A 114,723-nucleotide genomic window follows, 5' to 3' on the forward strand; every position below is an offset into this window, starting at 1 on the left:
GGATGAAACGCCGGTTCAGCGCGGTGAAGCCCTTGTGGGTGTTGACCGTCAGTATGGTGAAGGTGCGCACCGAGGGCGCAACCACGGAGCCTTCGTCGGTGAAACCGACCGGTTCGGGAATGCTCATGACAGAACTCCTTCTGCGGCGACTTGCCCGGGAGTTGTGGCGAGGTCTTTGTCGAGGTCCAAGCGCTGCAACAAGTTGCGTGCGTCGTAGGGCGCGCGGACTTTGATGTCGTTGTCGAAGTAGCAGAACACTTCGCGGGATTTGCGCGCGCGGGGTTTCAGGCGTGGGGCTATCAGGTGGGCGTCCTCTGGCTGTTTACCGTGATGCCAGGCGTCGATGCGCTCGGCCCAGCGCTTGAGCGCTTGCTCGGAATAACCGCTGGCGTAGAGCTCTTCGGCGCCGTGCAGGCGCAGATAGACGAAGTCGCTGGTGAGGTCTTCGCGGTACGGCCATTTGCCGGCGGTGTCGGCAATGACCAGCGCGGTGTTATGGCGCTTGAGCAGGCGCACGAATTCCGGATCGATGAAACTTTCATGACGGATTTCCACCGCATGGCGCAGCGGTTTCTTGCGCCAGGCTTTGACGCTGGCGTGGCCGGGAAGATGCGAGTCGTGCTGGCGGGCGAGGGCGGCTGCGGCTTGGGTATCGTGGGGCAGTTGCGCGAGAAAGTGATCGAAGCGCTCGGCGTCGAATTTGAAATTCGGCGGAAACTGCCAAAGGATCGGCCCGAGTTTTTCCTTCAGTTCCAGAACGCCCGAGGCGAAGAAATTCGCCAGCGGCTTTTCGATTTCGCGCAAGCGGCGCACGTGGGTGATGAAGCGCGGCGCCTTGACGCTGAACACGAAGTCATCGGGCGTTTCGGCGTACCACTGGGCGTAACGTTCGGGGCGTTGCAGGGCGTAGAACGATCCATTGATTTCGATGCTGTTGACCGCGCGGGAGGCGAACTGCAATTCGCGCTTCTGCGCCAGTCCCTTCGGGTAGAAATCCCCGCGCCACGGGGCGTAGCGCCAGCCTGAAATACCGATGTGAATCGTCGCCATCCCATCCTCCCGTAGAAAGTCCTCGTGTTGCCGATGTTCTGTGATGACTGCGGCGGGGGCGGGAAAGTTTCGGTGGCGTTACGGACGGTCGCGGGTGAAGCGAAGATCAAGAGCTTACCCCCTCACCCCAACCCTCTCCCCCAAGGGGGCGAGGGGGAAGGGAGCAGATCTTCATGCCTCCTGAAATCGCGTACGACTGTGAAGGGAGCAGATTTTCATGGTCTTCAGGACTTGAGTTCGACTCAAGACGTGCAGTTGGTGATTTTGGTCATGCAACTCGGTCGGCTCCCTCTCCTGGGGGAGAGGGCTGGGGTGAGGGGGCTCTTGAACTTGCCGCGCAATTACCGATCAGTTCCTTACCAGGGTCAGCCACGGGAGATCGGAGCTTTGCGCAATTTCAGGATCGCCATTCTGCTGGGAGCGCTGCTGTGCTTGGGCGTCAACACATCGCAAGCCGTCGCGCTACCGGGCGTTCCGGCTGCCGCCGATACGGCGGAAAAACCCGCCGAACCGGAACCGCTGGTGCAGGGCGGTCTGCTCGGGGCGATCAGTACGAGCATCGACGATGTGCAGGAAAAACTCGATCTCAACGAACACCTGGTCGATGCCTGGCGGCTGCGTGCTGACCGCGCGGCGGATGAGGTCGATCGGCTGGTCAAGCAACCGTCGAATCGCTCGGGCTGGAGCGTCGCCGGGGATTTCCTCACGTTGTCGGGAGTGTGGCTGGGCAGTTTCGCCCTGCTCACCGTGCTCGGCAGTCTGTTGGCCAAGCGTCTGCGTGAGGGCCGCTGGTTGCGCACCCGCCAGCGCAGTCAGGATCTGCTCGGCTACGTGCTGCCGTACACCGTGCCGGCGCTGATCTGCCTGCCTTTGACGCTGTATGTCAGCCATTTTCTGCAAGCTTCGGTGGGCCGTGCGCTGGCGCTGTGTCTGGCCTATGCCACCAGCAGCGGTATCTTCTCCACATCGATGTTGTTGTGCGTGGTGGTGATGTTCAACGTCGGGCACAAGCGCGCCGCCGCGCGAATCATCCGTGAATACTGCCCGCGCCCGCTGTTCCTCATCGGCTTTCTCGCCGCGCTCAGCGATGCCCTGACCAGCCCGCAGATCGCCCGGCAACTGGGCGGCAATATCACCAGCAGCATCGCCGTGTTCACCGGGCTGATCGCCTCGGTGATTTTCGGTTTGCTGGTGATTCGCCTGCGCCGGCCCGTGGCGCATCTGATCCGCAATCGCCCGCTCAGTCAGCGTTTGAAACAACCGTCGCTGCAGGAGTCGCTGCGGATATTTTCCGGGCTGTGGTATTGGCCGATCGTGCTGATGGTGCTGGTCTCGGCAGTCAGCCTGATCGGCATCGGCGAGGACAATCAGAAAGCCCTGCGCTGTGCCTTGTTCACCACCGTGCTGCTGATCGCCACGGTGTTTCTCAGCACGGTGTTGCAGCACCTGTTCAAGTCGCGCAAAGCCGAAGCGATCCAGCGCAGCAGTGCCTACAAGGAACGCTTTCTCAGCCTGTTGCATGCGTTGCTGCGCATCGTCATGGCGATTGTGTTCATCGATATTCTCGGGCGGATCTGGGGCGTGTCGTTGCTCGATTTCGCCCAGAGCAGCACCGTCGGTCGAGCGATCAGCAACGCCTTGAGCAGCATCGGCCTGATCTTCCTGGTGACGTGGCTGCTGTGGGTGGTGCTCGACACGGCGATTCAGGAAGCGCTGAAACCGCCGCTGAGCAAACGCGCGGCACGCCAGCCGAGCACGCGGGTGAAAACCATCCTGCCGCTGCTGCGCAACGCGATCAAAATCATCCTCGTGGTGATCTGCGCGATTACCACCATGGCCAACCTCGGCATCAACGTCGCGCCGCTACTGGCCGGTGCGGGCGTGGTCGGTCTGGCGATCGGTTTCGGTTCGCAGCAACTGGTGCAGGACGTCATCACCGGGTTGTTCATCATCATCGAAGACACCCTGTCGATCGGCGACTGGGTGGTGCTCGATTCCGGCCACGCCGGCACCGTGGAAGGTTTGACCATCCGCACCTTGCGCCTGCGGGACGGCAAGGGTTTTGTGCACTCGGTGCCGTTCGGCCAGATCAAGGCTGTGACCAACCAATCACGCCAGTTCGCCTTCGCATTTTTCTCGGTGCAGTTCACCTACGACACCGATGTCGACAAAGCCATTGAGCTGATTCGCGAGGCCGGTGATTCGATCCGCGAAGACCCGTTCCTCAAGTACAACCTGCAAGGGCCGCTGGATGTGTTTGGCGTGGACAAAATGGACTTGAACGGCGTGGTGTTGACGGCGCAATTTCGCACGGTGTCAGGTGGGCAATATGCGGTGAGCCGCGCGTTCAACCAGCGCTTGAAGAAGCTTGTGGATAACACACCCAATGTGCATTTTGCGCAGACTTATCCACAGCAGGTTCTGTTGCCAAAGCGACAGGAGGAGGGGGCGGTGGTTGCGGGTGAGGTGCCGCAGGAGTCGCGGACCTGACGCCTGTTTGTGTAGAGACAGGGCCGGCGCTTTCGCGAGCAGGCTCGCTCCCACAGGGGCAATGGGATTGGACTGTGGGAGCGAGCCTGCTCGCGAAGACGCCGGTGCGAACACTCTCAATGCCGGATCAGCTTGGCATGCAGTTGTCCCATGGCTATCGGATCCAGCTCTACCCAAACCTGCTGCTTGCCGGCAATCACCGCGGCCACCGGCACCCCATCGCGATACACCAGCCGATTGCTCACCAGCGCCGGCACTTTCACCCCGGGCAACAACGTCCCGGCGAGATTCAATGGATCAACCCCACACACCGCCACCAGGCTGCCGTCCTGCGGGCGTCGGCGTACTTCGCGCAGCAAGGGAATGGCTTCGGGCAAGGCAAACTGCTCGCCAGCCAGACCACTGACAAACCGCCCGCCACGAATCTCGCCCCGCGCCTCCAGACGATGAAAGGTGCGCAGCAATTCCCGCCAACTCGGCAGCCAGTCCGCTTCGCGTTCGAGCAAGCGCCAGAACACCACGCCGTAGCGGTGCAGCAGGGTCATGGCGACGTGTTCGAGTGTCTCGGCGGCATCTGCTGACGAACCCCGGCGCAGCAATGCCCAGCGCCCGGCATCGTCCATGCCGCCGATAAACGCGCCGCGCCCGCGTCGGCTACTGCGCTGCTGGCGCTTGCTTGCCGGCGTGATCAGCGCGCGCAGGCCGGCGAAGCTGTCGGCGTTCACCAAACCTGCGGCGACCAGTTCCTGCAGGGCGATTTCCAGTTCGCTGCGCAGCAGGCGCGCTTCATGAATCAACTCATCGAAAAACAGCGCGCCATGCTGACTCAGCGCCTCAAAGACTTTCTGTGTTTTCGGCGATAACTCGCTCACTGGCGTCTGCTCAGCCAACGCACTCCACAAACCCACCTGACTGCGCGGCAGCAGCACAATCGGTGTACTGCGCAATGCCGAGCCGCTGACTTTCTGCCGTGCACTGATGCGCGTCCACACCAGTTTGCCGTTGCGGCACAGTTCATCCAGCCAGCTCGGCGAATAGTCCTTGAGGCGTGCCGGCAGGATGTCGCTGTCCCATGCCGAGGCTGCCGCCGGATAACCTTCGAACTGGCCGACAATCGCCGGCAGCACCGCACTGCCCTGACCTTGGGTGGCCGGCGTCAGATGCTGCCAGTCGAACAGAAAACGCATGAAGTCCTGCAATGCCACCGGTTCGATTTCCCGGCGCAGGCGCTTGACCGTGTAGCGATGGATGCGCGCGAGCAGATGGCGTTCGCACCATTCTTCAATCGCGCTGTTCGGCGTGAACTGGCCGCGCAAGACGTAGCCTTCACGCTCCAGTCGGGCGAGGGCCTGACTCACTTGCGCGGCGGGCAGGGCGAGCGGCTCGGCGATGGCCGGCAACGGGATTGGCCCAAAGGCGCCGAGACGGGCGCGGATCACTTCGACCAGCGCCTCATCGAATGCCCATGCGTCGTCGAAGCCGGGCAGCACGACTGCTGCGCTTGCCAACGTCGCCTGTGGATAAAGTGCTTGCAGGCAACTCAAGCGTTCGCGGGCCAGCCATAACTGATGCTCGGCGTCGATCTGCAACAGGCAGGCGCGGCCGCTGGCCATCAGCGTTTGCAGCCAGTCCGGCCAACCCACATTGGCGCGGGCTTCGGCATCGCTGATGCAGGCGAGGCTCATCAGCGCTTCGTGCATTTCATCCATGGAATTGGGCGACGGCCAGGCTTCTTCGCGCACCGCCGTGATCGCGTCGGCGTCCAGCGCGCCGAGGTCGTCGGTCGACTGCGGATCGCTCCAGCGTCGGTTGATCACCGCTTGGGTGCGGCGTTCCTCAAGCGGCGCGTCGTCGAGAAACGTGTAGGGGCGGGCGCTGAGGATTTCTGCCGCCAGCGGCGACGGCGCAGGTAAATCCCGGGCGATCAGGCGCACCTCGCCACGCTCCATGCGCCGCAGCAGGGTCAGCCAGCCTTCGCTGTCCATAGCTTCGTGCAGGCAATCGTCGAGGGTCTGTTCCACCAACGGATGTTCGGGGACTTCGCGCTCGCCGGCGAGGTTTTCCAGGCAGGCGATCTGGTCGGGAAACACGCTGGCGATGAGGTCTTCGCTTTTCATCCGTTGCAGTTGCGGAGCGACTTTGCGCCCGCCGGTAAAACGCGGCAACGCCAGCGCCACCCCGGCATTCCAGCGCCAGCGCACGCCGAACAATGGCGCATCAAGCACTGCTTGAATGAGCGTGTGTTCAGCGCTGTTGCTGTGCAGGTAACGCCAGACTTCGTCGAGCTCGAAGCTGTGGCTGGTGGACAGCGACAGCACGATCGCGTCTTCGCTGGCGGCGGCCTGCAACTCGAAGTTGAAGGTGCGGCAGAAACGCTTGCGCAAGGCCAGGCCCCAGGCGCGGTTGATGCGGCTGCCGAACGGCGTGTGAATGATCAGTTGGGTGCCGCCGGACTCGTCGAAAAACCGCTCCATCAACAGCGTGTCCTGCGAGGGCAGGGCGCCGAGGGTTTGCCGCGCGCGCGCCAGATATTCGACCAGTTGCTCGGCGCTGGCGAGGTTGAGGCCGAGTGTGGCGGTCAGCCAGTCGAGCGCCGGTTGCAGATTGCCGGGGCTGGCGCTGAGCAATTCGTCCAACTGCGCTTGCAGGCGCGCGACGGCCGCCGACAGTTCATCACTGCGCCCCGGCGCTTCGCCGAGCCAGAACGGAATGGTCGGCGGCATGCCCTGCGCATCCTCGACCCGCACCTTGCCGCTCTCTACCCGCAGAATGCGATACGAGGTATTGCCGAGCTGGAACACATCGCCGGCGATACTTTCCACGGCGAAATCTTCGTTGACGCTGCCGATGTTCAAGCCCTGGGGTTCTAGCAATACGCTGTAGTCGGCGTTGTCCGGGATGGTGCCGCCACTGGTCACGGCGGTCAGTTGCGCGCCACGCCGGCCACGTAATGTGCGGCTGACGGCGTCGCGGTGCAGGTAGGCGCTGCGGATGCCCTGACGGCCGTTGTAACCCTCGGCGAGCATGCTCAGCAGGGCCTGATAGTGTTTTTCGTCGAGGTCGCGATAGGGCCAGGCTCGGCGGAACATCGCCAGCAACGCGTCCTCCGACCATTCCTGGCAACTGACCTCGGCAATGATCTGCTGCGCCAGCACGTCCAGCGGTTTTTCCGGAATGTGCAGCGTATCCAGCTCGCCCCGGCGCACGCAGTCGAGCAGGGCGGCGCACTCGATCAGGTCGTCGCGGGTGGTGGCGAACAAACGCCCCTTGGGCGTGCCGCCGACCTGGTGTCCGGAGCGACCGACTCGTTGCAGAAACGCAGCAATCGAACGCGGTGAACTGATCTGGCAGACCAGATCGACTTCACCGATATCGATGCCCAGCTCCAGTGATGCAGTGGCGATCAGCACTTGCAGCTCGCCGCATTTGAGGCGCTGTTCCGCATCGAGGCGAAACTCTTTGGCCAGGCTGCCGTGGTGCGCCGCCACGGCCTGCTTGCCGAGGCGGTCGCTCAGATGCCGGCTGAGGCGCTCGGCAAGGCGTCGGGTGTTGACGAAAATCAGCGTGGTGCGGTGCTCGCGAGCGAGTTCTGCGAGGCGCTCGTACACCAGTTCCCAGACATCGTTGGCCATCACTGCCGACAACGGCACCGGCGGCACTTCGATACCCAGGTCTCGTGGGCGGGCGTGGCCAATGTCGACGATTTCGCAGGGGCAATCGTGACCGACCAGAAACCGCGCCACGGCTTCTACCGGTTTCTGCGTCGCGGACAGGCCGATGCGGGTCAGCGGTTCGGCGCACAACGCTTGCAGCCGTTCAAGGCTCAAGGACAGATGACTGCCGCGCTTGCCCGCGGCCATGGCGTGGATTTCGTCAATGATCACCGTGCGCGTGGTGCCGAGCATCTTGCGCCCGGATTCCGAGCCAAGCAGCACGTACAGCGATTCCGGGGTGGTCACGAGAATGTGCGGCGCGGTCTTGCGCATGGCGGCGCGGTCTTTCTGTGGCGTGTCGCCCGTGCGCACGGCGGTGGTGATGGTCAGCTCCGGCAGGCCCATTTCGCGCAAATGCGCGGTAATGCCAGCGAGCGGGTTCTGCAGGTTGATCTGAATGTCGTTGGACAGTGCCTTCAACGGCGAGACATAGACCACCAGGGTTTCGGCGGGCAGACCGTCAGGATGCTCCAGCCCTCGGTGCACAAGCTCATCGAGCACGGCGAGGAACGCGGTCAGGGTCTTGCCCGAACCGGTGGGCGCAGCGATCAGCGTCGAACGGCGCTGGCGAATCAACGGCCACGCACGGGCCTGAGCGGCGGTGACCGCCGGGAAAGTCTTGTTGAACCAGGCGCTGACGGCGGGGTGAAAGCCGGCCAGCGCGCTGTTGGCGGGGAGGGGCAGATTCATGACTGAAGTTATGCGGGCGGGGGCGGGAAGATGCAAGTACCGCTGGAGATCTTCAGCGACAGTCAGGCCCTCATCGTCGGCAAGCCAACTCCCACAGGATTCATGCCTGGCACAAAACTGTGGGAGCTGGCTTGCCAGCGATGAGGCCGGTTGCCTCAATACAAATCCGCGCATCTACACTTTACGGATGACGGTTGCGCACTAAACCCGCAAAATGCAACGATTCCGGCAATTATCGACGACTGTTCCACGAGAACCGTCGCTAAAGCCATCGTTCCAATCAGACTGGGCCTGCTGACTCTATGCGAATGCGCCTTATGTTACTGGGCGGCGGAAATGCCCTTGGGCAGGCGCTGATTCGCCTCGGTGCGGAAGAAGACATCGGTTTCCTCGCCCCCCGCCCGCCCGAAAACGGCTGGGATGCCGCGAGCCTCACCCAATTGCTCGACGACACCCGTCCCGATGCGTTGATCAATCTCGCCTACTATTTCGACTGGTTCCAGGCCGAGAGCGTCAGCGAAAGCCGCATGACTGGCCAGGAACGCGCCATCGAGCGTCTGGCCGAACTGTGCCAGCACCACAACATTGTCCTCGTGCAGCCGTCGAGCTATCGCGTGTTCGACGGCTCGCGGGCCACGGCCTACAGCGAAAAAGACGAACCGGTGCCGCTGGGCCTGCGCGGTCAGGCCTTGTGGCGCATCGAGCAAAGTGTGCGCGCGACCTGCCCGCAACATGTGCTGCTGCGTTTCGGCTGGCTGCTCGACGACAGCCCGGACGGCACCCTCGGACGCTTCCTCGCCCGTGCGGAACAACCCGAAGAGTTGTTGCTGGCCGATGATCGTCGCGGCAATCCGACTCCGGTCGATGACGCCGCGCGAGTGATCATCTCCGTGCTCAAGCAACTCGACTGCGCCGCGCCGCTGTGGGGCACTTACCATTACGCCGGCCACGAAGCGACCACCCCGCTGGCGCTGGGCCAGGCGATTCTCACCGAAGCACGCAGCCTGCATCCGCTGGCGATCGAAGCACCGACTGCGCAGGCACATGCCGCGCGCCCGGACGCCGCCGAAGAGCCGCAACATGCAGTGCTGGCCTGCAAGAAAATTCTCCACACTTTCGGGATCAAACCGCGCGCCTGGCGTGCTGCACTCCCGGGTCTATTGGACAGGTTCTACCGACATGGCTGAAGCAACGGTTCTAATCACTGGCGGAGCCGGATTCATCGGCTCGCACCTGACCGATGCCTTGCTCGCCAAGGGCTATGCGGTACGCGTGCTTGACGATCTGTCGACCGGCAAGCGCAGCAACCTGCCGCTGGACAATTCCAAGGTCGAACTGGTGGTCGGCGATGTCGCCGATGCCGCTTTGGTCGCCCGCGCCATGCAAGGCTGCGACGCTGTCGCGCATCTGGCGGCCGTGGCCTCGGTGCAGGCCTCGGTGGACGATCCGGTGAAAACCCACCAGAGCAATTTCATCGGCACCCTGAATGTCTGCGAAGCCATGCGTCTGGCCGGGGTCAAGCGCGTGGTGTATGCCTCCAGCGCGGCGGTGTACGGCAACAATGGCGAGGGCGAGTCGATTGATGAAGACACGCCAAAAGCGCCGCTGACACCCTACGCCTCGGACAAACTGGCCGGTGAGCAATACTTCGATTTCTACCGTCGCCAGCATGGCCTGGAGCCGGCGATTTTCCGCTTCTTCAACATCTTCGGCCCCCGCCAGGATCCGTCCTCGCCGTATTCCGGGGTGATCAGCATCTTCAGCGAACGTGCGTCGAAAGGTTTGCCGATCACCGTATTTGGCGATGGCGAGCAGACCCGCGATTTTCTTTATGTCGGTGATCTGGTCGATTTGCTGGTGCAGGCGCTGGAAAAGCCTGAAGTGCAGGAGGGCGCGGTCAATGTTGGCTGGAATCAGGCGATGAGCCTGAAGCAGATGCTCGAAGCGTTGAAATCAGTGGTCGGTGAACTGCCGCCCGTGAGCTACGGGCCGGCGCGTTCGGGTGATATCCGCCATTCGCGGGCTGACAACCGACGCTTGCTGCAGCGCTTTGAAATGCCGCCGCAGACGCCGATGAGTGTGGGCCTGGCGCGCTTGCTCGGGCGCTCCTGAGAAGCCCCTCACCCTAGCCCTCTCCCAGGGGGAGAGGGAACTGACTGAGGTGTTTGTGAGAAGTACGCCGACTTGCGATACCCAGTCGAACTCAGGTTTTGAACAACACACAAATCGGCTCCCTCTCCCCCGGGAGAGGGCTGGGGTGAGGGGCCCGGGCCTCCAACGCCCCACATGACTCAGCACCAAATGAAAAAGGCGCCCTGCAACAGGCGCCTTTTTCACGGCCGGAATATCGCTATTCCTGTGGCGAGGGAATGTTATTCCCCGATCGACTGCGTACGGTCGTCGTCAGGTCTGTGCCTGCCCGCCACCAAGCCTCATTCACCACCACGTGAACGTTCAGTAAAAAATCGACTTAGAACTTATAGCCCAAACCGACCATGTAGATGAACGGATCGACATCCACATTCACCCGTGCACGGGTGCCCGGTGCGACGGCGTTGTTCTCGACGGTCGCGCGGGTATCGATATCGATATAGCGCACCTGGGCGTTGAGCATGATGTTGTCGGTGATCATGTAGTCGGCACCGACCTGCCAGGCCAGGCCCCAGGAGTTTTTCGCCTTGAAGTTGCTGAAGCCGTTGGCGCTGGCTTCGCTGCCGACGTGTTCGTCGTAGATCCAGGTGTAGTTGATGCCACCGCCGACATACGGCTGGAAAGCCGATTTCGAATCCAGCGGGTAGTAGACGACGCTGAGGGTCGGCGGCAGGTGTTTCAGGGTGCCGAGCTTGCCGTTGGCGGCGGGCAGGGCGGTGCCCTTGAGCTTGACGTCATGCTCGAACGGCGTGGCTGCCAGCAGCTCGATACCGATGTTGTTGGTGAGCATGTAGGCGAAGTTCAGACCCAGTTGGGTGTCGCTGCTCATGGTCGCCTTGCCGCCCAGATCAGTGCCGCTCAGCGGACCCTGATCGACCTTGACGCTGGAACTGTCGGCCTTCGGGTTGACGGTGATCGCACCGGCGCGCACAAGGATGTCACCGGCTTCGTGGGCGTGGGCTAGCGGGGCTGCGAGCGCGAGGGCAAACAGCGAGGCGCTGAGCAAGGACTTGTTCATGGGGGCTCCGAAAGGACATAAAAATTCGATGTCCTAGGGTACGAAGCCGTCTGATACGGTGTTTTGACTCAGCTCAATGAAACAGTGAAGGCCCGTTTTTTTGTGGCGTTCATCTCGGCCCCATCGCTGGCAAGCCAGCTCCCACAATGATCCCGTTGTTTGTCAGTTTTTTGCTCACCCACATAACCTGTGGGAGCGGGCTTGCCCGCGATGGGGTCTCTGCGGACAATACAATACTACCGGGAATTACTCCGGCAGTTCATACGCATAAATCTTCTCCGCCTCCATCTGATACCCGGCATCGGCCAACTCACTGCTTGAGGCTTTCACCTGCAACGGTCCTTCGACCCAGTACGGCTGATACAGCTCATCAAGCTTCACGCCCAGTTCGCTTTTCACGTGGACGATCTGGTTCGACGGCGGTGGCGGTACGTGGATACAGGCGCCGAAGTACGGCACCAGCAAAAAGTCCGTGGTGCGCCCCTCTTCGCTGACTTCCAGCGGCACGATGTAACCGGGCAGGCGAATGTTCTGCCCGTCGAGGCTCTTCACTACCGGTGCGTTGGGCATGTCCTGCTTGGCCGCCGGCGCGGACTCGGCAGAGAGTGCGTCGCCCATCTTCGACAGGTCGTGCAGCGGGGTCATGTTCGGCACTTCCGGCGCGGCGTCCGGCGGGATCATTTCCGACCAGGTCAGGTCTTTCGGCGCCGCTGCCAACACGGGCAGGGCGACCAGCATCAGCAGCGCAAGCAGGGCGCGGGGCATGGTGAACATCCTCATAAACGGATCGACAGGCCATCGGCCAATGATTGGCGATACGCGCGCCAGGCCGGCACGCTGCCCATCAGCAGCGCGGCCGCCAGAATGCCACCGAGCAGCGTCCATTCATACTCGCTCGGCCATGCCAGCGGCAGATACAAACCGTAATTGGCCTGCACGTAACCTTGCGCAGCGGCGATGCCGATGTACAGCAATGCCAGTCCGGCGATGACTCCGGTCAGCGCCAACGCAAAGGCTTCCAGCACCAGCAGGCTTGCGATGTGCCACGGCCGCGCGCCCACCGAACGCAGAATCGCCATCTCGCGGCGACGTTCGTTGAGGCTGGTGAGAATCGCCGTGAGCATGCCGATCAGCCCGGTCAGCACAACGAACAGCGAGACCACGAACAAGGCTTTCTCGGCCGTGCTCATCAGGCTCCACAATTCCTGCAAGGCCACGCCCGGCAGGATCGCCAGCATCGGTTCGCCACGGTATTCGTTGATCTCGCGCTGCAAGGCAAAGGTGGAAATCTTGCTGTTGAGGCCGAGCATGAACGCGGTGATCGCTTGCGGGGTCAGGTCCATATTGCGCGCCTGATCAGCGCTGATCCTGCCGTTGCCGCGCGCCGGCACGCCGTTGTGCCAGTCGATGTGGATCGCCTCCATGCCGCCGAGGCTGATGTGCAACGTGCGGTCCACCGGGGTGCCGGTGCGCTGGAGGATGCCGACCACGGTGAACGGTTTGTCGTCGTGCTTGACCAGGCTGATCGCCGCCACGCCATGGGCCAGTACCAGTTTGTCGCCGAGCTTGTAGTGCAGCGCTTCGGCGACTTCGGCACCGAGCACCACTTCGAAAGGATCGGTGGCAAACGCGCGACCGTCGGCCAGCGCCAGGTGTTGCTGGCGCCCATACTGGTAGTGCTCGAAATAGGCTTCGGTGGTGCCCATCACGCGATAGCCGCGATGGGAATCGCCCAGGGACATGGGGATTGCCCACTTCACTTTCGGGTTGTTAGCGAAGTGTTCAAAGCTGTCCCAGCGAATGTTGTTGGTAGCGTTGCCGATGCGGAACACCGAATACAGCAGCAGGTTCACCGACCCCGAACGAGCGCCGACGATCAGGTCAGTACCGCTGATGGTGCTGGCGAAACTGGCCTTGGCTTCGGTGCGCACGCGCTCGACGGCGAGCAGCAGGCACACCGAAAGAGCAATGGCGAAAGCAGTGAGCAATGCGGTGAAACGGCGGTTGGCCAGGCTGGCCATGGCCAGACGAAACAGATACATCTCAGACCTCGGCGGACGTGGCGGCGCGATTGAGTTCGGCCAGGGACAGATGACGGTCGAACAGCGGCGCCAGGCTCTGGTCATGGCTGACGAACAACAGACTCGATCCGGCCTCGCGGCACTCGGCAAACAGCAGGCGAATGAAATTTTCGCGGGCGTCGTAATCCAGCGCCGAGGTCGGTTCGTCGGCGATCACCAGCTCCGGTTGGCCGATCAATGCGCGTGCGGCGGCGACCCGTTGTTGCTGGCCGATCGACAGCGAGTCGGCGCGGCGGCTGAGGATGCTTTCGTCTTTCAGACCCAGGTGGGCGAGCAACGTGGCGGCGGCTTGATCGACGCTGCCGTGGCGCTGTTTCGCCCGTTGCGCACGCAGTTTTGAAAAATGACACGGCAACTCAACGTTCTCGCGCACCGAGAGAAACGGCAGCAGGTTGAATTGCTGGAAAATGTAGCCAGTGTGATCGACACGAAACGTATCGCGCTTGCCGGCAGAAAGCTCGGTCAGCTCCTGGCCGAGCAGGCGAATGCTGCCCCGATTGGGCTTCTGCACCCCGCCAAGCAGGCCGAGCAGGGTGGTCTTGCCACTGCCGCTGGGGCCTTTGAGAAACAGGGTTTCGCCGGCTTGCAGACGAAACGCCGGGATGTCCAGCAGCGGCGGGTGACCGGGCCAGTTGAAGCCAAGGTCGGAAAGTTCGATGAGTGCTTGGGTCATGGCACCGATTTTCATGAAGTGAACACATAACCCTGTGGGAGCGAGCCTGCTCGCGAAAGCGCTGGGTCAGACACCCACCTGTCAACTGACACGCCGCCTTCGCGAGCAGGCTCGCTCCCACAGGGGATTTCGGTGGATCCTAGAATTTCAGCGCAGCCGATTTCGCCGTCACTTCGGTACCTTGCTGGCCGGTCGCGCTGATTAGTTGTACCTGAATCTTCTGCGTTGCCGGGAAGGTTTTGAAGATGTTGGCCAGATTCAGCGTGTTCAGCGCGCCCGGTGTGGCGCAGCTGAATCGGTAATGCGCGTGGATTTCGCTGTGGTCGTGGTGATGCTCGTGACCGTCCTTGTCCGCTTCATCTTCGTCGTGATCATCGGCGTCCGGCTTGTCGCCGAACAGCGGGCTTTCCAGTTCCTGGCTCACTACCTTGCAACCGGCCGCAGCGGGCAGACTGAACAGGGCCAATGGTTTTTCCAGCTGCGCCCGAGCGGCGGCCACTTTGGCCTTGTCGGCATCCGACGTCGCGGCGTGTTCAAAACCGACCAGATTCATCGCCGGGCTTTCCAGCTCCAGCTCCAGGGTCTGACCATCGAGCGCGGCGTTCAGCCGGCCCACGCCATGTTCGTGAGCGCCGAGGCTGCCGTGCTCATGATCGTGATCGTGCTCATCAACCGCATGGGCAGCGGCCAGCGGCAACAGGGCAAACGGCAAAGCGAGCAACAGACGACGCATGACGGACTCCTAGAAAAATGAAAAGTTTGTTATGTAATCTTATAACGAAAGTGCGCAGAGTGTGCCCGTGCGCTTGAGATTGCGCAAGACATGGCTAAGCACCGCCCGGGATGAGGTCGCGGGCGGTGCTGGGATTGAATGTCATGCTTGCAGAATCAGAAGCCTGCGCCGGGATAGTCGAACCAATAGTGTCCCGAAAGGACATCGTTGATCAGATTTGCGTCGAGCACGCTCGGGGCATCGCGACTGAAACGCTGTCGCCAAGCCGGAAGCCACCAGTAGTTGATGGCTGTTCCGCGCGGAAATACCACCAGAGTCAGCACCTCCTTATCCATTTTGCCCTGCGTGTAGAGTTGATGACTGCGATCCATCAGGGCCATGTACTGGTCGATTGGCAGTCTGAACATAAGTGCCATGGTGAAGATTTTTTCACTCTGACTGAACGCCGGACTCTGCAGTACCCGCAATGCTTCGCAAGTGTGTGAATTCGGTTGACTCGCTATGCTCTGGCCTTCGGGGGTTGAAAGTATGTCGAAACGATCATCCATGTCTCGCCAGTCGGTCCGGCTATTGCGCTCAAAGTAATCACGAATAACAAGGGTCAGTGGACCTGCAGTTTCCCCGTCAGCGGGACAAGCCGAAAGATCGGCAGGCAACCAGATGCGCCATGCCACGATGAGCAAAAACGGAATTATGAGGAGGAGCGAATAAGGGCGTTTCATTGTGGCGTGCTGTGTTTGTAGCGTCGGAAAATAGTGAAGTCATGGTCGCTGGGATTTGCATTGCCGGTCGCATGGCGAAAACCTGCGTCGTTAACTTCAACTTTTTCCCACCCTGCAGAAATGCATACGCCCTTCGTTAGAACGAAGCCGACATGGCCGCTGGCGTCGGAATAATTCATTGCGTAAGCGCCGACGTCCCCGGGCAACGGCGTGCGCTCGACTTTCCAGCTGTTAAGCAATCGTTGTCCATTCGCCCATTCACCCGCGAGCGGAGGACTAACCTTGGAGAAATATGGCAGGTATTTCGATTTGCCATGTTCAATCAACGCCACGTTGACCCCAATTGCGGTCAGCACGTCGTAGACGAACAGATTGCATTTATTTGTGTTTGGTGGAAATTCCACGCTCTGGCTGAGAGTAGGGTGTGGCAGCGACTTTTTGCTTTTATTCCCTGCCCACTGTGTTGATCCCCGGTGTGACAGCGCCTCCATCAGTATCCTGCGCGGCATGTCCTGAATGACGACTTTCACCGTTCGGGTTTCATTTGTACGTTTCACACCATATTCGACTTCGTAGAATGCGTCGTTCGAGACAGCGCCGCTGGTCGTTAGCGGGACTTTTACCCACGGTGATATCGCTACGATCGAAAGAGACTTCCCTGGATTCAACGTAGCAGTGTGCATACCTTTTTTTGTACCGGAGTTCCCCACAATCTGAACCGTCACTTCGTGGGTGTCTCGGGTTTTGATCGACGGTAGTTCCTTGCCCGCGAGCGTTATAGCGATCTGGCCGTTTTTGGATATCAATGAATAAATGCGAGGCCTGTCATCGTTTTGAACGATGTTGTCATCTACGACCTGACCGTCGATAAGCAGCTGAAATTTTACGCCTGGCGGTGGCTGCATCAGAAAGTCTTTAAAGATGAGTTTGATTTCCGATTTCATGACAAATCCTGTGTCAGGGGCTCTTCATAGGCATAGAAAGTCCATTCGGAATCTTCCCCTACCAACAGGGTGTCGTAATCCGAAGCGTTTTTTACCGGGTGTTCGCAGCCTTCGCCTGTGAGGTTGCAAGTGCTGTCTTGTAAAACGGCAACCTTCGCCTTGTCCTTGAGTTTGTAAGCCAAACCTGGCTTTTCCGTGTCATTAAGGCGTTCGATGATGACCTGCAAGTAGCGATAAGAGGTCAGGGCAGCAATCGGTGGCCCCATGTCAATTGGAGCGGGCCGGCCAATTCCTGCGAAACCACTGTGTTGCTGAGTGAGCAGCTTATTGGTCATGGGCGGACAACCGCAGGCGACGTAGTCACCCTCTAGCGCAGCTGGTCCGGCAGGTAAAATCAGCGTTCTTTCACCCACTGCTACGATGGGGCCTTTGCCAGGCCCACAGACCGGACAACTGGCGAGTTGTCCAATGGAAGCGATTATTCTTCCTTCGATATTGAGGTTCTCATTTCCTTCAAGTATCACGCCACCTGTAGAGGTCGGGCCTCCTTTAGAGGCCAGTTTTCGTCCTGAAGACATTGGGAATCCTTCCCGCAAAAAGAGATTAATTTAGCCGATCAACCGGGAATTACCAGATGTGTTTGGCGCCCTTTACTTGGCGTTGCACAAGTCCCGTGGGAGCATGCAGGTCAGAAAAGTGCAGGAGCGAACTTGATGTTGCGGATACGCGGAACGGTCGGCGAGGTGCCGGTGGATTTGACGGTGGAGCTGGATGACAGCGATTGGGCCAGGCTGGGTTCGGCGCTGAGCGGGCAGGCGCCGGTCGCGCAGTCCGAGGCAGTGGCGTCGGCCCCGGCGGCGAAGCCGGTGAATCAGGACGATGCGCTGTGGCAGGTGGCCAAAGACTTGCTGCGTAAGGCCGGGCAACTCAGTGGACCGGATCTGCTCGATCAACTGGAAGCGCTGACCGGCAGTGCGGTGGCGGGCAAGCGTTTGCTCGTGCGCTTGCGCCACAGTTCCGATGTGAAAGTGGCGAGCGGCGGGGATACGCCGCTCTATAGCTGGATCGGGTAAGGCCTTAATACAGCGCCGCAAACACTTTGCGACGGTAAGCCGTCACCAACGGATGATCATTGCCCAGCAGTTCGAACACCTGCAGCAAGGTCTTGTGCGGCAAGCCTTCGCCGTAGCTGCGGTTGCGGATGAACAGTTTGAGCAAGGCGTCCAGCGCCGCTTCGTATTGCTGGCGCGCCAGTTGCTGGATCGCCAGTTGGTACACCGCTTCATCATCCTGCGGATTTTGCGCCAGGCGGCTCTTCAGGTCGGCGGCGTCCGGCAGATCGCGGGCGAGGCCGAGGAACTGGATCTGCGCTTTGGCGCCGGCCAGTGCGGCTTTGTGCTCATCGCTCTTGACCGCGTCGAGCACGGTTTGCGCTTCGCCCAGTTCGCCGCGTTCGGTCAGGCAGCGTGCGTAAAGGATCAGCGCCCTGGCGTTGGTATTGTCTTCATTGAGCAGGGTCACCAGCGCCGCTTCCGCCTAGGCGAAGTGACCTTCGTCGAACATCGCCTGAGCCTGTTCGAACGGGTCGGCAGCGGCCGGTGGCGGCATCTGCACATGCGGTTCGAGCAGGGCGCGCACGGCGGATTCCGGTTGTGCCCCGGCAAAGCCATCGACCGGCTGACCGTCCTTGAACAGCACCACGGTCGGCAGGCTGCGGATGCCGAAGCGGGCGACGATGTCCTGCTCGATGTCGCAGTTGACCTTGGCCAGCAGCAACTCGCCCTGATAGCTCTCGGCAATGCCTTGCAGCATCGGCATCAACGCCTTGCACGGCGCACACCATTCGGCCCAGAAATCCACCAGCACCGGTTTGTTGAAGGAGGCTTCGATCACCGACTGGTCGAAATCGGCAGTCGTGGCGTCGAAGATGTACGGCGTTTGCTCACTCATGGGGGATCTCGTCAAAGCGTGGATGGGGCAACTATAAGGCTTGGTGGGGGGTGGCCGGAAGCGGGGCGGGTCGAGAGGTGTGTTGCATGGGCGGACGCCTTCGCGAGCAGGCTCGCTCCCACAGGGGATTTATGAACGGCACAGATCCAGTGTGGGAGCGAGCCTGCTCGCGAAGCTTTTAGCTAGCGCCGCGCATGGTAGAGGCTGACATGTCTGAATTCTTCGGGCTCGGCCAGATCGGGGAGGGTCATCGCCTCCAGCATCTCGATCCGTTCATACAACGGATGCCGAAAATCCCGCACCCGTGAATCCGCCACCAGCGCCTCGCGTCCGCGACTGAGAAACGCGTCGAGCAGCGGCAAGTTCGCCCGGTCGTACAACACGTCGGCGACCAGGATCAGATCGAAGCGATCGGCCTCGACAAAGAAGTCCGTCGAGTAGCTCATCTGCACATTGTTGAGCTCGGCGTTCGCCTTGCACGCGGAAATCGCCAGCGGATCGAGATCGCAGGCCACCACTTCCAGCGCTCCGGCCTTGACCGCTGCGATCCCGGCGATCCCGGAACCGGCGCCGAAATCCAGCACGCGCTTGCCGCGCACCCACTCTGGAAACTGTGCCAGATAACGCGCCACGGCCAAGCCGCTGGCCCAGCAAAAGCTCCAATAGGGCGGTTCATGCAGGATGCGCTGGGTTTCTTCCTGGCTGAATTCGCGGGCCATGTTGTCACCGTCGATCAGCCACAGCTGCAAATCGGTGCCGGGCAACGCGCAGGCTTTCAGTCTGGCGTCGCCGAGCAATTCCCCCAAGGCCTGTTGCAGGTCGAGCGGTGCTGTCATGGCGCTTTGACGAATTGCAGCTGGCCCAAAGCCTGAGTGGTCGGTTGAGTGATGGTCTGCGACGGCAGGTGCAGGATCAATTGCCCGGACTGGCTGGCGCGACCGCGCAGCTCGACCCGTGCGCCGGCCGGAAACGCCTCGGGGTTGAACCGCAGGTGGAACGGCAGAATCTGGTTGTTGCCGATCAGGCTGGAACTGGCGAGCAGTTGCTGTGGGCGGTCCTTTTCATCGATCACCAGCAGCGCCAGTTCGACTTCGGCGCCGGCCGGCACCCCTTGCAGGCTGCCGCTCAATTCGCGCTGATGCGCCGGCAGCGGGCCGAGTTCGGCAGCCTCTTTGGCTTTTTTCTGCGCCTGCTGCGGCGCGGGGCCTGGGGTCGGCGGTTGCGGCTTGGGCGCGTCGCTGCCACAGGCCACCAGCAGGCTGAAAAGACTGAGCAGAACGAGCGGACGTAACGGCATTGGAGGCTCCGGCAGAATGAATTCCATGGATCAGACGATCATGCCGTTCTGTATACCGCAAAGCCTATGGCTTGTCTTGCCACGGGGATGCGCTACCATGGCCCTCCCATTTTTTGTTGCCAGCCACCATGCACTGTCCCTTCTGCGGTGCCAACGACACCAAGGTCATCGACTCGCGTCTGGTCGCCGAGGGCGAACAGGTGCGCCGCCGGCGTGAATGCCTGGCCTGCGGCGAACGTTTCACGACGTTCGAGACGGCCGAACTGGTGTTGCCGCGCCTGATCAAAACCGACGGCAGCCGCCAACCGTTCGACGAAGAAAAACTCCGCGCCGGCATGCAACGCGCGCTGGAGAAACGTCCGGTCAGCGTCGAGCGCCTCGAATCCTCTCTGGTCCACATCAAGCACAAGCTGCGCGCCACCGGCGAACGCGAGGTCAAGTCCCTCGTGGTCGGCGAACTGGTGATGGCCGAGCTGCAAAAGCTCGATGAAGTCGCCTACATCCGCTTCGCTTCGGTGTACAAGCGCTTCCAGGACCTCAATGAATTCCGCGAAGAGATCGACCGCCTCGCCCGCGAACCGGTGAAAGAATGACCACCGCCGCCGAGCAGGCGATCCTCGACGCGCATTTCATGGCCCGCGCGCTGGAACTGGCGCGCAAGGGCCACTACACCACCCATCCCAATCCGCGGGTCGGTTGCGTGGTGGTGCGTGACGGCCAGATTGTCGGCGAAGGCTGGCATGAGCGCGCCGGCGAACCCCATGCCGAAGTCCACGCCCTGCGCGCGGCCGGTGAACTGGCCCGGGGCGCGACGGCGTATGTGACCCTCGAACCTTGCAGCCATCACGGACGCACGCCGCCGTGTGCGGATGCCTTGGTGACCGCTGGCGTTGCCCGGGTCGTGGCGGCGATGCGTGATCCCAATCCACAAGTTGCCGGGCGCGGTTTGCAGCGCCTGGCCGAGGCCGGTATCGCCACTGAAAGTGGGGTGCTGGAAGCGGAAGCACGCAAGCTCAATCAAGGTTTTCTGAAACGCATGGAGTTCGGCTTGCCGTTCGTGCGGGTCAAGTTGGCCATGAGCCTCGACGGGCGCACGGCGATGGAAAGCGGCGAGAGCCAATGGATCACCGGCCCGGCGGCGCGTTCGGCGGTGCAGCGTTTGCGCGCTGAGGCGGCGGTAGTGCTGACCGGCGCCGACACGGTGCTGGCCGATGGCGCACGCTTGACCGTACGCGCGGACGAGCTCGGTCTGGACAGTGAGCAAACTGCGCTGGCCATGAGCCGCCCGCCATTGCGCGTATTGATCGATGGCCGCCTGCGAGTGCCGCTGGATGCGCCGTTCTTCAAGGCCGGGCCGGCACTGGTCGCCACCTGTGTCGCGGTCGAGGAGCAATACGCCAATGGCCCGGAATGCCTGATAGTGCCGGGTGCCGACGGCCAGGTCGATCTGCATCAATTGCTTATCGAACTGGCCAATCGAGGCACCAACGAGGTGCTGGTCGAGGCCGGGCCGCGTCTGGCCGGTGCCTTTGCGCAATTGGGGTTGGTCGACGAATTCGTGATCTTCATTGCCGGCAAATTCCTCGGCTCCACGGCGCGTCCGCTGCTCGACTGGCCGCTGGCGCAGATGAAAGACGCGCCAGAGCTGAAAATCACTGAAATCCGCGCGGTGGGCGATGACTGGCGAGTCACTGCGATCCCTGTCCCTTCAGCCCGCTTATAATTCCCGGCCATTGCGTTAGCGCTGGCCTCGTTCTCAAGGAGAACCCCATGTTCACCGGCATCATCGAATCCATCGGCAGTATCCGCGCACTGACCCCAAAGGGCGGTGATGTGCGGGTGCACGTCGCAACCGGCAAGCTCGATCTGAGCGACGTCAAACTCGGCGACAGCATCGCGGTCAACGGCGTTTGCCTGACCGCCGTCGAGTTGCCGGGCGACGGCTTTGCCGCCGACGTCAGCCGCGAAACCCTTGATTGCACCGCTATGAATGATCTGAGAAGCGGCAGCCCGGTCAATCTGGAAAAAGCCCTGACCCCGACCACTCGCCTCGGCGGGCATCTGGTCAGCGGTCACGTCGATGGTGTCGGTGAAGTGGTCTCGCGCAGCGACAATGCCCGCGCCGTTGAATTTCGCATCCGCGCGCCGAAGGAACTGGCCAAGTACATTGCCCATAAAGGCTCGATCACCGTCGACGGCACCAGCCTGACCGTGAACGAAGTCGATGGCGCCGAATTCATGCTGACGATCATTCCGCACACCCTCAGCGAAACCATCATGGCTTCTTACAAGCCGGGCCGCCGGGTGAATCTGGAAGTCGACCTGCTGGCGCGTTATCTGGAGCGTCTGCTGCTGGGTGACAAGGCTGCAGAAAAGACCGCCGGCAGCACCATCACCGAAAGCTTTCTGGCCCAAAACGGCTACCTCAAATAATTCAAAAGAAGGGGGTGCCTTGTGGCGCTCAATAGCATCGAAGAACTGGTTGAAGACATCCGCCAAGGCAAGATGGTCATCCTCATGGATGACGAAGACCGCGAGAACGAAGGCGACCTGATCATGGCCGCCGAATGCTGCCAGGCCGAACACATCAACTTCATGGCCAAGCACGCCCGTGGCCTGATCTGCATGCCGATGAGCCGTGAGCGCTGCGAACTGTTGAAGCTGCCGCTGATGGCGCCACGCAACGGTTCCGGTTTCGGCACCAAGTTCACCGTTTCGATCGAAGCCGCCGAAGGCGTGACCACCGGCATCTCCGCCGCCGATCGCGCGCGCACCGTGCAAGCGGCAGCCGCCAAAGACGCCAAGGCTGAAGACATCGTCAGCCCGGGTCACATTTTCCCGCTGATGGCCCAGGCCGGCGGCACCCTCGCTCGCGCCGGCCACACCGAAGCCGCTTGCGACCTGGCGCGCATGGCCGGTTTCGAGCCGAGCGGAGTGATCTGCGAAGTGATGAACGACGACGGCACCATGTCCCGTCGCGCTGAACTCGAAGCATTCGCCGCCGAACACAACATCAAGATCGGCACCATCGCCGACCTGATTCACTACCGGATGATCCACGAACGTACCGTTCAGCGGATTGCCGAGCAGCCGCTGGACAGCGAACTGGGCCAATTCAACCTGGTGACCTATCGTGATTCGGTGGAAGGCGACGTGCACATGGCCCTGACGCTGGGCACTGTCTGCGCTGAGGAGCCGACGCTGGTTCGCGTGCACAACATGGATCCGCTGCGCGATCTGCTGATGGTCAAGCAACCGGGCCGCTGGAGCCTGCGCGCCGCCATGGCTGCGGTCGCCGAGGCCGGCAGCGGTGTGGTGCTGCTGCTCGGTCACCCGCTTGATGGTGACGTGCTGCTGGCGCATATCCGTGAAACCGGCGAGCAGGCAGCGCCGAAAAAACCGACCACCTACAGCATTGTCGGGGCCGGTTCGCAGATCCTGCGTGACCTCGGCGTGCGCAAAATGCGCTTGATGTCGGCACCAATGAAGTTCAATGCGATATCCGGTTTCGATCTGGAAGTTGTAGAATACGTGCCCTCCGAATAATGACCGGCTGTTTCCGGACTCCGATTCGCGGCAAATAATCACTGAGGGGCGCGTAGCAGACGCGTCCCGGCTCTTTAAGAGAACTGACGAATGACCCTGAAGACCATCGAAGGTACCTTCATCGCCCCTAAAGGCCGCTACGCTCTGGTAGTGGGCCGCTTCAACAGCTTCGTGGTTGAAAGCCTGGTCAGCGGTGCCGTTGATGCCCTGGTTCGCCACGGCGTGAGCGAAAGCGACATCACCATCATCCGCGCGCCGGGCGCCTTCGAAATCCCGCTGGTTGCGCAGAAAGTCGCCCAGAAAGGCGAGTTCGCAGCGATCATCGCCCTTGGCGCGGTCATTCGTGGCGGTACTCCGCACTTCGAATACGTGGCTGGCGAGTGCACCAAAGGCCTGGCCCAGGTCTCCATGGAATTCGGCGTACCGGTCGCCTTCGGCGTGCTGACCGTCGACTCCATCGAGCAAGCCATCGAACGTTCCGGCACCAAGGCCGGTAACAAAGGTGCCGAAGCTGCCCTGTCCGCTCTGGAAATGGTCAGCCTGCTGGCGCAGTTGGAGGCCAAGTGATTAGCGACGAAAGCGATCGTTTCAACCCACGCGATCCGAAACCTGCGGATGCCGGCAAGCCGTCGAAGAGCGCCAAGCGTCGTGAAGCCCGTCAGCTCGCGACTCAAGCGCTGTACCAGTGGCACATGGCCCGGCAATCGCTGAACGAGATCGAAGCGCAGTTTCGCGTTGATAACGATTTCACCGATGTCGACGGCGCCTACTTCCGTGAAATCCTTCACGGGGTTCCGCAGTTCAAGACCGAAATCGACACTGCCCTGACGCCTTGCCTGGATCTGGCGATCGAAGAGCTGGACCCGGTTGAACTGGCGGTTCTGCGCCTGTCGACCTGGGAACTGCTCAAGCGCGTCGACGTGCCGTACCGCGTTGTGATCAACGAAGGTATAGAACTGGCCAAAGTGTTCGGTTCGACCGACGGCCACAAGTTCGTCAACGGCGTGCTCGACAAGCTGGCCCCGCGCCTGCGTGAAGCTGAAGTGAAGGCGTTCAAGCGCTGATCGGCGCTTGAATACTTTTTCTCAGCCATGGGCGAGTTTGAGCTGATCCGCAATTTCTTCGCCGCCGCGCCTTGTGCGCAGGGCGGCGAAGGCGTTGCTCTGGGGATCGGCGACGACTGCGCCTTGCTGGCGGTTCCCGCAGGGGAACAGCTGGCGGTTTCCACCGATACGCTGGTGGCCGGTGTGCATTTCGCCGACCCCTGCGATCCGTTTCTGCTCGGCCAGCGCTCGCTGGCCGTCGCGGTCAGTGACCTGGCCGCCATGGGCGCCGCGCCCGTTGCCTTCACCCTTGCCCTGACCTTACCGACGGTAACCGCCGATTGGCTGCAAGCCTATGCCCGTGGTTTGAACCGCATGGCGCAAAGCTGCGGCGTGGTGCTGGTCGGCGGCGACACCACGCGCGGGCCGTTGAGCCTGACGGTCACCGTGTTCGGCCGCGTACCCGCTGGCCAGGCCTTGACCCGCAGCGGTGCGCAGGCCGGTGATCTGCTCTGCGTCGGCGGCGAACTGGGCAATGCGGCCGGCGCCTTGCCGCTGGTATTGGCTCAACGTGATGCCGAAGCGCATATCGCCCAGCCGCTGCTCGAGCATTACTGGTCGCCACAGCCGCAACTGGCGCTCGGTCAGGCCCTGCGCGGCAAGGCCACGGCGGCACTGGACATCTCCGACGGCCTGCTCGCCGATTGCGGGCATATCGCGCTGGCGTCGAAGGTGCGACTTGAGATTGAACGCGAGCGTTTACCGTTGTCGGATGCTTTAGTCGCGTTTCTCGGCCAGCGCGGTGCCGAGCGCGCGGCATTGAGCGGTGGTGATGATTACGTACTGGCCTTCACCTTGCCGTCCGCCGAGTTGCCGGCACTGCTGGCCGACGGCTGGCCGATCCATGTGATCGGGCAAGTGCTGCCGGGCCAGGGCGTGCTGCTGCTGGACCGCGACCGACGCGACATCACTCCGCAGATTCGCGGCTACCAACATTTTCAGGAGACACCGTGACAGATCACCCGAAACAGGTTCCTGCCGAATTCGTGCCTCCTTCGGTCTGGCGCAATCCGTGGCATTTCCTCGCGTTCGGCTTCGGCTCCGGCACGTTGCCAAAAGCCCCGGGCACGTGGGGTTCGCTGGTGGCGCTGCCGTTCATTCCGCTGTGGCAGATGCTGCCCGACTGGGGCTACTGGCTGATGCTCGGCATCACCATGCTGTTCGGCTTCTGGCTGTGCGGCAAAGTCGCTGACGATTTGCGCGTTCACGACCACGAAGGAATCGTCTGGGACGAAATGGTCGGCATGTGGATCACCCTGTGGCTGGTGCCGGAAGGCTGGTACTGGTTGCTCGCGGGTTTTCTGGTGTTCCGCTTCTTCGATATTCTCAAGCCGTGGCCGATCCGCTGGATCGACAAGCATGTGCATGGCGGCGTCGGCATCATGCTCGACGACGTGCTGGCCGGTGTGTTCGCCTGGCTGGCGATGCAAGGGCTGGTATGGGTATTCGCCTGATTCGACTCACGTGAGGAACCACGCAATGCTGCGACGCGGGTTGGCGCTGCTGCTTCTGGCTCTGCTGGGCACGTTCGCCCATGCGCAGGCCGCCGCGCCTGTGCCTGGGGTAATCCATCTGGCCAGCGAAGACTGGGAGGATTACACCGCCGCCGATGGCCATGGTCTGGCCTGGGACGTGTTGCGCAAAGTGTTCGAGCCGGCCGGGGTCAAGCTGGATATTCGCACGGTGCCGTACACCCGTTCGATCGGGCTGGTGCAGTTGAAGGAAGTCGACGCGCTGGTCGGCTCCTACCGCGACGAAGCCACGCAGGTGCTGTACCCGCAGTGGAAGTTCGATTCCGATCACATCTACGCGCTGGGCCTGGCCAGCAGCCCGCCGCCGACCCTGGCGACCCTGGGCAGATACCGTTTGGCCTGGGTGCGCGGCTACCGTTACGAAAACTACTTGCCGAACATCCAGCGCTTCAACCAGATCGAAAGGCGCACCGGCATTCTGCTGATGCTCAAGCAGGGCCGGGCGGATTACTACATCGATGCGCTGACCGAGATTGAAGCGGTCGTGCGCGATGCCGCAGATCCCGCGCAGTTTCGCTATTCGCATCTGGCTGAGTTGCCGCTGTTTCTCGGTTTCGCTGATACCCCGCAGGCTCGCGCGTTGATGGCGCTGTATGACCGGCGCATGGCGGAACTGGTCAAGAGCGGAGAGCTGAAGCCGGTCTTCGAGAGGTGGAAGCAGCCGTATCCGTTCAACCCGAACTGAAGCCCAACGCAAGTCCCTGTAGGAGCTGCGGCACGCTGCGATCTTTTGATCTTGATATCAAGCCAGATCAAAAGATCGCAGCCTCGTTGCACTCGACAGCTCCTACAGGGAGCGGCGGTGCTGGCGGCAGCTGTCATCAAACTTTTTGATGTTTATGCCCGATAATTCAGCCTAAGCGTCTACAGGAACCTGCTGTTACAATGCCGGCCTGCGAATTTTCAGTCTTCTAGATCAGGAGCACATCGGTGCCTGTCGTCTTCGTCGCCGCTTCCAAGCTGCCAACGCCTTTTGCGCAATTCACCATGCACGGCTTTCTCGATGAGAGCACCGGGCGTGAGCACGTCGTGCTGAGCCTCGGTGAAATTGCCGATGGCGCCCCGGTACTCGGTCGTCTGCATTCCGAATGCCTGACCGGCGATGCCTTGTTTAGCCAGCGTTGCGACTGCGGCTCGCAATTGGAGGCAGCTTTGCAGGCGATCGCCCGCGAAGGCCGTGGCGTGCTGCTGTATCTGCGTCAGGAAGGGCGCGGCATCGGGCTGCTGAACAAGATCCGCGCCTATGAATTGCAGGACGGCGGCGCCGATACCGTCGAAGCCAACGAGCGTCTGGGCTTTGCCGCCGATCAGCGCGACTACGCCATGTGCCTGCCGATGCTTGAGCATCTGGGCGTGAAATCCCTGCGCCTGATGACCAACAACCCGCGCAAGGTCAAAGCGCTGACCGACATGGGCATCGTCGTCGCCGAGCGCGTGCCGCTGCACACCGGGCACAATCCGCACAACAAACTCTACCTGGCGACCAAGGCCAGCAAGCTCGACCACATGATGGGCAACGAGCACCAGGGCGAGGTCGACCGCGCGTGAACCGCGGCCAGGTGCGGCGGCGGTTGGCGGTGGCCTGGTGGCAATACCTGGCGCTGGCGCTGTTGCCGCTGTTCGTGCTCAACGCGCTGTTCGGTGAAGGCCAGGGCCTGTTGCCAGTGCTGGCGATGCCTTTGTTCATCGCTGGCGTCGCCTCGATGTTTGTCAGCCTCAAGTATTTCGCCCGCTACAAACACGCGTTGATCGCCACGCAAAAAGCCCTCGATACCGCCGAAGAACCCGCCGCCTGGATTGCCCTTGCGGCGCGTCGGCGTGCGGCGTTGCTGGTGGCGTCTTTGCCGGCCTGGATCGGCGCACTGGCGGTATTCGTCGGCCTCGAAGCCGTGCCGTTGATGTTGCTGGCGCTGTCCACCGCCGTGCTGTTCTATCTCTATCGTATTCCGCGTCAACTCGGCTGATGCATCGCCTGTGGCTGGCGGTTCTGCTGCTCGCCCTGAGCAGCCCGGCGCTGGCCGCACTGCGTGTGGTCAGCCTCGCCCCCTCGCTGTCTGAAATCGTCGTTGAACTGGACTCTGCCGACCTGTTGGTCGGCGTGCTGGATGCGGGCGAGCGGCCGCCGGCAATTGCCGATGTTGCGTCTGTGGGGCGCTACGGTCAGCTCGACATGGAGCGCTTGCTCAGCCTGAAACCGGATTTGCTGCTGCTCTGGCCCGGCAGCGTCGGCGCCGGGCAGCGTGATCAGCTCAAACGTCTGAACATTCCGACCTTCGTCGCCGAGCCGCACAAGTTGACGCAACTGGCGACGCAAATTGAAGCGATCAGCAAACAGCTGGGGCGTCCTGAACGTGGGGCGAAACGAGCGGCCGAATTGCGCGAGCAGCTGAATGATCTGCGCCAGCGTTATCGTCGTGATGTGCCGCTGCGGGTGTTTTATCAGGTCTGGGACAAGCCGCTGTACACCGTCGGGGGAGGGCAGATCATCAGCGATGCGCTTGAGGTGTGCGGCGCGCGCAATATCTTCGCCGAGCTGAAACTGCCGGCACCACAGGTGAGTATCGAGGCGGTATTGCAGCGTGATCCCGAAGTGATTGTCGCCGGTGACCAGGCGCAGCTAGGCGCGTGGAAGGCCTGGCCGCAGGTGGCAGCAGTCAGGCAGGGGAGACTGCTATTGGTCAGTGACAAAGGTCTGGAACGGCCCAGTGGTCAGATGATCAGTGCGACCGCCAAACTCTGCCAATTGATCGCGCCGGATCGGTAGACCGCATCGCCTGTATTCGCGAGCAGGCTCGCTCCCACACTGGATTTGCGGTGAAAACAAACTGTGTGGCCGCACTCAGTCTACTGTGGGAGCGAGCCTGCTCGCGAAGAGGCCAGCCAGCCAATACAAATCTCAGCTCAGAGTTCAGGAGTCCAGGTGACCCCAAACATCCACGCCCGACCTTCCTCGCGATAGCCATACTGCGCGCCGTCATAGCTGTAGTTCGCCCGGCTGTAGCCCTTGTCCAGCAAGTTATCTACCTTCAGATCCAGCTTGATCTCACGGTTCAGCGCCCAACTGCTGCGCAGCCCGAGCGTGCCGTAGCCGCCCAGCGACTGGGTGTTGTTCAAGTCGTCGTAACTGCCACTGACCAATTGCCAGCTGGCGCCCACACCCAAGCGATCGAACTGCCGATCCAGATCCCAACTGGCCGTGCGCCGCGCCCGTCGCGCCAGGGTATGCCCGGTATCGCGATCTCGCGGGTCAATGATCGCCACGCCGAGATTGCTCTGCCAGCCAAACAGCTCCTGCTTCAGCGCTGCTTCAAAACCGTTGATGCGCGCTGACGCAACGTTCTGCGGGCGTGAGTTGCTACCGAAGATGATCGCGTCTTGCAGATCGGTGCGGTAAATCGAGGCCTCCAGCCGCGCGCTGTCGCTCAATTGGCTGCGCCATTGCAGTTCGTAGCTTTTTGAGGTTTCCGGTTTCAGGTCGGGATTGCTGAAATCCGGGTAGTACAGGTCGTTGAAGGTCGGCGCGCGGAAACCTTCGCTGTAGCTCAGCAGCACGTCGTTATCCGGATTGAGCGGCAGGGTGAAAGTACCGCTCCAAGTGTTCTGGCTGCCGAACTGCTGGTTGTCGTCGTGGCGCACGCCGATCTCGGTGGAGAAGCTGTCGGCCTGATAGCGATGCTGGATGAACGCTGCGCGATTCCAGCGGCTGTCCTCGTCGAACGCAGTGCTGCTGTTGATCCGGTCTTCGTACCAGTCACCACCGAGCATCAGGCTGTTGCGCGGGTCGAGCGTCAGGTCGTTCTGCCAGTTCACTGAGTCGCGATAGGTGTTGAACACCGTGCGCTCGTCACTGAGCTTGTCGAAAGTCTTCTCGCGGTTTTCGCTGTGGCCGAATTCGACGCGGGTTTTCCAGGTTTCGTTGACCCGCGCATCGACGTAACTGCTCACGCTACTGATATTGAAGTCGCTGTACGGCTGCTGTTGCACCGACTCAAACGTGTCCATGTCGAAGCGGCCGAACGGATTGTCGAATTCGCTCCTGCCACGGTTATCCAGCAGATTGGCGCCGACTTCGATGTCCTCGTTCAGCGCGTGGCTGAGGCTCAGACTCAGGGATTTGTTGCGGTAGGCGTCATGGTCGCTGTCGCTTGGATACGACTCGTGGGTACGGTCGATCCCGGCCGTTTCGTCGAGGCTGGCGCCGAGGTTGAAGCGGGTCTTCTCGTCGCCGCCGGACAAGCCGAGGCTGCGCTCCCATGTCTGCTGACTGCCGAAGCCCAGATGCAGGCGTGGCTGCAAGCCTTGCCCAGTGCCGCGTCGGGTGAAGATCTGGATCACCCCGCCAATCGCGTCGCTGCCATAAATCACCGAGCGCGAGCCGCGCAGCACTTCGACTCGCTCGATCTGCTCGATGTTCAGATGTTGCAGATTACTGTCGCCGGAAGTCGAATTGCCGATGCGCTGGCCATCGACCAGCACCAGGCTCTGCGCCGATTGCGTGCCGCGAATGTAGATCCCCGGCAGACTGCCGCGCCCGCCAGTCTGCGCCACTTGCACGCCGGGCACGCGACGCAGCAGATCGGGCACGTCGCTTGGTTGCAGGCGATCAATGTCTTCGCGGGTGAACACGGTGTTGGCGGCGCTGCTGTCGTTGCGCGCCTCGACCTGACGATTGGCGCTGATCAGCGTGTCCGGCAGCTTCAGCGCCTGATCGCGCTCGAAGGTGTCGGCGACAGCGCTTGCGGTTGGCAGCAGGAGGAAGGGCAGGGCGAGGCGGGAGAGGTTCATGGCAATCTATGGTCTTTGCAAAACCATGTAGGAGCTGCCGAAGGCTGCGATCTTTTGATTTTGCTTTTTAAAGGTTCCGGAGCTGCCGAAGAGCAAGATCAAAAGATCGCAGCCTTCGGCAGCTCCTACAAGGGATTGCGTCAGCTGTTGAGCAATGCCAGCCGCTGGCGAATCGACGCTTCGATCCCGGCCTCATCCAGCCCGCACTCGGCAAGCATCTGCGCCGGTTTCGCATGCTCGACGTAAATGTCCGGCAAGCCCAGATGCAGCATCGACTTGAGGATGTTCTCGCGGGCGAGGAATTCGCTGACCGCGCCACCGGCGCCGCCCATGATTGCGTTCTCTTCGATAGTCACCAGCAACTCGTGGTTGCCGGCGATCTCGCGCACCAGCGCTTCATCCAGCGGTTTGACGAAACGCATGTCGACCACGGTGGCGTCGAGCTTCTCGGCGACTTTCAAGGCTTCGCTCAGTTGCACGCCGAACACCAGCATGGCGACCTTGCTGCCCTGACGACGGACGATGCCCTTGCCGATTTCGATCGCTTCGAGATCTTTTTCAATGACTGCATTCGGCCCGCTGCCACGCGGGTAACGCACTGCCGCCGGGCCGTTGTAGAGGTGGCCGGTGGTGAGCATTTTGCGCAATTCGTTTTCATCGCTCGGGGTCATGATGAGCATGCCCGGGATGCAGCGCAGGTAGGACAGGTCATAGCTGCCAGCGTGGGTCGGGCCGTCTTCGCCGACCAGACCGGCGCGGTCGATGGCGAACAGCACGTCGAGGTTCTGCACCGCGACGTCGTGTACCAACTGGTCGTAACCGCGTTGCAGGAATGTCGAATAGATCGCCACCACCGGTTTCGCGCCTTCGCAGGCCATGCCAGCGGCGAACGTTACCGCGTGCTGCTCGGCAATCGCCACGTCGAAATAACGCTCCGGGAAACGCTCGCTGAACGCCACCAGATCCGAGCCTTCCTTCATCGCCGGGGTGATCCCGACCAGACGAGCATCAGCCGCCGCCATGTCGCACAGCCACTCGCCGAACACCGCCGAATACTTCGGCCCGCTGGCGGCTTTCGGCGCAGCGGCCGGGGCGTCCAGAGGTTCGAGTTTGGTGATGGCGTGGTAGCCGATCGGGTCGACTTCCGCCGGGGCGAAGCCTTTGCCTTTCTTGGTGACGATGTGCAGGAACTGCGGGCCTTTGAGATCGCGCATGTTGCGCAGGGTGGCGATCAAGGTTGGCAGATCGTGGCCGTCGATCGGGCCGATGTAATTCCAGCCCAGCTCTTCGAACAGGGTGCCGGGGACCAGCATGCCTTTGGCATATTCTTCGGTACGACGGGCGATTTCCCAGGCGCCGGGCAGGCGCGAAAGGACTTTCTTGCTGCCCTCGCGCATGCTCGCGTAGGTTCGACTGGAAAGGATCTTTGCCAGATAATTCGACAACCCGCCGACGTTGCGCGAGATCGACATATCGTTGTCGTTGAGAATCACCAGCATGTTGGCGTTGACTTCAGGCGCATGGTTGAGCGCCTCGAAAGCCATGCCGGCGGTCAGCGCGCCGTCGCCGATCACGGCGATGGCCTTGCGATCGCTGTCCTGCAGGCGGGCAGCAATGGCCATGCCCAGCGCAGCGCTGATCGAGGTGCTGGAGTGGCCGACGCCGAAGGTGTCGTACTCGCTCTCGGAGCGGCGCGGGAATGCGGCAATGCCGTCCTTCTGACGCAGGCTGGCCATGCGCTCGCGGCGACCGGTGAGGATCTTGTGCGGATACGCCTGATGCCCGACGTCCCACAGCAGACGGTCGTCCGGGGTGTCGAAGACGTAATGCAGCGCGATGGTCAGCTCGATCACGCCCAGGCCGGCACCGAAATGCCCACCGGTCTGGCCGACCGTGTAGAGCAATTCCAGGCGCAACTCATCGGCCAGGGTTTCCAGCTCGGCTTCGCCTAACCGGCGCAGGCCGTCCGGCGTGTTCGCGCGGTCGAGCAGGGGCGTGGTCGGGCGCTTGCGGGGAATCTCATGAAACGTCGTGGGCATCAGGCGAATCGTTATAGGTATAAAAGATGCGGCAGTTTACCTGATGCATCGGCCCCTGCCCACGCGTTGGTCTTTTTTGGCCGATACGCCGTCAGTTGCGCCGCTCGACGATATACCGCGCCAGCTCGCGCAACGGCTCGGCCGCCGCGTCAAACGGTCGCAGCGCCTGCAAGGCCTGATCGCGCAGTTCCAGAGCGTAGGCCTTGGCGGCGTCGAGGCCGAGCAGGGCCGGGTAGGTCGGCTTGTCGCGGGCGATATCGGCGCCCTGGCGTTTGCCGAGGGTCGCGGTATCGCTTTCCACGTCGAGGATGTCGTCCTGCACCTGAAAGGCCAGGCCGATGGCCTGTGCATAAGTCTGCAATGCCTGCAGCTGATCAGGCTGGGCGCGGCCGCTGGCCAGGGCACCAAGCTTGACGCTGACTTCAATCAGCGCGCCGGTCTTGTGTCGGTGCATCTGCTCGAGGGCCGTTTGATCGAGCTTGAGACCGACCGAGCCGAGGTCGATGGCCTGACCACCGACCATGCCCGCCGGACCGGCTGCATGGGCCAGCGCTGTGACCATCTGCAGACGGATTTCGCTGCTGCAATCGCTCAGGCGCGGGTCGAGCAGGGCGCTGAAGGCCAGGCTCTGCAAGCCGTCACCGGCGAGGATCGCGCAGGCTTCGTCGAATTTTTTGTGGGTGGTCGGCTGGCCGCGACGCAGATCGTCATCGTCCATCGCCGGCAAATCGTCATGCACCAGCGAGTAGGCGTGGATCAGCTCGACCGCACAGGCCGCGCCGCTGGCCTGTTCAGCCTTTCCGCCGAGGGCTTCGCACGCGGCGTAAGCCAGCAACGGGCGCACGCGCTTGCCGCCGTTCATCACGCTGTAACGCATCGCTTCGTAGAGCCGCGCCAGTTCCGGCAGCGGCGCGTTGAACAGCGTTTCCAGCGCCGCGTTGACCCGGGCCTGACTGCTCGCCGAATATGCCGCGATCATTCTGGCTCATCCGCGTCGAAGGGTTCCTCGGCGAGTTCGCCATCACGCTCCAGCAGCACCTGCACTTTCTGCTCGGCCTGGGCCAGCGCCGCCTGGCAGTCACGGGTCAGACCGATGCCCTGCTCGAAAGCGGTCAGCGAGTCTTCCAGCGACAATTCACCGTTCTCCAGACGCTCGACCAGTGTTTGCAGGTCGGCGAGGGATTGTTCGAAATCCAGTGCAGCTTTTTTGCGGGCCATGGCGGCAATTTCCGGTAGACGTTAAACCGGCGCGACACTAGCAGATAGGGGGGGTATGGGCAAATGAGGCGCCCCACCCAAAGCCGCGCACATGACCCCGTGGCGAGGGGATTTATCCCCGCTGGGTTGCATAGCAACCCTAAAACCAGACAACCGATACTCCCAGGAAAATCGAAGTCGCCGGTTTTACGACTGCTGCGCAGCCGAGCGGGGATAAACCCCCTCGTCACAAAGTTAATGTGAAGTTTCGGGGCTGAGGCTTATTCGGCTCATTTTATGAGCCGAATAACTTCGCTATTCGGCTCACACCCTCTCGAAAGCGAGATTCCTACAGCAATCACACATGTATCCGATTGTTAAAAAACTGCCGAATCGCTAATCTTCGCCGCTTCTACGGCCCCGACAGTTGCGGGGCATTCAGACGAAACGCAGTTCACCGCTGTGAAGTACCGAGGATCGGGTGCAAGGTTTCGTTTAAGGCATGGCAGGAGGCGTCACATGCGTTCATTTCTTTTGCTGCTGATCGGCTTCGCCTGCGCGCCTGTGCTGTGGGCCGCGCCGGCTGCGCAATTGTCCGAGCCGGTCGGCGGCTGGCGTTATCACGGCCTGCTCGATCGTTCGGAAAATTCGCAGGTCGCCTACCCGACGCCGCCGATCGATCGCGGCATTCAGCGCAATCGCACGATGATCCAGGGCCAGCTCAAAGCCCTCGGCCACATGCGTCCGCCGCACAGCCTCGCCGTCAACGGCAATCCATTGAATCTGTACACCGATGATCAGGGACGTTTTGCCCGGCCCTACGCATTTGGCGCCGGTTCCAACAGCGTCGAAGTGATCAGCGCCGAGGGCCAGTCGCTCAAGCGCGTGCAATTTTATGAAGCAAATAATCTGCGCACGCCGGCGCGGATTCGTCTTGTCTTGGGATGGGACGACCCGAAAGCCGAGCTGGATCTGCATATTGTCACCCCCGACGGTCAGCATGCCTTTTGGGCACGGCCGGCGCTGAGCAATGGCGGCGGCCTCGACCCGGATGGCGTCGACGGCCCCGGCCCGGAAATGTTCACCATGACCGCGCCGCTGCACGGCACGTATCTGGTCTACGTCAACTATTGGGGCAACTACGGCGATGGTGGCTATAACTTCGAGGAAACCAGTAATCAGAACGAGGTGATCACCTCGCAGATCACCCTGGTGCTCAACGAAAACACCGTCGACGAAAAACGCGAAACCTTCATCGTGCCCCTGCGGGCGATCGGTGATCTGTTGCTGGTCAAGACTTTCAACTATTAAGCATCCCGCCACGGATGAACTCGGATGTTGTGAACATGAGCGATAACACTGTGACTCCAGCTGCCGCGACACCGGCGGCCAAACCTTCGCGGCGCTGGCCGCTGGTCGTGCTCGGCCTGTGCCTGGTGGCCGGTGTGGCGGGCGGTTTCGGCTGGCTGCTGCTCAAGCCCAAAGCGCCGCCGGCGGCACTTGCCAGTGACAAGCTCGGCCTCGGCCGTCCGGATGCCTTGCTCGAAACCCGTTCACTGAGCCAGTTGCCCAAGGACCTGCTGACGGTGCCGTTCCTCAAGGCCACGCTTACCGAGGATTTCGTCTTCTATTACGAAACCCACGCCGATCGCCTCGGCCTGATCGGCAGCCTGCGGCGGATCATCTACGAGCATGACCTGAAGTTGCAGGACAGCCTGATCGAGCAGCTTTTCGATCAACCGGCCGATGTTGCGCTGTGGCGTGGCGCCGATGGTCGTTTGAAGGATTTCCTGCTGGTGATGGATCGCGGCGGGTTGGCCAAGCTGCTCGAGCCATTGGCGAAAGTGGCGCTGGATGACACCCAGCTCAGCATCTTCGGCACTCTCAAAGTCGGCAGCGACGAAGTGCCGCTGTATCAACTCAGCTACAACGCCAGCAAATCTCTGCTGTTCGCGTCGCGCGGCGACAAACTGGTGGTGCTGTCCAATCCAGCCAAGTACTACGACCCCGAGAGCGGCGTCTCGGAAGAGTCGGGCCGCGTTTCCGCGCAAGCGCTGGCGGCGTTGCTCAACGGCGAAAAACTCTTCCCCGAAGCGTTCGGCTTGCCGGCGAAAAGCCCGGAAACCAAGCAGCGTCTGTCGGTCAATTCCAGCGTGCTCGCGATGGGCTATCAGCGCTTCATCCCGAATTTCGCCGGGCTGCGTTTCGACATGGACGACAAGGGCTGGCACAGCTATCTGGCCATGGATGAGCTGGAAAACCAGCCGGACTTCGATTTCAAACCGGTCTGGCAAGCGATGCCGCTGGGGGCGAGCGCTTGCGTGACCCTGCCAGTGGCGGCCGAACCGCAGAAGCCGATATTGATCAAACTCGGCGCTGAAGAAGCGGTGGCGCAGACCCTCACCGAACACGTCGCTGGCGCGGCTGGCCTGTGCTGGTACGCCGATTCGCGGCTGTACACGCCATTGCTGGTCGCCAGCCTCAAAGACGAGGACACCAGCAAGCTTGATGGTGATCTGGGCAAGTTGTTCGGTTCGATGGTCGGCGCGTTCGAAGCCAATGTCGCCGAAAGCGTATTCCCGGTGATCGACAAGCAGGAAGGCCAGAGCCACGTCTGGCAGCGTCAGGTCAGTTCCAGTTTCGGGCCGTACGCGGCGAAGACCGCCGAGAACCCGGAGGCGATTTCCGGCAAGGCGTTCATGAAAGTCAGCCTTGCCCGTCATGGCTCGACGCTGCTGTTTTCCCTCGACGACAAACTCGTCGACAAAGCCCTCGGCACCCTCGACAAGCGCTTCCCGCCTATGGCCGACGTTTTGCCAAAAGACGTACTGATGCCGATCTACCTCGGCCCGGACGCGATGGCGCAACTGATGCAGCGCGAAACCCTCGACAGCCTGCCGCAGGACATGGAGCCGGTGTTCTACAACGCCGCACAAACCTACCTGATACCAAAACTGCGCACCCTTGGCGGCTACGGCAAATATGCCCTGACCCTGCCCGAAGGCAGCGAGCCTGACGGCCACTGGCAATGGCTGCCACTGGAATGGAAAGCGCTGTGAGCGCACTGATCCGCAGCCTTGGCCTGCTCGCGCTGTTGCTGAGCGCAGGTGCCCGCGCAGTTGAGGCGCCGGCACTCGATCCGGCGCAATCCCAGGTGTTTCGCGCCTGGTTTGTGCGTATTGCTCAAGAGCAACTGAGCCAAGGCCCAAGCCCGCGCTGGTATCAGCAGGACTGCGCCGGCCTGGTGCGCTTTGCCGCCAACGAAGCGCTGAAAGTCCACGACGACAAATGGCTGCGCAGCAATGGTCTGTCCAATCGCTACCTGCCGCCGGAACTGACGCTGAGCAACGAGCAACGCAAGCTCGCGCAACAGTGGCAGCAGGGCGGCGGCAAGGTCGGGCCGTACGTCAACGCGATCAAACTGATTCAGTTCAACAGCCACCTGGTCGGCCGCGATGTGGCGCAGGCGCGGCCCGGCGACCTGATGTTTTTCGATCAGGGCGACGATCAGCACCTGATGATCTGGATGGGCCGCTACATCGCCTATCACACCGGCACCACCACCCCCACTGACAACGGCATGCGTTCGGCAAGCCTGCAGCAACTCATGACATGGAAGGACACCCGATGGATACCCGACGCAGCCAACCCCAACTTCATCGGCGTCTATCGACTGAACTTTCTCTCCCAATGACCGGTGCCCGCATGTTGCGTATCTGTTCGCGAATTTCTTTGCTGTTGGCGTTGTTGCTGCCGTTTTCCTGCGTCTACGCCGAAGACTCGGTGGAGCCGAGCAATTACACGCCGGTGGCCGGTGAGAGTTTCTTCCTGCTCGCCGACAGCAGTTTTGCCAGCGACGAGCCGGCGATGGTCCGCCTCGAAGCCCCGGGTCGTGACTACCGGCGCTTTCGCATGGAGCCGTACGGCGGCGCCGACATTCGCGTATATCGCATCGACAAGCCGCTGGATTTCCTCAAGCGCCAGAAGAACCTGCACCGCGTCGTCAGTGACGGCCAGTTCAAGGGCGAAGGTTTGTCCAACACTCTCGCGTATCTGTGGGACAACTGGTATCGCAAATCCCGGCGGGTGATGCAGCGTGCGTTCTCTTACGAATCGCGCAAGCAGGTCACCGAAGAAGTGCCGGAACTGAAAATGGGCGAGGCCATGGCCGCGCCGACGCCGTACGACGCGCAGCCGCAATTTGCGCTGATCCCGGGTCTGCCGGTGGTCAGCCAGTTCCGTTATCCGCTGTGGCAGGCCAAGCCGATTCAGCCGCCGGCCGGGGTCAATCTGGCCGGCTCGTCCAGCGACTTTGTCAGCGTCGCACCGGGCAACGTGTACATCCCGCTGGGCAACCTGAAGCCGGGGCTGTATCTGGTCGAAGCGCTGATCGGCAAGTACCGCGCGACCACCATGGTTTTCGTCTCCAACACCGTCGCGGTGAGCAAGATTGCCGGTGATGAATTGCTGGTCTGGGCCGCGCGCAAACACGAAGGCAGCTCGGTGCCGAAGGTCAATGTGCTGTGGACCGATGGCCTCGGCGTGATGAGCAGCGGTGCTACCGATGCCGACGGTCTGCTGCGTCTGAAACACGTCAGCCCGGAGCGTTCGTTCGTCATCGGCGAGGACGAAGAGGGCGGCGTATTCGTCTCGGAAAACTTCTACTACGACAGCGAAATCTACGACACCAAACTGTATGCCTTCACCGATCGGCCGCTGTATCGCCCGGGCGATTGGGTGTCGCTGAAAATCGTCGGGCGCGAGTTCAAGAATGCCCGTGATTCGGTGCTGCCGGGTGCGGCGGATGTCAGTGTCAGCGTGCTCGATGCCACGGGGACCGAACTGCAAACCCTCAATCTGAAGCTTGATTCGAAAGCAGGTACCCAGGGTCGCTTCCAGTTGCCGGATAACGCCGTGGCCGGTGGTTACGAGATCCGTTTCAACTACAAGGATCAGGCCTACAGCAGTGCTTTCCGCGTCGCCGAATACATCAAGCCGCACTTCGAAATCTCGCTGAATCTGGCCAAGCAGGATTACCGCACCGGTGAGCCGGTGAAAGGCAATCTGGTGCTGCTCTATCCGGACGGCAAACCGGTGGCCAACGCCAAATTGAGCCTGAGCCTGCGCGCCCAGCAACTGTCCATGGTCGACAACGAGCTGCAATACCTCGGGCAATTTCCGGTGGAGCTGACCAGCACCGAACTGACTACCGACAGCAAAGGCAACGCGACCCTCGATTTGCCGGCAGCCGATAAACCGAGCCGCTACATGCTCACCGTGTTCGCCAGCGACGGCGCGGCTTATCGGGTCAAGACCACCAAGGAAATCCTCATCGACCGTGGCGCGGCGAGTTTTCGCTTGAGCGCGCCGCAACGCTTCAGTGCAGTCGGTGACAAGGTTGCGTTCAGCTACGCCAACGAGGGCGGCACTGAGCAAAGCAAAGCGGTGACCCCAAGCACGTATGGTTGGGTGCGTCTGGAAGACCAGAGCACAGGCGAGGGCAAACTCGCGGAGAATGACAAAGGCTTCAGCATGGCCTTCGAACGCCCGGGCACGTACAACCTGACGCTGAAGGATCAACACGGTCGCGTCCTCGGCGCCACCGGCCATTCGGTCACCGGCGACGGTGTGAAAGCGGTGCCGGGCACGGTGGAAATCGTCCTCGACAAGCCCGAGTACAAGGCGGGCGAAGAAGCGCTGGCGCTGATCACCTTCCCTGAGCCGGTCAGCGACGCACTGCTGTCGCTGGAGCGCGACAAGGTCGAGGCCACTGCGCTGCTGGCCAAGGGCGGCGACTGGCTGAAACTGGAAAAACTCAGCGACACCCAATACCGCGCGCGCATTGCGGTGAAAGACAGCTTCGCGCCGAACCTGACCTTCTCCGTGCTCTACACCAAGGGCGGTCAGTACAGCTTTCAGAACGCCGGGATCAAAGTGGTCGCGCCGCAAATCGACGTGGCGATCAGCACCGACAAAGCGGTGTACCTGCCGGGCGATACGGTCACGGTCGACCTGACCACGCAGTTCGCCGGCAAAGCGGTTCCGGCACACTTGACGGTCAGCGTGGTCGACGAAATGGTCTACGCGCTGCAACCGGAAGTCGCGCCGAGCATCGACCAGTTCTTCTATCACCCTCGGCGCAACAACGTGCGCACCAGTGCCAGCCTGTCATTCATCAGCTACGACGTGGCATTGCCGGGTAGCCCCGGCGCTCCGGGCAAGGCCAATCGCAGCGAACGCGGTGTGAAGGTGCTTGAGCGTCCGCGCCGTGAAGACGTCGACACTGCTGCATGGCAGCCGGAGCTGTTGACCGGCGACGACGGCAAAACCCGCTTCACCTTCAAGATGCCGGACTCGCTGACCCGCTGGCGCATCACCGCTCGGGCGATTGCCGATGACGGTCAGGTCGGGCAGAAGAAGCAGTTTGTCCGTTCGGAAAAACCGCTTTACCTGAAGTGGAGCGGGCCGAGCAAATTCCGCAAGGGCGATCAGCCGCAACTGGGTGTGTTCGCTTTCAGTCAGGCAGAGAAACCGGTCAAGGCGGAACTGGTGACTCACTATGCCGGTACCGAACAACGTCTGCCGGTGACCCTGAACAGCGGCATCAATTACCTGCCACTGCCGGCGTTCGCTTTGGCCTCTGGCGAGTGGACGGCGGAGTTGGTGCAGGACGGCAAAGTCGCCGATGCCCTGGCTGTGCGCTTGAGTGCCACCGGTGATGGCTGGCAAGTCACGCAAACGCAAAGTCTCGATGTGGTCAGCGGCGATACACCCTTGAGTTTGCCGGCGGATGCCACGGATATTCGCCTGCGTCTGGATGACAGTCCGCAAGCGCTGTTCCGTTCCGCCCTCGATGATCTGCTCAGCTACCCGTACGGCGGCGTCGAGCAGACCGCCAGTCGCTTGCTGCCGTTGAGCATCGCCTATCCATCGCTGGCGTCGAACCCGCAGATTCGCGATCGCTTGCGCCTGATCATGCAGAACAGCCGTCTGCGTCTGGTGCAAATGGCCGGGCCGTCGGCGAGCTTCACCTGGTGGGGCTACGACGGCGAGCCGGATGCATTTCTCACCGCCTATGCCTATTACGCTGACTGGAATGCCAGCCGCGTACTCGACCTGACCCTGCCGCCGGAGCACTGGCAGCGCGTACTCGAGGTGTACGCCAAGCAAGCGCCGAATACGCCATTGCTGCAGCGGGCGCTGATTCTGTCGTTCGCCAAACAGATGCAGCTGCCAGTGAACACGCTGCTCAGCGGTCTGATCGACGATCTGGTCAAGGCCGGTGAAGGCAGTGCCGAAACCTTGCTCGACGACGGCCAGGACAGTCTGGTGATGAACGACCCGGATTCGGCACTTGGTCTGGCGACGGCGCGGGTACTCACTGCATCGTTGGCCACGCAGGCGAAAGTTGCTTTGCCGGAGGCGTTCAATCGGCAACTGGGCGCAGCGCAACAACGTCTGGCCGTCAGCTCGCAGCCCTTCGTTGAAGCACTGAACCTGTCGCTGCAACCGTTCGATCAGGCTCGCGCCACGGCGTTGTTGCAACGTCTGTTGCCGCAGCAATCGACACTGGAACGTGCACTGGCGCTGACCTGGCTGCAACGCAGCATCGCTCAGGCCTCGCCGACCATCGCGCTGATGCCGGGTGAGGGCTGGAAGAAAAACTACGGCGCCAGCGGCGAGATGTACTGGACATGGCAAGGCGCGACGCCTTTGCCGAACGTACTGAGCGTGTCCGGCGCGCAAGAGCGGCCGTTGCGTGCAGCGCTGAGCTTCCAGACTCAACAGCCGCAGGTCGATCCGATGGCCGTGAGCGTCACTCGGCGTCTGTCGCGGCTGGTGCCGGGCGACGAAGCGTTCACCTTCAAACTCGAGCCGGTCGGCACCAAGCCGCTGTCCAGCGACAGCCTGTACCTGGACGAGGTGATCCTCACCAGCAAAGCGCCGAAACCGCTGCGCTACGGCATGCTTGAAGTGCCGCTGCCACCGGGCGCAGATGTCGAGCGCACGACATGGGGCATCAAATTGCAGGGCAAGGACGGCACCGAACCGACCGCGCTGGAGAAGGCGCGTTTCGAACCGGGACAACTGGCATACGCGGTGCCGGTCGACGCGCTGAGTGGTGAGTTGCGCCTGCGTCATCTGGTGCGCTTCTCGCAGAAGGGCCAGTTCAACCTGCCGCCGGTACGCTTCAAGCAAGTGTATGCACCGCAACATCAGGCCCAAGAGGCGAAAGCCGCCCTCGGTCAGGTCACGGTCAACTGACATGCGCCGGCCGCTGTTGTGGCTGCTGATGGGGGTGATGCCTGCGCTGGCGACAGCGCAGGACGAGCCGTTGCGCGTGGCCTATCAGGGCGATTTGTTGTCGTTGAGTCAGACGCAACTGATCAAGCGCGAACCGTTGCCAGCGTCGCTGGATGCGCCGCTGGGCAGTCTGTGGAAGTTGTTCGTCTACGCGTGGCTGGTGGATACCGGTGCACGGGAACCGGCTTATGAATGTCGCGGGCAGTCCAAAGAAGAAGTTTATTGCTGCTCGGCGGGCGGCAAGATCGAGCGGGATCAGGCACTGGTGAAATCCTGCGGTCTGTATTTCGACCCCGCGCGGTTGGGCATTGCAGCGAAGGATTGGCGAGCGTATTGGCAGTCGCGGCAGGCACCGTCGTGGTTGCTGGATTTGCCAGCCGTGCAACCGGCAACAAGGGTTTCGGTTGCCGAGTTATTGAGCGTTCTGGCATTGCTGCCAGCGCAGGATCAGACGCGCCGCGTGCTGCTCGATGTCGTGCTGAACGCGGCGGACGGCAATGTCGTCGGCGAGTTGGGCGGGCGCCTGCGGGTGAAAACCTGGAGCTGGCTCGGCGACCAGGATGCACAATCGCGGCAAGGTGGATTCGCCGGTTGGAGCGCCGACGGCACACCGATCTGGGCGGGTGGACGCGGTACCAGTCAAATGGTTCTGCGGCACTACGCTCAGGCGCTGGCCAGCGTGTTGCCGACGGCGTGGCCAGCGGACGCAGGGCGTTGTGTGGAAGTCGGGCTGTTCTCGAAATACCCGGTTTCGAAAGTTCTGGCCGGCGATCGTGTTGCCACGTCCGGGCCATTGCGCGGCGACTACCACGTCGAATTCGCCAACGGCAACGCGCTGGACATCCACAGCGATGGCGAATTGTTTCTGCTCAACGACAAACTCGTCGCAAGGCTTGATCGCGAAGAATATGTCGCCCGTGTCCTTGAGCGCGAAGCCAAACCTGAACCTGCCGAAGCCGCCAAGGCGCTGGCCGTAGCGATCCGCACTTATCTGCTGCAAAACGCCACGCGCAACGGCGACTGCCTGAGCATCGACGACAGCAGCAATCGCCAGCGCGTCGCCCCGCGTCCAGCCTCTGCCGAGTCACGCAACATCGCGGCGTGGACGGCGGATCTGGTACTGGCCGGCAGCACCGTCACCTATCACTCCGACCAGCCCGGCCCGGACAAACTCGCCTGGCAGCAAGCCGTCGAGCAAGCGAACGCCGGCCAGCGCTACGACGCGATTCTGCTGCACTCCTATCCACGCGCCAGCCTCAGCCGCTGGGACAACCCGGTCGCCTCCTGCGAAGCATTACCCGCCGCGCAAGACTGGCTGCAAAAGCAGCGACGCGGCTGGCGTCCTAAGCTCGAAAGCGAAACCGGCTATAACGAAGTCAGCACTTTCGCCGTATGCAAACTCGCCTTCGGCCGGCCCTTCGTCGACCGCGAACGCCAGCGCATATACGTGCGCGGCGTGCTGAGCCTGCAGGATCGCCTCGATCTGACCCACGAATATCTGCACCTGGCCTTCGAAGCACACCCCAACGGCCAGGATGAAACCTACATCGAAGGGCTCGCCCGTCACCTTTTGCTGGAATAGACCATGACACTCCGTTATCCACAGGTCTTGCTGCTGCTCTGTGCCCTCAACGTACTGCCGCAGGCTCACGCCGCCGATGGCGTCAAACTCGACACCCCGGTCGGCGGCTGGCGCAGCGGCGCACCGCAAGGCGAGGGCGAGAGCTTTCGCCAGACCGTCAACTACCCGGCCTCGTCGGTCAACACACCGCTTGGCCAGGCCAATACCGCGAGAATCAGCGGCCAGATCAAAGCCGTGCCGAAAAACAATGAACCCGGGCGCCTGATCGTCAACGGCGTCAGCATGCCGCTGAAAATCGACCCCGCCGGCGGCTTCGATCGCCCGTTCTCCTTCCCCAATGGCAGCAACAGCGTCGAAGTCCGCAGCGCCGACGGCCAGCAACGCCACCGCACGCAATTCCTCAACGCCCGCGGCGGCGCCACCCCGGCCAAACTGCGCGTGTTGCTGGCCTGGGACAGCGACGGCACCGACCTCGATCTCCATCTGATAACCCCCGACGGCGCCCACATCTGGTACGGCAACCGCAGCGCCGCCAACGGCGCCGCCCTCGACGTCGACGTCACCACCGGCTACGGCCCGGAAATCGCCGCCATGCCCGCGCCGATCAAGGGGCAGTATCTGGTGTATGTGAATTATTACGGCGGTGGATATCGCGGAGATGACGAAGGTGGGGATGAAGCGGTTCAGGCGCTGACCACGGCGCAGGTGACGGTGATTACTGAAGAAGGCACGCCGAGCGAGAAGATGGAGACGTTTGTAGTGCCGATGCGGACGGCGGGGGAATTGACGCTGGTGAAGTCGTTCAGTTATCCGTGACGGAAATTGGGCAGCAGGTTGCTGCCCAATTTTATCGAGCGTCTTTCAGGCCGCTAATCCAGGCCGGAAAGTACTGGATGTCAGGCGCTTGAGCGCAATATCAAGGGCCTGATCATCGAACAGTTTGCTCTTGCGAGCCGCAGCACCGGCGCCACCTTCCCAATGCTTCAATGCTTCGCGTAGCGCTGGAACAGTCGCAGATACCCCTTCCTGGCTCAACAACCAATCGACCGTGGCCAATAACTCCATACCGAATGGCGATTCAAAACCGTCAATCAGTTGCGCCGTACGTTCCAACGCTTGGGAATATGCCTTGGCCTCAGTCTTGAGATACGTTTGTAAAAACGCTTTGCGATCTTGATCAAACCAGATCACATCATTAATGCCTGCGTCGCTGATGCGCTTGTCACAGTGCAGATAGCTGCCATCGAGGTTATCAAACAGGTGTTCAAGCCGGTTGGCGTATGGGCCATATTTATGTGCGACGAACTTCAGGTTCAGAGGGTTCTCGGTATCTGGCAGCTGCTCGATAGCGCGCTCGAGAAACCAGGCGAGCTTCTGAATCTCCAGCAGACTGCACTCCATGCCGAAAACCCAGTAGCGACGAACCAGTTCGGCGATAAGCGACCGGGCTGGCGTGAGCTTTTCTACGCCCGCGCGTTTGGCGACATTCAGGTACTGGTTGGACGGCTTGAACACCAAGACATCAGCATCGAGATCTCCCAACACTTCGACAATCTGTTCACGGACGTCAGGCCACTTCAAACCGCCGTTACCAGCACCTAACGGTGGAACCGCAACGGATTTCACATCGTTTTCAAGCAGGAACCGCCGCAGGTCATGCAAACCTTCGTTGATCCATGCCATCTGCGACGGCGACCGCCAGTGTCGCTTGGTGGGGAAATTCACGATCCAGCGAGGGCCGTCGAGTTCGTTGGTGGCAGTCACATGCATTTTGCCGGTTTCTACTTCCCCGGCCTTACACGCCGCTGCATACACGCGGTAATTCTGCGCAAAGCGCTCTTTGAACATCAATGCGATGCCCTTGCCCATCACGCCTACGGTATTCACCGTGTTGACGAGGGCTCTGTTTTGGCTTCCAGCAGGTTGCCTTGGGTGAATCTGATCATTGGAAATACCATTTGGGACGCGCAAGGACAGGCAACGTCAGGCTCTGGGTGCGACGTCTGCTTCTGAGGGTGTACGCGTTGTACTTTTTACAAATGATCAGCACTTGCACCTCGGCGGCGTGCGTCCGGCAAATGGGATGTTTCGAAATCAGGTCCGGGATGGCAAGCGATCTTGCGCAACCTCGTAGGCTGCCTCCCGCTCACGTTTGCCTATGGCGACCACGAACACCAGGATTTCGTGATCAAGTACCTGATAGATCAAGCGATAACCGGCGCTTTTCAATTTCACTTTATAGCAGTCTGGTAGCTCGCGAAGCCGATTGGCTTCGATTCGAGGATTCTCCAAGACCTCAGCCAGTTTTTTTGAACTGTTGGCGAACCGTATCGCCCAGCTTGTTCCACTCTTTTAACGCACGTCGATCAAACTCAAGCTCATAAGTCATCCAGACTCACCTTGACCCGCTGAGGGGATGCGAGACGTTCGGTGACTACGGCAATCAGCGCTTCATCCTCTTCACTGAGCAGCGCCGCTTTGAAGGGTAACTTGCCTCGCTCTGCTACATATTGGAGGGTTTGGCGCAGAAGCTCCGACGGCGTGACGCCGAGCTTTTCGAGTTCTGCGAATGAGCGCTGTTTCAGATCATCATCGATGCGGATGTTGATGGAAGCCATGATGGGATACCTGTAATGACGGTTGTCGTTACGGTAACAAGGGGATCGCGTTCTCGACAAGTGAGAATTCAAGTTCCGGACGGTAGGCGTAGCCTTTTTGCAGGTATTAAAAAGCCGGCTTGTGGCCGGCTTCTCGGGGACTGGCTTGGTTTATTTTTGGTAAACCGCGCCAGCCTTCAAAACGTACATCCGGATCTGCGTCCGGCTGTGGGACTTGGTCAGACGTTGGTCTGCCGCGTCGGGCGTCATCCGAGCCGCTGGGCGGGTCGATGCGCGAATGTGGGGCGCAGGATACTGAGTTTTGCTTTGGATTCCCAGCCTCAAGTGCGGTTTAGAGCGACTGAAGCGGTACAAACTCAGGATTTGTACCGGTTGTCAGGGCCTCTTCGCGGGCAGGCTCGCTCCCACAGGTTCGAGTGAAATGTCATAGAAACGGCACCACCGGCCGGCGCTTGCCCAGTGTCGACCACCAGAACACCCAGCCAAGAATGTGAATCCGCTGCTCTTCGATCTGCGCCGGCCGGAAGACCTCGTCGGGGTATTCGGCGCTGTTGTGGCTGCGCATGCGCAGGCCGTTGCCGGGCATGCGGTGCAGGTATTTGATGCGCAGCATGCCGTCGTGCTCTACGGCGTAGATTTCGCCGTCGACGACCTGGGTCAGGCCGCGGTCGATGGCGACGATGGAGCCGTCTTCGATGCGATCGGCCATGCTGTTGCCGATCATGTGCGCGCAGATGGCGTTGGCGTGCTGGATGTCGAGTTGATCGAGGTGGGCGCGGGGCAGGCGCAGGGACTGGTCGGGGTCGAGGATGACGTGGGTTTTACCGTCGCCGTTGGCGATCGGGGTTTCCTTGAAAAATGCCAGGTCGATGTCGCTGGGGTTGATGACGGTGTAGACGCCGCAGATGGCCTGGGCATCGAATGTGTCGCCATTGCTGGCGGGTGGGTGCAGGCGCGCGACCTCCTTGACGCCTTCCCCGGTTTTCAGCCATTCACTATTGACCGACAACAGGCGTGAGACTTCTTCCATGCGATACGCCGGGACGCCCCGGGTGTACCAGTTATGAACGTTTTGGGCTTCCGTGCCCCAGAACCTTGCGAAATCCGTGGTGCTGATGTTCGCTGCTTCCAGGAGTGCCTTGAATCGTGGACCGCTAGTGTTCTTTCTCATAAACACGGAGTCTACGGCCGGACTAGAGCGGTTTGAATAAACCGGGCGTTCAAAAAAAGCCTGTATTTTGCGACGGGATGTAAGACGTACTTGTGGGAAATTAAACAGATTAAAACTGCATGTAGGAATTTAAACGGTTTGTTTAGCCGGGCTTTTTCAAGAGCCCCTCACCCCAACCCTCTCCCGGAGGGGAGAGGGGGCCGACCAAGGTGTATTTCGAGTTACATCGACCTGAACAACCGAGTCGATTATGCAGACGCCAATAACAAAAAACCCCGGAAATCCGGGGTTTTTTTCAAGCGTCACGCAAAGCGTAATTGCTTAGCCCTTGTAGGCGGCAACCGACTTGGTGATCGCTTCGCGGGCGGCGTCTGCACCGGCCCAGCCTTCGATCTTGACCCACTTGCCCTTCTCGAGATCCTTGTAGTTCGCGAAGAAGTGCTCGATCTGCTGGATCAGCAGGGGTGGCAGGTCGGTGTATTCCTTCACATCGACGTACAGCTGCGACAGCTTGTCGTGTGGCACGGCGATGACTTTGGCATCGCCGCCGCCGTCGTCGGTCATGTTCAGGATGCCGACTGGACGCGCGCGGATTACCGAGCCTGGAGCAACCGGGTAAGGGGTCACGACCAGCACGTCGAGGGGATCACCGTCGTCAGCCAGGGTGTTCGGGATGTAACCGTAGTTGGCCGGGTAGAACATTGGGGTGGCCATGAAACGGTCAACGAACAGGCAATCGCTGTCTTTGTCGATTTCGTATTTGATCGGCGCGTGGTTGGCCGGGATCTCGATCGCGACGTAGATGTCGTTCGGCAGGTCTTTGCCAGCCGGAATCTTGCTGTAGCTCATTGGGCGTTGCCCCCGTAGTTGACCAAAAACACTTGGCCGGATTGACCAAAAAGTGGCGGCGATTATAGGCACATTCCTACGCCGACGCCACGTACCAGAAGTCGTGCAGAGCTTAGTCGTGCGCCTGATAGACCGGGTCTGTGGCCTGAAGTTGCCGCAGTCTGCCCAACGGATCCTGCCGGTAGAAAAGCTGCAGTTGCAAGTAGACCTGTGGATAAGCCTCGTGGAGCAGATCCGGGGCGCTGAAGAAGTATTCGCTGGTGACGGCGAAGAACTCCGCCGGGTTCTCGGCGGCGTAGGGATCGATGGCGGTTTCGGCGTCTGGATCGTGGTCGAGTTGGCGGTTGAGGTCGTCGTAAGCGGCCTGCATCACTTTGGCCCAGTCGCTGACGCGCATGTCGGCGTGCAGTGGCGGCAGGCCGTTGGCGTCGCCGTTGAGCATATCGAGCTTGTGCGCCAGTTCGTGGATCACCAGGTTGTAGCCTTCCCAGCCACCGCTGGCCTGTACGCCGGGCCAGGCGAGAATCACCGGCCCCTGCTGCCAGGCTTCACCGCTGTGTTCGCCGTCCCACTCATGCTCGACGCCGCTGGCATCGCGATGGCGTTGCGGGCTGAGGAAGTCGTCCGGGTACAGCACGATCTCGTGGAAACCCTGGTACCAGTTGAGATCACCGAGATGCATCAGCGGCAACTGTGCTTGCGCGGCGAGCAGCAGGCGTTGCTCCTGATGCAGTTCGACACCGGGCAGGGCGGTCAGGTGTTTGTCGTCGAGAAACAGCACGCAGGCTTCGCGCAACCACTGGTCTTCAGCAGCGCTGATGCCATCGAGGAAGGAGAGTTGATGGCGCACCCGTTGCCACAGGTCGTCGGCAATCGGGTGCCTGGCCAGGAGGCGCCGGCGTCGCCAGGCGCTCAGTGACCACATCGGATCAGTGCGATTGCACTTTGGTGCCGCCGAACCGGCTGCGCACCACGCCGATGATCATCGGCACCAGCGACAGCAGAATGATTGCCACCACCAGCAGCGAGAGGTTTTTCTTGATGAACGGCACGTTGCCGAAGAAGTAACCCAGAGTGACCAGACCGCCGACCCAGAGGATGGTGCCGAGCACGCTGAAGCCGAAGAAACGCGGGTACGGCATCCGCGCCACGCCCGCGACGAACGGCGCGAAGGTGCGGATGATCGGCAGGAAACGCGCCATGGTCACGGTCTTGCCGCCGTGCTTGTCGTAGAAGTCGTGGGTTTTTTGCAGGTAGTCGCGACGGAAGATTTTCGAGTTCGGGTTGCTGAACAGCTTCTCCCCGGCCGTGCGTCCGATCACGTAGTTGGTACTGTCGCCCATGATCGCCGCCAGCATCAGCAGGCCACCGAGCAGCACCGGATCCATGCCGCCGCCGGCCGCCACTGCGCCAGCGATGAACAGCAGCGAGTCACCCGGCAGGAACGGCATCACCACGAGCCCGGTTTCACAGAAGATCACCATAAACAGGATGGCGTAGATCCATGGCCCATAGTTGTTCACCAGCAAATCGAGATACACATCGAGATGCAGGATAAGGTCGAGCGGGTTGAAATCCATGGGGGCACCTGTATGACGGCCCGACTCGGCAGGCCTGTGCGGATGACTTCGTGTAAGCCTACAGCGGGGTGTAGTTTTTCTTACAAGCCGGAAAGATCGGGATTATACGGTCTGAGCGATGAAAAGCGCGTCGGTTTTGTAGCGGGGAGTGTCGCGAAGTGAGCAATTGTCAGGGAAAAGGTGGCCGTGGCGAGGGAGCGAACTCCCTCATCACCGAAGCCGTTGGAGTCAGAGCTCGTCGCTGATCGGCAGTACGTAGTTCTTGAACTCGGTGTCTTCCTTGAAGCCGATCGATTCGTAAGTTTTCTGCGCCACTTCGTTGTCCGCGCTGGTCGAGACGCGCATGCGCACGGCCTGGGTTTCCTTGGCCATTTTCTTCGCGGTACGGATCAGATTGTCGGCGACCAGTTGCCGGCGCGCGTCTTCAGCAACGTAGATATCGTTGAGAATCCACACGCGTTTGAGCGACAACGAAGAGAAGCTCGGATAGAGCTGGCAGAAACCCATGAGTTTCTTGTCGTCATCGTCGGCCAGGGCCAGATAGATTACCGACTCTTTGCGGCGCAAGCGCTTTTCGAGGAACGCGCGGGAGGAATCCGGGTAAGGCAGGGAGCCGTAGAACTCGCGATATTTGACGAACAAAGGAGTCAGCAAATCCAGATGTTCGAGGGTCGCTTGAATAATCCGCATGATAGGTCTCGTCTTCAAGTGGCTGTCTTCAACTGCTCTGACGGCGATGGGAAACCCGGGCGGCCGTGCGTCGATCCTGCCTGAAAGCAGCGCAGAAAGGCAATGCGGAAACGGTTCAGGCTGGCGGTGGATCGAGCAGGAAGTTGCCTTTCATGTCGACAGCGTCGTCCGCCTCCAATGTGTGCAGCTGAGCTTCATCCTTCAGGTTGACCCCCGACAGCTGCCGCCGACAGGCCTCGCGCATCAGATACAGCAAGCGATGCGCCGCCATGCCGTAGCTCAAACCTTCAAGCCGAACATTGGAAATGCAATTGCGATACGCGTCGGTGAGGCCGACCTTCGGCGCGTAGGTGAAATACAGCCCGAGGCTGTCCGGCGAACTCAAACCCGGGCGCTCGCCGATCAGCATCACCACCATTTTCGCCCCGAGCAGCTGGCCGATCTCGTCACCGATGGCGACGCGGCCCTGTTCCACCAGCACCACCGGCGCCACGGACCAGCCGTCGCCGCTCATCTGTTCTTCCAGGCGCGTCAGGAACGGCAGGGTGTGGCGATGCACCGCCAGCGCCGACAGGCCATCCGCGACGACCATCACCAGATCGACGCCGCCCGGGTGTTCGCTGGCGTAATCGCGTAAGACCTGCGCCGATGCATCGCTGAGCTTGCGCCCCAGATCCGGGCGTTGCAGATAGGTGTGTCGGTCCGACGCGGCGCTTTGCAGCGCCAGGGTTTCCCGCCCGCGGTCGCTCAGTTGTGCGCTGATTTCGCTGTGATCGAAGGCCAGATGCACGGCATCACGGGCTTGGGCGTGGGCAAACTGAAAATCCAGCTGCGCCCGCGTCGGCAGACTGGTGCCGGTTCGGCCCAGGGCAATCCGCGCCGGGGTCAGGCGGCGCAGTTCCAGCCAGGGGTTTTGCGGATCGACCGGTGGTTTTTCCATAAGACTCATCCCAAGTGCGCCAAGGCCTGGCGGAAGGCCGGCGGCAGATTGTTGCCGAAGCGAACCTTGCCGTCCGCCTGGGTGAAGATGCCCATGTTGGCCAGCCATTGCTCGAACTCTGGCGCCGGTTTCAGGCCCAGGGTCTGGCGGGCGTACAAGGCGTCGTGAAACGAAGTGGTCTGGTAATTGAGCATGATGTCGTCGGAGCCGGGGATGCCCATGATGAAGTTGATCCCGGCGACGCCGAGCAACGTCAGCAGGGTGTCCATATCGTCCTGATCGGCTTCGGCGTGGTTGGTGTAACAGATGTCGCAGCCCATCGGCACACCGAGCAGCTTGCCGCAGAAGTGGTCTTCGAGGCCGGCGCGGATGATCTGCTTGCCGTTGTAGAGGTACTCCGGGCCGATAAATCCTACGACGGTGTTCACCAGGAACGGCTTGAAATGTCGCGCCACGGCGTAGGCCCTTGTCTCGCAAGTCTGTTGATCTATGCCGTGGTGGGCGTTGGCCGACAGCGCGCTGCCCTGACCGGTTTCGAAATACATCAGGTTCTGCCCGAGTGTGCCGCGCTTGAGACTGAGCCCGGCGTCGTAGCCTTCCTGCAAGACATTCAGATTGATACCGAAACTGGCATTGGCCGCCTCAGTGCCGGCAATCGACTGGAACACCAGATCCAGCGGCACGCCACGGTTGATCGCCTCGATCGAGGTGGTGACGTGGGTCAGCACGCAGGCTTGGGTCGGGATGTCGTAGCGCTGGATGATTGCGTCGAGCATCTCCAGCATCGCGCAGATCGAAGCGATGCTGTCGGTGGCCGGGTTGACCCCGATCATCGCATCGCCGTTGCCGTAGAGCAGGCCGTCGAGAATGCTCGCGGCGATGCCGGACGGCTCGTCAGTCGGGTGGTTGGGTTGCAGGCGGGTCGACAGGCGCCCGCGCAAACCGAGGGTGCCGCGAAATTGGGTGACCACGCGGATTTTCTGCGCGACCAGCACCAGGTCCTGTACACGCATGATCTTCGACACGGCGGCGACCATTTCCGGGGTCAGGCCGGGGGCGAGGGCGCGCAGGCTGGTTTCGTCCGCCGCGTCACTGAGCAGCCAGTCGCGAAAGCCGCCAACGGTCAGGTGACTGACCACGGCGAAGGCTTGTTTGTCGTGGGTGTCGATGATCAGCCGGGTGACTTCGTCGGCTTCGTAGGGGATCAGCGCTTCCTGCAGGAAGTGCGTGAGCGGGATGTCCGCCAGGGCCATTTGCGCGGCCACCCGTTCGCCGTCGTTGAGCGCGGCGATCTCGGCGAGAAAATCCCCCGAGCGGGCGGGGCTGGCCTTGGCCATGACGTCTTTGAGGCTGTCGAAGCGGTAAGTCTGCGCGCCGACCGTGTGAGCAAAACTGGCCATTCAGCGTTCTCCGTGACGGCGCAGAACAGCTCTGCGCCGTGGTTTTCGACAATCAGTGCAAGGCTTGTTCAGCTTTTTGAATCGCCGCGAATTCTTCTTCCGGCGTGCCTGCTACCAAGTGATGCCGACTGTAGAAAGCAAAGTAAGCAATTAACACTCCATAGATGATCGCGGCGCCGATCACCACCCGTGGATCGACGAGGAAACCCGCCACCACGGCGATGCACGCCAGCACCAGCGCCACACCCGAGGTGAAAATGCCGCCCGGCGTGCGATACGGCCGGTCCATTTTGGGGCGCCGGATACGCAGGGTGATGTGTGCGGCCATCATCAGCACATAGGAAATGGTCGCGCCGAACACCGCGACCAGAATCAGCAAATCGCCCTGGCCGGTCAGCGACAGACCAAAGCCGATGATGCCGGGAATCACCAGAGCCAGCACCGGTGCCTTGCTCTTGTTGGTCTGCGACAGTTTGCGCGGCAGATAACCGGCCCGCGACAGAGCGAAGATCTGCCGCGAGTAGGCGTAGATGATCGAGAAGAAACTGGCAATCAGCCCAGCCAGACCGACAAGGTTGACGAAGCTGCCCATCCAGGTCGAGCCACCGTAGGCTTTGCTCAGTGCTTCGACCAGTGGATTACCGGAGGTCAGCAGCGAATTCGCACCAGCGCCGCCGGGACCGACGATCAGAATCAGCAGGGCAAACATCAGCAGCACCAGCATTGCCCCTATCAGGCCGCGCGGCAGATCGCGCTTGGGGTTTTTGGTTTCTTCTGCGGCCAATGGCACGCCTTCGACGGCGAGGAAAAACCAGATCGCATAGGGAATCGCCGCCCACACGCCGACGTAGCCGAACGGCAGAAACGGGCTGGCACCGACCGCAGTGGTCACCGGGATGTCGAGCAGGTTGGCAACGTCGAAGTGCGGCACCATCGCCACCAGAAACACCCCCAGCGCCAGCGCGGCGACGGCGGTAATGATGAACATCAGCTTGAGCGCTTCGCCGACCCCGAAAATGTGGATGGCGATGAAGATGATGTAGAACGCCAGATAGATCATCCAGCCGCCAATACCGAACAGCGACTCGCAGTAGGCGCCGATGAACACCGCGATGGCGGCGGGGGCGATGGCGTACTCGATGAGGATCGCGGTGCCGGTAAGAAACCCGCCCCACGGCCCGAACGCACTGCGGGCGAAACCGTAGCCGCCGCCAGCGGTGGGAATCATCGACGACAATTCGGCCAGGGAAAAACACATGCACAGGTACATGGTCGCCATCAGCAGCGTGGCCAGAAACATCCCGCCCCAGCCACCCTGGGCGAGGCCGAAGTTCCAGCCGGCGTAGTCGCCGGAAATCACATAAGCGACGCCGAGGCCCACCAGCAGGACCCAGCCGGCGGCGCCTTTTTTCAGTTCGCGTTGTTGGAAATAATCGGTGCCGACTTTTTCGAAGTCGACGGAGGAGCCGGTCGCCGGAGCGCCGGCCGGGGATTCGCTTGGCATAGGGTTCACCATTTTTATTGTTTTATTGGCCCGGCTACAGCCAGGAACCTGATCGTTCCCACCCTCTGCGTGGGAATGCAGCCCGGGACGCTCCGCGTCCCTTCGAAACCGAACGCGGAGCGTCCGTTGAGGCATTCCCACGCGGAGCGTGGGAACGATCAGCGACGCAGAGCGTGGGAACGATCAGCATCGCAGGATCAGAAGAATCCCAACGGATTGATGTCGTAGCTCACCAGCAGGTTCTTGGTCTGCTGATAATGGTCGAGCATCATTTTGTGGGTTTCACGCCCGACGCCGGACTTCTTGTAACCGCCGAACGCGGCATGCGCCGGGTACAGGTGGTAGCAGTTGGTCCACACGCGACCGGCCTTGATCGCCCGGCCCATCCGGTAGGCGCGGTTGATGTCGCGGGTCCACAGGCCGGCGCCGAGGCCGAACTCGGTGTCGTTGGCAATCGCCAGGGCTTCGGCTTCGTCCTTGAAGGTGGTGATGCTCACCACCGGGCCGAAGATTTCTTCCTGGAACACGCGCATCTTGTTGGTGCCCTTGAGCAGGGTTGGCTGGATGTAATAACCGGTGGCCAGGCTGCCCTCGAGTTTTTCCACCTTGCCGCCGGTCAGCAGCTCCGCACCTTCGCCCTTGGCGATTTCCAGGTACGAGAGGATCTTGTCGAATTGCTGCTCCGATGCCTGGGCGCCGACCATGGTGTCGGTGTCCAGCGGGTCGCCACGTTTGATCTGGCTGACTTTCTTCATCACTGCCTGCATGAATTCGTCGTAGATCGATTCCTGCACCAACGCGCGGGAAGGGCAGGTGCACACTTCGCCCTGGTTGAAGAACGCCAGCACCAGGCCTTCTGCGGCTTTTTCGATGAAACTCGGCTCGGCCTGCATGATGTCTTCGAAGAAGATGTTCGGCGACTTGCCGCCCAGTTCCACGGTCGACGGAATGATGTTTTCCGCTGCGCATTTCATGATGTGCGAGCCGACCGGGGTCGAGCCGGTGAAGGCAATCTTGGCGATGCGCTTGCTGGTCGCCAGCGCTTCACCGGCTTCTTTGCCGAAGCCTTGCACGACGTTGAGCACGCCCGGCGGCAGCAGGTCGCCGATCAGTTCCATCAGCACGCAGATGCCCAGCGGGGTTTGCTCGGCAGGTTTGAGCACCACGCAGTTACCGGCGGCCAGCGCTGGCGCAAGTTTCCACGCGGCCATCAGCAGCGGGAAGTTCCACGGGATGATCTGGCCGACCACGCCCAGCGGTTCATGAATGTGGTAAGCCACGGTGTTGCCGTCGATTTCCGCAGCGCTGCCTTCCTGGGCGCGCAGGCAACCGGCGAAATAACGGAAATGGTCAGCGGCGAGCGGGATGTCGGCGTTGAGGGTTTCGCGGATGGCTTTACCGTTGTCCCAGGTTTCGGTGATCGCCAGCAGTTCGAGGTTTTCTTCGATGCGGTCGGCGATTTTCAGCAGGATCAGCGAGCGCGCCTGCACGGAAGTAGCGCCCCACGCATCGGCGGCGGCGTGGGCAGCGTCCAGCGCCTTGTCGATGTCTTCGGCGGTGGAGCGGGGGAATTCGGCGATTGGCTGGCCATTGACTGGCGAGGTATTGGTGAAGTACTGACCTTTGACCGGCGCGACGAATTCGCCGCCGATGTAGTTACCGTACTTGCTCTTGAACGAGACTTTGGCGCCGTCGGTACCGGGATGGGCGTAACGCATGATGATGTTCTCCTTGGCTTTGTACTTATTAGAGAAACGCGCAAGTGCGCTTGCTATAAGCGTAGAGCAAGGCTCGGGCCACTGCCGTGCAGGTCAGGCAAATCAAGGGCTTGGCCGGTTTGTCTCGGACGAATGGAGAGCCGCTGTGACGGTTTCGGTACAGCGCGCGTGACAATTTGTACCGCTTGCGACACAGCCCGTGACCGGGCGGTCTTGCCGGCATTGCAATGCGCTGGTGGCTGAGGGATCCTCAGCCAACAGCAATCCGGTAGGAGCTGCCGAAGGCTGCGATCTTTTGCTTTTGTTTTTCAAGATCAAGATCAAAAGATCGCAGCCTGCGGCAGCTCCTACACAGGATTGCGTCGACCTCTCGGGGAGAACAATAAGAAATGCACGACAACCATTTGAGTCGCCATGCCCGCCAGGTTCTCACCGTCACCCAGGGCAAACCGCACCTGCACGGCCCCGGCGCCGATCCGTCGATCGCCCGTTCGTGGCTGCGTTGCCTTGAGGACTATCACCTCGATCCTTCCGTGACCATGGCGCCGACCGTGCTTGAGCATGGCCGAGTACTGGAAAGTCGCGAACGTCTGCAACAAGTGCTGCAAATTGCCGGCACCGAGATGAGCAGCCTGCATCAGCAACTCTCCGGCGCCGGCCATGCGGTGCTGCTGACTGACGCGCGCGGTGTGATCCTCAATTGCGTCACCGCGCCGGCCGAACGGAAGATTTTCGAGCGCGCCGGTCTCTGGCTCGGCGCTGACTGGAGCGAAGCCTGCGAAGGCACCAACGGCATCGGCACCTGCCTGGTCGAGCGTCAGGCGCTGACCATTCACCAGGACGAGCATTTTCGCGGCCGCCACACCGGGCTGACCTGCTCGGCGAGTCCGGTGTTCGATCCGCACGGTGAATTGCTGGCGGTACTCGATGTGTCTTCGGCGCGGCCGGACGTCTCGCGGCAGAGCCAGTTCCACACCATGGCGCTGGTCAATCTGTCGGCGAAGATGATCGAGAGCTGCTACTTCCTGCGCTGTTTCGACAATCAGTGGTTGCTGCGCTTTCATCTGCAGGCCGAGTCCGTCGGCCTGTTCAGCGAAGGGCTGCTGGCGTTTGACGGCGAAGGGCGGATCAGCGCAGTCAACCAGAGCGCGCTGAACCTGCTCGGGCATATTCGCGGTGGTTTGCTCGGTAAACCGGTGGAAGCGTTTTTCGATTGTTCGCTGGATGACCTGCTCGGTCGCGCGAGTGCCAACGCCAGCGCCAGTTGGCCGCTGCGCACTCGTGATGGCCGGCATCTGTTTGCCGTGTTGCGCGGCGAATCGCGCAAGCCGACAGCCATTGTTCCAACGCCAATCACTGCTCCAGCGCCACGCCTGTCCGGCATCTGCCTCGGCGATGAAGCGTTGCAGGCGGAATTTCGCAAAGCCCTGCGCGTGTTCGAGCGCGACGTGCCGCTGTTGATCAACGGCGAAACCGGCTCGGGCAAGGAGGCGTTCGCCAAGGCTGTGCACCAGGCCAGCCAGCGCTGCGGCAATGCCTTCGTCGCACTCAATTGCGCGGCCATTCCGGAAAGCCTGATCGAGAGCGAACTGTTCGGCTATCGCGGCGGCAGCTTCACCGGCGCACGCAAGGACGGCATGCGCGGCAAGCTGCAACAGGCCGATGGCGGCACCTTGTTCCTCGACGAAATCGGCGACATGCCACTGGCGTTGCAGACGCGCTTGCTGCGTGTGCTGGAAGATCGGCAAGTGGTGCCGATTGGCGGCGAGCCGCAAGCGGTAGACGTGCGCATCATCAGTGCGACGCACCGCAATTTGCTCGAACGAGTCGAGGACGGCAGTTTCCGTGAAGACCTGTATTACCGCTTGAACGGGCTGGAAGTGGCGTTGCCGGCATTGCGCGAGCGCAGTGATAAATCGCAGTTGCTGGATTTTCTGCTGGCCGAGGAGGCCGGAGGCGAAACGATTCTGATCGACGAAGCGGCGCGGCAAGCGTTGTTGGCATTCAACTGGCCGGGCAATGTGCGGCAGTTGCGCAATGTCCTGCGTACGCTGGCGGCGTTGTGTGATGGCGGGCGGGTCAGCGTTGAGGATTTGCCGGTGATGATTCGGCAGGCGCGGCCGGCGGTGGTGGCGGCGCAGCCATTGGAAGATGCCGAACGACTGGCCTTGCTCAGTGCGCTGGAGCAGACGCGCTGGCATATGACCCATACAGCGCAGCAACTGGGCGTAAGCCGCAACACCCTTTATAGAAAACTGCGTAAACACGGAATTGAGCGGCGTGTCAGCTGAAAGCCCTCACCCTAACCCTCTCCCAGAGGGAGAGGGGACTGACCGAGGTGTTTTGGCGATTTACGCCGACCTGAAATATCGAGCCGAACTAAAAATTTGAAAGCGACCGAGATCGGCTCCCTCTCCCTCGGGAGAGGGCTGGGGTGAGGGGCTGCGGTCTGAAGCCGTGCGCAGATGTAGCCGCCAACCCGTCTCCATCCTTCAGCTAAAGAGTGCCATTTCCCCCTCCCTACGCTAACCTGCGGCCATGTTTTACGAGGTCGACTATGCACATTCATATTCTGGGTATCTGCGGGACTTTCATGGGCTCGATGGCAGTGTTGGCCAAAGAGCTGGGTCATCACGTCACCGGCTCCGATGCCAACGTCTATCCGCCGATGAGCACGCAGCTCGAGGCCCAGGGCATTCAGCTGACGCAGGGTTATGACCCGGCGCAGCTCGATCCGGCGCCGGATCTGGTGGTGATCGGCAATGCCATGTCCCGTGGTAACCCGGCGGTGGAATATGTGCTGAACAAAGGCCTGCCGTACGTCTCCGGCCCGCAGTGGCTGGCTGACCACGTGCTGCAAGGTCGCTGGGTATTGGCCGTGGCCGGTACGCATGGCAAAACCACCACCAGCAGCATGCTCGCCTGGGTGCTGGAGCACGCCGGGATGAGCCCGGGTTTCCTCATCGGCGGCGTGCCGCAGAATTTCTCGGTGTCGGCGCGCCTGGGCGGTACGCCGTTCTTTGTGATCGAGGCTGATGAATACGACAGCGCCTTTTTCGACAAGCGTTCGAAATTCGTTCACTACCGTCCGCGCACTGCGATCCTCAACAATCTTGAGTTCGATCACGCCGACATCTTCCCTGATCTACCAGCAATCGAGCGTCAGTTTCATCACTTGGTGCGCACCATTCCGAGCGAAGGGCTGGTCATCCACCCGACCACCGAGCCAGCGTTGCAGCGCGTGATCGAGATGGGTTGCTGGACCCCGGTGCAAACCACCGGCGCCGGCGGTCAGTGGCAGGTCAAGCTGCTGAGCGAGGACGGCTCGGCGTTCGAAGTGATGTTTGAAGGCGTGTCCCAGGGCACCGTCGAGTGGGAATTGACCGGTCAGCACAACGTCGCTAACGCCCTGGCTGCTCTGGCCGCCGCGCGTCACGTTGGCGTCGTGCCGTCGATGGGCATCGCCGGGTTGAGTGCGTTCAAGAACGTCAAACGCCGTATGGAGAAAGTCGCCGAGGTGCGCGGCATCACCATTTACGACGACTTCGCTCACCACCCGACCGCTATCGCCACCACGCTTGATGGCCTGCGCAAACGCATCGGCGACGCGCCACTGATTGCGATCATCGAGCCGCGCTCCAATTCGATGAAGCTCGGCGCCCACCGTGACGGTCTGCCGGACAGCGTGGTCGATGCCGATCAGGTGATCTGGTACGCCCCGGCCAACCTCGGCTGGGACCTCGGCGCCACTGCAGCGTTATGCACCGTGCCGTCAATCGTCAGCGATTCGCTGGAAGGCATCATCGAGCGCGTGAAGAGCCAGGCGCAGCCCGGCACGCACGTAGTGATCATGAGCAACGGCGGCTTCGGCGGCCTGCACGGCAAGCTTGCCGAGGCGCTGCAATGAATACGTTTTCCCAGGCCGGCGGCCCGGAACGCATCACCCTGGCGATGACCGGCGCCTCGGGCGCGCAGTACGGCTTGCGCCTGCTCGATTGCCTGGTGCGCGAAGATCGCGAAGTGCACTTCCTGATCTCCAAGGCTGCGCAACTGGTAATGGCCACCGAGACCGACGTGTCCCTGCCGAACAAGCCGCAGATGATGCAGGCGTTTCTGACCGAATACACCGGCGCCGCTGCCGGGCAGATTCGCGTGTATGGCAAGGAAGACTGGATGTCGCCGGTGGCTTCGGGCTCCGGCGCGCCGGCAGCCATGGTAGTGGTGCCGTGTTCGACCGGCACGCTGTCGGCGATTGCCACCGGCGCCTGCAACAACCTGATCGAACGCGCGGCGGACGTTACGCTGAAAGAGCGCCGCCAGTTGATTCTGGTGCCGCGCGAGGCGCCGTACTCGAGCATCCATCTGGAGCACATGCTCAAGCTGTCGAATCTGGGCGTGACGATTCTGCCGGCCTCGCCGGGCTTCTATCACCAGCCGCAGACCATCGATGATTTGATCGACTTCGTTGTGGCGCGGATTCTCAATCTGCTCGGCATCCCGCAGGACATGCTGCCGCGTTGGGGCGAGCATCACTTGAGCAGCGATGAATAAGCTGCTGGTGCTTGTGCTGGCGCTGCAATTGGGTGGATGCGCTACCGTGCGCACGCTGGATGCGGCCAAACCCGGCGCGCCGGTGGTGTATGCCGGGACGCGGCTGGATTTGTATGCGTTGAACGGCGGGTGTTGTGCGATGGACCGGTTCGGTGCCGAGGCGCCGAGCTATCCGGGAGTGGACCTGCCGGCCAGCGCGTTGCTCGATACGCTGTTGTTGCCGTTGTCGTTGCTCACCGTGATTGGCGTAGGTTTTCAAGCGACTGGTGGATTGTAGCGACTGATCGTTCCCACGCTCTGCGTGGTAACGCATCCTGTGACGCTCCGCGTCACGCTTTTAGGACGCAGAGCGTCCATGGCTGCATTCCCACGCAGAGCGTGGGAATGATCATCATGGGTGGATGGATTATTTGCCTAACTTGCGCAGTTCATCCGATTCGATCACCCGCACCCCATCCTGTTCTTCCAGCGCCAGGCGCCACATCGCTCGCGCCAACTGGCACGCTTCGATGCCGTGATATTTCCCCGGAATCAGCTTCGATAACGGCCCGGCCAGTTGCTCGACCAGGCGTGGTTCGGTGCGTTCGCCAAGCAACAGCGAGGGTCGGCAAATGGTCAGCTGCGGCCAGTTCTGCGCGCGCAGGGCCTGTTCCATTTCACCCTTGACCCGGTTGTAGAACACCGAGGAATTCGGATCGGCGCCAATCGCACTGACCACGATCAGGTGCCGCGCGCCCATCTCCCGCGCGCGCTTGGCGAACGCCACGACCATGTCCAGATCCACCGCGCGAAAGGCTTCTTCGGAGCCGGCCTGCTTGATCGTCGTGCCGAGGCAGCAGTAGGCGATATCGACCCGGCCACTGAGCTGCGGCAGAAACGCTTGCGGGTCGCCGACCGGGTTTTCCAGATGGGGATGCTCGGCCAGCGGCCGGCGCGAAGGGGCGAGGACACGGGTAATGGTTGGTTCGTTGAGCAAACGGTCGAGCAGATGTTCACCGGTCAGTCCGGTGGCTCCGGCAAGCAATACGTGCTGAGGCGTCAAGTACATAGTGTCTCTCCCTTGATACTGTTCAGCTTAGTTGCCTTTTTTCGCCGCGTCGTTCAATGCGCTGCTGTGCAACGCTTTGCGCGCCTGCTGTTTTCGCAGCAGCTGCCAATGCGACAGCACGGTTTTCGGCGCCCAGATCTGCGGCTCCGAGGCTTCGAAACCGTCGGCCAGCTCGCGTTCGGCAACGGTGGCCTTGGCCAGTTTGAATGCCTGCTCAAGGTCGTCGGTCTGGTTCAGCGCCTGGGCGAACAGCGCGTCGCCGAAATAGGTGAAGTTGGCTTCTTCCGAGCAACCGAACGACACCCGATCGGCGCGCGAGGCAGTCATGATCAGCGTGCGTTCGTCCTTCAGCGCCGGGATAAATCCACCGGAATAGCACGAGGAAATCACGATGACCTTGTCGCGATGCTTCAGCGGCGCGAGCACGGCGGCGAGTTCATCGGCGGGCAGGTCGGCCAGCTCCATGCGCGGCTGATCGAGCACCAGTTCATGTTCGGCGGTGCCGTGGCTGGTCAGATAAATGAACAGCAGGTCTTCCGGCCCGCTGCGTTCGGCAAGGGCTTGCGCGGCGCGGCGCAGGTTTTCGCGGGTGGCCATCGGCCGGTCGCCGAGATGATCGCGATGATTGACCAGGCGGATCTGGCCGTAGGCGCCGAAGCGCGTACTGAGCATGTTGGCGACGTAATCGGATTCACGCAGGAACACGCTTTGCTTGCCGTCGCCGCCGAGGGTCAGGGTGTACAACTCGACTGCCGGAGTCGAAGCGGGGATCGCCGCCAGTGCCTCGTCGAGCAGACGACCCTGGGCGAGCAAACCGAGTTCGAGAGTGTCGGGGAGTAATTTGCCGTCGGCGTCGCGTACGCGTTGGCCGTTGATCCAGGTGCCGCTGAGCACGCTGCCATCGGTCAGCACCAGAGTACCGCGTCCTGAATAGCTGTCGTTGTCGAAGCCGCCGATGTAGAAGCTGCCATCGGCAAGGTTCAAACGGCCCTGGCCGGTGAAGCGCCAGTCATTGAATACACCGATGTAATGGCTGCCATCAGCGCCGATCAGTTCGCCCTTGCCGGTCAGCGCGCCTTCCTTGAACTGGCCGAGCCAGACGTCGCCGTCGGCGTTCTCGTAGCGGCCTTTGCCGTGCAATTGATTGTTCTTGAAGCCGCCGACGTAGATATCGCCGTCGGCGCTGTTGTAAGTGCCGTTGCCTTCCAGTTGACCGTTGACGAAATGGCCGGTGAACGAATTGCCGCTGGCATCGCCGCGCTGGCCTTCGCCGTTGGGTTTGCCATGGGCGAACTGGCCTTGATAGGAGCTGCCGTCGTCCATTTCCAGACGGCCGAGGCCGGAATACTGGTCAGCCTTGAACTCGCCGCGATAGGTCATGCCGTTTTCTTTCAGCGTGCCTTCGCCATCGCGCCGGCCCTGCTTGAAACCACCGGTATAACTGCTGGCATTGGTGCTCAGGCTGCCCTGTCCATCAAACAGACCTTGCTGGAACTGGCCGCGATAGACCTCGCCATTGCTGCCATGCCATTCGCCCTGCCCGTGCCACTGCCCCTTGTCGAACTCTCCGGCGTACCAACTGCCGTTGGGGTAGTCGACGCGGCCCTGACCTTGCAGCAAGCCGTCGACCAGTTCACCGCGATAGCGTCCGCCATCGGGCAGGCGCGCATCCGGCGGCAACAGCGACTCGCCGTCGCCGCAAGCGGTGAGCATCAGGGTCAGGGCAAGGGGTGCAAGTCGAGCGATTGAGCGCATAGCGGGATCCGGGCAATTAGGCGACCGAGTATGCCGCAGCTATGCGTCGCATATATACAGACGTGACGCGAAACAGCGTGCGCTGCTTCGCATCCGGGATGATCAGACGAAGCAGAGTGACAGCGGCTCGGCGATGTAGGCCGGTTTGTCCGAGCCTTCTATCTCCAGTGTCGCGGTGGCCTTGAGCAGCCACTGACCGGGTTTTTTCTCGGTCACTTCGACCATGTCGACCTTCAGTCGGACTTTCGAATTGACCTTGACCGGCTGGATGAAACGCACGCTGTCCAGGCCATAGTTGACGACCATCTTCACGCCTTCGGGCAGCACGAGGATGTCTTCCATCAGTTTCGGCATCAGCGACAGCGACAGGAAACCATGGGCGATCGTGCTGCCAAACGGCGTTTGCGCAGCCTTGACCGGATCGACGTGAATGAACTGAAAATCACCGGTGGCTTCGGCGAACAGGTTGATGCGCTCCTGATCGATGGTGAGCCATTGGGAACGTCCAAGTTCCTTGCCGACATAATCTTTGAGCTCTGCAACGGGAACATAGGGCATTGAGACTCTCCTTGGGTTCATCGGTTTTATAGTTTTTCAGGGGGCGGATTTGACCGGCCTGCGAACCACTGTAGATCATCATGGCGATTTGCTCAGGTCAACCGACCATGCTTTTGGCGAATGCCGGTCCATAGCGCCGGCATGCTTATAATGCCGAGCCCCTGCTGGGTGAAATAGAAGACGGAGATGTCAGATGTTGTTACGTGGCCTGACCCTGCTGGTGCTGTTCCAACTGCTCGGCACGGCGCTCAATCATTTGCTGTTGCCGATATTGCCGGGGCCGATCATCGGGCTGCTGCTGTTGCTGGTGTTCCTGATCATTCGCGGTGAAGTCGGCGAGCCGCTGAATCAGGCGGCGGGCAGCCTGCTGCGTTATCTGCCGTTGCTGCTGGTGCCGCCAGCGGTGGGCGTGATGGTGTATGCCACGGCGATTGCCGCCGATTTCTGGGCGATCGTCGGCGCGCTGGTGGTCTCGCTGATCCTGTCGATGGCGTTTGCCGGCGTGCTCATGCAACGGCTGGTCAAACGTCATGCGCCGCCGGCGGAGGAATCCTGATGCTGTTCGACTGGCAAGGCGCGTGGACCTCGGTGATTCATCATCCGCTGTTCGGCATTGGCATCACGCTAGGCGCTTATCAACTGGTGCTGGCGGCATTCGAGAAAACCCGCTGGATCTTTCTGCAACCGGTGCTGGTCTCCATGTTGTTGGTGATCGGTGTGCTGGTCGGCTGCGGCCTGACCTACGCGGAGTATCGCAAGAGCACCGAAATCCTCAGCATTCTGCTGGGGCCGGCCACGGTGGCGCTGGCGGTGCCGCTCTACCTGAATCTGCGCCGCATCCGGCAATTGTTCTGGCCGATTTTTACTACTCTGGTGATAGGCGGGGTGGTCGCAACGGGCATGGGCGTGGCGCTGGGCTGGTGGTTCGGTGCCGATCACATGATCCTGATGACCATGGCGCCTAAATCGGTGACGTCGCCGATCGCCATGCTGGTTGCCGAGCAGATCGGCGGTGTGGCGGCGCTGGCAGCGGTGTTTGTATTGATCACCGGGGTCATCGGCGCGATCTTCGGCCCGGCGCTGCTGACCCGCCTCGGCGTGCACAGCCCCGAAGCGCGCGGCATGGCGCTGGGCATGACCGCTCATGCGGTCGGCACGGCGGTGGCGATGCAGGAAAACGATGAGTGCGGCGCGTTCGCCGCGCTGGCAATGAGTCTGATGGGTGTGGCCACGGCGGTGTTCCTGCCGTTGGCGGTGTCGATGGTGGTGTAAGGAAATGTCTATGAGTCTGCCGCTTTTTCCGCTGAACACGGTGCTGTTCCCCGGCTGCAACCTCGATCTGCAGATCTTCGAGGCGCGCTACCTCGACATGATCGGCCGCTGCATGAAGCAGGGCGTCGGTTTCGGTGTGGTGTGCATTCTGGAGGGCAACGAAGTCGGTGTGGCACCAGAAGGTTTCGCAATGGTTGGCTGCGAGGCGCGGATCACCGATTTCCAGCAACAGGACAACGGCCTGCTCGGCATTCGCGTCCAGGGCGGGCGGCGTTTCACGGTGTTGCGCACCGAAGTGCAGCGCGATCAGTTGATCGTCGCCGACGTCGAATGGCTGGACGATGAGCCCGAGCAACCGTTGCAGGACGAGGACGCCGATCTGGTCGCGCTGCTCAAGGCGCTGGCCGAACACCCGATGGTCGAAGCGTTGGACATGGGCACTGAAGCCGCCGGTCAACAGTCACTGGCCAATCAGCTTGCCTACCTGTTGCCGTTCGCCGAAGAAGACAAGATCGATCTGCTGCAACTCGACGACCCTCAGCAACGGCTGGATGCGATCCAGGCATTACTCGACGAGTTGCAGGGCGAACTGTTCGCCTAGTTTCACTTGCAAAACGCATGACTCAAGGCGCAAACGAAGATCAGCGCAGGCCCACCCTGGCACGATGTTGAAACCGGCAGCGCACCGTCAGCTCATGTTGACCGGGATGAACAGACCTTCGCGGTCGACGCGCTCTTGCAGATCATTGAGCAGGCGCCATTGATTGCTCACCGAGTTGTAAACCAGCGTGCCCGCTGTCTCGGGTTTGTAGCCGATGTGGGTGACGTAGACCCGCGCGGCCAGTTCGTGGCGCTGTTTGTGCTTGTCGATATCCGTCAGCAATGCCTCGACACTGTCGTAGCCACGAGCATCGATCACATACAGCTGCAACACCTCAAACAGCAGCGAGACTTCATAAATGTTGCCGGCTGACGTCACCACACAAATGCACTCCACCGGAGTGTCATCCAAGATGTCCGGCAACTCTACCGTGACGCTGGCAATGCGCAGGCGGTTGCCCTGGAGCTGAATGTCGGCGCGCGTGACGGTTTCTGTCAGGGTACGGGTGAACAGATTCCATCTCGATGCATTGGCCGTTTTTGCCGCAGCGCCCGGTGTGGCCAGACGCAGGATGCTGTTGCTGGCGAGATAGACGTCGTAAGTCGCGCTTTTGCCTTCGAGCAGATAAATCCCGGTGTGCGGCCGCGATTCGATGACCACTTTGCTGTTCTGGGCGCCCAGTGATGGTTTCTCGCTGACCAGCGGACGGATGAATGGATATTTTCCGTTGCGCCGCTTCAACCAGCTCCGCGAGCTGAGCACACGTGTACCGGGATTTCTGGCGTCGTCCCGGTAATCGAACGCGGGCACCTGCACGCGGTATGAAACGTCATCCTGCATGACCAGCACGATGTCCCGGGCCAGAAGCGGTGTCGTGACCTTCAGGCTGTTTTGGCCACTGTAGCCCGTCGCGGCGGCAATCGTCTGAATCACGCCTTTGAAGGCCAGCACTCTGGATGGCAGCAGAATCGACAGGCTGATGTTCTTGTAGGTCAGGTGCGTATTGCCCGAAACACCCTGGCGCACTTCCACGCCATAGCTGACCACCACGTCGACAATCTCGCTGTCCTGGTAATCCAGGTAAATGGTGCGGGCGCCGGTAGCGTCGCCTGTGGCGACGAATTCGACCCTGTGCTCGGTACGTGCGACGAAGTGGCGCTGCACGTCCTGACCGTCCAGCGCCACCGTGCCACCGTTGACGATTGCCGGGGCGGGTGCCGGCCGTCCGCTGACAGTGACGGCAACCTCGATGTCCTGACTCAACGCTTCACCAGGTCGAGTGGGCAGTTGCGCGCGCAGTTCATAGCCATCGAGAGTGCGGAACACCCACCGAGCATTGTTCAATTGGCGCTGACCGTTGACTGTCTGGTAAACGTTTTCGAGGGTCAGCACATGGTCGGGGTCGCTGCCGTCCCTGCCGCGCAAAGAATTGACCACCAGTGAGGTGCCGATGATTTGCCAGCGTTGAATGACCGCCATCGGCCAGCCGAATTCGATCAGGCTCGAATGGTCGCCACACTCGATGATCGTTGTACGTGCATTGGTGTCGGCGATGTAATAGCGATCTTCGCCGCCGCCGCCCTCCACCGTGCACTCGGTACCAGAGATTGCGATCGTGTCGTTGCCGTCGCCGGCGCTGATGCGGTCGTAACCGTTGGCGGAAATCTGGTTGGGCTGGTCATTGCCCGTGATAGTGCTCGTGCCTTTGCGCAAGGTCGCAACGTTTTCAATGGAGGTCAGATGGGCGACTTCGAGGGTGTCGTTCGCAGAGTCCGGGCCGCGAAGTGAGACCTTGCCGGTTTGCAGGTTGACGTCGTGACCGATGTAACGCGTGTCGGTAATCGGGCGGACGCCTTCGAACGCAACCAGGTCGTTGCCCGAGCCGCCATCCAGCACATTGATGTGCGGCGGTTTGCTCGATCGATCCAGTTCCTGATCAGAGACTTCCTGGTAGAACGCATCATTTGTGTCGCCGCCCGTCAGTGCCTTATGGCCGTCGCGGTAGGTGAAGAGGTTGGGCCGCGCCTTGACGCCAACCACGCGGTCGTTGCCATCACCCAGGCGCCAGAACACGCCTTTGCCTTCGCCTGGGCTGCCGCTGACCATGCCTTTGAGGTTGGCGGGTAATCCGAGGCTTGCGTCGACTGCATCGTCGCCGCCGACGATCACCGCCTGGCTGTCGAGTCTGAACGGCAACTGCCCGGCGCTTTCGTCCCACTGGTAACGCCACAGTTCGACAGGGCGCAGTTCAGCGCGAAACGCGCCATTGACTACCTGTGCGATGGAGTCCTTGTAAGCACCGGCCAGCATGTCTTTCGCCGACAGTTCGAGCTGTTTTCCATAGTCACTGTAAAGCCTGGACAGTTTGAAGCGATCCATCACCTCGGTGTCCAGTTCCTTGCCGGTGAAGGCGAACCATCCCGAGCGAAGACGCTCGAGTGTCGTCAGTTCGATGTAGTCGTCGATATCGTCGACGACCCTGGCGGCCTGATAAATCATCGATCCGCCGATGAGCAGCGCAGCGGCCGCAAGGCCGAGCGGGCCGGCAACGCTGCCGAAGCCGGCCAGCGCGGCGACGCCCAGCACCAGGCTGATACCCGCGCCCGCTACACTCAGGGCACCGCTGAAATAATGATCCTGAGCTTGTTTGCCCGATGTCGCGGCGGCGGCGTTGAAGGATTTGATCGCGTCAACGATGTCGAACGGCAAGGTAATCGCGCTGGCGAACAGTCCCGCACCACGGCTCATGTATTTGCCGATTGAGGTCAGCGCAAAACCCCTCAGCACGTTGCTGCCCTGAGTCAGCATCGCCTGGCCTGTTCTGGTCAGGCCCTGCTCGATGATCAGCGAGCCGAGTTCTGCAGCGATGGATCCGCCGTAGTACAGCATTTCCAGTGCCTCGCCTTTCTTGATCGCATCGGTCAGCGCCATGTAGCTGCTGTAGATGCCAAAGGCTTGCATGCCGACTCCCGCGCCGCTCATCAAATAGCTTTTGCTCTTGTTGATCCAGCCCGGTGCGTTTTCAAACGCGTCCGCACGGTGGATTTCCAGCTTTTGCGCAGCCTTGCCCAGCTTGTTGAGACGATCCATGGCGCTGCCGGAAGCCAGCGGCGTGTCACTGATGAACAGTGGGCCGGCATCAATCGAGCGCTTGCAGGCAATTTCGTAGAACAGCATTGCGGCTATGTCATTGTCGGGGAAATCCACGGCCTGCAAGCGCGACTGCACCTGCGCCGATTGAAAATTGAGTCCGTCGAGAAATGCCTGATCCACGCTCTTCATGTGGGCGTTCGCCGCACTGACCGGTTGACCGTCAATGGTCGCCCCCAGCGCTTGCAATTCGACCCGACTGATCATGATCTCACCGATGCGTAGCAGGCCCAGATGCTTGTCCAGGGCTTTGAGGGTTTTGCGAAGCGACGGATCAATGTCAGGCGCCTGCGTCTGATTGCGCATATGGGTGGGCGGCGCATGGGGATTCGCCGAGACGTCGATGGGGGTAACTTCAAGTGCGCGAACGTGGGCGATATGGGTCGCAGGGATGATGAGTTTCGACACGTATTAATCCTTTAATGGTGTGCATGAGGATGCCGGTCTCCTCTCCGGCGTTGTATGGGCGTGCCCGGTTCAGGGCCAGGCGATGTCGTATGCAAACTCGTTTTTATTGCCTGACAGCCTGAGGATTGGCAGTCCTGCCGCTTCCACTTTGTCGATCAGTCGGTCGTATTGGAATTTGTTGGCGTGCCCGGCATGGGTCGCCGCCTCGATACGCTCAGCGTCCGCGCCGGCCTGTTCCTTGATGTCTGCGACTCTGGCGCCTTTGCTCAGGTCTGTGTTCAGTAACCAGATACGCTCGGCTGGAACTCCGCTGCGGGTGACCGAAATCAGCCCCTCGAAATCGTCGGAGGGAAACCAGGTCGGCGGGTTCTCACGCGCAGCGGAATTGAACGCCATGTTCTCTTCGTGCGGGACGACTTCCAGATTGCGCGTGTCGAGGGCGTACATGAACATTTCTGTCTGCCGCGTGCGTGAGGACCGATAACCCCGCTCGTGATCCCAGGCGACGGGACTCTCAGGATCAGACCAGTCGGATGAGGAACTGCTTGAATCATCGGCGTCGCTTGCGCCGCTGTCTGAGCTGCTGTCACCCGCGTCGCGTCCCGGATATTTATGGGTCTGGCTGTTGAAGCGCAGGTATGCGGGATCGGGGGCGCTGGCATACATCTGGCCCTGCTCGAGACTGAACGTCGCGCTGATCGGCTTGTGCGTGGTGGCGCCGGGTTTGTGGTGGTAGCGGGGCAGCATGGTGCCGTCATTCGCCAGCTCGAACGGCGTGCGCTCGTCACCGCGAAACAGTGCCGGGATGTCCGTGCGATACAGGCAATTGTGTTTGTTGCGCAGGTAACCGAGCTGTTTCAACAGCGCCTCGCGGACTTCGGGGGTCAGGCCTTGTTCGGCGTCGTACCAGTCGTGGCGGGCATTGTGCTTGAGGTTGAGCTGCTCGACCGCATCCTTGGCCAATTGCTCGAAGCGTCGCGGGTGGGTGACGTCGTCCAACAGGCGCTTGTGCGCCAGTGCCCAGGCTGGAATCGCCAGATGGTCGCTCATCTCCTGCTGCAAGCGGGTCAATTGCCTGGGCAGCAGATTGAACGATTGCAGAAAGGCTTCGCGCTCTGCACGGCTCATCTGTGGATGCAGCCAGCGCAGCGAGTCGCGCAGCAGATCGGTCAGCGGATTTCCGGTGGTTGTGGGATGTGCCCACTGTGGCGGCATGCCGCTGGCCTGAGCTTCGGCACGAAAGCGCGCGATGTCTTGGCCCTGCAAGCCATATAGCTGCCAAATCTCATGATCGGTCCACTGTTTGAGGTGGGGCGGCGACGCCGCGAATCCCCCCGACGGAGGATCTACCGGAATGAAATTGCCAAATGAATCCCTGAAGGCGAACAGGGGGGCGTCTGTGCGCGCTGCAAAAAGCGGATGCATTTCGTAGTAACCCTGAGCATCCGGCGAACGCCCCGATGGACTGTAACGGCTTTGATTGATGGGCGTTGTCGCGGGGGCGAGCCGTGCTCGCTTCGGCGCTGGATGTTCGGTCAGGCGCCAGGTGGGGCTGTCTGCGTTTTTATACAAAAGCGGTCCGGAGGGCACGCGCTCGGTCAGCAACTTGCTGCGCCATGCGCCGGTTTCATCCACGCCGACGTGAGTGGTTTGCAAAGCGCCCTGATATTCGACGTCGACGAACTTTCTGCCAACGACCCAGCGAAATCCATCGGGGTCAGCGGGCTTCATCCCACGCAGAAAAGCCTCTGACAACCAGTAATCGTTTATTGAAGTGGAATGTTCAGAACGATAAGCGCCGTGTGCCGGTAACTGAAAGATTTCGATCGCCGGAAGTCTCGGGTTTGCATCGGCGAGGGGGCTGCCGGAAGTTGTTGCGTGCAGCGCCTGGTCGTGACCACCGGTCCTTCTCGATATTTCAACGGCGCTGGCATCGATCAAGGGGCGATGTGGTGCCGGTGCGTGCGGATCAGTTTGATGCGGCGTTGTAACAGGCGTCTTGCGGGGTATCTTTGGACTCATGAATAACTCGACAAAGAATGAATTGATAAATGCCTCGGCAGAACTTCAATGCCGGGTCCGGATAAATATTGATTGTTGGCAAGTGCTCAAGCCGGGCGGATTGAATTCACGGATTTTCTATTGCGCGAAATACTTCGCCACCGTGTTCCGGCTGGACTATGTAACGCTAGTTTGGCGTCGATTGGGAATGCGGAAACGTCGGTTTTATAACCAGGAAAGTTAACCGCAGGAGGGGAAGTTTGCGTAGGTAATCAACGCCGCTCTTGTCGGAATATTCCAAAAGAGCGGCGTATAAAAAATCTGGCTTGTGAGTTGTCTGTTTTAGTAGGCGTAACGCAACAATGTATGTGGCAAGTGGCGCAGTACGAAGAAGCCGAACAGAGCAACCATCGATGGCAGGATCAGCCACCAGATCTTGAACGGCATTGCATTAAGGGACGCCTGACGTTGGCTCAACCACAGCATCGCAGCACACACGCAACTGGCGAGCATCGCCCCGGCCAATATGTCGGTTGGCCAGTGCGCGCCCAGATACACCCGCGACAGGGCGATAGAGAGTGCCGGGATGCAGGCAATCAGCAGCCAGGTCAGGCGCATGCGCGGCGGCTGACCGCGCCCGGCCAGCACGCCCAGCGTCAGGAACAGAGCGAACGCGCCAGAAGCGTGGCCGCTGGGCATGCTGTAGGTGGTCAATGGATCGCTGAGCACTTCCGGGCGCACCCGGGCGAAAAAATACTTGGTTCCGGTATTGGCCATTGCGGTGACCAACATGGTGGCGCCCGCGAACATTGCCTGGCGCCACTGCTTGCACAGCACCAGCAGAATGACGAGCAGGGCACTGAACAGCAGCATGTTGCGGAATTCGCCGATCAGGGTCAGCGTCACGGCGATTTCGTCCAGCGCTGGCTGGCGGTGCTCCTGCACCAGGGTCATCACGCCGTTGTCGAGCGCGGTGAGGTATGGATAGCCGATGAACAGACCGATCAGGATCAGCAGGCTCATGCCGCCGATCCAGATCGTCGCGCGACGATGGCGGCGCACGCTGCTGTTGACGCTCAGGCCGACCATTACCGCGATGCTGGCAGCCACGATCCCGGCCTCCAGCCAGAACCCTTCAGGCAATGGCAGGCGGAACGCCGCGCCCGTGGCCCAGCCCGGCAACAGATAAGCCAGGCTCCAGCCAGCAGCGGCCAGCAGGCTGACGGCGAAAAAACGCGGGAAGGGCATGTCGCACATCCCGGCGACCATTGGCAGCATTGGTCGTAGCGGGCCGATGAAACGCCCGACCAGCAAGCTGGCGATGCCATAGCGCTGGAAGTACGACTCGGCGCCGGCCATCCATTCCGGGTGATGGCGCAGGCCCGGCAGGCGGCGGATGTTCTGATGGAAATGCCGCCCCAGGAAGTACGAGATCAAGTCGCCGAGGATGCCGCCGAGAAAGCCCAGCAGCAGCGTTTCGCTCAATGACAGCGCGCCACTGCCGGCCAGTACCGCCACGCCGAACAACAGCACCGTGCCCGGCACGATCAGCCCGGCGATCGCCAGACATTCCACGCACGCAACGATGAACACCGCTGCGGCCAACCATTGCGGATTGGCGCCGAGCCATCCAGTGATGCTATCGAGCCATGGGCCCATACAGAAAAACTCCAGACTATTGATGATTCCGGTAGGAGCTGCCGCAGGCTGCGATCTTTTGATCTTGTTTCTTTAAAGCAGAATCAAAAGATCGCAGCTTGCGGCAGCTCCTACAGGGGTAAGCGTTTACAGAAGGAAATAATCCCGGCCTTCGACCTGACCCCGTCGCAGCGGGTTCCGCGTGCACCATTGCGCATACGCAGCGTCAACGAAGCGATACATCAAGTGTTCATCACGGCCCAGCGGAATGCCCAACCGGGTGGTTTGAATGATCTGCGCGGGTGGCGGTCCCGGGTCCTCGACCAGCAACAGTTCATGATCGAAACGCTTGGCGTCCCACATCGGCACTTTCAAACCCAGCGCCTTGCACAGCAGGGTCTGTCCGGCGCAGAGCTTCTGTGTCGGACGCGGTCGGCCCTGGGCATCGGGATTGTTCAGCAGCATCTGCGCCAGACTCGCCGGACCGCTCACTTCATCGACCCACGGATAGGCGGATTTGATCAGCACCGCATTGCCCGGTCCCTGCGCACTGAAGTTCAGCGAATCACCGCCGCGTGCGTAGTACATATAGATGTGGCCGCCATCCAGAAACAAAGCCTTACGCTTTTCTGTATAGCCGAGCGAGGCGTGGCTGCCTTTTTCCGCGCAGTAATAGGCTTCGGTTTCGATGATTCGCGCACTCAGCCACAGATCGCCGACGCGATGGCGGATGACTTTGCCGAGCAGCGCCTGCGCCAGCACCTGGGCGTCGCGGTCGAAAAAACTGTCCGGCAGGCCCACGGGCAGGCGCGCGGACTCGGGGCAAAGGGGCACGTTGGTCATGATGGGCAAGGTTGATCCAGGCTCAAGAGGTCGTGATGATAACAACGCTGAGCTTAATTACGTCTGAACGCCGGCCAAACGCAGCTCATTTCGACCATCCGCCCGTCACCGCTGTTAGTCCCGGGACGCGGCAGCTATAATCTGCCGCTTTCCTCTTTGCCAAGACCCCAGCAGACCATGACTGAGTCCGTTCTTGACTACATGACCCGATTGGGTCGCGCCGCCCGCGCTGCCTCCAAGGTCATCGGTCGCGCCAGCACCGCGCAGAAAAACCGCGCCTTGCAGGCTGCCGCCAATGCTCTGGACGCTGCGCGCGCCGAGCTGGCCGCCGCCAATGAGCTGGATCTGGCTGCCGGTCGCGCCAACGGTCTGGAGCCGGCGCTGCTGGAGCGTCTGGAACTGACCCCGGCACGCATCGACGGCATGATCGTCGGCTTGCGTCAGGTTGCTGCACTGGCGGATCCGGTCGGTGCGATCCGCGACATGAGCTTCCGTCCGTCGGGTATTCAGGTCGGCAAGATGCGTGTACCGCTGGGCGTGATCGGGATCATCTACGAATCCCGTCCGAACGTGACCATCGATGCCGCCAGTCTGTGCCTGAAGTCCGGCAACGCGACCATCCTGCGCGGTGGCTCCGAGGCAATTCATTCCAATCGCGCGATTGCCGCGTGCATTCAGCGCGGTCTGGCCGAGGCCGAACTGCCCGCCGCCGTGGTGCAAGTGGTCGAAACCACCGACCGTGCCGCCGTCGGCGCGCTGATCAGCATGCCGGAATACGTCGACGTCATCGTGCCCCGTGGCGGTCGTGGCTTGATCGAACGCATCAGCCGCGATGCTCGCGTACCGGTGATCAAGCACCTGGACGGCATCTGCCACGTTTACGTCAGTGAACATGCCGATCTGGCCAAAGCCCAAAGCATCGCCTTCAACGCCAAGACCTACCGTTATGGCATCTGCGGCGCGATGGAAACCCTGCTGGTCGATCAGGCTGTTGCCAGGGATTTCCTGCCTTCGATGGCCGCGCAGTTCCGCGACAAAGGCGTCGAACTGCGTGGTTGCGAGCGCACCCGGGCGATCATCGAAGCGGTCGCGGCCTGCGAAGACGACTGGCACACCGAGTACCTGGCGCCGATTCTGTCGATCCGCGTGGTCGACGGTCTGGAGCAGGCGATCGAACACATCAACCATTATGGCTCCCATCACACCGACTCGATCGTCAGCGAAAACCTCGCCGACACCCGCCGGTTCGTGGCGGAAGTCGACTCGGCCTCGGTGATGATCAACACGCCGACCTGCTTTGCCGATGGATTTGAATACGGATTGGGTGCCGAGATCGGCATTTCTACTGATAAGCTGCACGCCCGCGGCCCTGTCGGGCTTGAGGGGCTGACCTGCGAGAAGTACATCGTGGTCGGCGATGGCCAGTTGCGCGGCCAGGCGACGGTCTGACTTGACCGACCTCGACCTGACAGCGCCGCACACCGGCAGCGAGTCGCGCCCGCAACGCATTGGCGTGCTGGGCGGTACGTTCGACCCGGTGCATATCGGCCATTTGCGTGGCGCGCTGGAAGTTGTCGAAGCGCTGGCGCTGGACGAGTTGCGCCTGATGCCGAACGCGCGGCCGCCACATCGCGGTACGCCGCAGGTGTCGGCGCAGGACCGGCTGGCGATGGTCGAGTGCGCGGTGGCCGGATTGCCGCCGCTGGTGGTGGACGCCCGCGAATTGCAGCGGGACAAACCGTCCTGGACCATCGATACCCTGGAGTCGCTGCGCGCAGAGATGCCCGCCGAGACCCAGGTTTTTCTGCTTTTGGGCTGGGACGCATTTTGCGGCCTGCCCACTTGGCACCGCTGGGAAGAGTTGCTCCAGCATTGCCACATCCTGGTGCTACAGCGCCCGGACGCCGACAGCGAACCGCCGGATGCCTTGCGCAACCTGCTGGCAGCGCGTTCGGTGAGCGACCCGCTGGCCCTGAAAGGGCCGAGCGGACAGATTGCATTCGTCTGGCAGACACCGCTCGCGGTTTCCGCCACCCAGATCCGTCAACTGCTGGCCAGCGGTAAGTCGGTACGTTTCCTGGTGCCCGACGCGGTCCTGGCCTACATCGATGCGCACGGTCTGTACCGTGCGTCGAACTGAACAAGGCGTGCTTCACCGATACGGATCACCGTATCCCCAAGCCGCCGAATACATGAGCAAAACGAGTTACATATGACTGATAAAGATCTACCGAAAGTAAAGCGCAAAGGCACGTTCAAGAGCGCACCACTGCCGGAAGCCGTCAACACCAACGAGCCGCTCAAGGGCGACGAACTGGTCAAGATTGCCGTCGCCGCGCTGGAAGACGTCAAGGCCCAGGATATCCAGATCATCGATGTGCGCGACAAGCAGAGCATCACTGACTACATGATCATCGCCACCGGTACCTCCAATCGCCAGATCAACGCGATGTTGGACAAGGTCCGCGAGGAAGTGAAAAAGCAGGGCGCCAAGCCGCTGGGCGAAGAAGGCAAGGGCGACAGCGATTGGGTACTGCTCGACCTCGATCTGGTGATCGTGCACATGATGACTGCCTCGGCGCGTCAGTTCTACGACCTGGAGCGCCTGTGGGCCGGTGCCGAGCAAAGCCGTGCGGCCGATGCCAAGCACCACAGCCCGGAAAACACCCACGAGCATTTCACCAAGCTCAACAAAGACCAGTTCTAAGGGATTGCTGTGCGACTGCGCCTGATCGCCGTCGGTTCACGCATGCCCAAGTGGGTGGAAGAAGGCTGGCATGAATATGCCAAGCGTCTTCCGTCCGAGCTGGCGCTGGAACTGGTGGAAATTCCGCTCAATACCCGTGGCAAGAATGCCGACGTGGCCCGTTTCATCCGCCAGGAAGGCGAAGCCATGCTGGCCAAGGTCGGGCACAACGAGCGGATCGTCACGCTGGAGGTTCACGGCAAGCCGTGGAGCACCGAGCAACTGGCGGTCGAACTCGATCGCTGGCGCCTGGATTCGCGCACGGTCAACTTCATGGTCGGCGGCCCGGAAGGGCTGGCACCGGAAGTCTGTGCCCGCGCTGACCAGCGCTGGTCGTTGTCGCCGCTGACCTTGCCGCACCCGCTGGTGCGGATCCTGATCGGCGAACAGTTGTACCGTGCCTGGACCGTGTTGTCCGGCCACCCTTACCACAAGTAAGCCTGCCCTCATGTCTCAGCCGATCCGCATCAAGGACCACGAAAAGGACGCCCGTCTGGTGCGCAGCCGTGTCGTGTTCGGTGCGATCGTGATCGTGGCGCTGATCTGTGTGCTGATCGCGCGTCTGTATTACCTGCAGGTGATCCAGTACGAGTACCACTCGACCCTGTCGGAAAACAACCGCGTCCACGTGCAGCCGATTCCGCCGACGCGCGGGCTGATTTTCGATCGCAACGGCGTGGTCGTGGCCGACAACCGGCCGAGCTTCAGCCTGAGCATGACCCGCGAGCGCTCCGGCGACTGGCAACAGGTGCTCGACGTCATCGTCGAGGTGCTGGAGCTGACGCCCGAGGACCGGGTGATCTTCGAGAAACGCATGCGTCAGGGCCGTCGGCCGTTCGAGCCGGTGCCGATCCTGTTCGAGCTGACCGAAGAGCAGATCGCCCGCATTGCGGTGAACCAGTTCCGCCTGCCCGGGGTGGAAGTGGTCGCGCAACTGGTCCGGCATTACCCGCAGGGCGCGCATTTTGCGCATTCGGTGGGCTACATGGGGCGGATCAACGAGAAAGAGCTGAAGTCGCTGGATCCGGTCAACTACAGCGGCACCCACCACATCGGCAAGACCGGCATCGAGCGTTTCTACGAGCCGGAATTGCACGGTCAGGTCGGTTACGAGGAAGTCGAGACCAACGCCCGTGGCCGCGTGTTGCGGGTGCTCAAGCGCACCGATCCGATTCCCGGCAAGGACATCGTCCTGAGCCTCGATATCAAGTTGCAGGAAGCCGCCGAGGCCGCGCTGGGCGGGCGACGTGGCGCGGTGGTGGCGCTCGATCCGAAAACCGGCGAAGTGCTGGCGATGGTCAGTCAGCCGAGTTTCGACCCCAACCTGTTCGTCACCGGCATCAGCTTCAAGGCCTACGCCGAGTTGCGCGATTCCATCGACCGGCCGTTGTTCAACCGCGTGCTGCGCGGTCTGTACCCGCCGGGCTCGACGATCAAACCGGCGGTGGCAATTGCCGGTCTCGACGCCGGCGTAGTCACGGCTTCGAGCCGGGTGTTCGACCCGGGCTATTACATGCTGCCCAACTACGACCACAAGTATCGCAACTGGAATCGCACTGGTGACGGCTTCGTCGACCTCGACACGGCGATCATGCGTTCCAACGACACCTACTTCTATGACCTGGCGCACAAGCTCGGCATCGATCGGCTGTCGACCTATATGAACAAGTTCGGCATCGGCCAGAAGGTCTCGCTGGACATGTTCGAAGAGTCCCCGGGCCTGATGCCGTCACGCGAATGGAAACGGGCGACGCGCAAGCAGGCGTGGTTCCCCGGCGAAACCCTGATTCTCGGGATCGGCCAGGGCTACATGCAGTCGACGCCGCTGCAACTGGCCCAGGCCACGGCGCTGGTGGCCAACAAGGGCATCTGGAACCGTCCGCACCTGGCCAAGTCCCTCGACGGGGTCAAACCGGTGGATGAAAACCCGATGCCGAACATCATCCTGCGCGACCCGTCCGACTGGAACAAGGTCAACCATGGCATGCAGCAGGTGATGCACGGTGCCCGTGGTACCGCGCGCAAAGCGGCGATCGGCGCGCAATACCGCATCGCCGGCAAGTCCGGTACCGCGCAGGTGGTGGCGATCAAGCAGGGCGAGAAATACGACCGCTCCAAGGTCCAGGAACGCCACCGCGACCACGCGTTGTTTGTCGGCTTCGCCCCGGCCGATGATCCGAAAATCGTCGTGTCGGTGATGGTCGAGAACGGTGAGTCTGGTTCCGGCGTTGCCGCGCCCGTGGTGCGCCAGGTCATGGACGCCTGGTTGCTCGACCAGGACGGCCACCTGAAAGCCGAGTACGCCAGCCCTATCACTGCGGAGGCCCCGGCCCGTGATGAATAACTTCGATCGCATGCTCTCCAGCGAGGATGTGATGCGTCGCCGCGCGACGTTGCTGCAAAGACTGCATATCGATGGCCCGCTGTTGATCCTGCTGCTGATACTCGCCGCCGGCAGCCTGTTCGTGCTGTATTCGGCCAGCGGCAAGAGCTGGGATCTGCTCGGCAAGCAGGCCACATCTTTCGGCATCGGTCTGGTGGCAATGATCGTCATCGCCCAGTTCGAACCGCGTTTCATGGCGCGCTGGGTGCCGCTCGGTTACGTGATCGGCGTGATATTGCTGATCGTCGTCGACATCATGGGCCACAACGCCATGGGCGCCACGCGCTGGATCAACATCCCCGGGGTGATCCGCTTCCAGCCCTCGGAATTCATGAAGATCCTGATGCCGGCGACCATCGCCTGGTATCTGTCCAAACGCACCTTGCCGCCGCAGCTCAAGCACGTCGGCATCAGCCTGATGCTGATTGGCGTGCCGTTCATTCTGATCGTGCGCCAGCCGGATCTCGGTACCTCGCTGCTGATTCTCGCCGGTGGCGCCTTCGTCCTGTTCATGGGCGGCTTGCGCTGGCGCTGGATTCTCAGCGTGCTGGCTGCGGCGGTGCCGGTATCCGTGGCGATGTGGTTTTTCGTCATGCACGACTATCAGAAGCAACGGGTCCTGACCTTTCTCGACCCGGAAAGCGATCCGCTCGGCACCGGCTGGAACATCATCCAGTCGAAAGCCGCGATCGGTTCCGGTGGCGTATTCGGCAAAGGCTGGCTGCTCGGCACCCAGTCACACTTGGACTTTCTCCCGGAAAGCCACACCGACTTCATCATTGCCGTGCTTGGCGAAGAGTTCGGTCTGGTGGGGATTTGCGCGCTGCTGCTGATCTATCTGTTGTTGATCGGTCGCGGGCTGGTGATCACCGCTCAGGCGCAAACGCTGTTCGGCAAATTGCTCGCCGGCGCGTTGACCATGACTTTTTTTGTTTACGTTTTCGTCAACATCGGTATGGTCAGTGGCCTGTTACCGGTCGTGGGGGTGCCGTTGCCGTTCATTAGCTACGGAGGAACTTCGCTGGTGACGCTGCTGTCAGCGTTTGGGGTTTTGATGTCGATCCATACCCATCGCAAGTGGATCGCACAGGTTTGAATAAGGTGAAGAGTGCAATGCAAGTAATGCGTGGCTGGGCGACTCGATGCGCGCCGCTGGTTGGCCTGGTGGGCCTGCTGGGGGGCGTGCAGGAAGCGCTGGCCGGCGACTATGAAGGCTCGCCGCAGGTGGCCGAATTCGTCGGCGAAATGACCCGCGACTACGGTTTCGCCGGTGAACAACTGATGGGTGTGTTCCGCGAGGCGCAACGCAAGCAGTCGATTCTCGACGCCATCTCCAGACCCGCCGAACGGGTCAAGCAGTGGAACGAATATCGTCCGATGTTCATCACCGACGCGCGCATCGCCCGTGGTGTCGACTTCTGGCGTCAGCACGAGGCGACCCTGGCCCGTGCCGAGCAGGAATACGGCGTGCCGGCACAAGTGATCGTGTCGATCATCGGCGTCGAGACCTTTTTCGGACGTAATACCGGTAATTTCCGCGTGATCGATGCTTTATCGACCCTCGGCTTCGACTATCCTCCCCGTGCCGAATTTTTCCGCAAGGAACTGCGTGAGTTCCTGCTGCTGGCCCGCGAAGAGCAGGTCGACCCGCTGACCCTGAAAGGCTCGTACGCCGGGGCCATGGGCCTGCCGCAGTTCATGCCGAGCAGCTTTCGCGCCTACGCGGTGGATTTCGACGGTGACGGCCACATCAATATCTGGAACAACCCGGACGATGCCATTGGCAGCGTCGCCAGCTACTTCAAGCGTCACGGCTGGGTCGCCGGCGAACCGGTGGTCAGCCGTGCCGATGTACGCGGCGAGCAGGTTGATGAAGGCCTGACTACTGGTATCGAACCGGTGAAAACGGTCGCAGAGTTGCGGGCGCTGGGCTGGTCAAGTCATGATGCGCTGCGCGATGATATGCCGGTTACCGCATTTCGCCTCGAAGGCGACAACGGCCCTGAATACTGGATGGGCCTGCAGAATTTCTACGCGATCACGCGTTATAACCGCAGCGTGATGTACGCCATGGCCGTACATCAACTGTCTGAACAGCTGGTACAAGCACGGGGCGTCAAGTAATGCAGGCATTGCCTAACAATAAACCCCTGAAGCTGGTGGCTTTCGCTGCGTTGGCAGTCCTGGTCGCCAGTTGCACGACCAGCCGCACGCCGACGCAGAAAACCCCGTCCACCGCTGTCCGCGCCCAACCGGGCCTGGACATCAACCGCGCGCACAAAGACGGCGCGCCGTGGTGGGATGTCGATGTTTCGCGCATCCCGGATGCGACACCGACCCTGCACACCGGCCCGTACAAGGCCAACCCGTACACCGTGCTGGGCAAGACCTACTTTCCGTTGCAGGAATCCAAGACCTACGTGGCTTCGGGCACAGCGTCCTGGTACGGCACCAAGTTCCATGGCCAGAACACCGCCAACGGCGAAGTGTATGACCTGTACGGCATGAGTGCCGCGCACAAGACCTTGCCGCTGCCAAGTTACGTCCGGGTGACCAACCTGGACAACAACAAGACCGTGATCCTGCGCGTCAACGACCGTGGGCCGTTCTACTCCGATCGCATCATCGACTTGTCTTATGCTGCGGCGAAGAAGCTCGGCTATGCCGAAACCGGCACCGCACGGGTCAAGGTCGAAGGCATCGATCCGCAGCAGTGGTGGGCGGCCAAGGGCCGTCCGGCGCCGCTGATGCTCAATGAGCCGCAAGTGGCGCAGAATAGCGCCCCGGTCATCACCGCGTCGGCCGGTACCGTCGAGCAATGGACGCCGCCGCCGCAGCAACACGCCGCGGCCGTGGTGCCCGTGCAGATCGATGCAAAAAAACGCTTCTGCACCAGCGTCTGGCCAGTATCTGCAGGTGGGCGCGTTCGCCAACCCGGACGCTGCCGAGCTGCTGAGGTCGAAGCTCAGCGGGATGGTGAGCGCGCCGGTGTTCATCAGCTCGATCGTGCGCAATCAGCAGACCCTGCACCGGGTACGCCTGGGGCCGATCGGCTCGCCGGGTGAGATCGCCCAGGTGCAGAACAGTGTGCGGCTGGCCAATCTGGGTTCGCCCAGCGTGGTCACCGAGTAACACGTAGACCTTGATTGACGGTTCACTTGCGGTATTCGGGGGGTGAACCAGGTTGTTGGCTCGTCGAAGAACAAAAGCCCGGCAAGGGTGACTGGAGTGAGCAACTGAACACGCGATGGCCCGTTAGAAGGCTGTCTGAATAAGTTTTGCCTTCGGGCAAGTTTCCATTAGCGATTTCGAGAGACGGATGAACATCACCACCTTTGCCAAACGCCTGTGTCTGCTAGTCCCGCTGCTCCTCTCGCCAGCCGCCTTCGCGGCCGAGATGATGCCGTCGCCACCACAACTGGCCGCCAAGGCCTATGTTCTGATGGACGCCAGCAGCGGCAACGTGCTGGTCGAAAACAACGGCGACCAGCGTCTGCCACCGGCCAGCCTGACCAAGCTGATGACCGCGTACATCGCGACCCTGGAAATCCGTCGCGGCCAGATCGGTGAAAACGATCCGGTGACCGTCAGCGAAAACGCCTGGCGCACCGGCGGTTCGCGGATGTTCATCAAGGTCGGTTCGCAGGTGACTGTCAGCGACCTGCTGCACGGCATCATCATCCAGTCCGGTAACGACGCCAGCGTCGCCCTGGCCGAGCACATCGCCGGCAGCGAAGACGCCTTCGCCGATCTGATGAACAAGACCGTCACCGAACTGGGCATGACCAATACCCACTTCATGAACCCGACCGGTCTGCCAAACCCTGAGCACTACTCGTCGGCGCACGACATGGCGATCCTGGCCCGTGCGATCATCCACGAAGACCCGGCTCACTATGCGATCTACTCGCAGAAAGAGTTCTTCTGGAACGGCATCAAGCAGCCTAACCGCAACCTGCTGCTGTGGCGCGACAAGACCGTTGACGGTCTGAAAACCGGCCACACCGATGAAGCCGGCTACTGCATGGTGTCCTCGGCGGTACGTGACGGCCAGCGCCTGATCGCCGTGGTGTTCGGCACCAACAGCGAAGTGGCTCGCGCCGCTGAAACCCAGAAGTTGCTGACCTATGGTTTCCGCTTCTTCGAAACCCAGACCTTCTACCAGAAGGGCACTGAACTGGCGCAGGCGCCGGTATGGAAAGGCACCACCAGCCAGGTCAAGGCCGGTCTGGCGCAAGACCTGACCATGACTCTGCCAAAAGGCCAGCTGAAGAAGCTCGCTGCCAGCATGACCATGAACCCGCAACTGGTTGCGCCAATCGCCAAGGGCGACGTGATCGGTAAAGTCGAAGTCAAACTGGAAGACAAGGTGGTGCACAGCGCTGACCTGATCGCTCTGGACGGCGTCGAGGAGGGTGGTATCTTCCGCCGCATGTGGGATAGCATCCGTCTATTCTTCTACGGCTTGTTCAACTGATTTTGTGTTGACCTGCATGGCCCCGCCCCGATCCGGTGCGGGGCCATGTGCGTTACCACGGCTTGCGCTATAGAGGCCGTTACGCCATGACCGATACCGAAGTAAAGGCGCCAAAGATCGAATTTCCCCAGACCGATTATCCGATCAAGGTGATCAGTGATACGGGTGTTGGCAACAAGGACAAGATCATCGCGATCGTCCTGAAACACGCGACCATCAATGATGAGCGCATCGACGAGCGTCAAAGCAGCAACGGCAAATACACCACCATCCAGTTGCACATCGTCGCCACCGACCAGGATCAGCTGTACAACATCAACAGCGAACTGCGGGCTTCCGGCATCGTGCACATGGTGTTGTGATGCACGGCACGCTGGGCTTTCGCGAACTGGGCCAGATGCCTTACGAGCCGGTCTGGCATGCCATGCAGCGCTTTACCAACGAACGCGGCAATGCTGCAGCCGACGAGATCTGGCTCGTCGAACACCCGCCGGTGTTCACCCAGGGCCAGGCCGGCAAGGCCGAGCATCTGTTGCTGCCGGGAGATATTCCGGTGGTGCAGGTCGATCGTGGCGGCCAAGTGACTTATCATGGCCCCGGGCAACTGGTGGCCTATCTGTTACTGGATGTGCGCAAGCTGGGTTTCGGCGTGCGCGATCTGGTCAGCCGCATGGAAGCCTGCCTCATCGAACTGCTGGCCAGCTACGGCGTTAGCGCCGCCGCCAAGCCAGATGCTCCCGGCGTGTACGTCGATGGAGCGAAAATCGCTTCTCTGGGTTTGCGCATTCGCCACGGTTGTTCCTTTCATGGCCTGGCCCTGAACGTGGATATGAACCTGGAACCGTTTCGACGGATTAATCCCTGCGGCTACGCCGGGCTGGCCATGACCCAGCTGAGCGATCACGCAGGATCGATTGAATTTGCCGAGGTAAGTGCCCGGCTGCGCGCGCAGCTCGTCAAACACCTCGACTATGCTGAGCAGACGACCCTTACGGGCGGAATCGACTGATATGACTACTGATGCAGTGCAAACCATGATCCCGACGCTCGACGTGACCGAGCGCCCGGCCCCGCGTCCCAAGGTTGAAGCCGGCGTCAAGCTGCGCGGCGCCGAGAAGGTTGCACGCATCCCGGTCAAGATCATCCCGACTACCGAACTGCCGAAGAAACCCGACTGGATCCGCGTGCGCATCCCGGTTTCGCCGGAAGTCGACCGCATCAAGAGCCTGCTGCGCAAGCACAAGCTGCACAGTGTCTGCGAAGAAGCGTCCTGCCCGAACCTCGGCGAATGCTTCTCCGGCGGTACTGCGACCTTCATGATCATGGGCGACATCTGCACCCGTCGTTGCCCGTTCTGCGACGTTGGCCACGGTCGTCCGAAGCCACTGGACGTCAACGAGCCGGAAAGCCTGGCCATCGCCATCGCCGACCTCAAGCTCAAGTACGTGGTGATCACTTCGGTGGACCGCGACGACCTGCGTGATGGCGGTGCCCAGCACTTCGCCGACTGCATCCGCGAAATCCGCAAGCTGTCGCCGAACGTGCAGCTCGAGACCCTGGTCCCGGACTACCGTGGGCGCATGGACATCGCCTTGGAAATCACCGCCGCCGAGCCGCCGGATGTGTTCAACCACAACCTGGAAACCGTGCCGCGCCTGTACAAGGCTGCGCGTCCGGGTTCGGACTATCAGTGGTCGCTGACCCTGCTGCAACGCTTCAAGCAGATGATGCCGCATATCCCGACCAAATCGGGCCTGATGCTGGGTCTGGGCGAGACTGACGAGGAAGTCATCGAAGTCATGAAGCGCATGCGCGAACACGACATCGACATGCTGACCCTCGGTCAATACCTGCAACCGTCGCGCAGCCACTTGCCGGTGCAGCGTTTCGTGCACCCGGACACCTTCGCCTGGTTCGCCGAAGAAGGTTACAAGATGGGCTTCAAGAACGTTGCGTCTGGCCCGCTGGTACGTTCCTCGTACCACGCCGACGAGCAGGCGAAGCTGGTCAAGGCCGAGCTGCTGGGTTCCTGATTCACTGCTGATGTAAAAATGCCCGCCGAGGACGGTTCCTCGGCGGGCATTTTTTTGCCTGAGACAAGGGGCTTTTGTTTGCCTCTTGAGCTGTCTACTGTGTGTGCATGACTTTACCGCTGGAGCCCAAGGATGACCGTTCGACCGAGCCACACCCTCGTTGCCCACCGAGCCGTACCGGCGCTGCCCTCCGAAGGGACGATCGGCGTCATCGCGCCTGCCGGCCCCGGCGCCCTCGACACTGAAAAAGCGCTGCAATGGATGCGCGCGCGCGGCTATGGGCTGAAGGTGTTTCCCGGTGTCTATGAGAAGGACGGCTATCTGGCGGGCAGTGACGACGTACGCCTGCGCGATCTGCACGCGGCATTCGCTGACCCTGAAGTCGACGCGATCATTTGCCTGCGCGGCGGCTACGGCACGCCGCGCCTGCTGGACCGAATCGATTACGACCTGCTCAGCCGGCACGCCAAACCCTTTATCGGCTACAGCGATATCACCGCGCTGCACCTGGCCATCAGTCGCTACGCCGGGTTTGTGACCTTTCACGGGCCGCTGCTCAATGCCGACCTGCTGGGCGACAAGGAACCGCCTACCGTCACCTCATTCTTCGCCATGCTGCGCGGGCAAATGAAGTCAGGGAGTGTGCTCAGCCATCCGGCGGCTTATCCGTTATCAACCGTCGAACCGGGCATCGCTCACGGGCGGTTGCTTGGCGGCAATCTGGCGATGATTGCTGCAACCCTCGGCACGCCCTACGAGATTGATGTCGAAGGGGTGATTCTGTTTATCGAAGACATCAACGAGCCGCTGTATCGGATTGATCGGTTGCTGACCCAGATGCGTCTGGCCGGCAAGCTGGCCAGACTGCGCGGTGTGCTGGTCGGTGATATCGCCGGAGTGGAGGTCAACGCGCTGAATCGCCTGCTCAAGCAAACCTTTGAGCCGTTGCGGATTCCGGTGCTGTCGGGCTGGCGCAGTGGTCATTGCGACCCGAACCTGACGCTGCCGTTGGGCGCGCTGGTGCGCCTGGATGCAGGGAAGCAGGAGTTGCTGCTGGAGCAGGATGTGGTCATCCGATAATTCGGGAGGCAAAAGATCGCAGCCTTCGGCAGCTCCTACATGGGATTGATGATCGTCCTGTAGGAGCTGCCGAAGGCTGCGATCTTTTGATTTGCTCTATTGGTTGCGCAGGCTCTCAAGCAACTTGTGCGTCGGATAACCATCCGCCGGCCAGCCCAGCGCCTGCTGGGCACTGCGAATCGCTTTGCGCGTATTGGCGCCGATAATCCCGTCCGCCGTGCCAGCGTCGTAATTACGCGCGCTCAATAGCGTCTGCAGTTCGATGCGTTCGGTGCGGCTTAGCGGCAGATCATCTTTGGGCCAACTGCCATTGATCAGGCCCGCTCCTTCGAAACGCTCGGACAACAGGCTCACCGCCAGCGCATACGACGACGAATTGTTGTACTTGAGAATCGCCCGGAAGTTGTCGAGGATCAGGAACGCCGGGCCGCGATAACCGGCTGGCAGCAGCAGGGCAGCGGACAGTTGTTCGGAACCGGCTGGCACCTGCGCACCATTGGGCAGGTTTACACCCAGTTGCCGCCATTCGGCGACGCTTTTGCGAATCGCGCCATCGGCCAGGGTGTAGTTGAAGCCGCTCGGCAATTGCACTTCGAAACCCCACGGCTGGCCACGCTGCCAGCCCGAGCTTTGCAGGTAATGGGCGGTCGAGGCCAGCGCATCGGCCGGGCTGCCCCAGATGTCGCGGCGGCCGTCACCGTCAAAGTCCACGGCGTGGGTGTTGTAAGTGGTCGGAATGAACTGGGTCTGGCCCATCGCGCCGGCCCAGGAACCGAGCATCTTCTCCGGGGTGATATCGCCCTGTTGCAGAATCTGCAGGGCGGCGATCAGTTGCGCGTGAGCAAAGCCCGGACGACGCCCCTCGTAGGCGAGTGTGGCCAGCGAATTGATCACCGACTTGCTGCCCTGGAACTGGCCGAAATTGCTTTCCATGCCCCACACCGACACCAGCGCCTGGCGATCAACGCCATAACGCTGCTCGATGCTTTGCAGAATGTCGGCGTACTGATTGATCAGCGCCTGGCCCTTGCGGACGCGCAGTGGCGACAGCGCACCGTCGAGGTATTCCCACACCGGGCGGGAAAACTCCGGCTGACTGCGATCGGCGCGAATCACGCTGGCGTCGAAGCTGATATTGGCAAATGCCTGATCGAACAGCTCGGGGCGAATCCCGGCGGCGAGGGCGTCCTTGCGGAAACCCGCCTGCCATTCGGCAAAGGTCTGGGTCGGTTGAATATCGAGCGGGTCGGCGGACGGCACTACCGGCGGAATGATCGCTGGGGCCGTGGTGACCGGGGCGGCTTGAAGCGGTTGTGCATCGGCGGCGGTGGGTTTTTCCGCGCAGGCGACAAGCAGAATGAAGCTGGAGGCAGCGATCAATTGGCGCACGGGCCAACGACGGGAAAGACTTGGGGGCATGCACAGTTCCAGGGGAAACGAATCAGGTGCAGACCTTAACATGAGCGAGGGGTAGTGCGCTTCAGGCAGCCAGAAAGTAAAAAGCCTCCCGGTTGTCAGACCGGAAGGCTTCGCGGCGGTAGCTGCCTTTGCCCTTGGCTGGTCGTTCCTGGCGGCTGCGGAACAATGGCTGGGCGACGATGGATTTGGCCTTGTTGGGGCCATGCTTTGCTGGCTTTTTGCTCATGAGGGTTCTCTCGGCGTGGTGGGTTTTGCGCCGGGAATAATCTGCCGATGTGGCGCATCTGTCCAGTAGCTCATGCGTAGGAATATTCTGGCGCTTTCGCGAGCAGGCTCGCTCCCACATTGGTACGCGGTCAGCTGTGGGAGCGAGCCTGCTCGCGAATGGACGCTACGCGGTCGACTGCCTTATTCGGCAGGCAAAGACAGTCGCTGGCCAGCCATCAACAGCGCCAACCGACTCAGGCTCATCCACGGTGAACCCGCCGCCTGGCCCTTGATCTGCGCATCGATGCGCTGCGCTTCAAGTAGTAACTGCGCCCAGCGTTGCGCCGAGTAACGTTGCAGCGCCTTGCTCATCAGCGGCTTGCGCTTGTCCCAGACCGGCGGTTTCGACTGGCTGAAGCATTTGTCCAGTGGCGTGCCCTGGCTGTATTGCAGGGAGATGTTGGCCAGCAGGCGCAACTCCCGCGCCAATGCCCAGAGGATCACCGGCGGTTCGACGCCTTCACCGCGCAGGCCTTCAAGCATGCGCAACGCGTGCGCCGGTTCGCCGTTGAGTACCGCGTCGGTCAGGCCGAACACGTCAAACCGGGCACTGTCGGCCACGGCGGCCTGCACGGTTTCGACGGTGATCTGCCCACCTTCGGCCATCAACTTGAGCTTTTCGATTTCCTGGGCGGCGGCGAGCAGGTTGCCTTCGACACGCGCGGCAATCAATTCGACCGCGTCCTGACTGGCCGACAGGCCTGCCTGGGACAGGCGCTGACGAATCCAGCTCGGCAGCTGATTGGCATCCACCGGCCAGATCTGCACGAACTGGGTTTGCTGGCCTTCGACCAGTGCCTTGCCCCACTTGGTTTTCTGCGCGCTGCCATCGAGCTTCGGCAAGCTGATCAGCAGAACCGTGTCTTCCGCAGGACGCGAGCAGTATTCGATCAGCGCGGCGGCGCCTTTATCGCCAGGCTTACCGGACGGCAGGCGCAGTTCCAACAGGCGTTTTTCGGCGAACAGCGACATGCTTGCGCCGGCCTGCAGCAACGTACCCCAATCGAAATTGGCGTCGGCGGCGAAGACCTGACGTTCGTCGAAACCTTGCTGGCGAGCAGCGGTGCGGATGGCGTCGGCGGCTTCCTGACACAGCAACGGATCATCGCCGCTGATGATGTAGACCGGCGCAAGTGCGCCTTGCAGGTGTTTGCCGAGTTGCGCGGGAGCGAGCTTCATAAGGAAGGGCGAGCGGGGCGCCTGAGCGCCCCGGCCGTCTTACTGCTGCGGGATTTCGAGCGGCGACTGACGCGGAGTTTCCGCCTCAGCCTTCTGCGCCGCTTCCAGCGCATCGGCTTCAGCCTTGGCGCGGTCGTTGGCGGTTTGCTGCAGTTGCTGCAACTGGCCCGGGGTCAGCTGCGACAGGCGCAGCATCATGCGCTGCACCAGCTCGCGACGGATTTCATGACGGGCGTCGTTGGCTTCCTGATCGGAGCCGACGAGGTTGTTGCCGTCGTGAATGAACACCTTCTGCACTTCGAGCTTATCGCTAAGCAGGGACAGGTCTTTGTCGCCGCGGATGTCATAGCTCAGCACAGTGTTGACCTGATACTCGCCTGTGCGCCCGGCACCGGCATAGCTGAGGATGCGCTGGCTTTCCTGCTCGTCAGCCAGATACAGCTTGTACGGCGCGCCGCTGTAAACCTTGACGCCGCTGGACTCCAGCGTCTGACGCAGCTGTCTTACGGTTTCGCCATAAGCGTTACGCGCGCTCAGGTCGATTTCCTTGATCGACAGTTCGTTGGTGCCGGTACCACGCAACTGGAAACCGCAGGCGCTCAGCAGAACGGCGAGGCCCATCACCAGCAGATTGCGTTTGATCATTGTGTTGCTCCCCTTGAAACCAGGTGAGCCGACTCTGCGGCCCGAAAGGTTTTACTGGGTGCCAGGCGAGCCCGGCACCCGATCCAATTTAGCTGGCGACGATGTTGACCAGTTTGCCCGGCACCACGATCACTTTGCGAATGGTCAGGCCATCGACGAAACGCAGCACGTTCTCGTTGATGCGCGCGGCGGCTTCGATCTCTTCGCGAGTGGCACTGGCCGGCATTTCGATCTGCCCGCGCAGCTTGCCGTTGACCTGAATGACCAGGGTCAGGTTGTCCTGCACCAAGGCACTTTCGTCCACGGCCGGCCAGCCTGCATCGATCACCGCATCGGCGTGACCCAACTGCTTCCACAGTTCATGGCTGATGTGCGGGGTGATCGGCGCCAGCAGCAGGGTCACCGCTTCCAGACCTTCGTGCAGCAGCGCGCGGTCCTGTTCGGTGCCTTGGGCGGCTTTTTCCAGCACGTTCATCAGCGTCATTACCTGGGCGATGGCGGTGTTGAATTTGTGGTTCTGGCCGACGTCATGGCTGGCCTGCTTGATCGCCAGGTGAATCGCACGACGCACGGTTTTCTGCTCGTCGCTCAGCGCGGCGATATCCAGTTTGCCCGGCAGGCCTTGGGTAACGTGCGCTTGCGCCAGGCGCCAGACACGCTTGAGGAAACGGTGCGAACCTTCAACGCCGGAATCGGACCATTCCGCGCTCATGTCAGGCGGCGAGGCGAACATCATGAACAGACGGCAGGTGTCGGCACCGAACTGGTCGATCATCGACTGCGGGTCGACGCCGTTGTTCTTCGACTTGGCCATCTTCTCGGTACCGCCGATTTCCACCGGCAGGCCGTCGGATTTCAGCTTGGCGCTAATCACCTTGGCTTTGCTGTCACGCTCCAGTTCCACGTCTGCCGGGTTGAACCAGGTGTAAGCGCCATTGGCTTCGCGACGATAGTAAGTCTCGGCGATCACCATGCCCTGGGTCAGCAGGTTCTTGAACGGCTCATTGGAGCTGACCAGACCTTCGTCACGCATCAGCTTGTGGAAGAAGCGCGCGTAAAGCAGGTGGAGAATGGCGTGTTCGATACCACCGATGTACTGATCCACCGGCAGCCAGTGATCGGCTGCGGATTTTTCTACCAGGCCACCTTCAAAATGCGGCGAGGCGTAACGGGCGTAGTACCACGACGACTCGACGAAGGTGTCCATCGTGTCGGTTTCACGCTTGGCCGGCGCGCCGCATTTCGGGCAGCTGCATTCGTAGAACTCAGGCATGCGCGCCAGCGGCGAACCGGCGCCGTCCGGCACCACGTCTTCCGGCAACACGACCGGCAGTTGATCTTCCGGCACCGGCACGTCGCCGCACGCGGCGCAATGGATGATCGGGATCGGGCAGCCCCAGTAGCGCTGGCGGCTGATGCCCCAGTCGCGCAGGCGGAACTGGGTGCGCGAGGCGCCCAGTTGTTTCTTGATCAGGGCCACTTCCATGGCGTCGAACGCGCCGGCGAAGTCGAGGCCGTCAAAGTCGCCGGAGTTGATCAGCGTGCCGTGCTCGCCATAGGCGTCCTGCCACGGCGCCGGGTTGGTGTCACCGGAGCTGGTGCGTACCACCGATTTCACCGGCAGGTTGTACTTGTGCGCGAACTCGAAATCGCGCTCGTCGTGCGCCGGAACCGCCATGACTGCGCCGTCGCCGTAATGCATCAGCACGTAGTTGGCGACCCACACCGGGAGCTTTTCGCCGGTCAGCGGGTGCTCGACGAACAGGCCGGTCGGCAGGCCTTTCTTTTCCTGGGTGGCGACATCGGCTTCAGCGACGCTGCCGCCCTTGCATTCAGCGATGAACGCTTGCAGCTCAGGATTGTTCTGCGCGGCCAGGGTGGCCAGCGGGTGCTCGGCAGCGACGGCGACGTAGGTCGCGCCCATCAGGGTGTCCGGACGGGTGGTGAAGACTTTCAGGGTGCCGGCTTCGCCGATCGAATCGACGTTGTACGGGAACTGCACTTCCATGCCACGGGACTTGCCGATCCAGTTGCGCTGCATGGTCTTGACCTGTTCCGGCCAGCCAGTCAGTTCGTCGAGACTTTCCAGCAGCTCGTCGGCGTAAGCGGTGATCTTGAAGTAGTACATCGGGATTTCGCGCTTTTCGATCAGCGCCCCGGAGCGCCAGCCACGGCCGTCGATGACTTGCTCGTTGGCCAGAACGGTCTGGTCGACCGGGTCCCAGTTCACGGTGCCGTTCTTGCGGTAGATCACGCCTTTTTCGAACAGGCGCGTGAACAGCCATTGTTCCCAGCGGTAGTAGTCCGGCTTGCAGGTGGTCACTTCACGGGACCAGTCCACCGCGAGGCCGAGGCTGCGCAGCTGCGACTTCATGTAGGCGATGTTCTCGTAGGTCCACTTGGCGGGCGCTACGTTGTTTTTCATTGCGGCGTTTTCCGCCGGCATGCCGAACGCATCCCAACCCATTGGCTGCAGAACATTCTTGCCCTGCATGCGCTGGTAGCGCGAGATCACGTCGCCAATGGTGTAGTTGCGCACGTGGCCCATGTGCAGCTTGCCGCTGGGGTAAGGGAACATCGACAGGCAGTAGTAGGTTTCCTTGCCTGGCTGTTCACTGACTTCAAAGGACTTTTGCTCATCCCAGAACGACTGGGCGGCGGCTTCGATCTCACGTGGCTGATATTGTTCGTGCATGGCTACTTTTGTACTGGATAGGGGTGGCCTAATCCTCTTCGACGGCGGCATCCGGGATGGCCCGGGTGCGCTGGAAGTGGAATGACAGGAAGCGCCGTAGCATACATGACCGCGCTTGGCCGAGGGAAACCCTGATTACAGCTGTTTGCCCGACCTTTTGGACGACGAGGGCCGTTGGTCGCGGCGTGTAGCCGGTTCGTGCAGCGAAGCTAAGCTCTAATTGGGGAGTGAGTCTTATCTTCAATGAGGTGAGGGATGGTGGAGCAACGGAAAAAGAACGTAACGAAACCCGAGTTGTACGAAAGGTTGATCGATCGTCTGGGCATGGCGCTGGACGCCGTGAAAACCGCTGACCGGCTGCGCGACGAGCGCCCCCTGGAACTGGAATTGCGTGGCTTGAGCCCCGCCGAGTTCAAACTGGTCAAGGCCTATCTGGATCGCAGTGAACGTGAAACGCAGGGATGCCTGTCTCAAGCAGTGAAGCAGCTCGATGCAGCACATTCGGCCAAGGTCATCTGGCTCAAGGACAAGGCGCCGCGCAGAGACACCGGCAAGGTGCGCTCTGTACAGGCCAAGTAAGCGCATGGCAGGTCATGAAACGGATCTTTTGCAACCGGATCCGGCCTACTGGTTGTAACTCGTAATCAACACTCTTAGGCTTCGGGCATCTTTGGAGATGCCCGATGCCCTTTCGCTATTTCATCAAACAACTTTTATTGCCGCCCGGCATTCTTTTGCTGCTGTTGCTGGTCGCCTGGTGGCTGCGCCGCTCGCGGCCACGCCTGGCTGGCGTGTGTTTTGCCGTCGGTTTTGGTGGCCTGCTGCTGATGAGCCTGCCGGTGGTCGTGCAGTGGAGCGCCAAGGCGCTGGAGCGTGAGCCGCCGCTGGCGCGGTCAGAGTGGACGACCCTGGCGCAACGTGCCGATGCGATTGTGGTGCTGGGCTCGGGACGCGAGCGCGGTGACATCGCCTGGGGCGAAGACCAGCCGACCGGCATCGGACTGGAGCGGCAGCGTTACGCGGCGCGCCTGGCCAAGGCCTCGGGCCTGCCGATTCTGACCAGCGGCGGCCTGCACTACGGCACGCCGCCGACCGAAGCGAAATTGATGGCAGATTCGTTGCGTGATGATTTCGACGTAACGGTACGCTGGCAGGAAGGCGAGAGTCGCACCACATGGGAGAACGCGAAGATGACGGCAGATATCCTCTTGCCGCAAGGGATCAAGCGGGTCGTCGTGGTGACGCAGGCGTGGCATATGCCGCGTGCAGTGTGGAGCTTTGAGCAGGCCGGATTCGAAGTGGTGCCGGCACCGGTGGGTTTCCTCGGTACGGATAACGCCCGGCCGTTTGGCGGCTGGTTGCCGGAATTCAAGTCGATCTGGCAGAGCGGGCAATTGCTCAATGAAGCGGTGGGGCAGGTGGGGTACTCGTTGTTTTACCGCTGAAGATCATTGTGGCGAGGGGATTTATCCCCGATGGGGCGCGTAGCGGCCTCTCTCTTACCTTCAGAAGAGGGGACTGCTGCGCACTCCAGCGGGGATAAATCCCCTCGCCACATTTCTCAGAGGGTCTTCGACATCCGGCTCGCCATCAGCGCCCAGCCAAACAGCAGCAGGCACAACGCGATCAACGGCCACGAGCGCCATTGCAGATACGGCGTCAGGTCGTGCATCGGTACCACTTCGCCGTACAGCACGCCTTGTTCGAACTGCGGAATCTGTTCGGTGATCTGCCCGAACGGGTTGATCAGGCCAGTAACGCCGTTGTTGGTCGCGCGGATCATCCAGCGTCCGGCTTCCAGCGCGCGCATCTGCGCCATCTGCAGATGTTGCAGCGGGCCGATGGACGTGCCGAACCAGGTGTCGTTGCTGATCGTCAGCAGCAGGTCGCTGCGTGCCGACAGGCCGGCGGCGAATTCCGGATAGACCACCTCGTAGCAGATGAACGGTGCAATCTGGTAACCCTTGGCTTGCAAGAGCGCTTGATCCGACGGGCCGCGAGCGAAGTCCGACATCGGCAGGTCGAAGAACGCGATCAAGCCGCGCAACACGTCCTGCAACGGCACGTACTCGCCGAACGGCACCAGTTTCTGCTTCAGGTAAGTACCGTCGCCTTCGCCGACCACGGTGATGCCGTTGAAGAAGCGCCGCTCGTGATGCACGGTCTGGCGGATCGGCACACCGGTGATCAACGCTGATTTACGCTCGGCGGCGAAGTTGCCCATCATCGTCAGGTAGCCCTCGGCGGACTCCTTCAACACCGGCACGGCGGTTTCCGGCCAGATCAGCAGATCGACCGGTTTGGAGCGGAAGCTCAGATCACGGTACAGCGCCAGTTGCGCGTTGAGTTCGGCCGGGTCCCATTTCATGCTTTGCGCGACATTGCCCTGAATCGCGGCGACCGTCAGCGGTGCGCCGGACGGGCTGGTCCACGCGTGGCCTTTGAGGGCGATGCCTGCTACCCAAGGCCCCGCCAGAAGTACCACACCGGCCGCGATAAAACCCTTGCGGCGCGCCTGCAACAATCGCGGCGCGTTGTAGATCAGCGCTGCGGTCAGTGCCAGAACAAACGAGACCAGCCACATCCCGCCCACCGGCGCGAGCCCGGCCAGCGGGCCGTCGAGCTGGCTGTAACCGGAATAAAGCCATGGGAAACCGGTGAGGAACCAGCCGCGAAAGGCTTCCTGGCCGACCCACAACGCCGCAAACGCCAAGGCATCCGCCAACGGTGCTTCGTTACGCCGCAACCAGCGTGCCCACAGCCACGCGGGCAGGGCGAAGAACCAGGCAATCGCCGCGGTGAACAGCAGCATCAGGAACCCGGCGAGCAACACCGAAGCGCCACCAAAGTGGTGGATGCTGTAATAGATCCAACTGGTGCCGGCACCGAACAGGCCGAAGCCGAAGCACCAGCCACGGCCGAGCGCCTGACGCGGGCTCAGCTCACGCAAACCGGCATAGAACAGACCAACCGCCAGCAATGCCAGCGGCCAGATGTCGAACGGTGCGAGAGCGAATGTGGTGATTGCACCGGCCGCCACGGCCAGCAGGTTACCGGGCCAGCCGGGGCGGGTTGTCCAGCGCATTTCAGTCCTTAGAATTAACGAGCGATAGGCGTCAGTCGCAGCAAGTGAATCCGACGGCTGTCGGCGTTCAGGATGCGGAAACGATAAGCGCCGATTTCAGTGGTTTCGTTGCGTTTTGGCAAGTGCCCGAACGCGCTCATCACCAGGCCGCCGACGGTGTCGAATTCGTCGTCGGAGAACTCGCTGTCGAAGAACTCATTGAAGTTCTCGATCGGCGTCAGCGCCTTGATCAGGAAATCACCGCTGGGCAGCGGCTTGATGTAGCTGTCTTCTTCGACGTCGTGCTCGTCCTCGATGTCGCCGACGATCTGCTCAAGCACGTCTTCGATGGTCACCAGACCGGCCACACCGCCGTATTCGTCGATGACGATGGCCATGTGGTTGTGGTTGGCGCGAAACTCACGCAGCAACACGTTCAGACGCTTGGACTCCGGCACGAAGGTGGCCGGGCGCAGCAGGTCCTTGATGTTGAAGCTGTCGCCGTTCTCCTTGAGGATCAGCGGCAGCAGATCCTTGGCCAGCAGTACGCCCATCACGTCGTCATGGCTTTCGCCGATGACCGGATAGCGCGAGTGGGCCGAGTCGACCACGGCAGGGAGGAATTCGCGGGGTGTCTGGGTCGCCTTGATGCTGACCATCTGCGAGCGCGGCACCATGATGTCGCGCACTTGCAGGTCAGCCACCTGGATGGCGCCTTCGACGATGGCCAGCGCTTCGCTGTCCAGCAGTTTGTTCTGATGTGCATCACGCAGCAGCTCAAGGAGCTCCTGACGGTTCTTCGGCTCGTGGGCAAAAGCCTGGGTCAGCTTACCCAGCCATGACTTCTGCCCGTTGCTCGATCGATCTTCGCTCATAGCGATTACTCTGAATCCTTTGTTGTAACGATGGGGGAGTGTTCGGTTTCGTCGTCCGCGTACGGATCGGGATAGCCCAGTTCAGCAAGCAACTCGCGTTCCAGCGCTTCCATTTCTTCGGCTTCGTCGTCATCTATATGGTCGTAACCCAGCAGATGCAAGCAGCCGTGAATGACCAGATGTGCCCAGTGGGCCTTTAGTTCCTTGCCCTGCTCGGCGGCTTCGCGTTCGACCACGGCCACGCAGATGACCAGATCGCCGAGCAGCGGGATATCGAGAAACTCGTCAGGCACTTCCGCCGGGAACGACAACACGTTGGTCGCGTAGTCCTTGTGGCGCCAGGTGTGATTGAGCTCGCGGCCTTCTTCCTCGTCGACCAGACGAATGGTCATTTCCGAATCAGCGCTGCGCTGGCGCAGGGCCAGTTCGCACCACTGGCGGAACTCGGCTTCACTCGGCGCGCTGGCCTCGGTGGCGATTTGCAGATCCAGCTCAAGCATCGCGCGAGGCTTCCTTCGCGGCTTCGGCACGGGTTTCGAAGCGCTCGTAGGCCTCGACAATCCGCTGCACCAACGGGTGGCGCACGACGTCTTTGGGCTGGAAGTGGGTGAAGCTGATGCCCGGCACGTCTTTGAGCACTTCGATCACATGGTGCAGGCCGGACTTGGTGCCGCGCGGCAGGTCGACCTGGGTGATGTCGCCGGTGATCACGGCGGTGGAGCCGAAGCCGATGCGCGTGAGGAACATCTTCATCTGCTCGACGGTGGTGTTCTGGCTTTCGTCGAGAATGATGAAGCTGTTGTTCAGCGTACGACCGCGCATGTAGGCCAGCGGCGCGACTTCGATCACCTGTTTCTCGATCAGCTTGGCGACGTATTCGAAACCGAGCATTTCGTACAGCGCGTCGTAGAGCGGGCGCAGGTACGGGTCGATCTTCTGCGACAGGTCGCCGGGCAGGAAGCCGAGTTTTTCCCCTGCTTCTACCGCCGGACGCACCAGCAGGATGCGGCGGATCTGCTCGCGCTCCAGCGCATCTACCGCGCAGGCCACGGCCAGATAGGTCTTGCCGGTACCGGCCGGGCCGATGCCGAAGTTGATGTCGTTGCCGAGGATTTCCTTCACGTAGCGTTGCTGATTCAAGCCGCGCGGGCGAATCATGCCTTTCTTGGTGCGCAGGGCGACGGTCGCTTCGGCAGGGGCCGGGTTGTCGATATCTGCTGATTCCTGAATGAACAGGTGCACCAGGTCTGGCGACAGCTCGGTACCCTTGGTTTCCCGGTACAGGCGGCGCAGCAGGTTTTCCGCGGACGTGGTGAGTTTTGGATCGCCTATCAACTCGAACTGGTTTCCGCGATTGCGGATCTCGATGGCCAGGCGCTGTTCGATCAAGCGCAAATGCTCGTCGAATTGCCCGCACAGATTGGCGAAGCGGCGAGCCTCAAAAGGCTCGAGGAGAAAACGATGTGGTTCGATGGGTGCGTTCAAGGTCGTATTTAGCCGCCCTGGGGCAATTAGGATGAAATCAAGGATAACGCCAGTGGCCTGGGTGCGAAAGCTCTTAAATATCGACGCTGCTTTCGAACCCATTCTCTGTGGCTGGCGGGGTCATTTGTGGTGAGGGGATTTATCCCCGATGGGGCGCGAAGCGGCCCTGAAACCATTATCAGAGGTGTATCAGATCACCCGGATTGCAGGTTTTGGGTCGGCTGCGCCAACCATCGGGGATAAATCCCCTCACCACAGAAGCCCCATCCACAATGCGATGGTGTTATTGAACCAGCGAGCCACGCAGCGAGTGCGGTTGCGCGGCGTCGATGTGCACATCGGCGAACTGGCCGATCAGGGTGGGATTGTCGCAGCGGAAGTTGACGATACGATTATTCTCGGTGCGGCCCTGGAGCTCGCCTGGGTCTTTCTTCGAATAATCGGTCACCAGAATGCGCTGGATCGAGCCGACCATTTGTCGGCTGATTTCGAAGCCCTGTTGATTCAAACGATGTTGCAGCGCGTTCAGACGTTCTTTCTTCAATTCTTCCGGCGTGTCATCTGCCAGATCGGCAGCGGGCGTGCCCGGGCGCTGGCTGTAGACGAACGAGTAGGAGAAATCGAAGCCGACATCGGCAATCAGCTTCATGGTCTGTTCGAAGTCTTTCTCGGTTTCACCGGGGAAGCCGACGATGAAGTCCGAACTGATGCAGATCCCCGGCACGGCAGCGCGCAGTTTGCGCAGTTTGGATTTGTACTCCAGCGCCGTGTGGTTGCGCTTCATTGCTGCGAGAATCCGGTCCGAGCCCGACTGCACTGGCAAGTGCAGGTGCTTGACCAGTTCCGGCACTTCGGCGTGGGCCTGGATCAGGCTGTCGGAGAACTCCAGCGGGTGCGACGTGGTGTAGCGGATGCGGTCGATGCCATCGACAGCGGCGACCACGCGGATCAGTTCGGCCAGGTCGGCCAGGCGACCGTCGTGGGTCTGGCCGCGATAGCCGTTGACGTTCTGCCCGAGCAACGTCACTTCACGCACGCCGTGTTCGGCAAGGTGAATGATTTCCGCGATCACGTCGTCGAACGGCCGGCTGACTTCTTCACCACGGGTATACGGCACCACGCAGAACGTGCAGTACTTGCTGCAACCTTCCATCACTGACACATAAGCGCTCGGGCCGTCGATACGCGGCTCGGGCAGGTGGTCGAATTTTTCGATTTCCGGGAACGAGACGTCGACTTGCGGCAGCTTGCTGCTGCGCGCGGCGTCGATCATTTCCGGCAGACGGTGCAGGGTCTGCGGGCCGAACACCACGTCAACGTAGGGAGCGCGATCGCGGATCGCCGCGCCTTCCTGACTGGCCACGCAACCGCCGACAGCGATGACCATGTCCGGGTTGGCCAGCTTCAGTTCGCGCCAGCGGCCGAGCTGCGAATACACGCGGTCTTGCGCGCGTTCGCGGATCGAGCAGGTGTTGAGCAGAATCACGTCGGCGTCTTCCGCGCGAGCGGTGACTTCCAGGGCCTGATGTTCGCCCAGCAGATCGACCATGCGCGAGCTGTCGTACTCGTTCATCTGGCAACCGTGGGTTTCGATGTAAAGCTTCTTGGCCATGGATTCGGGTCGTCACGTGATTCAAAGAACCGCGCATTATAGGGAACAAGCCGTCAGGTTCCTACCGCTGTGCGTCCGGTGGCTATGCTATAGTTCGCGCCCTCATTTTTACCCCGATGTTATCCGCCCGCCATGACCAAACGCGAAGCTCCAATCTACAAGGTGATTTTCCTCAACCAGGGCCAGGTGTTCGAAATGTACGCCAAGCAGATCTATCAAAGTGATCTGTGGGGTTTCCTGGAAGTTGAAGAATTCGTCTTTGGCGAGCGCACGCAAATGGTCGTCGATCCGAGCGAAGAAAAGCTCAAGGCGCAATTCGAAGGCGTGGTGCGCAGCTTTGTACCGATGCATTCGATCGTGCGCATCGATGAAGTGGAACGTCTGGGCACGCCGAAAATCAGCGAGGCCCGGGGCGCGGTCGGCAATGTCATGCCGTTTCCGATGCCGATGCCTGAGAAGTAACAGCAGATTCTGGGAATGAGTTTGTGGTGAGGGGATTTAGCGAAACGTCGCACCGCCCCGTTGCGCTGCGAAGCAGTCGCAGCTCCATTCAGCAAGGTGTGTCAGACAGAATCGGGTTGCAGGTTTTGGGGCCGCTTCGCAGCCCAACGGGGATAAATCCCCTCGCCACAGGTAATCTCCACAGCCTTTAGGGCAGTGGTGAAAACGGCGTACGCCCATCGGCGTTCTGCAGTTCCATCAGGTATTTGCGGAAAATCTGCCCGAGCACCTGAGTGGCGGTTTCGAGATCTTCGCGGGACATCTTTTCCGAGACTTCGTCGGCCGTGTCCAGCGCCTCTTCGGCACCGTTGACCGCTGCCATCTTCAGCACGATGTAGGCCTGGATATTGTTGGCCTGCACACCTTCACCGTGGAAGAACATGCTGCCGAGCTTGTATTGCGCCTGGGCGTGGCCTTGCAGCGAGGCCTTTTCGAAATAGCTCAGGGCTTGATTGAGGTCGCGCGGCGCGTTCTTGCCGTCGTAGTAGAACTCACCCAACTCGTATTGCGCTTGCGCGTCCCCTTCGTCCGCCGCTTTCTGGCAGGCGGCCAGTGCCTGCGTGACGTCTTGCGGCTGAGTATTGAGGGTGCAACGACCCATCGCCGGGATCAACAACGAGTTGCCGCCTGCTTGTGCATGCGCGAGCAGGGGCTGAAGGAGCAACAGGCAGCCCAATGCAAGGGTGCGGCCGGTGCGGTTCATGGGAATCGACTTACCTCTGAAGGGCACGCGGACCCGTCGAGGGATCCAATAAGCGCGCATTATGAAATAAGCAGGGCCAACCTTACAAAGTCTTTACTCGTTTTTCTGCCGCGTGGGGAATATATCGCCCGATTCGGGCAGGATTTTCGCAGGCATGTCGGAAAAACCGAGCGGATGTAGGCGAAAGCTGACGCTGGCCATAGCCAACGTCAGCGGTACGGCGATTATTTCAATGCGGCGAAGGCGCGCTCGGCAGCGTCCAGCGTCAGTTGCAGCTCGGCTTCGCCATGGGCGATCGAGGTGAAACCGGCTTCGAAAGCGCTCGGCGCCAGGTACACGCCACCTTCCAGCATCAGGTGGAAGAAGCGACCGAACATTGCTGCATCGCTGGCCATCACGTCGTCGAAGGTGACGATGTCATCGGCGCCGCTGAAGTACAGACCGAACATGCCGCCGGCCTGGGTGGTCACGAACGGGATGCCCGCAGCATCGGCACGCTGTTGCAGACCGTCGAGCATGCGCGCGGTGTAGTCGGTCAATTCGGCGTGGAAACCCGGGCGGCTGATCAGACGCAAGGTCGTCAGGCCGGCAGCCATCGCCAGCGGATTACCCGACAACGTACCTGCCTGATACACCGGACCGAGCGGGGCGATGCGCTGCATGATCTCGCGCTTGCCACCGAAGCAGCCCACCGGCATGCCGCCGCCGATGATCTTGCCGAACGTGGTCAGGTCCGGCGTCACGCCGTAGTGCGCCTGGGCACCGCCGAGGGCGACGCGGAAACCGGTCATCACTTCGTCGAAAATCAGCACCACACCATGCTTGTCGCACAGCGAACGCAAACCTTCGAGGAAGCCTGGCGCCGGCGGCACGCAGTTCATGTTGCCGGCGACCGGCTCGACGATGATGCACGCCACGTCCTCGCCCACTTCGGCGAGCATCGCTTCAACCGCGTCGATGTCGTTGAACGGCAGGGTCAGGGTGTGTTTGGCGAACGCTGCAGGCACGCCGGCCGAGCTCGGTACGCCCTGGGTCAGAGCGCCGGAACCGGCCTTGACCAGCAGGCTGTCGGAGTGGCCGTGGTAGCAGCCTTCGAATTTGATGATGCTGTCGCGACCGGTGTAACCACGGGCCAGTCGGATCGCGCTCATGGTCGCTTCGGTGCCGGAGCTGACCATGCGCACCATCTCCATCGACGGCACCAGCGAGCAGACCAGATCGGCCATCTCGGTTTCCATCGACGTCGGTGCGCCGTAGGACAGGCCGTGTTGCAGCTGATTGCGCACCGCGTCGAGCACGTCCGGATGGCTGTGGCCAAGGATCATCGGGCCCCACGAACCGACGTAATCGACATAACGCTTGTCATCTTCGTCGGTGACGTAAGCGCCTTCGGCGTGTTTGAAGAACAGCGGGGTGCCGCCAACGCTCTTGAACGCGCGCACCGGCGAGTTGACGCCGCCGGGAATGTGTTTCTGAGCATTGGCAAACAGGGTTTCGGAACGAGACATGATCGGGCTCTCAAATCAGATTTTCAGAAGTTCGTTGAAGGCGCGGGCGCGGCGGGTCACTTCGGCGCTGCTCTCGGCGCCGAACAAACCGTGGATCACGGCGAGCAGATCGACACCGTGCTCGACCAGTGGCGCGGCGTTATCGAGGGTGATGCCGCCGATCGCGCAGATCGGCAAGTGCAGCGTGCGTTTGGCTTCGTCGAGCAAGTCGAGGCTGCAACTCGGCGCACCGGGTTTGGTGGTGGAATTGAAGAAGCGGCCGAAGGCGACATAACTCGCACCTTCTTTAGCGGCTTGTTCGGCCAGGGCGATTTGCCCGTGACAAGTCGAACCGATGATGGCTTTCGAGCCGAGCAGGGCGCGGGTCGGCGACAGCGGGCCGTCGGTCTGGCCCAAGTGCACGCCGACGTTGAGGCGCGCGGCCAGTTCGGCGTCATCGTTGATGATCAGCTGCGTTTTATAGCGCTCGCACAAGTTGCGCAGCGTTTCGGCCTCGCGCAGACGGCGGGCCTCGTCGCTGCTCTTGTCGCGGTATTGCAGCAGGGTGACGCCGCCGTCGAGCGCCGCCTCCACGTAAGACAGAAACTTGCCGGCCAGCAACTGGCTGTCGGTAATGGCATACAGGCCACGTAGTTTCATCGGGCAGACCTCACGACGTTACGAGCAGAAATCCAGCGGCAGGCGACGCGGCACGAACTGGCCTTTGCCCAGTTGTTCGGCATCGCGCAAAGTGCGCCAGGTGTAATCCAGCGCACTGCGCACGGCACTGGCCAGGTGTTCGCCTTGAGCCAGGCGACCGGCGAGGGCGCTGGCCAGCGTACAACCGGAGCCGTGATAGCTGCCCGGCAGACGTTGGCAGATAAAGGTTTCGCGCAGGCCGTCGCGGCTGTACACGCGGTTGTGGATTTCAGTTTCGTCGCCATGGCCGCCGGTGATCAGCAGGTTTTTGACGAATGGCAGGAGTTTTTCTGCGCACTCGTCGGCCGTGCCTTCGGGCAGTTCGGCGAGGATGCGCGCTTCAGGAAGATTGGGGGTAGCAATGATCGACAGCGGCAGCAGACGCTCGCGCATCGCATAGCCGACCTCGTCCTTGCCCAGGCGTCCGCCGCCGCCGGCACGCAGCACCGGGTCGCAGACCACTGGCAGGTGCGGGTGCGCCGAGAGCAGTTCGACCACGGTGTCGACCATCTCCAGCGAACCGAGCATGCCCAGTTTCACTGCGGCGACTTCGGAGTCGTTGAGCACGGCGTTGGCCTGGGCCAGTACCCATTCACGGTCGAGGACGCGGAAGGCAGTGACGTTGACGGTGTCTTGCACGGTCAGGGCGGTGACGGCCGGAGCCGCATGGCAACCCTGCGCGAGCAAGGCTTCGATATCTGCCTGCAAGCCGGCGCCACCACTGGGGTCGTGGCCGGAGAGACAGAGGACAACGGGGCGGGAGCTGTAGATATTCATGGTGCGCGAGCTTACCACCAAAGCTGATTTTGGGGTTCAGTACTCACGGTGTTTGCGAGCAGATTGTCGGACAACCCCGCAGTCTTTATTTGGAGCACATTTGTGGCGAGGGGATTTATCCCCGTTGGGCTGCGAAGCGGCCCCAAACCCTGCAATCCGGTTCTTTCTGACACACCTCGCTGGATGGACTTGCGACTGCTTCGCAGCCGAACGGGGATAAATCCCCTCGCCACAATTGGTCATCTATCAAGGAGGCTGTCGTCGCGAGTTGACCAACCCAACAGCTCTATCTCGGTGCTTTGCCCTGGAACGCCCGTTCTAGAGCCGTTGTAGGAAAAATTTCCATGGTGCTCAATGGCCATCAACGGCTATGCTAGGCTGGATCCAAACAATCACAGGTAATACCGGTTTTACGTCTACTCAAAGGGAATGGGGGGCTTCCTGACACAACCGGACGAGCCACGCTGGGGCTTCAATGCGCTATTTGCTGATGTTGCTGTTCTGCTTGCCCCTCATGGCGAGCGCTGTCGAATTCGACGAATTCACCCAGAGCCTGCCACTGGGCCGATCGCTGCAAGTGTTCGAAGACCCGAGCGGTCAGGCGACGATTGCCGACGTCCGCGCGCAAGATGCCGCCGGCCAGTTCAAAGCTCACGACAAAGCCACGCTCAATGCCGGTTACTCGCGTTCGGCGTTCTGGCTGAAGATCGACCTGCATTACCGCCCGAGCAACCCGGCCGCCCAGCGCACGTGGCTGCTGGAACTGGCGTATCCGCCGCTTGATCACCTCGACCTGTACTTGCCTGACACCAGCGGCGAATACCGACTGGTGCGCCAGACCGGCGATGCCTTGCCCTTCGCCAGTCGCGAGATCCGCCAGAACAACTACCTGTTCGACCTTCCCTTCAAACCGGATCAACAGCAGACGCTGTACCTGCGCCTGGCCAGCGAAGGCTCGATCCAGGCGCCGGTGACGTTGTGGTCGAGCAGCGCATACCTCGAAGACCAACCGGTGCGTCTGTACGTACTCGGCATCATTTATGGCGTGCTGCTGGGGATGCTGGTCTACAACCTGTTCATCTACCTGAGCGTGCGCGACACCAGTTACCTCTATTACATCTTCTATATCGGCTCGTTCGGCCTCTATCAATTGTCGGTGAATGGCGCAGCGGTCGAGTATTTTTGGCCGGACAACCCATGGTGGGCCAACGCCGCGACACCGTTCTTCATCGGTTGCGCCGGTCTGTTCGGCAGCCAGTTCGCCCGCAGTTTCCTGCAGACCAAGACCCACAGCCCCTGGCTGGACCGCTTGCTGATCGGCCTGATTGCCTTCAGTGCACTGGTGATCGGCCTGTCGCTGATGACCAGTTATGCTCTGGCCCTGCGCCTGGCGACCACACTGGCGCTGACCTTCACCGTGGTGATCTTTGCCGCCGGGATTCTTGCCTGGTGGCGCGGCCTGCGGGTGGCGCGTTACTTCATCATCGCCTGGTCGGCGTTCCTGCTCGGCGGCATCGTCAACACGCTGATGGTGCTGGGGTTGCTGCCCAATGTGTTCCTGACCATGTACGCCAGCCAGATCGGCTCGGCCATCGAGGTGGCGCTGCTGTCACTGGCGCTGGCCGATCGCATCAACGCCATGCGCGAACAACAGGCGCAGACTTTGTTCGACGCCGGGCAGAAACTCGAAGTGCTCAACCAGCAACTGGCCCACAGCAACAAGCTCAAGGATGAATTCCTCGCGACGTTGACCCACGAACTGCGCACGCCGATGAACGGCGTGATCGGTTCGCTGGAGCTGATGCAGACCGTCGACCTCAATCCCGAGCTTGAGCAATATCAACAAACCGCCGCCGGTTCTGCTCGCGACATGATGCGCATGGTCAATGGCATCCTCACGCTCACTGAATTGCAGGCCGGCAAACTCAAGGCGACGCCGGGCAGTTTCAGCCTGCGCGCAGTGGTCGAGGCGTTGCGCGTGCAGTTCGAAGGTAATGCAGCGAGCAAGTCGCTGGACTTCAAGGTCGAGGTGCTGCCGACCCTGCCGGATCGCTTGCTCGGCGACAGCGCGAAACTGGCGCAGTGCCTGGAATGCCTGCTGGACAATGCGATCAAGTTCACCCGCGTCGGCGGGCTGGCGTTGCGCGTTACAGGGCGGCCGTCGGCGGATGAGCGCATGGGGCTATCGTTCGCGGTGATCGACACCGGTATCGGTTTCACTGATCTGGGCGAGGCGACCCTGTATCAGCGTTTCTTCCAGCTCGATGGTTCGATGACTCGCGAATACGGCGGCCTGGGGGTGGGGCTGGCGATCTGTCGGCAGCTGGTCGAATTGCTCGGCGGCAAACTCACCCATCGTTCCGAGCCGGGACGCGGCAGCCGCTTCCAGCTCGATGTCGAATTCGAACTGCCGGTGATCGAAGCGCCTGCGGATCAGCCGACCCGCGATTGCATTCGTGCGCCGCAGGACTGCACGGTGCTGCTGGTGGACGACAACAGCGTCAATCAACTGGTCATGCGTGGCATGTTGCTCAAGCTCGGTTTCCGCGTGCGCAGCGCTGACAACGGCGCCGCCGCGCTGGACTGCCTGCAACGGGAAAGCTTCGATGCGGTGCTGATCGATTGCCAGTTGCCCCGCCACGAAGGCGCATCGCTGTGCTGCCAGATCCATGCATTGCCGGGCTGTGCGCACTTGCCGGTATTCATGCTGGCGCTGGGTGCGGATCGCGAGCAATGCGCCCCGGGCGCGCCTATCGACTATCTGCACAAACCGGTCAAATTCGAGGATCTGCAGGCTGCATTACAGCGCCGCGTGCTTAGTTGCTGATGGGGTAAAAGCGCCGCAAAAACGGCGTCTATGACACTTTGTTCAAAAAAGCACCAGTGCTTAACTGGTGCCATTGCTGAACACGGAGCGCCGTCATGAACCTGCATCAGTTCGCCGAAACCCACGAAGTCACCAATCAGCCGCCGTCGCTGGACGGCACCAACCTGTACCGCATCGATCTGCCGTTACAGGAGTGGTCGCGGCGTTTTGGCGCCGGTTGGGCCGAGTCGCGCATCGATGCCTATGGCGCACTCGCGGGTGGGCCTTTGATGGAAGCGGGGTTTCTCGCCAACCAGAACAAACCGGTGTTTGCCAGCCATGATCGCTACGGCCATCGCATCGATCTGGTCGAGTTTCACCCGGCCTACCACGAGCTGATGCGCACCGCGATCGAACATGGCCTGACCTCGCTGCCTTGGGCACACCCGCAGGACGGCGCACATGTCGCCCGCGCGTCGATGACCTACCTGCACAGCCAGGCCGAGGCCGGCAGTGGTTGCCCGCTGACTATGACCTTCGCCAGCGTGCCGGCCCTGCGCTTGCAGCCGGACCTGGTCGAACAGTGGCTGCCGAAAGTCCTCGCCACCGACTACGACCCGCGCAACGTCGGCATGGCGCACAAGGCTGGCGTGACCATCGGTATGGCGATGACCGAGAAGCAGGGCGGCACCGATGTGCGCGCCAACACCACCAAGGCTTATCCGGTCGGCGCCAGCGGCCCGGGTCAGGCTTATGAACTGGTCGGGCACAAGTGGTTCTGCTCGGCGCCGATGTGCGACGCCTTCCTGACATTGGCGCAAACCGACAAGGGCTTGAGTTGCTTCCTGCTGCCGCGCCATCGCCCGGACGACACGCGCAATCAGTTCTACATTCAGCGTCTGAAAAACAAACTCGGCAACCAGTCCAACGCCTCCAGCGAAGTGGAGTTTCGTGGGGCGCTGGCGTGGATGATCGGCGAAGAAGGGCGCGGCGTGCCGACCATTATCGAGATGGTGGCGATGACCCGTTTCGATTGCATGGTCGGTTCCAGTTCGCTGATGCGCCAGGCGCTGACCCAGGCCAGCCATCACTGCGCGCATCGCAAGGTCGGCGGCAAATTGCTCAGCGAGCAGCCGCTGATGCAAAACGTGCTGGCCGATCTGGCGCTGGAGAGCGAAGCCGCGCTGGCCCTGAGTCTGCGCATGGGCAAGGCGCTCGATCATCTGGATGATCGCCACGAAGCGCAATTCGCGCGGCTGGTGACGGCGGTGGGCAAATACTGGATCTGCAAACGTGCGCCAGGAATGATCAACGAAGCCGCCGAATGCATGGGCGGCGCCGGTTATGTCGAAGACAGCATCCTGCCGCGTCTGTACCGCGAAGCGCCGGTGAATTCGACGTGGGAAGGGTCGGGGAATGTGCAATGTCTCGACGTGCTGCGCGCATTGTCAAAAGAACCGGGCGTGCTCGATGTGCTGTTCAGCGAACTGGGCGACGGCCATGGCGACAAGCGTCTGGCTGCGCATATCCAGCAGTTGCAGGCGCAGTTCAAGGACACCAGTGACATTCAGTATCGAGCGCGGCAACTGACTGAAGACATCGCGCTTGGGTTGCAGGCCAAGCTTCTGTTGGAGGCGGGGAATTCAGCCGTAAGCGATGCTTTCATTGCCAGCCGTCTGAGCGGTGGCGGTGGCGGTCGTGTCTACGGCGGGTTGCCGCGTGGGCTGGACGTTGAAGCGATCGTCGCACGCTCGACCCCTCAGCTTTTCTGACCCACGTCATATCCCCCCTGTGGGAGCGAGCCTGCTCGCGAAAGCGGTGTGTCAGTCGACATCTTTATTGGATGATCCACCGCATTCGCGAGCAGGCTCACTCCCACAGAGGACATCATTGGTCTGCAGATTTAAGTGTCGCCACAACGCCACTGTTCCCGTGCGTCCACGATGCAGGCAAGATGAAGCTCTGCAAGTCAGAACACAGGAAGCTGATCGTGACCGAAGCGTTTATTGTCGTTCAAACCGCCGAACAAGCCGTGGATCGTCTGGCCGAGCTGCATGAGCGGGCCACCACTGCGCTGAATTCTGCCCTCAAGCGTTACCTCAAGGACCGCGTCGAACCCGACGCCGAACAGCGTGCCCTGTTTCGTTATCCCGAACTGCGTCTGACCTACCACTGCCAGGGCGAAGTGCCGCAGACCACCCGCGCTTACGCCAAGGTGCAGTTGCCGGGCACTTACAGCGTCACCGTCACCCACCCGGCGGCGTTTCGCAAATACCTGCTCGAACAACTGACGCCGTTGATGCACGACTTCACCGTGACCGTCGAAGTCGGCGTCAGCCAGCAGAACATTCCTTATCCGTACGTAGTCGAGCAGGGCGATGAACTGGCCGGTTCCGGCGTCACCGCGGCGGTGCTGGCGCGGGTGTTCCCGAGTACCGATCTGTCTGCCGCGACCGATGGTATTGCCGACGGCCTCTACGACTGGGAAAACACCGATCCGCTGCCGCTGGCGCTGTTTGATGCGGCGCGCGTGGACTTCTCGCTGCGCCGTCTGGTGCATTACACCGGCAGCGACTGGCGCCATGTGCAGCCGTGGATTCTGTTGACCAACTATCATCGCTACGTCGACCAGTTCATTGTTCATGGTCTGGAGCAATTGCGCCGCGACCCGCGTTTCGTACGCATGGTCCTGCCGGGCAACGTGATCATCGAGAAGAGCATGGATCACGGCGAAGCCTCGGCGATTGCCGCCGGTGTGGTCTGGCACCGTTACCAGATGCCGGCCTATCACCTGATCGCCAACGACGGCCACGGCGTCACGCTGGTGAACATCGGTGTCGGCCCGTCCAACGCCAAGAACATCACCGATCACCTGGCGGTGCTGCGTCCGCATTGCTGGCTGATGATCGGCCACTGCGGTGGCCTGCGTCAGTCGCAGACCATCGGCGATTACGTGCTGGCCCACGCCTACATGCGCCGCGACGGCATTCTTGATCGTGTGGTGCCGCCCAATATTCCCATCCCGGCACTGGCCGAAGTGCAGCTTGCGCTTCAACAGGCAGCGGCGAATGTCACCGGCGAGAAGGGCGACGATCTGAAGAAGCGCCTGCGCACCGGCACGGTTCTGACCTACGACGACCGTAACTGGGAACTGCGCTGGGCTCAGGAACGACCGCTGATCAACCTGTCCCGCGCCGTTGCGGTGGACATGGAAAGCGGCACGATCGCAGCGCAGGGTTATCGCTTGCGGGTGCCGTACGGCACGTTGCTCTGCGTTTCGGACAAGCCGCTGCACAGCGAAATCAAACTGCCGGGCTCGGCCAACGCCTTCTATGAGCGCGCGGTCAGCCAGCATTTGAAAATCGGCATCGAAGCGGTGGATCTGCTGCGTACCGAACTCAACTCGCTGCACTCGCGCAAGTTGCGCAGCTTCGACGAGCCGCCATTCCGTTAACGGTTAGTCGTGGTCATTTGGCGGTCGGGGCACTAGCATTGTCAGCCCTGATCGCTAAATGTTCTGTCTCTTATGTCCCGTCCGCCCCGTCCACCTTCGCGCCGTCCCGGTGTGAAGCCGCAATCGTCCTCGCCACGCCGTGTCGCAAAAGCGCCGCCGGCCGAGCCGAAGCTGATCCTGTTCAACAAACCCTTCGATGTGCTGACGCAGTTCAGCGACGGTGAAGGGCGGGCGACGCTCAAGGATTACATCGATGTGCCGGGGATTTATCCGGCCGGACGTCTGGATCGTGACAGCGAAGGTTTGTTGCTGCTGACCAACGACGGCCAGTTGCAGGCGCGCATCGCCGATCCGAAACACAAACTGGCGAAGACCTATTGGGTGCAGGTGGAGGGCGAGCCGACGGCTGAGCAGTTGCAGCGCCTGCGTGATGGCGTCGAGCTGAATGACGGCATGACTCTGCCCGCCCAAGCGCGGCAACTGGCTGAGCCGCAGTTGTGGCCGCGCAATCCGCCGGTACGCTTTCGCGCGACCATACCGACTTCGTGGCTGGAACTGGTGATTCGCGAAGGGCGCAACCGTCAGGTGCGGCGCATGACGGCGGCGGTCGGGCTGCCGACGTTGCGTCTGGTGCGAGTCAGGATTGGTGACTGGACCCTTGAAGGTCTGGATCAGGGCCAGTGGCGGGAAGTGCCGGCGCGCTTATAAGGCGCCGGATTCGATCAGGCCGATCACCACACTCTTGATGATGAACGCGGCCACGCCCAGGCCCAGCACGAAAAACAGAATGAACGAGCCGAACCGCCCGGCCTTGGACTTCTTCGCCAGATCCCAGACGATGAAACCCATGAAAATGATCAGGATGCTGACCAGACCGGTCATCATCCACTCTTCGAACAGTGCTGGATCCATTGGCGATCTCCGGCGCGGACAGGGCTGAAAGGGCGGCGGCGAGTATACGCCATGGTCGGTGGGGTGGCATTGATCTGGGTCTGATCCGCAATTGTTGCCCTCACCCTAACCCTCTCCCGGAGGGAGAGGGGACTGACCGAGGCGTCTGGCGTCTTACATCGACCTGAATATCGAGTCGATTATGGATTCACAACAGAACTTTCAGGTCGGCGTACTTCTAGAGCATCTCTCGGTCGGCTCCCTCTCCCTCCGGGAGAGGGGACTGACCGAGGCGTCTGGCGTCTTACATCGACCTGAAATATCGAGTCGATTATGGATTCACAACAGAACTTTCAGGTCGGCGTACTTCTAGAGCATCTCTCGGTCGGCTCCCTCTCCCTCCGGGAGAGGGGACTGACCGAGGCGTCTGGCGTCTTACATCGACCTGAAATATCGAGTCGATTATGGATTCACAACAGAACTTTCAGGTCGGCGTACTTCTAGAGCATCTCTAGGTCGGCTCCCTCTCCCTCCGGGAGAGGGGACTGACCGAGGTGTCTGGCGTCTTACATCGACCTGAATATCGAGTCGATTATGGATTCACAACAGAACTTTCAGGTCGGCGTGCTTCTAGAGCATCTCTCGGTCGGCTCCCTCTCCCTCCGGGAGAGGGCTGGGGTGAGGGGCTTTTGCTTAGCTACGCAAATGAGTCAGCGGCAATTCAGTACTGTTCAAAACCTGGTTCAGCACAAAACTCGACCGCACGCTGGTGACCCCCTCGATCCGAGTCAGGTGCCCCAGCAGTAATTTCTGATAGTGATCCATATCCGGCACCACCACTTTTAACTGGTAGTCGGCATCCACTCCGGTCACCAGACTGCATTCCAGCACTTGCGGCAACGTGCGGATTGCCGCCTCGAAATTCTCGAAGCGCTCGGGGGTGTGCCGGTCCATGCCGATCAGTACATACGCGGTCAGGCTCAAGCCGAGCATCTTGCGATCGAGCAGCGCCACCTGGCGCGAGATATAGCCATCGTCTTCCAGCTGCTTGACCCGGCGCGAGCAAGGCGAGGGCGACAGACCGATGCGTTCGGCCAGTTCCTGGTTGGAGATACGGGCGTCGCGCTGCAATTCCGCCAAAATACTCAGGTCATACCGGTCAAGTTTGCTCATCAATCTGTCCTTGGTCGTAACTATTGCGGCAGATTATCTATCCAGGGTTAAAAATTGCGCAAGCGGTGTTTAATTGAGCAATTTTCGCAATCCTGTGTCGCAGCCTCAGGCTTATTCTTAACACCAGAATCACTGCTCGGTAACACAGTCCACGCGGCCCGCCCAATCAGGCCCGCCGAGGCCGCCACCCCCACCGGGGATGTGCCGGCCCCCGAGCTGCACACTGCCCAGAAGACAGCGTGAGGTGAGCCGACGTCAAAAGCGTCGAGCCAGGACGAAGTTCTCCAGAAGGGAGGCCGACGGGTCTCCCTTTTTTCTTGCCTGCGATTTCATGTTGGCGCCTCAATAAATAAGTCGCGCGACTGATAACCTGTTGCAGAACCCGATGGGGCTGTTTCGAGTCTCAGCAACAAGCCCTGCCAACGACAGGCTCCCACAGTGAGGAAAAGCATGAATTCGCGCATCTGGCGTCTGGCCGGTGTTGGTTTGCTGTGTGTGGGGGTCAGTGCGCAAGCGCTGGCCGATGAGCCGCAGAATCGCGGGCCGGGCAACGGGCCGCAGAACGACGGGATCATCCGTGGCGACAACAGCCATCAGTTCGAGCACAACGGCCAGCCGCACAACAATGACGGTCAATGGCAGAACCGCAACCGTGTCGATGATCGTCCAGAACCGCCTCGCCAGCCGGGCAACAACCTGCCGATCCAGCCGCGACCCGACGCCGTGCACCAGACTCAGGAGCCGCGTCAGGGTTACTACCGCGACGAGCGCCCGCAGAATGGTTACCACAATCAGCAATGGCAGACGCGGCCACGTCCCGATGACAACCGCTGGCCGGGACGGCCGAACGGTCATGGCAATGGCTGGGGGCCTGGCCCGCAATATCGTCCGGGCCATGTGATCGATCGTTTCCCGGATCGTGATTACCGCGTGCCGTATCGCGGTCAGGATTACTTCTATTCCGGCGGCTACTGGTATCGCCCGCAAGGCCCGCGCTACATCGTCGTGCAGCCGCCGCGCGGGATCCGCATCCAGCATTTGCCGGATTACGCCCGTGAAGTGTGGATCGGCGGCTCGCTGCTGTTCCTCGCCGCCGGCTCGTATTACGCCTATCAAGAGGCGACGCAGGATTACGTGGTCGTCGAGCCGCCGCTGCAGCAACCGCCGCAACCGCAATCTCAAGGCTATGACGTCGAAGCCTACCCGGCCAACGGCCAGTCACCGCAGCAGGTGCAGCAGGACGGTTACCAGTGCTCGCAGTACGCTGTGCAGCAAAGCGGTTTCGACCCGCGCACCGCGACCTACCAACCGGCGCCCGAGGTGGTTCAGGCTTATCGCCAGGCGCAGGGCAACTGCCTGAGCAGTCGCGGTTACCAAGTCAATTATTGAGTGCGGGCGGCGAGCACCACTTCCTGTGGGTCGGCGTGCACCAGCACTTCGGCCTTCGGATATTCCTTGTGGATCGCCGCCGCCGCTTGATCGCTGATGCCATGGGCGACTGACAGGGTCAGTTCGCCCGGCAATTCCAGGTGCAATTGCACGAACCAGTGGTTGCCCGAGATCCGCGTGCGCAAGTCATGCGCACCGAGCACCCCCGGCACGCTGCACGCCAGTTCGAGCATGTGCTGGCTGACATCGGTCGGCAACTCCTCGTCCATCAACACCGAAAAACTTTCCCGGGCGATCTGAATCGCACTCCAGAAAATGTACACGGCGATCCCCAGCCCGAACCACGCGTCCAGTTGCGCAAAACCCATCCCGGCCAACACCAGCGCGATGAGGATGCTGCCGTTGAGCAGCAGGTCCGAACGGTAATGCAGGGAGTCGGCGCGCACGGCGTTGGAGCCGGTCTGCTTGATCACCCGGTGCTGCAACATCAGCAGCGCCGCCGTCAGCAGCAGGGAAAACACGATCACACCGATGCTCAGCCACGGCGCGCCAAGCGGCTCCGGCGTCTGCAAGCGTTGGTAGGCCTGGAACGCGATCAGCACCGCGCTGCCACCGATGAACAACGCCTGCGCCATGCCCGCCAGCGATTCGGCTTTGCCGTGGCCATAACGGTGATCGTCATCCGCCGGGCGCAGTGCGTAATGCACCGCCAGCAGATTGAGCATCGAGGTGACGCCATCCAGCGCCGAGTCGGTGAGGCCGGCGAGCATGCTCACCGATCCGCTGAGCCACCAGGCAATCGCTTTGGCGACGATCAGCGTGCACGCGACCGCCACCGAGGCGCGGGTCGCCAGCCGCAGCAGGCGGGCGTGTTCGGGGCTGGAGGTCATTGAACGTCCTTATTCAAGCGGCGGGTTGCAGGCCGAACATCGCCAGTTGCTGAGTGCTGCCCTTGTGCTGGATCAGGCGCGGGTCGTCGAGAGGAAAG

General features: G+C 61.3%; 101 protein-coding genes and 4 pseudogenes (2 of these 105 cut by a window edge). 50 read left to right on the top strand and 55 right to left on the bottom strand.

The genetic code is table 11. From position 1 onward, the window contains the following. Together AB4N48_RS00900 and AB4N48_RS00905 are read right to left on the bottom strand one after the other, a co-directional pair. Positions 1-127, bottom strand: partial view of an endonuclease/exonuclease/phosphatase family protein gene (locus tag AB4N48_RS00900; RefSeq protein ID WP_460094633.1) — the beginning only. The gene continues 671 nt to the left of window position 1, outside the view; the window shows 127 of its 798 coding nt (coding positions 1-127); its start codon is at positions 125-127; its stop codon lies off the left edge, out of view. Further along, positions 124-1,050: a DUF72 domain-containing protein gene (locus AB4N48_RS00905; protein WP_056790764.1), complete on the bottom strand. Its 927-nt coding sequence runs from the start codon at positions 1,048-1,050 to the stop codon at positions 124-126. The genes AB4N48_RS00900 and AB4N48_RS00905 overlap by 4 nt, the downstream gene beginning before the upstream one ends. A 387-nt stretch (positions 1,051-1,437) precedes the next feature. Between AB4N48_RS00905 and AB4N48_RS00910 the strand changes: the two genes are divergently transcribed. Next, positions 1,438-3,540 carry a mechanosensitive ion channel family protein gene (locus tag AB4N48_RS00910; RefSeq protein ID WP_095181940.1) on the top strand — a complete coding sequence of 701 codons (2,103 nt, stop codon included), beginning with the start codon at positions 1,438-1,440 and terminating at the stop codon, positions 3,538-3,540. Between the two features lie 116 nt (positions 3,541-3,656). Here the strand turns inward: AB4N48_RS00910 and AB4N48_RS00915 are convergent, their stop codons facing one another. Further along, positions 3,657-7,943, bottom strand: coding sequence for a DEAD/DEAH box helicase (locus AB4N48_RS00915; RefSeq protein WP_460094634.1), 4,287 nt, complete (start codon positions 7,941-7,943; stop codon positions 3,657-3,659). Positions 7,944-8,245: 302 nt separating this feature from the next. Between AB4N48_RS00915 and AB4N48_RS00920 the strand changes: the two genes are divergently transcribed. Then, positions 8,246-9,130, top strand: a complete 885-nt coding sequence (locus tag AB4N48_RS00920; protein ID WP_130902598.1) for a sugar nucleotide-binding protein — start codon at positions 8,246-8,248, stop codon at positions 9,128-9,130. Then, entirely contained in the window at positions 9,123-10,055 is a 933-nt protein-coding gene (locus tag AB4N48_RS00925) for an NAD-dependent epimerase/dehydratase family protein (RefSeq protein ID WP_375122755.1), read from the top strand. Before AB4N48_RS00920 ends, AB4N48_RS00925 begins: the two co-directional genes overlap by 8 nt. Before the next feature lie 358 nt (positions 10,056-10,413). On the opposite strand, the gene AB4N48_RS00930 is transcribed toward AB4N48_RS00925, so the two are convergent. The 8 genes from AB4N48_RS00930 to AB4N48_RS00965 all read right to left on the bottom strand — a co-directional run bounded on the left by AB4N48_RS00930 (position 10,414) and on the right by AB4N48_RS00965 (position 16,843). After that, entirely contained in the window at positions 10,414-11,112 is a 699-nt protein-coding gene (locus AB4N48_RS00930) for an OmpW/AlkL family protein (RefSeq protein WP_150638354.1), read from the bottom strand. Between the two features lie 246 nt (positions 11,113-11,358). Then, on the bottom strand, positions 11,359-11,877 hold the full coding sequence (locus tag AB4N48_RS00935; protein WP_460094636.1) for a DUF3299 domain-containing protein: 519 nt from the start codon (positions 11,875-11,877) through the stop codon (positions 11,359-11,361). An 11-nt stretch (positions 11,878-11,888) separates the two neighbouring features. Further along, positions 11,889-13,154, bottom strand: coding sequence for an ABC transporter permease (locus AB4N48_RS00940; RefSeq protein WP_071173729.1), 1,266 nt, complete (start codon positions 13,152-13,154; stop codon positions 11,889-11,891). A 1-nt stretch (position 13,155) separates the two neighbouring features. After that, entirely contained in the window at positions 13,156-13,866 is a 711-nt protein-coding gene (locus tag AB4N48_RS00945) for an ABC transporter ATP-binding protein (protein ID WP_460094638.1), read from the bottom strand. Between the two features lie 139 nt (positions 13,867-14,005). Continuing rightward, positions 14,006-14,599, bottom strand: coding sequence for a DUF2796 domain-containing protein (locus AB4N48_RS00950; protein ID WP_460094639.1), 594 nt, complete (start codon positions 14,597-14,599; stop codon positions 14,006-14,008). 155 nt (positions 14,600-14,754) lie between these two features. Then, positions 14,755-15,321: a hypothetical protein gene (locus AB4N48_RS00955; RefSeq protein WP_024014498.1), complete on the bottom strand. Its 567-nt coding sequence runs from the start codon at positions 15,319-15,321 to the stop codon at positions 14,755-14,757. Then, complete coding sequence (locus tag AB4N48_RS00960) at positions 15,318-16,265, bottom strand: CHAP domain-containing protein (protein WP_095181933.1); 948 nt, start codon at positions 16,263-16,265, stop codon at positions 15,318-15,320. The genes AB4N48_RS00955 and AB4N48_RS00960 overlap by 4 nt, the downstream gene beginning before the upstream one ends. Then, positions 16,262-16,843, bottom strand: a complete 582-nt coding sequence (locus AB4N48_RS00965; RefSeq protein ID WP_252886871.1) for a PAAR domain-containing protein — start codon at positions 16,841-16,843, stop codon at positions 16,262-16,264. The genes AB4N48_RS00960 and AB4N48_RS00965 overlap by 4 nt, the downstream gene beginning before the upstream one ends. A 135-nt stretch (positions 16,844-16,978) precedes the next feature. Between AB4N48_RS00965 and AB4N48_RS00970 the strand changes: the two genes are divergently transcribed. Further along, entirely contained in the window at positions 16,979-17,338 is a 360-nt protein-coding gene (locus tag AB4N48_RS00970) for a hypothetical protein (RefSeq protein WP_056790738.1), read from the top strand. Between the two features lie 4 nt (positions 17,339-17,342). Here the strand turns inward: AB4N48_RS00970 and trxA are convergent. The 3 genes and pseudogenes from trxA to AB4N48_RS00985 all read right to left on the bottom strand — a co-directional run bounded on the left by trxA (position 17,343) and on the right by AB4N48_RS00985 (position 19,512). Next, a pseudogene (gene trxA, locus AB4N48_RS00975) lies at positions 17,343-18,215 on the bottom strand (thioredoxin). Positions 18,216-18,397: 182 nt separating this feature from the next. Further along, complete coding sequence (locus tag AB4N48_RS00980; protein ID WP_460094641.1) at positions 18,398-19,051, bottom strand: class I SAM-dependent methyltransferase; 654 nt, start codon at positions 19,049-19,051, stop codon at positions 18,398-18,400. Next, complete coding sequence (locus AB4N48_RS00985) at positions 19,048-19,512, bottom strand: YbaY family lipoprotein (protein WP_024014493.1); 465 nt, start codon at positions 19,510-19,512, stop codon at positions 19,048-19,050. Before AB4N48_RS00985 ends, AB4N48_RS00980 begins: the two co-directional genes overlap by 4 nt. Positions 19,513-19,640: 128 nt before the next feature. On the opposite strand from AB4N48_RS00985, the gene nrdR reads away from it, so the two are divergent. The 12 genes from nrdR (at position 19,641) to AB4N48_RS01045 (ending at position 28,457) form a co-directional block, all read left to right on the top strand. After that, on the top strand, positions 19,641-20,105 hold the full coding sequence (nrdR, locus tag AB4N48_RS00990; RefSeq protein WP_007910946.1) for a transcriptional regulator NrdR: 465 nt from the start codon (positions 19,641-19,643) through the stop codon (positions 20,103-20,105). After that, positions 20,102-21,235: a bifunctional diaminohydroxyphosphoribosylaminopyrimidine deaminase/5-amino-6-(5-phosphoribosylamino)uracil reductase RibD gene (ribD, locus tag AB4N48_RS00995; RefSeq protein WP_460094642.1), complete on the top strand. Its 1,134-nt coding sequence runs from the start codon at positions 20,102-20,104 to the stop codon at positions 21,233-21,235. The genes nrdR and ribD overlap by 4 nt, the downstream gene beginning before the upstream one ends. 47 nt (positions 21,236-21,282) lie before the next feature. Beyond that, complete coding sequence (locus AB4N48_RS01000) at positions 21,283-21,945, top strand: riboflavin synthase (protein ID WP_056790724.1); 663 nt, start codon at positions 21,283-21,285, stop codon at positions 21,943-21,945. Between the two features lie 21 nt (positions 21,946-21,966). Further along, positions 21,967-23,058 (top strand): bifunctional 3,4-dihydroxy-2-butanone-4-phosphate synthase/GTP cyclohydrolase II, encoded by a 1,092-nt coding sequence (ribBA, locus tag AB4N48_RS01005; protein WP_039761895.1) that lies wholly within the window; start codon positions 21,967-21,969, stop codon positions 23,056-23,058. Between the two features lie 90 nt (positions 23,059-23,148). After that, positions 23,149-23,625 (top strand): 6,7-dimethyl-8-ribityllumazine synthase, encoded by a 477-nt coding sequence (ribH, locus tag AB4N48_RS01010; RefSeq protein ID WP_003228649.1) that lies wholly within the window; start codon positions 23,149-23,151, stop codon positions 23,623-23,625. After that, a complete protein-coding gene (nusB, locus tag AB4N48_RS01015) occupies positions 23,622-24,122 on the top strand; it encodes a transcription antitermination factor NusB (RefSeq protein ID WP_024014489.1) in 501 nt (166 codons plus the stop codon). Before ribH ends, nusB begins: the two co-directional genes overlap by 4 nt. Positions 24,123-24,149: 27 nt before the next feature. Then, positions 24,150-25,115 carry a thiamine-phosphate kinase gene (gene thiL / locus AB4N48_RS01020; RefSeq protein WP_423664950.1) on the top strand — a complete coding sequence of 322 codons (966 nt, stop codon included), beginning with the start codon at positions 24,150-24,152 and terminating at the stop codon, positions 25,113-25,115. Next, positions 25,112-25,615 carry a phosphatidylglycerophosphatase A family protein gene (locus AB4N48_RS01025; protein ID WP_039761886.1) on the top strand — a complete coding sequence of 168 codons (504 nt, stop codon included), beginning with the start codon at positions 25,112-25,114 and terminating at the stop codon, positions 25,613-25,615. The genes thiL and AB4N48_RS01025 overlap by 4 nt, the downstream gene beginning before the upstream one ends. A gap of 25 nt (positions 25,616-25,640) precedes the next feature. Further along, positions 25,641-26,378: a substrate-binding periplasmic protein gene (locus AB4N48_RS01030; RefSeq protein WP_460094644.1), complete on the top strand. Its 738-nt coding sequence runs from the start codon at positions 25,641-25,643 to the stop codon at positions 26,376-26,378. 245 nt (positions 26,379-26,623) lie between these two features. After that, positions 26,624-27,241, top strand: a complete 618-nt coding sequence (ribA, locus tag AB4N48_RS01035) for a GTP cyclohydrolase II (RefSeq protein WP_024014485.1) — start codon at positions 26,624-26,626, stop codon at positions 27,239-27,241. Further along, positions 27,238-27,657 (top strand): MFS transporter, encoded by a 420-nt coding sequence (locus tag AB4N48_RS01040; protein WP_460094645.1) that lies wholly within the window; start codon positions 27,238-27,240, stop codon positions 27,655-27,657. Before ribA ends, AB4N48_RS01040 begins: the two co-directional genes overlap by 4 nt. Then, positions 27,657-28,457, top strand: coding sequence for a cobalamin-binding protein (locus AB4N48_RS01045; RefSeq protein WP_460094646.1), 801 nt, complete (start codon positions 27,657-27,659; stop codon positions 28,455-28,457). The genes AB4N48_RS01040 and AB4N48_RS01045 overlap by 1 nt, the downstream gene beginning before the upstream one ends. Before the next feature lie 137 nt (positions 28,458-28,594). Here AB4N48_RS01045 and AB4N48_RS01050 read toward each other — a convergent pair whose 3' ends face one another. From AB4N48_RS01050 to AB4N48_RS01065, 4 genes are all read right to left on the bottom strand, one after another. After that, positions 28,595-30,478: a TonB-dependent receptor domain-containing protein gene (locus tag AB4N48_RS01050; protein ID WP_460094647.1), complete on the bottom strand. Its 1,884-nt coding sequence runs from the start codon at positions 30,476-30,478 to the stop codon at positions 28,595-28,597. Positions 30,479-30,618: 140 nt separating this feature from the next. After that, complete coding sequence (dxs, locus tag AB4N48_RS01055; RefSeq protein WP_315435955.1) at positions 30,619-32,517, bottom strand: 1-deoxy-D-xylulose-5-phosphate synthase; 1,899 nt, start codon at positions 32,515-32,517, stop codon at positions 30,619-30,621. A 91-nt stretch (positions 32,518-32,608) separates the two neighbouring features. Then, positions 32,609-33,496, bottom strand: coding sequence for a (2E,6E)-farnesyl diphosphate synthase (ispA, locus tag AB4N48_RS01060; RefSeq protein ID WP_041477698.1), 888 nt, complete (start codon positions 33,494-33,496; stop codon positions 32,609-32,611). Further along, positions 33,493-33,735 carry an exodeoxyribonuclease VII small subunit gene (locus AB4N48_RS01065; RefSeq protein WP_016772991.1) on the bottom strand — a complete coding sequence of 81 codons (243 nt, stop codon included), beginning with the start codon at positions 33,733-33,735 and terminating at the stop codon, positions 33,493-33,495. The genes ispA and AB4N48_RS01065 overlap by 4 nt, the downstream gene beginning before the upstream one ends. A gap of 498 nt (positions 33,736-34,233) precedes the next feature. Here AB4N48_RS01065 and AB4N48_RS01070 point away from each other — a divergent pair, with 498 nt between their 5' ends. Genes AB4N48_RS01070 through AB4N48_RS01095 form a run of 6 tightly spaced genes read left to right on the top strand, consistent with a single transcriptional unit; the run spans position 34,234 to position 44,416 of the window. Continuing rightward, positions 34,234-35,025, top strand: coding sequence for a YfaP family protein (locus tag AB4N48_RS01070; RefSeq protein ID WP_150742325.1), 792 nt, complete (start codon positions 34,234-34,236; stop codon positions 35,023-35,025). A 35-nt stretch (positions 35,026-35,060) separates the two neighbouring features. Further along, positions 35,061-36,773, top strand: coding sequence for a DUF2138 domain-containing protein (locus AB4N48_RS01075; protein ID WP_460094649.1), 1,713 nt, complete (start codon positions 35,061-35,063; stop codon positions 36,771-36,773). Continuing rightward, a complete protein-coding gene (locus AB4N48_RS01080; protein ID WP_095181920.1) occupies positions 36,758-37,408 on the top strand; it encodes a DUF1175 domain-containing protein in 651 nt (216 codons plus the stop codon). Before AB4N48_RS01075 ends, AB4N48_RS01080 begins: the two co-directional genes overlap by 16 nt. After that, on the top strand, positions 37,405-41,979 hold the full coding sequence (locus tag AB4N48_RS01085) for an alpha-2-macroglobulin family protein (protein WP_460094650.1): 4,575 nt from the start codon (positions 37,405-37,407) through the stop codon (positions 41,977-41,979). The genes AB4N48_RS01080 and AB4N48_RS01085 overlap by 4 nt, the downstream gene beginning before the upstream one ends. Before the next feature lies 1 nt (position 41,980). After that, on the top strand, positions 41,981-43,600 hold the full coding sequence (locus AB4N48_RS01090) for a DUF2300 domain-containing protein (protein ID WP_460094652.1): 1,620 nt from the start codon (positions 41,981-41,983) through the stop codon (positions 43,598-43,600). A 3-nt stretch (positions 43,601-43,603) separates the two neighbouring features. Next, complete coding sequence (locus tag AB4N48_RS01095) at positions 43,604-44,416, top strand: YfaP family protein (protein WP_423520107.1); 813 nt, start codon at positions 43,604-43,606, stop codon at positions 44,414-44,416. Between the two features lie 45 nt (positions 44,417-44,461). Here AB4N48_RS01095 and darG read toward each other — a convergent pair. The 12 genes and pseudogenes from darG to exaC all read right to left on the bottom strand — a co-directional run bounded on the left by darG (position 44,462) and on the right by exaC (position 56,070). Further along, a pseudogene (gene darG, locus AB4N48_RS01100) lies at positions 44,462-45,546 on the bottom strand (type II toxin-antitoxin system antitoxin DNA ADP-ribosyl glycohydrolase DarG). A gap of 148 nt (positions 45,547-45,694) precedes the next feature. After that, positions 45,695-45,989, bottom strand: a pseudogene (locus AB4N48_RS01105) (type II toxin-antitoxin system RelE family toxin). Beyond that, a complete protein-coding gene (locus AB4N48_RS01110) occupies positions 45,979-46,218 on the bottom strand; it encodes a type II toxin-antitoxin system RelB/DinJ family antitoxin (protein WP_039761862.1) in 240 nt (79 codons plus the stop codon). The pseudogene AB4N48_RS01105 and the gene AB4N48_RS01110 overlap by 11 nt, the downstream one beginning before the upstream one ends. Positions 46,219-46,642: 424 nt before the next feature. Beyond that, positions 46,643-47,389, bottom strand: a complete 747-nt coding sequence (locus tag AB4N48_RS01115) for a S24 family peptidase (protein WP_041477707.1) — start codon at positions 47,387-47,389, stop codon at positions 46,643-46,645. A 321-nt stretch (positions 47,390-47,710) separates the two neighbouring features. Beyond that, the gene (ppa, locus tag AB4N48_RS01120; protein WP_003205933.1) at positions 47,711-48,238 is read right to left on the bottom strand and encodes an inorganic diphosphatase; all 528 of its coding nucleotides are present in this window, start codon (positions 48,236-48,238) and stop codon (positions 47,711-47,713) included. A 112-nt stretch (positions 48,239-48,350) separates the two neighbouring features. Continuing rightward, positions 48,351-49,163: a M90 family metallopeptidase gene (locus AB4N48_RS01125; protein WP_460094654.1), complete on the bottom strand. Its 813-nt coding sequence runs from the start codon at positions 49,161-49,163 to the stop codon at positions 48,351-48,353. A gap of 4 nt (positions 49,164-49,167) precedes the next feature. Then, positions 49,168-49,818, bottom strand: a complete 651-nt coding sequence (locus AB4N48_RS01130; RefSeq protein WP_095181915.1) for a DedA family protein — start codon at positions 49,816-49,818, stop codon at positions 49,168-49,170. A gap of 228 nt (positions 49,819-50,046) precedes the next feature. After that, entirely contained in the window at positions 50,047-50,508 is a 462-nt protein-coding gene (locus AB4N48_RS01135; protein WP_007958617.1) for a GNAT family N-acetyltransferase, read from the bottom strand. Positions 50,509-50,623: 115 nt separating this feature from the next. Beyond that, the gene (gene eutC, locus AB4N48_RS01140) at positions 50,624-51,448 is read right to left on the bottom strand and encodes an ethanolamine ammonia-lyase subunit EutC (RefSeq protein ID WP_130929126.1); all 825 of its coding nucleotides are present in this window, start codon (positions 51,446-51,448) and stop codon (positions 50,624-50,626) included. Positions 51,449-51,453: 5 nt separating this feature from the next. Further along, positions 51,454-52,848 carry an ethanolamine ammonia-lyase subunit EutB gene (locus tag AB4N48_RS01145; protein WP_024014467.1) on the bottom strand — a complete coding sequence of 465 codons (1,395 nt, stop codon included), beginning with the start codon at positions 52,846-52,848 and terminating at the stop codon, positions 51,454-51,456. Between the two features lie 52 nt (positions 52,849-52,900). Then, on the bottom strand, positions 52,901-54,352 hold the full coding sequence (eat, locus tag AB4N48_RS01150) for an ethanolamine permease (protein WP_024014466.1): 1,452 nt from the start codon (positions 54,350-54,352) through the stop codon (positions 52,901-52,903). Between the two features lie 197 nt (positions 54,353-54,549). Then, on the bottom strand, positions 54,550-56,070 hold the full coding sequence (exaC, locus tag AB4N48_RS01155) for an acetaldehyde dehydrogenase ExaC (RefSeq protein WP_024014465.1): 1,521 nt from the start codon (positions 56,068-56,070) through the stop codon (positions 54,550-54,552). Positions 56,071-56,459: 389 nt separating this feature from the next. On the opposite strand from exaC, the gene AB4N48_RS01160 reads away from it, so the two are divergent. The 4 genes from AB4N48_RS01160 to AB4N48_RS01175 all read left to right on the top strand — a co-directional run bounded on the left by AB4N48_RS01160 (position 56,460) and on the right by AB4N48_RS01175 (position 60,898). Next, complete coding sequence (locus tag AB4N48_RS01160; RefSeq protein WP_252876962.1) at positions 56,460-58,361, top strand: sigma-54-dependent Fis family transcriptional regulator; 1,902 nt, start codon at positions 56,460-56,462, stop codon at positions 58,359-58,361. 266 nt (positions 58,362-58,627) lie between these two features. Further along, complete coding sequence (mpl, locus tag AB4N48_RS01165) at positions 58,628-59,977, top strand: UDP-N-acetylmuramate:L-alanyl-gamma-D-glutamyl-meso-diaminopimelate ligase (RefSeq protein WP_016773007.1); 1,350 nt, start codon at positions 58,628-58,630, stop codon at positions 59,975-59,977. After that, positions 59,974-60,621 carry a flavin prenyltransferase UbiX gene (gene ubiX, locus AB4N48_RS01170; protein ID WP_024014462.1) on the top strand — a complete coding sequence of 216 codons (648 nt, stop codon included), beginning with the start codon at positions 59,974-59,976 and terminating at the stop codon, positions 60,619-60,621. Before mpl ends, ubiX begins: the two co-directional genes overlap by 4 nt. Continuing rightward, positions 60,614-60,898: a YceK/YidQ family lipoprotein gene (locus AB4N48_RS01175; RefSeq protein ID WP_095181909.1), complete on the top strand. Its 285-nt coding sequence runs from the start codon at positions 60,614-60,616 to the stop codon at positions 60,896-60,898. The genes ubiX and AB4N48_RS01175 overlap by 8 nt, the downstream gene beginning before the upstream one ends. A gap of 129 nt (positions 60,899-61,027) precedes the next feature. Here AB4N48_RS01175 and AB4N48_RS01180 read toward each other — a convergent pair whose 3' ends face one another. From AB4N48_RS01180 to AB4N48_RS01190, 3 genes are all read right to left on the bottom strand, one after another. Further along, entirely contained in the window at positions 61,028-61,669 is a 642-nt protein-coding gene (locus tag AB4N48_RS01180; protein WP_460094658.1) for an oxidoreductase, read from the bottom strand. A gap of 27 nt (positions 61,670-61,696) precedes the next feature. Beyond that, positions 61,697-63,424, bottom strand: coding sequence for a C13 family peptidase (locus tag AB4N48_RS01185; protein ID WP_150638399.1), 1,728 nt, complete (start codon positions 63,422-63,424; stop codon positions 61,697-61,699). Positions 63,425-63,526: 102 nt separating this feature from the next. Next, positions 63,527-63,982, bottom strand: coding sequence for a MaoC family dehydratase (locus tag AB4N48_RS01190; protein WP_150638401.1), 456 nt, complete (start codon positions 63,980-63,982; stop codon positions 63,527-63,529). A 193-nt stretch (positions 63,983-64,175) separates the two neighbouring features. Here AB4N48_RS01190 and AB4N48_RS01195 point away from each other — a divergent pair, with 193 nt between their 5' ends. Genes AB4N48_RS01195 through AB4N48_RS01205 form a run of 3 tightly spaced genes read left to right on the top strand, consistent with a single transcriptional unit; the run spans position 64,176 to position 65,855 of the window. After that, positions 64,176-64,538, top strand: a complete 363-nt coding sequence (locus AB4N48_RS01195; protein WP_016773012.1) for a CidA/LrgA family protein — start codon at positions 64,176-64,178, stop codon at positions 64,536-64,538. After that, positions 64,538-65,254 (top strand): LrgB family protein, encoded by a 717-nt coding sequence (locus AB4N48_RS01200; protein WP_236168742.1) that lies wholly within the window; start codon positions 64,538-64,540, stop codon positions 65,252-65,254. Before AB4N48_RS01195 ends, AB4N48_RS01200 begins: the two co-directional genes overlap by 1 nt. A gap of 10 nt (positions 65,255-65,264) precedes the next feature. Next, positions 65,265-65,855 carry an LON peptidase substrate-binding domain-containing protein gene (locus tag AB4N48_RS01205; protein ID WP_041477716.1) on the top strand — a complete coding sequence of 197 codons (591 nt, stop codon included), beginning with the start codon at positions 65,265-65,267 and terminating at the stop codon, positions 65,853-65,855. A gap of 87 nt (positions 65,856-65,942) precedes the next feature. Here the strand turns inward: AB4N48_RS01205 and AB4N48_RS01210 are convergent, their stop codons facing one another. From AB4N48_RS01210 to AB4N48_RS01225, 4 genes are all read right to left on the bottom strand, one after another. Continuing rightward, positions 65,943-69,413 carry a calcium-binding protein gene (locus tag AB4N48_RS01210; protein ID WP_460094659.1) on the bottom strand — a complete coding sequence of 1,157 codons (3,471 nt, stop codon included), beginning with the start codon at positions 69,411-69,413 and terminating at the stop codon, positions 65,943-65,945. A gap of 69 nt (positions 69,414-69,482) precedes the next feature. Next, positions 69,483-71,435, bottom strand: coding sequence for a hypothetical protein (locus AB4N48_RS01215; protein WP_460094660.1), 1,953 nt, complete (start codon positions 71,433-71,435; stop codon positions 69,483-69,485). A 321-nt stretch (positions 71,436-71,756) separates the two neighbouring features. After that, positions 71,757-73,073, bottom strand: a complete 1,317-nt coding sequence (locus tag AB4N48_RS01220) for a bifunctional DedA family/phosphatase PAP2 family protein (protein ID WP_041477718.1) — start codon at positions 73,071-73,073, stop codon at positions 71,757-71,759. 126 nt (positions 73,074-73,199) lie between these two features. After that, positions 73,200-73,895, bottom strand: coding sequence for a DNA-3-methyladenine glycosylase (locus AB4N48_RS01225; protein WP_041477719.1), 696 nt, complete (start codon positions 73,893-73,895; stop codon positions 73,200-73,202). 177 nt (positions 73,896-74,072) lie between these two features. On the opposite strand from AB4N48_RS01225, the gene AB4N48_RS01230 reads away from it, so the two are divergent. From AB4N48_RS01230 to AB4N48_RS01290, 13 genes and pseudogenes are all read left to right on the top strand, one after another. Continuing rightward, positions 74,073-75,344: a glutamate-5-semialdehyde dehydrogenase gene (locus tag AB4N48_RS01230; RefSeq protein ID WP_056790655.1), complete on the top strand. Its 1,272-nt coding sequence runs from the start codon at positions 74,073-74,075 to the stop codon at positions 75,342-75,344. After that, the gene (gene nadD, locus AB4N48_RS01235; RefSeq protein ID WP_024014451.1) at positions 75,313-76,035 is read left to right on the top strand and encodes a nicotinate-nucleotide adenylyltransferase; all 723 of its coding nucleotides are present in this window, start codon (positions 75,313-75,315) and stop codon (positions 76,033-76,035) included. Before AB4N48_RS01230 ends, nadD begins: the two co-directional genes overlap by 32 nt. A gap of 72 nt (positions 76,036-76,107) precedes the next feature. Beyond that, the gene (gene rsfS, locus AB4N48_RS01240; RefSeq protein ID WP_016773024.1) at positions 76,108-76,602 is read left to right on the top strand and encodes a ribosome silencing factor; all 495 of its coding nucleotides are present in this window, start codon (positions 76,108-76,110) and stop codon (positions 76,600-76,602) included. 9 nt (positions 76,603-76,611) lie between these two features. Then, positions 76,612-77,079, top strand: coding sequence for a 23S rRNA (pseudouridine(1915)-N(3))-methyltransferase RlmH (gene rlmH, locus AB4N48_RS01245; RefSeq protein WP_011063671.1), 468 nt, complete (start codon positions 76,612-76,614; stop codon positions 77,077-77,079). A gap of 10 nt (positions 77,080-77,089) precedes the next feature. After that, on the top strand, positions 77,090-78,985 hold the full coding sequence (mrdA, locus tag AB4N48_RS01250) for a penicillin-binding protein 2 (RefSeq protein ID WP_041477721.1): 1,896 nt from the start codon (positions 77,090-77,092) through the stop codon (positions 78,983-78,985). A gap of 31 nt (positions 78,986-79,016) precedes the next feature. Then, entirely contained in the window at positions 79,017-80,120 is a 1,104-nt protein-coding gene (gene rodA, locus AB4N48_RS01255) for a rod shape-determining protein RodA (protein WP_050977864.1), read from the top strand. 17 nt (positions 80,121-80,137) lie between these two features. Then, entirely contained in the window at positions 80,138-81,148 is a 1,011-nt protein-coding gene (mltB, locus tag AB4N48_RS01260; RefSeq protein WP_460094663.1) for a lytic murein transglycosylase B, read from the top strand. After that, a pseudogene (locus AB4N48_RS01265) lies at positions 81,148-82,156 on the top strand (septal ring lytic transglycosylase RlpA family protein). Before mltB ends, AB4N48_RS01265 begins: the two are co-directional and overlap by 1 nt. 187 nt (positions 82,157-82,343) lie before the next feature. Continuing rightward, positions 82,344-83,501 carry a D-alanyl-D-alanine carboxypeptidase family protein gene (locus AB4N48_RS01270; protein ID WP_016773028.1) on the top strand — a complete coding sequence of 386 codons (1,158 nt, stop codon included), beginning with the start codon at positions 82,344-82,346 and terminating at the stop codon, positions 83,499-83,501. A gap of 86 nt (positions 83,502-83,587) precedes the next feature. Next, on the top strand, positions 83,588-83,863 hold the full coding sequence (locus AB4N48_RS01275; protein ID WP_024014446.1) for a DUF493 domain-containing protein: 276 nt from the start codon (positions 83,588-83,590) through the stop codon (positions 83,861-83,863). Then, positions 83,863-84,510, top strand: a complete 648-nt coding sequence (gene lipB / locus AB4N48_RS01280; protein WP_041477723.1) for a lipoyl(octanoyl) transferase LipB — start codon at positions 83,863-83,865, stop codon at positions 84,508-84,510. The genes AB4N48_RS01275 and lipB overlap by 1 nt, the downstream gene beginning before the upstream one ends. Before the next feature lie 25 nt (positions 84,511-84,535). Beyond that, positions 84,536-85,534, top strand: a complete 999-nt coding sequence (lipA, locus tag AB4N48_RS01285; protein WP_160768663.1) for a lipoyl synthase — start codon at positions 84,536-84,538, stop codon at positions 85,532-85,534. Between the two features lie 132 nt (positions 85,535-85,666). Next, a complete protein-coding gene (locus AB4N48_RS01290; protein ID WP_256810269.1) occupies positions 85,667-86,614 on the top strand; it encodes a S66 peptidase family protein in 948 nt (315 codons plus the stop codon). 96 nt (positions 86,615-86,710) lie between these two features. Here AB4N48_RS01290 and AB4N48_RS01295 read toward each other — a convergent pair whose 3' ends face one another. The 5 genes from AB4N48_RS01295 to leuS all read right to left on the bottom strand — a co-directional run bounded on the left by AB4N48_RS01295 (position 86,711) and on the right by leuS (position 92,819). Next, on the bottom strand, positions 86,711-88,033 hold the full coding sequence (locus tag AB4N48_RS01295) for a lytic murein transglycosylase (protein WP_056790645.1): 1,323 nt from the start codon (positions 88,031-88,033) through the stop codon (positions 86,711-86,713). A gap of 61 nt (positions 88,034-88,094) precedes the next feature. Then, positions 88,095-88,259 (bottom strand): alternative ribosome rescue factor ArfA, encoded by a 165-nt coding sequence (gene arfA / locus AB4N48_RS01300; RefSeq protein WP_016773035.1) that lies wholly within the window; start codon positions 88,257-88,259, stop codon positions 88,095-88,097. Between the two features lie 182 nt (positions 88,260-88,441). Further along, positions 88,442-89,479: a DNA polymerase III subunit delta gene (gene holA, locus AB4N48_RS01305; protein WP_041477726.1), complete on the bottom strand. Its 1,038-nt coding sequence runs from the start codon at positions 89,477-89,479 to the stop codon at positions 88,442-88,444. Positions 89,480-89,518: 39 nt separating this feature from the next. Beyond that, positions 89,519-90,124, bottom strand: a complete 606-nt coding sequence (locus tag AB4N48_RS01310; protein WP_073475660.1) for an LPS-assembly lipoprotein LptE — start codon at positions 90,122-90,124, stop codon at positions 89,519-89,521. Positions 90,125-90,212: 88 nt separating this feature from the next. Beyond that, positions 90,213-92,819 (bottom strand): leucine--tRNA ligase, encoded by a 2,607-nt coding sequence (gene leuS / locus AB4N48_RS01315; RefSeq protein ID WP_256810277.1) that lies wholly within the window; start codon positions 92,817-92,819, stop codon positions 90,213-90,215. A 255-nt stretch (positions 92,820-93,074) separates the two neighbouring features. On the opposite strand from leuS, the gene AB4N48_RS01320 reads away from it, so the two are divergent. Both AB4N48_RS01320 and AB4N48_RS01325 read left to right on the top strand, forming a co-directional pair. Continuing rightward, positions 93,075-93,398, top strand: coding sequence for a hypothetical protein (locus AB4N48_RS01320; protein ID WP_024014441.1), 324 nt, complete (start codon positions 93,075-93,077; stop codon positions 93,396-93,398). Positions 93,399-93,502: 104 nt separating this feature from the next. Next, positions 93,503-94,264: a YdcF family protein gene (locus AB4N48_RS01325; RefSeq protein WP_095181895.1), complete on the top strand. Its 762-nt coding sequence runs from the start codon at positions 93,503-93,505 to the stop codon at positions 94,262-94,264. Positions 94,265-94,380: 116 nt separating this feature from the next. Here the strand turns inward: AB4N48_RS01325 and lnt are convergent, their stop codons facing one another. The 5 genes from lnt to miaB all read right to left on the bottom strand — a co-directional run bounded on the left by lnt (position 94,381) and on the right by miaB (position 99,855). Further along, positions 94,381-95,904 (bottom strand): apolipoprotein N-acyltransferase, encoded by a 1,524-nt coding sequence (lnt, locus tag AB4N48_RS01330; protein WP_150638417.1) that lies wholly within the window; start codon positions 95,902-95,904, stop codon positions 94,381-94,383. A 14-nt stretch (positions 95,905-95,918) separates the two neighbouring features. Continuing rightward, the gene (locus AB4N48_RS01335) at positions 95,919-96,758 is read right to left on the bottom strand and encodes an HlyC/CorC family transporter (RefSeq protein WP_024014438.1); all 840 of its coding nucleotides are present in this window, start codon (positions 96,756-96,758) and stop codon (positions 95,919-95,921) included. Positions 96,759-96,763: 5 nt separating this feature from the next. After that, positions 96,764-97,258 carry an rRNA maturation RNase YbeY gene (gene ybeY / locus AB4N48_RS01340; RefSeq protein WP_016773042.1) on the bottom strand — a complete coding sequence of 165 codons (495 nt, stop codon included), beginning with the start codon at positions 97,256-97,258 and terminating at the stop codon, positions 96,764-96,766. After that, on the bottom strand, positions 97,251-98,243 hold the full coding sequence (locus AB4N48_RS01345) for a PhoH family protein (protein ID WP_016773043.1): 993 nt from the start codon (positions 98,241-98,243) through the stop codon (positions 97,251-97,253). The genes ybeY and AB4N48_RS01345 overlap by 8 nt, the downstream gene beginning before the upstream one ends. A gap of 283 nt (positions 98,244-98,526) precedes the next feature. Beyond that, on the bottom strand, positions 98,527-99,855 hold the full coding sequence (gene miaB, locus AB4N48_RS01350; RefSeq protein ID WP_041477732.1) for a tRNA (N6-isopentenyl adenosine(37)-C2)-methylthiotransferase MiaB: 1,329 nt from the start codon (positions 99,853-99,855) through the stop codon (positions 98,527-98,529). A gap of 132 nt (positions 99,856-99,987) precedes the next feature. Here miaB and AB4N48_RS01355 point away from each other — a divergent pair, with 132 nt between their 5' ends. Continuing rightward, entirely contained in the window at positions 99,988-100,317 is a 330-nt protein-coding gene (locus tag AB4N48_RS01355; protein WP_016773045.1) for a DUF1820 family protein, read from the top strand. A 187-nt stretch (positions 100,318-100,504) separates the two neighbouring features. Here AB4N48_RS01355 and AB4N48_RS01360 read toward each other — a convergent pair whose 3' ends face one another. The 4 genes from AB4N48_RS01360 to AB4N48_RS01375 all read right to left on the bottom strand — a co-directional run bounded on the left by AB4N48_RS01360 (position 100,505) and on the right by AB4N48_RS01375 (position 104,022). Then, the gene (locus tag AB4N48_RS01360; RefSeq protein ID WP_041477733.1) at positions 100,505-101,059 is read right to left on the bottom strand and encodes a tetratricopeptide repeat protein; all 555 of its coding nucleotides are present in this window, start codon (positions 101,057-101,059) and stop codon (positions 100,505-100,507) included. A 224-nt stretch (positions 101,060-101,283) separates the two neighbouring features. Next, on the bottom strand, positions 101,284-102,567 hold the full coding sequence (gene hemL / locus AB4N48_RS01365) for a glutamate-1-semialdehyde 2,1-aminomutase (protein WP_122610969.1): 1,284 nt from the start codon (positions 102,565-102,567) through the stop codon (positions 101,284-101,286). Between the two features lie 15 nt (positions 102,568-102,582). Beyond that, the gene (gene thiE, locus AB4N48_RS01370) at positions 102,583-103,206 is read right to left on the bottom strand and encodes a thiamine phosphate synthase (protein WP_056790629.1); all 624 of its coding nucleotides are present in this window, start codon (positions 103,204-103,206) and stop codon (positions 102,583-102,585) included. A gap of 18 nt (positions 103,207-103,224) precedes the next feature. Then, positions 103,225-104,022, bottom strand: coding sequence for a hydroxymethylpyrimidine/phosphomethylpyrimidine kinase (locus tag AB4N48_RS01375; protein ID WP_460094664.1), 798 nt, complete (start codon positions 104,020-104,022; stop codon positions 103,225-103,227). 475 nt (positions 104,023-104,497) lie between these two features. Between AB4N48_RS01375 and AB4N48_RS01380 the strand changes: the two genes are divergently transcribed. The 4 genes from AB4N48_RS01380 (at position 104,498) to AB4N48_RS01395 (ending at position 110,990) form a co-directional block, all read left to right on the top strand. Then, a complete protein-coding gene (locus AB4N48_RS01380; protein WP_460094666.1) occupies positions 104,498-106,849 on the top strand; it encodes a 7TM diverse intracellular signaling domain-containing protein in 2,352 nt (783 codons plus the stop codon). A 95-nt stretch (positions 106,850-106,944) separates the two neighbouring features. Continuing rightward, a complete protein-coding gene (locus tag AB4N48_RS01385; RefSeq protein WP_460094668.1) occupies positions 106,945-108,600 on the top strand; it encodes an acyl-CoA dehydrogenase family protein in 1,656 nt (551 codons plus the stop codon). A 182-nt stretch (positions 108,601-108,782) separates the two neighbouring features. Continuing rightward, complete coding sequence (amn, locus tag AB4N48_RS01390) at positions 108,783-110,282, top strand: AMP nucleosidase (protein ID WP_167351308.1); 1,500 nt, start codon at positions 108,783-108,785, stop codon at positions 110,280-110,282. A 72-nt stretch (positions 110,283-110,354) separates the two neighbouring features. Beyond that, positions 110,355-110,990 carry a pseudouridine synthase gene (locus AB4N48_RS01395; RefSeq protein WP_095181889.1) on the top strand — a complete coding sequence of 212 codons (636 nt, stop codon included), beginning with the start codon at positions 110,355-110,357 and terminating at the stop codon, positions 110,988-110,990. On the opposite strand, the gene AB4N48_RS01400 is transcribed toward AB4N48_RS01395, so the two are convergent. Both AB4N48_RS01400 and AB4N48_RS01405 read right to left on the bottom strand, forming a co-directional pair. Then, positions 110,985-111,194: a DUF2788 domain-containing protein gene (locus AB4N48_RS01400; RefSeq protein WP_016773053.1), complete on the bottom strand. Its 210-nt coding sequence runs from the start codon at positions 111,192-111,194 to the stop codon at positions 110,985-110,987. The genes AB4N48_RS01395 and AB4N48_RS01400 overlap by 6 nt on opposite strands. A gap of 672 nt (positions 111,195-111,866) precedes the next feature. Next, positions 111,867-112,346, bottom strand: coding sequence for an Lrp/AsnC family transcriptional regulator (locus AB4N48_RS01405; RefSeq protein WP_007909658.1), 480 nt, complete (start codon positions 112,344-112,346; stop codon positions 111,867-111,869). Between the two features lie 450 nt (positions 112,347-112,796). Here AB4N48_RS01405 and AB4N48_RS01410 point away from each other — a divergent pair, with 450 nt between their 5' ends. Beyond that, the gene (locus AB4N48_RS01410) at positions 112,797-113,735 is read left to right on the top strand and encodes a DUF6515 family protein (RefSeq protein ID WP_460094671.1); all 939 of its coding nucleotides are present in this window, start codon (positions 112,797-112,799) and stop codon (positions 113,733-113,735) included. Here the strand turns inward: AB4N48_RS01410 and AB4N48_RS01415 are convergent. Together AB4N48_RS01415 and AB4N48_RS01420 are read right to left on the bottom strand one after the other, a co-directional pair. Next, positions 113,729-114,625, bottom strand: a complete 897-nt coding sequence (locus AB4N48_RS01415; protein WP_073475637.1) for a cation diffusion facilitator family transporter — start codon at positions 114,623-114,625, stop codon at positions 113,729-113,731. The two genes, AB4N48_RS01410 and AB4N48_RS01415, sit on opposite strands and share 7 nt — an antisense overlap. Positions 114,626-114,638: 13 nt before the next feature. Next, positions 114,639-114,723, bottom strand: partial view of a polyribonucleotide nucleotidyltransferase gene (locus tag AB4N48_RS01420; RefSeq protein ID WP_252868336.1) — the end only. 335 nt of this gene lie beyond the right edge of the window; the window shows 85 of its 420 coding nt (coding positions 336-420); its start codon lies off the right edge, out of view; it ends in the stop codon at positions 114,639-114,641.

The sequence above is a fragment of the Pseudomonas sp. S2_C11 genome (assembly GCF_054668395.1).

Bases quoted from the DNA above. Each gene is read 5' to 3' on its own strand.
- AB4N48_RS01200 (WP_236168742.1), top strand. From the start codon at position 64,538: ATGCTGTTCGACTGGCAAGGCGCGTGGACCTCGGTGATTCATCATCCG.
- AB4N48_RS01360 (WP_041477733.1), bottom strand. From the start codon at position 101,059: ATGAACCGCACCGGCCGCACCCTTGCATTGGGCTGCCTGTTGCTCCTT.
- AB4N48_RS00915 (WP_460094634.1), bottom strand. From the start codon at position 7,943: ATGAATCTGCCCCTCCCCGCCAACAGCGCGCTGGCCGGCTTTCACCCC.
- AB4N48_RS01385 (WP_460094668.1), top strand. From the start codon at position 106,945: ATGAACCTGCATCAGTTCGCCGAAACCCACGAAGTCACCAATCAGCCG.
- AB4N48_RS01405 (WP_007909658.1), bottom strand. From the start codon at position 112,346: ATGAGCAAACTTGACCGGTATGACCTGAGTATTTTGGCGGAATTGCAG.
- AB4N48_RS01410 (WP_460094671.1), top strand. From the start codon at position 112,797: ATGAATTCGCGCATCTGGCGTCTGGCCGGTGTTGGTTTGCTGTGTGTG.
- AB4N48_RS00950 (WP_460094639.1), bottom strand. From the start codon at position 14,599: ATGCGTCGTCTGTTGCTCGCTTTGCCGTTTGCCCTGTTGCCGCTGGCC.
- AB4N48_RS01275 (WP_024014446.1), top strand. From the start codon at position 83,588: ATGACCGATACCGAAGTAAAGGCGCCAAAGATCGAATTTCCCCAGACC.
- holA (WP_041477726.1), bottom strand. From the start codon at position 89,479: ATGAAGCTCGCTCCCGCGCAACTCGGCAAACACCTGCAAGGCGCACTT.
- AB4N48_RS00985 (WP_024014493.1), bottom strand. From the start codon at position 19,512: ATGCCGTTACGTCCGCTCGTTCTGCTCAGTCTTTTCAGCCTGCTGGTG.
- lipA (WP_160768663.1), top strand. From the start codon at position 84,536: ATGATCCCGACGCTCGACGTGACCGAGCGCCCGGCCCCGCGTCCCAAG.
- AB4N48_RS01110 (WP_039761862.1), bottom strand. From the start codon at position 46,218: ATGGCTTCCATCAACATCCGCATCGATGATGATCTGAAACAGCGCTCA.
- AB4N48_RS01295 (WP_056790645.1), bottom strand. From the start codon at position 88,033: ATGCCCCCAAGTCTTTCCCGTCGTTGGCCCGTGCGCCAATTGATCGCT.
- AB4N48_RS01160 (WP_252876962.1), top strand. From the start codon at position 56,460: ATGCACGACAACCATTTGAGTCGCCATGCCCGCCAGGTTCTCACCGTC.
- AB4N48_RS01270 (WP_016773028.1), top strand. From the start codon at position 82,344: ATGAACATCACCACCTTTGCCAAACGCCTGTGTCTGCTAGTCCCGCTG.
- AB4N48_RS01190 (WP_150638401.1), bottom strand. From the start codon at position 63,982: ATGCCCTATGTTCCCGTTGCAGAGCTCAAAGATTATGTCGGCAAGGAA.
- rodA (WP_050977864.1), top strand. From the start codon at position 79,017: ATGCGTCGCCGCGCGACGTTGCTGCAAAGACTGCATATCGATGGCCCG.
- AB4N48_RS00930 (WP_150638354.1), bottom strand. From the start codon at position 11,112: ATGAACAAGTCCTTGCTCAGCGCCTCGCTGTTTGCCCTCGCGCTCGCA.
- ppa (WP_003205933.1), bottom strand. From the start codon at position 48,238: ATGAGCTACAGCAAGATTCCGGCTGGCAAAGACCTGCCGAACGACATC.
- mpl (WP_016773007.1), top strand. From the start codon at position 58,628: ATGCACATTCATATTCTGGGTATCTGCGGGACTTTCATGGGCTCGATG.
- AB4N48_RS01085 (WP_460094650.1), top strand. From the start codon at position 37,405: ATGACCGGTGCCCGCATGTTGCGTATCTGTTCGCGAATTTCTTTGCTG.
- AB4N48_RS01395 (WP_095181889.1), top strand. From the start codon at position 110,355: ATGTCCCGTCCGCCCCGTCCACCTTCGCGCCGTCCCGGTGTGAAGCCG.
- AB4N48_RS01415 (WP_073475637.1), bottom strand. From the start codon at position 114,625: ATGACCTCCAGCCCCGAACACGCCCGCCTGCTGCGGCTGGCGACCCGC.
- AB4N48_RS00940 (WP_071173729.1), bottom strand. From the start codon at position 13,154: ATGTATCTGTTTCGTCTGGCCATGGCCAGCCTGGCCAACCGCCGTTTC.
- lnt (WP_150638417.1), bottom strand. From the start codon at position 95,904: ATGCGCTGGACAACCCGCCCCGGCTGGCCCGGTAACCTGCTGGCCGTG.
- AB4N48_RS01135 (WP_007958617.1), bottom strand. From the start codon at position 50,508: ATGCGGATTATTCAAGCGACCCTCGAACATCTGGATTTGCTGACTCCT.
- AB4N48_RS01225 (WP_041477719.1), bottom strand. From the start codon at position 73,895: ATGACCAACGTGCCCCTTTGCCCCGAGTCCGCGCGCCTGCCCGTGGGC.
- AB4N48_RS01065 (WP_016772991.1), bottom strand. From the start codon at position 33,735: ATGGCCCGCAAAAAAGCTGCACTGGATTTCGAACAATCCCTCGCCGAC.
- AB4N48_RS00980 (WP_460094641.1), bottom strand. From the start codon at position 19,051: ATGACAGCACCGCTCGACCTGCAACAGGCCTTGGGGGAATTGCTCGGC.
- AB4N48_RS00905 (WP_056790764.1), bottom strand. From the start codon at position 1,050: ATGGCGACGATTCACATCGGTATTTCAGGCTGGCGCTACGCCCCGTGG.
- lipB (WP_041477723.1), top strand. From the start codon at position 83,863: ATGCACGGCACGCTGGGCTTTCGCGAACTGGGCCAGATGCCTTACGAG.
- AB4N48_RS01205 (WP_041477716.1), top strand. From the start codon at position 65,265: ATGAGTCTGCCGCTTTTTCCGCTGAACACGGTGCTGTTCCCCGGCTGC.
- AB4N48_RS01080 (WP_095181920.1), top strand. From the start codon at position 36,758: ATGGAAAGCGCTGTGAGCGCACTGATCCGCAGCCTTGGCCTGCTCGCG.
- exaC (WP_024014465.1), bottom strand. From the start codon at position 56,070: ATGCGTTACGCCCATCCCGGTACCGACGGCGCCAAAGTCTCGTTCAAG.
- AB4N48_RS00925 (WP_375122755.1), top strand. From the start codon at position 9,123: ATGGCTGAAGCAACGGTTCTAATCACTGGCGGAGCCGGATTCATCGGC.
- mrdA (WP_041477721.1), top strand. From the start codon at position 77,090: ATGTCTCAGCCGATCCGCATCAAGGACCACGAAAAGGACGCCCGTCTG.
- rsfS (WP_016773024.1), top strand. From the start codon at position 76,108: ATGACTGATAAAGATCTACCGAAAGTAAAGCGCAAAGGCACGTTCAAG.
- ubiX (WP_024014462.1), top strand. From the start codon at position 59,974: ATGAATACGTTTTCCCAGGCCGGCGGCCCGGAACGCATCACCCTGGCG.
- dxs (WP_315435955.1), bottom strand. From the start codon at position 32,517: ATGCCCACGACGTTTCATGAGATTCCCCGCAAGCGCCCGACCACGCCC.
- AB4N48_RS00970 (WP_056790738.1), top strand. From the start codon at position 16,979: ATGTTGCGGATACGCGGAACGGTCGGCGAGGTGCCGGTGGATTTGACG.
- AB4N48_RS01380 (WP_460094666.1), top strand. From the start codon at position 104,498: ATGCGCTATTTGCTGATGTTGCTGTTCTGCTTGCCCCTCATGGCGAGC.
- AB4N48_RS01130 (WP_095181915.1), bottom strand. From the start codon at position 49,818: ATGGATTTCAACCCGCTCGACCTTATCCTGCATCTCGATGTGTATCTC.
- AB4N48_RS01215 (WP_460094660.1), bottom strand. From the start codon at position 71,435: ATGAGTCCAAAGATACCCCGCAAGACGCCTGTTACAACGCCGCATCAA.
- AB4N48_RS01115 (WP_041477707.1), bottom strand. From the start codon at position 47,389: ATGAGAAAGAACACTAGCGGTCCACGATTCAAGGCACTCCTGGAAGCA.
- arfA (WP_016773035.1), bottom strand. From the start codon at position 88,259: ATGAGCAAAAAGCCAGCAAAGCATGGCCCCAACAAGGCCAAATCCATC.
- AB4N48_RS01230 (WP_056790655.1), top strand. From the start codon at position 74,073: ATGACTGAGTCCGTTCTTGACTACATGACCCGATTGGGTCGCGCCGCC.
- thiL (WP_423664950.1), top strand. From the start codon at position 24,150: ATGGGCGAGTTTGAGCTGATCCGCAATTTCTTCGCCGCCGCGCCTTGT.
- leuS (WP_256810277.1), bottom strand. From the start codon at position 92,819: ATGCACGAACAATATCAGCCACGTGAGATCGAAGCCGCCGCCCAGTCG.
- AB4N48_RS01095 (WP_423520107.1), top strand. From the start codon at position 43,604: ATGACACTCCGTTATCCACAGGTCTTGCTGCTGCTCTGTGCCCTCAAC.
- AB4N48_RS01195 (WP_016773012.1), top strand. From the start codon at position 64,176: ATGTTGTTACGTGGCCTGACCCTGCTGGTGCTGTTCCAACTGCTCGGC.
- AB4N48_RS01000 (WP_056790724.1), top strand. From the start codon at position 21,283: ATGTTCACCGGCATCATCGAATCCATCGGCAGTATCCGCGCACTGACC.
- AB4N48_RS00965 (WP_252886871.1), bottom strand. From the start codon at position 16,843: ATGTCTTCAGGACGAAAACTGGCCTCTAAAGGAGGCCCGACCTCTACA.
- AB4N48_RS01335 (WP_024014438.1), bottom strand. From the start codon at position 96,758: ATGAGCGAAGATCGATCGAGCAACGGGCAGAAGTCATGGCTGGGTAAG.
- AB4N48_RS01070 (WP_150742325.1), top strand. From the start codon at position 34,234: ATGCGTTCATTTCTTTTGCTGCTGATCGGCTTCGCCTGCGCGCCTGTG.
- miaB (WP_041477732.1), bottom strand. From the start codon at position 99,855: ATGGCCAAGAAGCTTTACATCGAAACCCACGGTTGCCAGATGAACGAG.
- ybeY (WP_016773042.1), bottom strand. From the start codon at position 97,258: ATGCTTGAGCTGGATCTGCAAATCGCCACCGAGGCCAGCGCGCCGAGT.
- AB4N48_RS01075 (WP_460094649.1), top strand. From the start codon at position 35,061: ATGAGCGATAACACTGTGACTCCAGCTGCCGCGACACCGGCGGCCAAA.
- AB4N48_RS01320 (WP_024014441.1), top strand. From the start codon at position 93,075: ATGGTGGAGCAACGGAAAAAGAACGTAACGAAACCCGAGTTGTACGAA.
- AB4N48_RS01185 (WP_150638399.1), bottom strand. From the start codon at position 63,424: ATGCGCTCAATCGCTCGACTTGCACCCCTTGCCCTGACCCTGATGCTC.
- mltB (WP_460094663.1), top strand. From the start codon at position 80,138: ATGCAAGTAATGCGTGGCTGGGCGACTCGATGCGCGCCGCTGGTTGGC.
- AB4N48_RS01175 (WP_095181909.1), top strand. From the start codon at position 60,614: ATGAATAAGCTGCTGGTGCTTGTGCTGGCGCTGCAATTGGGTGGATGC.
- AB4N48_RS00955 (WP_024014498.1), bottom strand. From the start codon at position 15,321: ATGAAACGCCCTTATTCGCTCCTCCTCATAATTCCGTTTTTGCTCATC.
- AB4N48_RS01145 (WP_024014467.1), bottom strand. From the start codon at position 52,848: ATGGCCAGTTTTGCTCACACGGTCGGCGCGCAGACTTACCGCTTCGAC.
- amn (WP_167351308.1), top strand. From the start codon at position 108,783: ATGAAGCTCTGCAAGTCAGAACACAGGAAGCTGATCGTGACCGAAGCG.
- AB4N48_RS01310 (WP_073475660.1), bottom strand. From the start codon at position 90,124: ATGATCAAACGCAATCTGCTGGTGATGGGCCTCGCCGTTCTGCTGAGC.
- AB4N48_RS01050 (WP_460094647.1), bottom strand. From the start codon at position 30,478: ATGAACCTCTCCCGCCTCGCCCTGCCCTTCCTCCTGCTGCCAACCGCA.
- AB4N48_RS01045 (WP_460094646.1), top strand. From the start codon at position 27,657: ATGCATCGCCTGTGGCTGGCGGTTCTGCTGCTCGCCCTGAGCAGCCCG.
- AB4N48_RS01220 (WP_041477718.1), bottom strand. From the start codon at position 73,073: ATGGGCCCATGGCTCGATAGCATCACTGGATGGCTCGGCGCCAATCCG.
- ispA (WP_041477698.1), bottom strand. From the start codon at position 33,496: ATGATCGCGGCATATTCGGCGAGCAGTCAGGCCCGGGTCAACGCGGCG.
- AB4N48_RS01090 (WP_460094652.1), top strand. From the start codon at position 41,981: ATGCGCCGGCCGCTGTTGTGGCTGCTGATGGGGGTGATGCCTGCGCTG.
- eutC (WP_130929126.1), bottom strand. From the start codon at position 51,448: ATGGAAAAACCACCGGTCGATCCGCAAAACCCCTGGCTGGAACTGCGC.
- ribH (WP_003228649.1), top strand. From the start codon at position 23,149: ATGACCCTGAAGACCATCGAAGGTACCTTCATCGCCCCTAAAGGCCGC.
- AB4N48_RS00935 (WP_460094636.1), bottom strand. From the start codon at position 11,877: ATGCCCCGCGCCCTGCTTGCGCTGCTGATGCTGGTCGCCCTGCCCGTG.
- ribD (WP_460094642.1), top strand. From the start codon at position 20,102: ATGACCACCGCCGCCGAGCAGGCGATCCTCGACGCGCATTTCATGGCC.
- hemL (WP_122610969.1), bottom strand. From the start codon at position 102,567: ATGTCTCGTTCCGAAACCCTGTTTGCCAATGCTCAGAAACACATTCCC.
- AB4N48_RS00920 (WP_130902598.1), top strand. From the start codon at position 8,246: ATGCGAATGCGCCTTATGTTACTGGGCGGCGGAAATGCCCTTGGGCAG.
- nrdR (WP_007910946.1), top strand. From the start codon at position 19,641: ATGCACTGTCCCTTCTGCGGTGCCAACGACACCAAGGTCATCGACTCG.
- eat (WP_024014466.1), bottom strand. From the start codon at position 54,352: ATGCCAAGCGAATCCCCGGCCGGCGCTCCGGCGACCGGCTCCTCCGTC.
- AB4N48_RS01125 (WP_460094654.1), bottom strand. From the start codon at position 49,163: ATGTGGTCACTGAGCGCCTGGCGACGCCGGCGCCTCCTGGCCAGGCAC.
- AB4N48_RS01030 (WP_460094644.1), top strand. From the start codon at position 25,641: ATGCTGCGACGCGGGTTGGCGCTGCTGCTTCTGGCTCTGCTGGGCACG.
- thiE (WP_056790629.1), bottom strand. From the start codon at position 103,206: ATGAAACTACGTGGCCTGTATGCCATTACCGACAGCCAGTTGCTGGCC.
- AB4N48_RS01325 (WP_095181895.1), top strand. From the start codon at position 93,503: ATGCCCTTTCGCTATTTCATCAAACAACTTTTATTGCCGCCCGGCATT.
- AB4N48_RS00945 (WP_460094638.1), bottom strand. From the start codon at position 13,866: ATGACCCAAGCACTCATCGAACTTTCCGACCTTGGCTTCAACTGGCCC.
- AB4N48_RS01400 (WP_016773053.1), bottom strand. From the start codon at position 111,194: ATGGATCCAGCACTGTTCGAAGAGTGGATGATGACCGGTCTGGTCAGC.
- AB4N48_RS01355 (WP_016773045.1), top strand. From the start codon at position 99,988: ATGACCAAACGCGAAGCTCCAATCTACAAGGTGATTTTCCTCAACCAG.
- AB4N48_RS01180 (WP_460094658.1), bottom strand. From the start codon at position 61,669: ATGTACTTGACGCCTCAGCACGTATTGCTTGCCGGAGCCACCGGACTG.
- AB4N48_RS00960 (WP_095181933.1), bottom strand. From the start codon at position 16,265: ATGAAATCGGAAATCAAACTCATCTTTAAAGACTTTCTGATGCAGCCA.
- nadD (WP_024014451.1), top strand. From the start codon at position 75,313: ATGGCCAGTTGCGCGGCCAGGCGACGGTCTGACTTGACCGACCTCGAC.
- AB4N48_RS01290 (WP_256810269.1), top strand. From the start codon at position 85,667: ATGACCGTTCGACCGAGCCACACCCTCGTTGCCCACCGAGCCGTACCG.
- AB4N48_RS01375 (WP_460094664.1), bottom strand. From the start codon at position 104,022: ATGAATATCTACAGCTCCCGCCCCGTTGTCCTCTGTCTCTCCGGCCAC.